Genomic DNA, 115,343 nt, shown 5'->3' with positions numbered 1-115,343 from the left:
ATGGAACTGATCGACATTGGGCTGGTGGCGGAAAAATTATGATTGATAGAAATGTTGTTGGCCAATATTTAGAGATGGTACACTTTACTACATTAGATAAGAACCGATTTGAATTGGTTTATGTAATGCCAACCGACAAACAAAAGTTTATAGCGATAGAAAATAGAAAAATCTGAAAAGGATTATTACCCTAATCCCTCGTCCACTCCACACTATCACCAATCTCTATGATCCACTCTTCAGCGAGTCCCCCATTAATTTCTAGGACATATTTAGCAGGAACTTGAGATGATAAAGAGGTAAGATCCATAGGCTTCGCATTCTCTGCAAAAGACACTACTTTTTTATTACTATCTATAAAAATAAGATCCAAAGGGATCAAGGTGTTTTTCATATAGAAATTCTGCACATACTCCGCATCTTGTATAAATAACATACCTTGAAGCGGCTTCATACTCGTACGATGCATGAGTCCTGTCTCACGCTCATAATCGTCTTCGGCAAATTCGACGTCTATGGTTTTAATGAGACTGCCATCAGCCTTTCTCAATGTCAAGGTACCTTCTTTTGTAAATTCAAAGATAGTCTCTGTAATTTCTTTTCCTCCTTTGGTTTCTTTACAGCTATAAACACTCATCGTTATCAGCAATGCAAGTGTTATTCTTAAGAGTGTCTTCATGGCTTATGCTTCTTTTTTGGTCAGTGCGGTATAAACAAGATAGGTTCCAATGAGAATAAACGGAATGCTTAAAACCTGCCCCGTATTTAAGCCTAAAATCCAATCTTCACGACCATCAACTTGCTCCCTTTTAAAGTTCTCCACAATCAATCGTACACCCATTAACAACAGTAAGAACGTACCAAATAACAATCCAATTTTTTCAGAAGCTTTTGTTTTCCAGTATAAATAGAAGATAATCAAAAACACGATCGCATAGCCAACAGCTTCCATGAGTTGTCCAGGATATCGATAGGGGATATCAGCTATGATATCTGCAAATTGAGGATCTTCGGTAAGTGCTTGGTAGGCTTTTTTAGCATTGCGAATCTTAGTGATCGACATGGCACGACCTTCACTAATCTCATCCTGTACAAATTGGATTCCTATAGCGCTATCTGTTTCTTTCCCCACCATTTCTGAATTGAAGAAATTCCCTCCTCTTACAAACATAGCCCCTAGTGATACAGGAATGGCTACACGATCTAAGAGCCAAAGCACTGATTTTTTTAATACTTTCTTGTTGTAGCGATACATTCCATACATCCCTACAATCACAGCCCCGTGACTTGCGAGTCCTCTAAAGCCTGTAAATTCAAATTCAGGAACAAACTTGAACGGAAGAAATACGGATAATGGATCTTGCCATAATAATTCGGTTTGATAAAAGAGAACATGCCCTAAACGTGCTCCTATGAGAATAGAAACCACAGCGTATATAAAAAGAGAATCTAACTTTTCTTGAGGAACTTCTTCACGGATATACACTTTCTTCATTAAGTAGTAGCCTAAAGAAAACGCGACTACAAACATCAGGCTGTAAAAGTGAATGGTCAAAAAACCGAGATCTATTCCCGTAAGCGGATTCCAAGTAAATTTAAGTGCAATCATAGTGGTTGTTAACGTATCGTTGTGGTATGCGTAAAGATAACAAAGTCCATTTTTCTATCCCTATTCTTTGCTACTTTTTACTATTTTTTAGCATCTTCTTTTGGTGGTACGGGATCATAGCCTTGTCCGCCCCAAGGATGGCAGGATAAAATTCGCTTTATAGATAGTCTGCCTCCTTTGATGAGTCCGTGGATTTGTAGGGCTTCTTTAGTATAATGTGAGCAGGTAGGGGAGTATCTACACGTAGAAGGTGTCCATGAAGAAATCAATTTCTGGTACAGCCAAATAATGCCTAAAAAGGGAGCAATCGCTATCTTTTTTAGAGATGCCATTAGTTTACCGTAAACGTAGTGCCCTCACGACCATCTTTCAGCTGAATCCCCAAGGCTAATAATTCATCACGTATTTTGTCACTGGTGGCAAAGTCTTTATTCTCGCGTGCTTCTTTACGTAATTTGATCAATAATTCTACGGCACCGTTGAGTTTGGTGTCGTCCGCTTTCGCGAAAGCGTCCCCATCTTCAAGACCCAATACATCAAACACAAAGTCATTCATAGTCTTTGTAAGCAGTTTCAAATCGTCTGCGGTAATGGTGGCTTTTCCGTCCTTAATCAGATGAATTTGCTTCACAGCTTCAAAAAGTTGGGCGATTAATATCGGGCTATTAAAATCGTCGTTCATCGCATCGTAGCAGGATTGTCTCCATGCTGCTACGTCCATACTACTTGAAGCATCAGTAGACAATGACTTTAGGATTTTAAGCGATTCCATCAGGCGATTAAAGCCTTTTTCACTCGCAATCAACGCGTCATTACTAAAGTCAAGAATACTTCTGTAATTGGCTTGTAATACAAAGAAACGCGCGGCACTTGGTGCAAATCCTTTGGTTAAATGCGGACTATCCCCCGTAAATATTTCACCAGGATTGATGCTATTTCCGGTGCTTTTTGCCATTTTCTGTCCGTTAAGGGTTAGCATATTAGCATGCATCCAGTAGCGAACAGGCACGGTGCCCATCGCAGCTTCATTTTGCGCAATCTCACACTCATGATGGGGGAATTTTAAATCCATACCCCCTCCGTGTATATCAAACTGCTCCCCAAGATACTTGGTGCTCATGGCAGTACATTCCAGATGCCATCCTGGAAAGCCATCTCCCCACGGACTCGGCCAACGCATGATATGCTCAGGACCTGCTTTTTTCCAAAGGGCAAAGTCTTGTGGGTTTTCTTTTTCATCCTGTGCATTGAGTGCACGGGTATTAGCGATCATATCTTCTAACTTACGACCGCTCAATTTGCCGTACTCATGATCTTTATTGAAAGTAACGACATCAAAATAGACAGAGCCATTTTTCTCATACGCATACCCATTATCAATGATTTTTTTAATGATCTCGATTTGCTCAATGATATGCCCCGTTGCCGTTGGCTCTATACTAGGGGGTAAAAAATTAAAGGCGTTTAAGATATTATGGAAGTCAACGGTGTACTGTTGTACCACCTCCATTGGTTCTATTTTTTCTAAGCGTGCTTTTTTGGCAATTTTATCTTCCCCTTGATCGCCATCATCAGTAAGGTGACCCGCATCGGTGATATTACGGACATAGCGGACTTTGTATCCTAAATGCTTTAAGTATCTAAAAATCATGTCAAAGCTCATGAAGGTACGTACATTTCCTAGGTGTACGTTACTATATACGGTAGGACCACAAACATACATCCCAATATGTCCTTCGAGAAGGGGAATAAAATCTTCTTTCTTTCCTGTAAGAGAGTTGTATATTTTTAAGGATTGTTCTTTATATAGTGCCATTCGTTGGGCTTTTAAATAGTTGTCAACTTTATAGATAACGAAGATAGTACGCTTTGTGTCAAAATCAAAAGCATATTACTTTGTTTGTCAATTTTCTGTACAATCTGTGGTTATTTTATGACGTGATCTATGAGTAATACTAGTTAAAAGTCATAAGATCATATCCTTGGTAAAAGGACTGACTAATATAGCTTATGAATACAAGGTTTTTTTGTAATGCATGTGTTTACAGCATTTTATATAAACAGCTTGTATGATAAGCTATTTTTTTGAATTATGATTATGAGATTTTAGCGTGAATTCTGTGTTAGATATCATAAAAACACTGGCATTGAGTGTGTTATGTTGGTAATTGTTAATAGTCAATAAAAAATAATTAAAACACAGTGATCATGCTTTATTGCTGATAATTAGCTGTTTATAGTGACGTCTGAATTCCTGAAAACAGATATAGATTTCTTGTAGTTACTGTAATTTCATGACATATTTGCTAAAGAGTTATTGATGTAAAAGTTAGTATTTAAGAATGTTACAATACTCTGATCAGGTATTTTATGAAGGCGGAATCCGAAAAGCCTAAGATAGTGTAGGAAAAAAATAATAATTATATCATGAAAAAAATAGTAACACTAGTACTCATAAGCGCATTTATTTTTGCGTGTAGTAAAGACGATATGGTTGAAGAGGTGCAACAAGACACCGATTCATTAACCCAAACTGAGGCAAGAAATGCAGAAGCTGAATCACCTGCAGAGATTTTAGATTTTGCTTCTTTTGATGAATTAGAAAATTTTATCAGAGAACTTCAAGATTCTGATACAGATTTATTAGATGAAGCTATTAGCAGGTCTGCAGAAACAGGGTATCAATCATTGCTTTATATCTACGATGCAGATTTAGCTACTTTAGATGAAAAAGGAATTGATATGGAGAAAGTTCCTGTTGTGCACTCCTATGATGATATGCTACACCTTTTATTAAATCAGAATGGAGAAATAAAAGTAGCTAATCAAATTTTTAGAATTGACGGTGAGTTTGTATTTCAATATGAACAAGGAGCTAGCGATCAAATTTCAAGTTTCTTAGACAATTATAATACAGGTGAGATTCGTTTAGAAAAAGGAGAATCACAACAAATTAGTGAAGAGTTACTAGTGTATCGTCATAATAATGATGAGGATATTACAGGAGATTTAGATAAGGAAGCAACAGAAAATCAAAAAGGTGTGACGGCTTATGACTATTTTTCTGGAGGACAATACCGTATGAGGTCTAGGCAATTTAATGGGTTTTGGTTATTTTATAGTAATGTAGGCTTTTCTACCAAAGTTCAGAAAAGAAAACGTTATTGGTTCTTTGGATGGCGTTATTATTGGGGAACCGTGAAGAAGTATAACCGTTTAAATTATAATGTTGTATATACAGCACATGGTACGTGGGCAATTACTTATACAGCAGAAGCACAGGGTGCTAAAGATTGTTTTTGTAACATAGCAAGAAGGACAATAGATTGGTCAGTAGGAGTTCCTGTGGCACCTTATTATTATAGTGTAGACTCTGGCCAAAGTAACCATTGGGCACATGAATTTAGTGTTACCCCTAATACTGTAAATAGGACGTTTAATTATTAACAAAACACCTTATTTTATAAAAAAAGATCGTCTAGTGATAGGCGATCTTTTTTTAGTGAAACGCTGTTTTGTAAAGTCTGAAAGACGCATACAAAATAGGTAGTTAAACTAATCCCGCTGAAAAGCGGGATCTACGGTTTAATATCTTTTATTATGCTGAGTACGTTTTCGTACTTTGGCTAGGCTTAGCATAGACTTCTACTTCTCTAAGTTCGTCGAAGCGGACTAAAAATCAGTATCTAATTTGATATAGTCTAGAAACTCCCTACGGGTTTCTTTTTCTTTAAATTTTCCTCCAAACTCACTGGTCACGGTGCTACTTTCTATATCACGAATCCCGCGGCTATTGACGCATAAATGTTTTGCATCTATCACACAGGCAACATCTTGAGTTCCCATAGCTTGCTGAAGTTCTTGCACGATTTGCATCGTAAGGCGTTCCTGTACTTGTGGACGTTTTGCATAATAATCGACAATACGATTCATTTTAGAAAGTCCAACAACGGTCCCATTAGAAATGTAGGCTACGTGTGCTCTCCCAACGATAGGTAATAAATGGTGCTCACAGGTAGAGTAGACCACAATGTTTTTTTCGACAAGCATTTCGCCATACTTGTAGTTATTATCAAACGTAGATGCTTTCGGCTTTCGGTCTGGATGTAAACCTCCAAAAATCTCGTTAACAAACATCTTTGCGACACGTGAGGGCGTTCCTTTGAGACTATCATCTGTCATGTCAAGCCCTAGGGTTTCCATGATATGTGCCACATCTTTTTTGATACTCGCTATTTTTTCGATATCACTCAGTTCAAAGGCATCCTCTCTAAGAGGCGTAACTGCACTTGAGCCTACGTGGTCATTACCCATAGCTTCGATTTGCTCTTGGTAACGTTCTTTGTTTTTTTCTATTTCTGTTTTCATTAGCAGGTCATTTCTTTCCAAAGATCATTAGTATATGAGCCCTGTGAGAAATTGTTTAATGTTATCCATCATTTGTCGAAACAAATGAAATGGGTTTGCAAAGATAATTAATATAGTTATTATAGCTAATTATTTTATAGTAGCAAGATGATGGGCTACAGAATCTCTATAACTCCTGCTTATAGGGATGGAAGTACGCCCTATGGTGATTTGCTCATTTGTAAAACTATCTATTTTTGAAATGTTTACAATAAATGATCGATGTGTACGAATAAATTGTTGAACGGGAAGCTTCTCCAGAATTGTATTAGTTGTTTCCCTAGTGACTAAAGTCTCTTTTGCGGTATGTAATTTTATGTAATCTCCGCAGCTTTCGGTAAATAGTAATTCGTCAAAGGCAATTTTAACCATTTTACGATCGCATCTAAAAAATGTAAAATCGTAGGTTGCCTCTTCTTTTGCAGGTGTGGATTGCTCTTCTATAAACTTATGGACTGCCTTCATAAGACGTTCAAGAGAAATGGGTTTCAATAAATAGTCTACAGCCTGAAGATCAAATCCATCTACGGCATATTCTCTGTAAGCAGTAGTAAAAATCACTTTACTTTTCCCTTGGATCGCATTAGCAAACATCAATCCAGTTACTTCAGGCATATTAATGTCTAAAAATACAAGATCTATTTGTTGTTCACTTAATACAGAAAAAGCTTCTGATGCATTTTTACAAGAGGCCACGACAGTGATGGAGTCTATTTTACTGAGATGTGTCGCAAGAATTTCACGGGCGGTAGGTTCGTCGTCTACAAGTATGGCAGTATAGGTTTTGGTCATAGCTATAGTTGAATCTCTAATTGGACTTTATAATGATGTTCCTCTTTTGTTTGTGACAGTGTATATTGATTTGGATACAGACTTTCTAGGCGTTTTCGTGTGTTTTCAAGTCCAATTCCATGGCTTTCTGAAGAATTACTAGCTGCCTGTAGGGTATTTTGAATACTAAAAAGTAAGTGAGTTTTTGTGGTAGAGAGCTGCATCTCAATATCTAAAAATCCATGGATAGGTGTTCCGTGTTTAAAGGCATTTTCTACAAACGCGATAAATAACATGGGAGGGATTTGTATTTCTTTCTGAATATCTTTTGTAAACTGGATACGCAATGTATCCCTAAAACGCACACGCTCTAATCCAATATAGGCTTCTATATGTTTAACTTCTTCGGTTAATGGGACTAAAGGTTTTTCTATTTGATTTAAAATATAGTCCAATAAGTTAGAAAGTTTAAGGATCAGATCTGGGGTTTCTTTTGATCCTTTAAGCGCAAAACCATAGACCGTATTCAAGGTGTTAAATAAAAAGTGTGGGTGTATTTGCTGTTTCAAGAGATAAAGTTCTTTTTGTTTCAGCATTAATTTTCCTTCTAATAGCTTATTCTCAAGCTCTTTATTTCTGTTGGAGGTTTTGTGATTATGCCGTAATAGCTGTACAAAACATAGCACACTCACCACGAGATACACAAGGATAAGCACAAAGACTACATTACGTGTAAGTAAAGGCATGTTTCTTATTGAAAAATCAGAAAGAAATACCAAGTTTACGAATGTAATGATAAGAATGAGGTAGACAGAACAGATAAGTGTATAAAATAAATACAAACTAAACTGAACATATTTTTTGGCGATCAAATATTTAGGAATGAGTAGATATGATATAAAATAAGTAATCGCTGCGGTAACGGGTAATAAGCTTGTAGAAAACCAAAAAACAAAATCTTCATTTTGAGACCCGTAGCTAAAGAAGTAGGTGTAAAATAACCACACACCTATCCATAAAGCGAGGTGTAATGGGATGAATCTTACTTCTTTTATAACCGATTTCAACATCTTACAAAGGTGTATAAAATCTTTCAACTATACCGTTTTTTGAGACAGATTACTAGTTTCGACCCTTAAATAACACCTTGAGTTCCTTATTTACCGTTTACGCCTTATATTTGGTTAAAGTAGGTATTAAAATTGAGATTGGTCGTTATTACGCTTTCGCGAAAGCATATACAGCTACATTTACCACATAATAATTTTAAAAAATAGAAAATATGTTATTAGTTGGTTTTATTCAGGAAGGCGGTCCATTATTTATGATTCCTCTTGTTCTTTTGATGGTGGTCATTGTTGTCTTATTTGTAATGGGTTTGATTGGAAAAAAAAGGGCACAGCACGCCAATCAATTGATTGGTCACCTCAGTCTTTTTGCCATGATGTGGGGTTTTTTAGGGTCTACCATCGGACTTATTGCTGCGTTTGATGCCATAGAAGGTATAGGTAAAGTGTCACAGCCCATGTTTGCCGGCGGACTTAAAGTAGCTTTATTAACAACCGTTTTTGGACTGATTACTTTTTTAATTGGAAGAGTAGCGATGTTGGTATTAACTATAAAATCTCAAAGGATATCTATTCTAGAAACCGAAGCCTAGAGAAAGCGATATACGTATAAATCACAAAGCCCTTTTCAACTGAAAAGGGCTTTGTGATTTTAATGATTTTTATCGTTAGTGTACGATTAAAATTTATATACATCTATAGCGTTATATAGTGTCTAGTTGTCAAGAAATTAAGTCTTGCGTCTTATCTTCTAACTGCGAAGCGGTCTTATACCTTAGTCGGACACGACTAATTTTTTAATCAAATATTTTTTTCTTTCGGAGCTCAAAGTTTTGCCCAAGATATACTTTACGCACCATTTCATCGGCGGCGAGTTCTTCTGGAACTCCATGCTTTAAGATGCTTCCTTCAAACATCAAATAGGTTCGATCTGTGATAGCTAGGGTTTCTTGTACATTGTGATCGGTGATAAGAATTCCGATGTTTTTGTCTTTAAGCTGTGCGACAATACGCTGAATGTCTTCTACAGCTACTGGATCCACCCCTGCAAAAGGTTCGTCTAATAATATAAAATTCGGTGATGTCGCTAAGGCTCGTGCAATCTCTGTACGACGGCGTTCTCCCCCAGATAATAAATCCCCTCTACTTTTACGGATGTGCCCTAAGCTAAACTCTTCAATCAGTTCTTCCATTTTGTGGAGTTGTTCTTTTTTTGAAAGCTTGGTCAGTTGCAATACACTTAGGATATTGTCTTCAATACTCAGTTTTCTAAACACAGAAGCTTCCTGCGCAAGATACCCGATACCATTTTGAGCACGTTTGTACATAGGGTATTTGGTGATATCTTGATCTTCTAGGTAGATAGTTCCTCCGTTAGGTTTCACCAAACCAACGATCATATAAAAAGAAGTCGTCTTCCCGGCACCATTAGGTCCTAGAAGCCCTACAATTTCTCCCTGATTTACTTCTACAGAAATCCCTTTAACGACCTTTCGGCCTTTATAAGATTTCATTAGATTCTCTGCGCGTAATTTCATCTACTTTAAAAATTTTATTTCATTAGAAATGAAACAAATAAAACATTCATGCTTATGTCAACCACTACGCTCCTGCATATCATCAGGCAGGTTCGCATTAAAAGTTAATTCATTGAGGTATTTAAGCAACTAATTAAATTTGTGTACGCTCATTTCATAGTTGTTAAAGATACAGGTTTCAGAGGATTTGTAATGACAACCTAGGTAACTTTAGGAGTCTATTAACGCTAGTCGTTTAAATATTTTGGGTTTCTAATTCGTGCCAAAACTCTCTCGCTCTACGTAGATGAGGGATTACGATTGTGCCTCCTACGAGGGTGGCAATACTCATGGTCTCCATCATTTCTTCAGTAGTAACGCCTTCTTTGTAGGCTGTTTCCAGATGGTATTTAATACAATCGTCACAACGCAACACTGCAGAGGCGACTAGGCCTAAGAGTTCTTTGGTTTTTACATCCAATGCACCTGCCGTGTAGGTATTGGTGTCTAGATTATAAATACGTTTGATAACTTTATTGTTATCACCAAGTATCATCTCGTTCATACGGGTACGATACGCATTGAATTCTTCTATTTTCTGGCTCATAATATTTACTTTCATCCCCGTGAACCTCCCTGTGGTAGGCAGGGATGGGGATCTCATTATATTAAGTTTATCTTTAATTCTACCCTAGTTTTTTAATGTATCACTCAACATAAATTCTGCTAGGGATCTTATTTTTTTTATACTTACAGTGAATTCAGTACACTCTTCGTATTTCTTCTTTCGACTTTCACAGTTCAGTTACGCCATTTGTTTCTTTAATCTCTTTTCTTCTCGTTTTAAAACAATACGACTTATGATAATACTTACTTCGTATAAAATTAAGATAGGTACTGCTACAATGACTTGCGTCGAAATATCTGGAGGGGTAATAATCGCCGAGAGAATCAACACAATAACCAGCGCATATTTGCGATTTTTTCTCAGAAACTGTGGTGTGACTAACCCAATTTTTGTCAAGAAGTACATGATAATTGGGAGTTCAAAGATGATACCTGCCGCCAATACAGAGGCTCTCATTAAACCTACATACGAATCAATATCAAATTCATTCTGAATAGTTTCTGCAACTTTAAATCCAGATAAGAAATTTATAGATAAAGGTGCAATCACATAGTAACCGAAAAAGGCACCCATAAAGAATAATAAAGAAGCGATAATGATAAAACCTTTGGAGCTCTTACGCTCATTATCATATAATCCAGGGGAAATAAATTTCCAAAATTCATATAATATATAAGGGAAGCCCACAACGATACCTGTAGTAATAGAGGTCCAGATGGCTGTATTAAATTGTGCACCTACTTTACGACTTTGGATAATAAAATCTAAATCTCCCTCTCCAATACATCCTTTCTCCATACCCACTAGATTGGATATTCTACAAAGGATATCATAGGAAACAAATTCAGGATAGGAAGGGCCTAAAATGATAACTTCGAATAAAAAATCTATAAAAATAAAAGCCACAGTAGCTATAATCACAACAGCCAGTGTAGATCGTATCAAATGCCAACGTAATTCCTCTAGGTGATCTAGGAAAGACATCTCAGCTTGTGGGGTCTTGGTTTTTTTTGCAGCCATTATATAATTCCTTCTTTTATTAAATCGTGTATGTGTACGACACCACTATATTTTCCTTGATCTGTTGCTAGCAACTGACTAATCCCATTTTCTTCCAACATGCGCTTGGCAGTGACAGCCATCTCATCAGTAGCGACTGTTTTTGGGGACGCGCTCATAATATCTTGTGCGGTCAGTCCTTGGAAGGTATCATTTTTAGAGAGCATTCTTCGTAAATCTCCGTCGGTTATAATACCTATAATTTTTTCATCCTTAATTACGGCAGTGACACCTAGTCGCTTGGCAGATATTTCTACAATGACTTCCTTGATACTTGCTTCAGGAGCGACTTGAGGTTTCTCATTCATTTGGGTAATATCACTCACCCGTAAGTAGAGTTTTTTTCCAAGAGCACCCCCAGGGTGGTATTTTGCAAAATCTTTATCAGAAAACCCTCTTAAGTCTAGTAATGCGACAGCCACTGCATCACCAATCACCAATTGAGCCGTTGTACTTGTGGTAGGGGCAAGATTATTAGGACAGGCTTCTACTTCTACATAGGCATGCAATACATAGTCGGCTTGAGTTCCTAAAAAGGAATCTCTGTTGGACGTAATCGCAATGAGTGGATTCTTTGTTTTTTTGATAAGAGGCACCAATACTTTAATTTCTGGTGTATTTCCACTTTTAGAAATACAGATCACCGTATCGTCTTGTAATATGGTTCCTAAATCTCCGTGAATGGCATCGGCGGCGTGCATAAATATAGCAGGAGTACCTGTACTATTTAAGGTGGCAACAATTTTCTGTGCGATAATGGCACTTTTGCCTATACCTGTAATAATCACACGCCCTAACGACTCATAAATCACAGAAACCGCTTGAGCAAATTCTTCGTCTATTAATGTTTCAAGATGAGCAATAGCTTTCTGCTCTATAGCTATGGTTTTCTGTGCGCTAGCAATGATCTGCTTTGTTATATTTAACATTTAGTTTTTAATGAGTTTGTATACCGTAGGGAAATCACTATATTTATGTAATACAAAGGTATGCAAAAATGCAGAAGAATACATGAATACTGAGCAATTAGACTTACACGCAGCACTTAAAAAATATTTTGGTTTCTCACAGTTTAAGGGACTTCAAGAAGAAGTTATTAAAAGCATCGTTGGGGGTGAACACACATTTGTGATCATGCCCACGGGAGGTGGGAAATCACTTTGTTATCAGCTACCAGCTTTACTACATGAAGGTACCGCGATTGTGGTTTCTCCATTGATCGCCTTAATGAAGAATCAAGTAGATGCATTACGAGGGATCTCCCAAGAAAATGGAATCGCCCATGTTTTAAACTCCTCATTAACAAAAGGAGAAATTAAAACAGTGAAGGAGGATATTTCGCGAGGAGTAACCAAACTTTTATATGTGGCTCCAGAGTCGTTAACCAAAGAAGAGAATGTAGAGTTTTTACGATCAGTTCCGATCTCTTTTCTAGCAATCGATGAAGCTCATTGTATTTCTGAGTGGGGACACGATTTTAGACCAGAATACCGAAATCTTCGAAGTATTCTTAAAAGAATTGGCGATAATATTCCTATTATAGCGGTGACTGCAACAGCCACTCCTAAAGTACAGGAAGATATTCTTAAAAATTTAGGGGTTACCAATGCAAACACATTCAAAGCGTCTTTTAATAGACCTAATTTGTATTATGAAATACGTCCTAAAACTAAGGATGTCGATGCCGATATCATTCGATTTGTAAAACAGAACGAGGGAAAAAGTGGCATTATTTATTGTCTTTCGCGAAAGCGTGTAGAAGAACTTGCACAAACCTTACAGGTAAATGGACTAAAAGCAGTGCCTTATCATGCGGGACTCGACGCAAAAACACGAGTAAAACATCAGGATATGTTTTTAATGGAAGATACTGATGTCGTCGTTGCTACCATTGCTTTTGGAATGGGAATTGACAAACCTGACGTGCGTTTTGTGATTCATCATGATATCCCCAAAAGTATTGAAAGTTATTATCAAGAAACGGGTCGTGCAGGTCGTGATGGAGGAGAGGGACATTGTTTGGCATTCTATTCATATAAGGATATAGAAAAGCTTGAAAAGTTTATGAGCGGAAAACCTGTGGCAGAGCAGGAGATAGGACAGGCACTGCTTCAAGAAGTGGTGGCCTATGCAGAGACGAGTATGTCACGGCGTAAATTTATCTTGCATTACTTTGGGGAGGCCTTTGACAATGAGACAGGAGAAGGGGGAATGCTTGATGATAATATGCGGTATCCTAAGAAAAAACACGAAGCAAAAGATGCATTGGTTAAAATACTCAAAGTCATACGAGATACCAATCAAATATATAAGAGTAAGGAATTAGTCTTTACCATGCTAGGGAAAGAAAATGCGATTATTACGTCTCACAAGACACATTTGCAGCCGTTTTTTGGTTGTGGCAATGAGCGTGAGAAAACCTACTGGCATGCCTTACTACGTCAGGCGCTTGTAGCAGGATATATCTCAAAAGATATTGAAACCTACGGCGTGATTAAAATTACAAAGAAAGGACTTGACTATATTGATGCTCCAGTTTCGTTTATGATGACAGATGATCATACGTATGACGAAAATACCAATAATCAAATTGTAGCTGCTGCCAAATCTGGTGGTGCAGATAAGAAGCTGGTGGCCATGCTTAAAGACCTTCGGAAAAAGGTGTCTAAGAAACTGAATGTACCTCCTTATATTGTTTTTCAAGATCCGTCTATCGATGATATGGCGATTAAATATCCTATGACTATTGAGGAACTTTCTTCTGTGCATGGTGTAGGAGACGGCAAAGCAAAAAAGTACGGAAAAGACTTTATAACGCTTATCAATCAGTATGTAAAAGACAATGATATTTTACGCCCTGATGATCTTATTGTAAAAAGTACGGGTGCTAATAGCGGACTCAAATTATATATTATTCAAAACGTAGATCGTAAGTTACCTCTTGATGATATTGCTGCAGCCAAAGGGAAATCTATGACAGATTTTATCAAGGAAATGGAAGCGATTGTATACAGTGGGACAAAATTGAATATCTCCTATTGGATTGATGATTTACTGGATGAAGACCAGCAAGAAGAACTTCATGAGTATTTTATGGAGTCTGAAACCGATGGAATTGAAGCAGCACTCGAAGAGTTTGATGGCGAATATGATGATGAAGAATTACGTTTATATCGGATCAAATTTATTAGTGAAGTAGCAAATTAATACCCTAGTCTTTTGTAAGAAAGATTGTTGAGGTTGCGGACTTTCAATAATACGCTTTCGCGAAAGCATATAAAAAATCAGCCGAGTATGTAAAATGCTCGGCTGATTTTATAAGCAATGTGTTATGCGGTTACTTTACTAATTTTCTTGTTAAGAAAAACCCCGTTAAAAGCCCCGTTCCTGCCATTAGGAAGATCACCCCTGGATATAAGGCATCTTTATACCCTACCGCCTCTTCAAGCATTAATGCGACTAAAATTCCAAGACCAATTCCCATCAATAATAAAGCAAGATTTAAGATGAGTACTTTCCAAATAGGTGCCGTTTCTCTAGTTTGTTTAAAGATGCCTGCATCCATTCCTTTTTCGATAAGTGCTAGACGTTCTTTGTTACGTGTTGAATAATGTAAGTACGCAATCCCGAAGATAGCGGCAAAAATACAGATGAATATGATAATTTCTCCTCCCATAATTGTTGATTTTTTAATTGATTATTACTTATTGATTTGTCCATAGGACGGGAGGATTTTAGAAACGGTTACAGAATAGGGTGTTTTTTTTATTTGCGCGAAAAAAAATAGTCTAGGAGTCGAGGTGTTTATGAGTTTATGAGTTTATGAGTTTATGAGTTTATGAGTTTATGAGTTTATGAGTTTTAAAAAAGATATATAAGATACGAAGAATAAGATTCCTTTGAAGGAGGGAATTGAGGAGGTATTAGTTTTAAATATTCATTACAGATTGTTTAAAATTTAAAATTGTTTATAGTGAATTTCTTAACAATAGATTTAATTAGGCAGGGCTCGTCCTAAAGACATAAGCAAAAAGTATTGCGAAAATCAGATAGATAGCTGTAAGAACAATAACAACTCCTGTATGTGTTTGAATACTAGAAATAACTTTAATCAAAGCAATAGCGCCAACTCCAAAGTGCATTAAGTTTCCTATAGCAATAGGTCTATTGTAAATTCCTCCAATGAGCGTTCCTTTTGCCATCCAATTTAAAATACCAAAACCCAAGTACAACGCACTTAATATATTCAAGAAGAGTATCGTAATGATATTAGCTTCAATATTTAAATAGTTTGCTATTTCATTTGGTAAAAAAGAAAGAAGTATTCCACTAATTGCCAAAAATATAGCACTTGTGGTCATTAATAATTTTGTATTCATAATTGATTAGTAGTTTATATTTAAACATTGTTACATATTGATTAGTAATAGATAATATATGCCTCTAGCGCAACGATCTATATTCTATAAAGTTTTGATTACATAATTTCACACCTTCCTAGCCGCTTACTTTGATAAACTCAGCACAACGCCTTCTTGGGAGGTAATAATAGTCAAGAAGCACAGCGGTCTAAATTCTTTTTCACTAACTTTTATCACAAATACTGTAACCATATCTCCTGTAAAGCAGTCTTACCCATATCATGACCCATCAAGACGATCACATTTTTATAACCAAAACACTGGAAGGTGAGGTAAATGCCTTTGCCGTGCTAGTCGATCGGTATAAACATATGGTCTATACACTGAGCTTCCGGATGATGAAAACCACCGAAGATGCCGAAGAAATTGCACAAGATGTATTTCTAAAAGCATTTCAAAAATTGAATACGTATAAAGGAAATTCTAAGTTCAGTACGTGGTTATATAGTATTACGTATCATAGGTGTCTGGATATGCTTTCGCGAAAGCGGAAACAGATTACCCACTATGCTTCTGAGATACAGGAAGAGATCACAGAGGAGAAAACCGCCAGTATTCTTGAGGCTATCGAAGCAGACGAATTAAAAGGACAGTTGGAACATTGTATCCAGCAATTGCGGGAAGAAGAGGCGTTTTTGGTGACTTTGTATTATCTTGAAGAGCAAACACTAGAAGAGATTGCTGAGCTCACGGGAATGACAAAAAATAATGTAAAAGTGAAGATTTTTCGGAGTCGAAAGAAATTATATACGATTATGGCATCACAATTACCTAAAGATATAGTAGCGCGTTATGAAAGAAACTAAGGAACAACAATTAGACAAGGTCATCTCTGAAGCGATGCAAAAAACAGCGGTAAAATCCCCTTCTGCCGATTTTACTCAAACACTTATGTCTAAAATTCAGGCGACGCAAGTTTCTCAAACCACGATAGTATATCAACCACTTATCTCACGAAGGGTATGGGCACTTCTAGCGACTATTTTTGTGCTTTTAATTGGATATGTAAGCTTCAGCAACATAGGCTTTACAACAGTTTCAGGTGTTTTGAAGCATTCTTTTGATACAGTAGGAAGCTGGAATATACCTACTTGGAATTTGCCTAGTTTGGAGGTTTCTTTAGCTACAAGTAGTCCCTTTGTGTATGGAGCCTTAATCCTTGTTAGTTTTTTATTGATAGAGATTGTCATCTTAAAACGAAAGTATTCGTGATCTCATAAACGTTCTAGTAATAGGAAATTTGTAAGCGCGTCGATTTATCTAATATTTTCTTCCCATCAACAACAATATAGGATGTAATCTCGGTAGGGTTGTGATACATGTCATAGCTATATTCATACACGAGATCTCTGTGGATTGAAGTGTTATTATAAGTATTGTAATCATCTCTGTCAACAACTATAACTTTATTATAGTCCTCACCGTAGGAAATGTTATAAAATTCTTTATTCTTTTGAGAATCTGTTTTTAGGTAAGTTAGGATACGATTCTTTGTATCGTACGTAGTATTGATTGTTATTTCTAGATATGTACCTTCTATCATTTTATTCTTCTCAAACTTCCATTTTTCTGGACCTTTTTTTAAGTTTTCACGAGTGGGTACATACTGATTAGAAATCATCTTCATACGTTCAAAACGTCCTTTAGCATCATAGGAGTATCTATAATTATAGGTATCTACATAATCATCCCCTTCTATAAACTTATATTGAGTTAATGCTTTTATCTGTCCTTTTTCAGTATACGTTGCTTTATCATATGCATAGATCTCTAAGTCTGCATATAAAATAGATTGTTCAACATCTCCATTATCTGAAAACGCTATATCGATAAAAATTTCAGAGCTATAGTGTGTACGTGTGAGTAATTGATCATTTTTATACGTATAAACAATACTATCTGTAATCATTCCATAGGTATCGTACGCCATATATTGTGTGAGTTTTCCTTTTTGATAGCGATAGGTTTCAAAGTCATCTTCTTTGATAATGGTGTCATGTTGAATCGCTGGTTGTAATGCTTTGTTCAAATACGCAATCGTAGTATTATCGTACCGATCATTAGTAATATATTCTGTGATTTCTTTAGCTCTGTTTAAACGATAAAAATAGTTGGTCATATATTCTTCTTCATTATCAGGAGATATATGTAGTGTATGCGTCCGATTTACATCTCTAACAGCCCCTTTTAAATATACAGGATTCAGTATTTTATCTTCTTCCAGAAGTTTGTAGAAGTCATTTTGTGGGTTAGGAAATTTTGGAAAATTCCTTGTTTGAGCATTGCTGTAGATACTACAAAAGAGACATAGGACTGCGTATACGTATTTATACATGGAATGATGGCTAAGTTTGTATAGTAGTACTAACGTTAAAATCGATGAATTATGATACGGGGTGTAAACAAAAAAAAGCGCCCACCCTTCCCCTAGGCAAGCACTTTTATCATGTCATTTTAAAAAATTAACTAACCTTTTAATTTGAAATCGCAATATCTGTAAATGATTTGAAATAAGATTACGGGTTTCCGTAAAGAGGGTGTTTTTTATTCATAAAAATCTTACCCACTACGAGTAGATCTTTTTAATCCGAATATGTCTTTTCCTTAACCTTGAGAGGAGAACATATTCTCAAATGGTTAGAATATTTAAAATTTTACAGTTTTTAAAAAGTCTCTACAACAGGTTCAATGGGAGTTGGAAGATATAATACCATAAGGCACATCAGGAAATCTACCATCTTTAAGAGAATACGTCTCAGGATGATCAGGCTTACAGATTGTTAGATTTTAATAATAGTGTAGATAATATGCTAAACGAAGATTATCAAGATGTTTTTGGTTTTATATAAAGAGAAACAAACATGAAGCTTGAAGTAACCCTTAACTGTTTTATAATACCTTGTAGATTTAAGCATGTTCTATTTGTTTATTACAATAGATAGAATACAACTAAAAAGCACGTATCATAATAGGGATACGTGCTTTTAGTTTGATGTGTATTTATTTCTTTTTAAAGATCAGATTAAATAAGAACAAAATAATGATAGCTCCTATCGCTCCTGTAAGTATTGCTCCAATCCAACCAGCGCCAAGATTAACCCCGATTTTTCCTAATACCCAAGTACCAACAAAACTACCGACAATCCCGATGATAATGTTACCAATAATACCTAACCCGCTGCCTTTGTATATTTTACTGCCAAGCCAACCAGCTAATGCTCCAATAATAAGTGTTGCGATTAATCCCATGTTTTTGATTTTTTAGTTGTTATACCAGTTATTAATTGAATTTACTGGAAAAGAAAACGATGATTTTTTTCTTTATATGAGAAAGAAAACTAAAGCATAGCCTAAGCTACGGTTTCTTTTTTCTTGTGAAATAGAAAAGAAAAAAGGGTGTTTTATTACTGTAAATTCAATTGGTAAATGGTATTAATATACAACCAATGTAATAGATTTTTTTGAAACTTTTATTTAATTTTACCTTTTTTAAGATACCTACTCGTACCTGAATTGTTTTATATAACCCCATCAATTTCGAGTATACATACAGAAATTAGGTGTTATGTATTGCCAGGAAATGAATGGTATTATACCAGTTTTGTATAACAATATCAGCCTAGATATGGTTTTATAGCGATTTCTTAACATAAAAAAGCACATGTCACAGAATAATACCAGTTATTAATTGAATTTACTGGAAAAGAAAAGGATGATTTTTTTCTTTATATGAGAAAGAAAACTAAAGCATAGCCTAAGCTACGGTTTCTTTTTTCTTGTGAAATAGAAAGGAAAAAAGGGTATTTTATTACAGTAAATTTAATTGGTAAATGGTATAACATGCGCTTTTTACTGTATCGCTTCAAAACTAGTTTAAAGAGCTAATTATTTGTGTGGCACTATGTAGTGTTTTATGCACGGGACATTTATCTGCTATTTGCAGGATACGTGCTTTTTGTTTTTCATCTAGTCCCTCTGCGGTCAGTTTAATGACTCGTGTAAACGTATCAATTTTTGCGGTAGGATCATCTTCACATGCTTCACAATCTTTTGGATAGGATTTTGAGTAGCTTGTGTGCACCTCTACGTTGTCTATTTTCCAACCCTTACGTCGTACATACATTTGTATGGTCATCGCTGTACATGCCGAAAGTCCCGCAGCAACAAGTTCATAGGGAGTGGGGCCATAATCATTACCACCCACACTTGCAGGCTCATCAGCTTTTAGGTAATGATTTCCTAGTTTAAGCTGCGTGGTATATCCATCTTCATCATCAAGGCTAGCAGCCACTTGGTGCGTAGTGTTTATCGTTTCTATTTCGGGTTCTGGTAGGTAACGAGCTGCCCATCCTGCTACAATTTTACCAACGTAGGATGCATTTTTCTTATCAATTAATAAGTGTTCAGAGCCGTCTAAAGTTACAAAACTTTTAGGGTGATGTGCCGCATGATAGATTTCTTCTGCATTTTTTATAGAAACAGTGGCATCTTGTGGGGAGTGTAAAATCAATAATGCTTTGTTTAAGTGACGCGCTGCTTCGACACAAGAACTAGTTTCGAGATCGTCTATAAATTGTTTTTTAAATGTAAAATCACGTCCTGCAAGCACTACATTAGCCTCTCCATTTTCTTTAATAACTTCTAGCTGATGCCCTAACTGTTTTTGTACATGCTTCGGATTACTGGGAGCGCCTATGGTTGCTACGGCTTGGATACTCTCAATTTTGCCTCCCGCAAAAATCGCAGCAGCACCTCCTAATGAATGCCCAACAATAAGCGTGGGGGCTTTAAATTCCTTCGTAAGGAAATCGGCTGCGCTGATGAGGTCTGTGACGTTACTAGAAAAATTAGTATCTGCAAAATCACCGTCACTATCTCCCAATCCCATAAAATCAAATCGTAAGACGCCAAATCCTTCTGATGCTAGCGCCCGACTTACATTACGTACCGCACTAAAATCTTTACTACACGTAAAACAATGCGCAAAAATGGCAAAATTATGAGGGTCTTGATTGGCTGGAAAATCCAACCGTGCAGACAAAGCTTTTCCTTCGGCATTGGTAAACGATAATTTACGAGATTTCATACAATGTTTTTTAATTACACGTTAGGTCGGAAACTCTTTTGAGACCTAACCTTTATAAGTTGTCAAGGTACAAATAATCTTATTTTTTATCAGGCTGTCTTTTCGCTTTAAGCGAAAAAATAGAAAATGAAACTCTAAAATTTCTCGCTTACATCGTATGTTTATGGCTTCTTAAAGCAGATTACCAGCATCTAATACATAATCCCAGTTTAATAGTGTATCTTTCATCAAGTATTATGGATATAGTACTGTTTGTTATCTCTTCACACGACCTTAGTAAATAGATAAGAGCCTCTTTTAAAGTTTTTAATCCATAAAACGCTAGCAAGCAATGTAATGCCTGATTGTTAGAATACTATTCATTCAATTTTTTATGTTACCTGCGGTTATCAGAAGTCATTAGACTGTAAATCGTTTTAGTGCAAGTGCATGTGCTATTTAAAAAAAACACATGCGGTATAGAACAATACAAAGAAGATAGGGCAGTAGTGGCTTTTCCGTATGTGGGCGTGACCCAGATGCTGAAACAAGTTCAGCATCTGGGTCGGGCTTTTCGCTACAATTCCTCGCATATCTCCCTATTACATCGGGAGAATGCTGTGGGATTTTCACTACAATCCCTCACGCAAAACCCAAGATAACCCATAACACAGAAGGTATAAGCCCTCTCAACAAACAAAAAATATGAGTACAGAAATAGAAATTAACAGACCAGCACCCATTACCGTTTCACAAGGAGTCTCTACATTTGAAAAAGGGGATGATGTAAAAGAGGCAATCAACACCCTAGAAGCAGGTAACTATATCATTATTAAAGATGTTTACAGTACTGGTTTAGTGTTGCTCAAAGCATTAAAAACATACTTGGATAAAAAAATAGCGAACGAATCTTTTCAAGAACAACGTGCCTATCGGGCAGCGTATCATCAATTATCCAATCGTATCCTCCTTGAAATTGAGGATCATAAAGTGACGGTAAAAAAAGCACCAGCGATTGGTTGGTTAGAAAAATTATATCCAGAAATGGGAAAATTTGTATTGTCTTTTCCGCAAGTACAAGGACTTAATAGTTCGTGGCAATGGTACACCCAGGGTATTTCTGTTCCTGCATTACGCAATAAAGTCCATCCGTATTATGGCACCTATTTTCCCACACGTTTTGATCATGTAACTCTTTTTGATAATTGGTTAAAACGCTATGAAGGACTCAAAAAAACAGCGATAGATGTTGGCGTAGGGAGTGGGATTCTTACATTTCAACTTCTTAAATACGGATTCCAAAAAGTATATGGCACTGATAGTAATCCTAATGCCATTGTGGGATTGACAGCATTTATGGGAGATACGGTACTCTCCCGTAAAATAGAACTTGACTACGCGCCACTTTTCGGTAAGTTTGATGCACCTACCGAACTGATTATTTTCAATCCGCCTTGGCTGCCAGAAACCAATGAAAACGATCATCACGACGAAGCCATGTATTATAACGAACACCTGTTTCCAGACTTTTTCGCGGAAGCAAAAAAACACTTACTCCCCGACGGGCAATTAGTGATTTTGTTCTCTAATCTCGCACAGATTACTCATTTTAAAACAGCACATCCTATAGAAAAAGAACTCTCTCTAGGAGAGCGTTTTCGGTTAGAACGTTGCTTTAAAAAACGGGTTAAAGAAGCCTCTACCCATACCAAACGTGATCAGTATTGGAGAGGTTCTGAAGAAGTAGAACTTTGGGTGTTGATGCATAAAGTGAGTTTGTGAGTCGATGAGTTAAGGAGTTGATTAGTCTTACGTCTTATAGCGTAGCGGTCTTATGTCCAGAAGCGTAGCGGTCTATTTTCAAAAAGTCGATGTGTCGAGGAGTTGAGGAGTTGAGGAGTCGACAAGTCGAGAAGAATATAATTTCGATACACTTCCGCAGAAAAAGGTGAAAGCACTCAATCACCTAAGATCTGTTTTTAGACAGCATTAAAGCGAGGAGACTGAGTGATTTTATATCAGCACAGCGTGATGATTTAAAATTGTATCGAAGTCACCGGGATTTAAAAGTTGAGGAGTCTTACCTCTAGAAGTGCAGCGGTCTTACCTCTAGAAGTGCAGCGATCTATTCCTCAAATTCATGCACAGCAACAGCGATTTTAGAGTCAGCGGTGCCATAGTAGAGAAACCAGCGGTTTTTAAAAGCAACTAAACCTTCTACAAAACATACCTCATTGACTTCTCCGATTTTCTCGTAGTCTTTATCAGGGTAGATAAAATAGGAAGGTGTTCTCTCTAGTAGTTTGTTTGGCTGGTCTTTATCAAATAAGGCTTGTCCAGCTGCATAGGTAAATTTTGGTAAGGCAGCGTCATTAAAATTGGCAGCATTACTCGCATTATAAATTAATAAAATGCCTTCTTCTTTATAAATAGCAAACGGACCTGGCTCTACCAATCGGCTATCAAAATACCCGCTTCTAGGATGCAACACAGAAATCATTTTCTGATTTTCTTCATTCACTGCTACTTCCCAATGAATTAAATCGTCTGAGGTCGCGATAAACAGATGCGTATCTCCAAAATACATCCAGTATTTCCCATCAATCTTTTTGGCGATGTTTTTGTTTCCGATAACGTCTACAACAATCGCTCCCGATTTTGACCAAAGATCTTTATAACGATCTTGGCTAAGTACGAGTCCGTGTTTTGTCCAATTGATTAAATCTTTAGAGGAAGCGATCGCTAGGCGAGCTGTTTTTCCATCGTAAGCGGTGTAGGTCATGATGTAGGTGCCATCTTCACTTTCGATGATTCTTGGATCTTCCACACCGTCAAAATAGCAGCTTTTGCAATCCTCAACAAGCGACTCGCCGTTGAGTTTTCTATAATTCCATTCATAGGGTTTCATCGCATCTTCATCCGGATAAAAAACAGGTGTTTCTTCTTTTGTAAAATGAAGTCCGTCGTCACTGATCGCAAGCCCAATCCGTGAAGTTCCCATAGAATCTTGAGCTCTGTAAAATAAATATACCTGATCGTCTTTCACAATCGCCGACGGGTTGAGGACATTTCGTTCTTCCCAATTGCGTTCCTGTTTTGTAATCGGACATTCAAATTGTAAGCTGGTTGTAGGTTTTAAAATAGGGTTGATACTATCTACCTTAGTAAACTTAGTAAATGCCCAATGATCAGTATCTTTTTGTAATTCAGCGGTTTCTGTAACTGTCTTTTGGCAGCTACAAAGCAGGAGGGTTGTTAAAATAATTGAGCATAACGGTTTTAAAAAGGATGTATAAGTCTGCATCGTATGTGTTGAGTTTTAGGTGGATTCAAGGGAAAGATACGGTTATTAAAATTTAGAGGTTATTTTGGTTTCGAAATCGTATTTTTGAACACCATCTATCCGTATGTCGACACCACAAGAAATACACCATGCTCCCCTCCAAAATCGAATCATTCAACTGGATATCCTGAGAGGGTTTGCGTTGCTAGGGATATTTGTGGTGAATATAGAGATCATGAATTGTGTGTTTATGAATCAAGATGCTTTTTCACAGCAGTGGACATCTTCTCTAGATCGTCTGATGGTACGTATTCAACAACTCTTTTTTTACGGAAAGTTCTTTCCTATATTTTCGTTGCTTTTTGGGATAGGAATCAGTATTCAATGGATGAGCTTAAAGCGAAAAGGTATATCGATTGCCTTCTTTTATCGTAGGATGGGTGCTTTGTTTCTGTTTGGGGTCGCGCATATTCTCTTTTTGTGGTCGGGTGATGTTATACACATCTATGCACTTATGGGGTTAGGTACACTCCTTTTTGTACAATGGACTCCCAAGCAATTATTGATCCTGGCACTCATTGTATTTCTATTTCCTTTTTATGGGTTGTTGTTTGAATGGATTGTTTCAGGTATTGGATATCAAGCGGAACGTTATTTGGAAGCCTACACATCTGAGTCTATAGTAACGACCATCAGAGAGGGTACGTATTTTGAAGGCATGCAATTACGCATACAGGAGTATAAAAGTAATGTGAATGTCTTATTGGTATCTCTGATGCCTATTGCTTTTACCATGTTTATCCTCGGACTCACCATAGGGAAGAAGGGATGGTTACATGATATCCCTACATGGATTTGTCGTATTAAAAAACCCATCCTATGGATGGCCGTACTTTCTAATCTTTATAGACTCTTCTTTCTGTTCTTTTTATGGGAAACGGATATTTGGTCAGCACCGATTTGGCGATCAATTTTTATCTATGCCATGCATCTTTGTGACACGTTGATGGCGTTGTTTATGGTTTGGTTAGTGGCGTATGGATATCAGTATTCGTTTTGGAAGAAGCTTTTATCGCCTTTACAATATGCAGGGCGTATGGCACTGACTAATTATTTATTACAAAGCTTGATAGGACTTTTTATATTCTCTTCTTTAGGATTAGGGTGGTATCAAACTCTATCTCCATCCCAAACGATGGGACTCGCTATAATGGTGTTTACGGCACAAGTATTCTTCAGCAAGATTTGGCTTCATTTTTTCAAGTATGGCCCTTTGGAGTGGGTGTGGCGGTGTATTTCGTATGGAAAGGTGCTGGCGATTAAGAAGAGTTAAATAATTCAGAATCGCCACGTTTCTAGACACATCGTTTTACCACTCATCATTTTTTAGTCTCGATTCGTGGTTCCTTTGATTCCTGTTTTGTTTTCGCGAAAGCGAGAACCATTTATTTTATTTTAAAACTATTTTTTATAGTGTCAAAACCCTCGGCGTTTTCTTTTCTGTCTTCAACAGCTTCTTGTTTGAGAATTACAACAGAATTAGTTGGACTACTAAATGCATATATCATTCCCTCATGCTTCATCCCCATTGTTTTGAAATTAAACTGTGAAGATCGAGACGAAACCGTATTATATTGACTGTCTACTATCTCATCAAAACTGAAATCGTTTAGAACGGGATTATCTTGTAATTGTTCAATATTCATCAGTATAGATTCGTCTAAATCAATTAACTCCTCGTATGAAACTATGGTTATAAGTCCGCTGGCGTCAAGTCCTTTTTTTTCTACTGATAGATAAAAAATACCTTCTTCTATTGCTTCACCATCTGTAATATTCCAATCTTCAGGATATGTAAAACTAAAAACAGTATTCTCAAATCTTTTTTCAGAAACTTCTTTGTTATTTATTTCTACTTTATTGTTTTCATTTTCCTTACAACTGATTGTTATTAAGAAAAATAAAAGTGACAAAATTAAAAGTTGCTTTTTCATGTTTTTTTAGGTGTATAGAATTAAGGGAAGAAACTACATCGAAACTACATCTTTATAGATTGATATTCCTCTATGATTTACTAAACTTCATTTTAATTATCTAAAGGAAATGTAATTCCAACGGCAAAAGCTCCAGTAGCTTGTTCGACAGATGGATGAAAATAATAAGCGAATCCTAAATCAACATTATTATTTTTTCCCAACTCTAGTCCAAATGAAAAAGGCACGTGAAAAATAATACCGCTTTTGTCAATGTTATCAAATGCTGTTAATGTTTCAAATTTCCCAATAGAAGTTCCTATTCCAATTTCAATGTACGGAGCCACCCATGGAATTGGTGCGCGCACTCTTGCTTTTCCACCCAATAAAAAGGCCTTTGTTTCTGCTTTTTCATCGGTTGGGTTATCATTTAAATCTTTTCCGTCTGAATTTGTCAAAATAAAGCCTGCATAGGGTCTAAATTCAACCCAAGAAGTCGCTTTTAATACCAATTCTGCTTGTGCAAAAAAACCACTATCAGCTATTTCGTCAACACTGTTGAATGGTACACTAACTCCGTATCCAATTTGAGCATTTATAGACTTTTCTTTTATAAACTGTGCTTGAATTAAATTTGAAGATAGAATGACGATTAATACGATTAGTGTTTTTTGCATGTAGTGTTTTTTTTAAATGTTATGTGGCTAAAGTGCTCTGCAGATTAAGGGTACAATGTTACTATATCTTCTTTAGTCAACCTAGGATATTTCTATATTATTTCAATAGCTATCGGACTATAAGATTCATGACTTGCAATACATCCCTTTTTTATTAAAATTTAGTCTTAATTCGTGATTTCCTAAAGTCGTGTTTTCTTTTATCAGGCTTAGTCCAACTTCTACATCATTATGCTCTTCGAAATCTTAAAAAGAATCAAAACTTCCCTGCTTTACTGTTGTCCTAGACGTTCTTTAAACTGTGTAATAATCGACTCAGGATTCCAATCCTCTTCTTCTGTCTTTCCGTGACCTAGCGAGCTAAAATCAACTAACGCTCCTTTTTCAAAAAAGTAGTCACAGCTCCATATAATGGTGTCATTTCCAAAAATAGACAGTTTTGTCTCACGGGCAAAAATGAGGGTATCTCTTTTTGTAAAATACAATTCCTGATACTTATCAGGAGTCTCATAAAACCCCGCTTTATAGATTTTAAAATACGTACCAGGATCACATACATCTGTGAACTCGCATATTTGAAAGGTTTCATGAGTTGTTTTTACTTCTGAAATAGAAAAGTCATCTTCAAAATCACATAATCTCAATTGATTGTGAACCTCTGTAATGACTTCCTTTCGGAATGTTTCTCCTCTTCCAAAATCTTCTTGTGCGTTCACCATTAAAGTAGGGGATAATAGAAATACAAGTAAGATCTTGTTCGTCATGTTTGGTAGAGAATTGTCTGCAAAAGTATATAAGTATAACGTTTTAAAAGTGAGGATATTTTTAGATCTTTTTTAATGCACTCTCTATTTTCGCTTTAAGCGAAAAAACATATACCAAATCAGAAAAATATCTCTAGATAAACACTAAAATCAAGGTAAGTATGATACCCGCTGCCGCGAAATACATCCCTTTTTTGAAGACCGGCATTTTTGGCGTATACATCCAGAAGGCAGAGAGTACAAAAAAGAGGAGGGAAGCGCCAAAAAAGATATTTAGAAAGTATAAAGGACTGTTTGTTGTTGCTTTATGTATTCGCTCCATTTTTTCTAAAACAAAGGGAAGTTCCAATTTTTTTATGCGAACAATTCCTGTTTTCTGATTGTAATTTCCATTTTTGAAATACAAAATATCTCCTTCTGTCTTTTCTACTTTACCGCTCTTACGAATCTTAGGAATTAACTCAGCAGCTGTTAAGTTTGGTTCTAGCTGACGCTCTGTAATCACTTCGTTTTTTAAGAAATCTGTTTCTCTGTAAACCATGATAATACCACTCACAGCGTATACTGCCATGATTCCAGCCAAGAAATATCCTAAGTATCTGTGAATAATTCTCATTTGAAATGGGAAGGGGGCTTTCTGTTTAGCCATAGGTGCACCTAAATTTTTAAAATGGGAAATCTAAAGAAAATCAAATTATAAATCCTCAATCTAAAATCTTCAATTCTATCAACAATTTTCAGGATTCAAACTTCCAGCATCTAGAATCTAGTATCTGAAAATTAACAATCAAGAATTATTAATCTACATTTTCCTTCTTCTTTCTTAAATCCGTTTTGACAAAGAATCCGATTTGAAAACGGTCAAAGGTGTCTACCCTAAAGTCATTTTTTAAGTACCCGATTTGCGTACTGAGATTTTTAGAGAAGTTATAGCCCACAGCACCAAACAAACGGTTTTGTCCAAAAAACTCATTTTGTAAGTTGATGAATATTTCATCATACGCTGTGAGAAACCATTTGTCATTCAGCGGATACGTCACCCTTAAAAAATAACGGGCACGGTGCTGGGTATCATTTCCCGAAAGGGGATTGTCTATAAAACGTTGTTCTAAACGATACCGATGTGAGAACTTAAATTTCCCTACAGAGTTTTTAAGTAAAAATTGTTGGTAGATACGGTGTTCTGTGGTGTTTTGCTCTCCATCAGGTTCTTCAAACGTAGGGTCTGTGGTGATATAGGCATACCCAAAAGTTGCCATGGCATTATCTGAAATGTTGTAGTTGACTCCTGTACGGAGTAATAACTGATTAAAATTATCGGCAAATTCGTAGTTACGGTATTGAACCTCTGCGTGAATACTCACTTTTTCAGATACTTGGTTGGTGGTAAATAGCATATACCATGCGCCTAGATTACTTTCTCCATTGTTTTGCGCAGATAGAGGATAAGAGGTAATAGCGATAAATAGGAGTGCCAATGTTATTTTTTTCATAAATGTGATGTAATTTTAGTAGGCATTTTCGTTTGCCATTAAAGATCGGTTTTTTCTAGTTTATTGGTGTCACCTTTCAAATATTGATCTAAAAATTCTTTTACTTTTTTTGTAGCTTCTATTTGATTTTCTTTTTTGACAAACCCATGACCTTCATCCTCAAAAAGGACATATTCAACTGGCACACCATTTTTACGTACCCCTGCTACAATTTCATCACTTTCTACTTGTAATACTCTTGGGTCTTGTGCGCCTTGTAATACCAGTAATGGTTTTGTTACTTTATCTGTGTGAAATAAAGGTGAAATTTGCTTTAGTCGAATTGAGTCTGCCGTATTTGGATCACCCATTTCATCATATAGTGCATCTTTAAAAGATGCCCACCACGGCGGAATACTTTTTAGCGTGCGTACCCAGTTGGTTACACCAAAATAATTGACACCGACTTTAAATTCTTCGGGTGTAGCGGTAAGTGCTGCCATGGTCATAAAACCACCATAAGAACCTCCCATGATACCTATTTTATCTGCATCAATCACCTCTTGTTGAGCCAACCAATCTTTGCCTGCGATACAATCCTTCAGATCTTTGTCCCCATGATTTTGGTTGTCCATTTGATAAAATGTTTTTCCATAGCCACTACTGCCTCGGTTATTAACCGCTAGTATTGCATATCCATGGTTGACTAAGTATTGTGTGCGAGAACTAAAATTAAGCCTTGATTGCCCTCCTGGTCCTCCATGAACAAGTACAAGCGCTGGAACTTTGTTGTTAGCACTAGCTTGCTTAGGTTGGTAGTAAATAGCAGGAATTTCAACTCCATCAAACGACTTGAATCGAACGACTTTACCTTCTACGAGATCATCTGCATTGATGTCTTTATTGAGAACATCCGTTAATTGATAGTATTTTTTTGTATTCATGTCATACGAATACATATTGGTTGGTTTTGCAGAGTTTCCTACAGTTAGTAATGCCATTGTTTCGTCTCTAGAAAAACTAGCACTGCTAACAGATTGCCCGTCTATTTCAGGGAAATCTATGGTTTTACCTGTAGCCACTTCTGTAACTTTCATCACTGTTTTGGCATCTTCATTCGTGAAGAAAATAGTATAGGTTCCATTTTGTGTAAAGTAGTAACTATATACAGGCCATTCATTATTCGTTACACGTTTTATGTTACCTGTCGCGATATCATAGCTCGCTACATATGAATTTTCTGCTCCCGCATCTGTAGAGAAATATAACGTTTTTCCATCTGGAGAGAAGTCTAAATGACCGTTACTACTCTGTGTAGCATTTACTTTCTTTTGCTCATTGGTTTCTGTATTTACAATGTATAAATCGCTGTCATTGGTATTAATCGCTTCAGAGAGCGTAATGTATTTACCATCATCACTCATGGCGTTAAAATCACGAGTGTTTTCTACTTTATAAATCATCTTAGATGTATAATCTTCAATATTCATTTCGTAATGATCCAAAAACTGAGGATCGCGTTCATTGCTCCCATAAAAGAAACTTTTTCCGTCTTTTGCCCAACCTCTAAAAGAGGTTCTTACGCCCTCCAAGGGTGTTAATGCCTTAATCCCATTTTCATCTTTTACAAACAGCTTAAAGATTTCATCACCATTTCCATCCATTCTAAATAGGATACGATCATCTTTAGGGAAGTAAGAGATCCCGTAAACAGAACTACTGTCACTCTGAGTGATTGGTGTGAGTTCACCTCCTTTACTAGGTGTGCTATACATGTTATTAATCCCAGAACGGTTACTAGTTATGAGTACCTTGGATTTATCACTAGAAAACCCGTTGGCTCTAGCACTTTCGTTATCCATAAATTGCTCAATGGTATAGTGCTCAATACTTTTAGATGCAGCTATAGCTTCGTTCTTTTCTTCTTTACAAGAATAGAAAGAAATCATGCATGCACTTACGATAAAAAGGAGTGCTTTGTTCATGTGATTAGGTTGTTAGTTGTTAAATTGACTATGACTAAATCATATTAAAATGTCTGTTTAAATGCCGTCGATAACTCAATCAAAAAAAAGATTCTTACAAGTTTCGATGGCATCTAAACAGACAAAATGTATGAGGTATTATCTAGCTGTTTTATACTATTAGTACCTCTGTCATGTTGAGCTTTTCGAAGCATTGGTGATACTAATGGTCTTCAACAAGCTCAGACTGACAAATTAATTCATTTCAAAACTTTTAATTTCTTTAAATGGTTTTATATCCAACGCTTCTAATTTAGATTGGAATGGTGTCCACTCTTCTGTAAAGAAGGTGTTGGTGGTATCAAGAGCAGATTTCAACTGATCTTTGGCTTGCTGAATCAATCTCTTTTCTGTCGCTGTTACTCCATTAGGACGACTTCCAGCATATCCACGAGCAAGACCAATGCGACGCATGACGGTCATTTCTGGATTGCGCGTAATTCCTTGCCGTTTGTCCACTTTTCCTAAATATAACGCAATGACTTCATCAATACGTTTCACCATCTCTCCAATCTCTTTTAGATCTCCTTTATGTGCATCATCTTTGTCTAGTTTTTTCAGCATTTTTTTATAATCCTCGGCGATGGTCTTACTTTCTACCAATTGTTTCACAGCATCGGCGGCAGTTTGTGTAAGTCCTTGGAGTGTTTTTCCTGTCTCATACGTATCATTAATTGCTTTTTGAGAAACTTCAATTCTAGGATCAGATTCGACAGTAATCGAAGACGTACTCGTTTGATCTCCGTAACTCATCACAAGTTTATAGGTTCCAGGTTTTACAGAAACGCCTCCTGGCTCATTTCTACGCTTACGTACACTACGGGAGGGTCTATCCCCGCCAGCTTCATCCATAAACCATCGGGTTTTGTGAATTCCTGTACTGTCTGGTGTTTTCCATTTTAAATGACGTATTTCTCGCTCACCATCATAAATTTTAAGATGCACAGAATCCCACGTTACTTTTTTTACTTCCGAATCGTCAGAGGTCTCATCATCTTCATCCTCATCTTTTTTTCCTTTAGTATCCGCGGAGGCGGATATCTCATTCTTTTTCACATAATAAGAAATATAAGCCCCGCGACCTCTATTTTCAGCATTGTAAAGGGCATCGCCTCCAAAACGACTTCCTGTCGGTTGTTGGTAGGCAGCTTGATACGCCGTAGGAGGTTGGAAAAGTTGTAGCTTTCGCGAAAGCGTATTTTTATCCTTTGCAATCGCACGCAGGGGTCTGATGTCATCAAGTACCCAGGCTGCGCGTCCAAAAGTTCCAATCACTAAATCATGCTCTCTTGGGTGGATCACCAAATCCTTTACAGAAGTTGTTGGGAATCCTTTGGTCCATTTTTCCCAATTAGCCCCTGCATTTAATGATACATAAAGTCCATCATCAGTTCCTAAAAACAGTAAGTTAGGTTCTTCTAAATCTTCCAAAATACACAAGGCGTAACTCTGTACATCATTCCCATCTACAATACGCTCCCATGTTTTCCCATAGTTGCGCGTGCGGTAGGCGTAAGGTGTATAATTAAAACGACGATAATCATTAGCGACAAGAAGTGCTTCTCCTTGTTTTTTGTTACTTGCTTTGATTTGTGTAATCCAACTTCCAGCGGGAAGCCCTTTCAGGTTTGCCGAAACATCGGTATAGTTCTTACCGCCGTCGGTGGTATAATGCACGCGGCCATCATCAGTACCTACCCAGAACATATCACGCTCCATAGGAGAAGGCTCGATCACCAGAATAGTGGTATGATTCTCAGCTCCCGTCGCATCCATAGAAAGTCCTCCAGATTCTGATTGTTTCTGTTTTTCAGGATCATTAGTTGTTAAATCTGGGGAAATCACTTCCCATGTCAACCCTTTGTCTGTCGATTTATGTACAAACTGACTACCAAAGTAAACAGTATTACTATCAAAAGGATCAATATTAATAGCCGAGTTCCAGTTAAAACGTAGATAAACATCTGGATCTGGGTGCGTAGGTTTTACCCCATAATTGTTTCCTGTTTGCCAGTCATAACGACTTACTGATCCTTGCTGACTCATGGTCCATCCATATCGGCTATCATCAGGGTCTGGTACCACATCAAAGCCATCACCAAACGAAATTTCTTGCCAATAACTATTGCGAATCCCTTGTGCTCTCCAAACATAGGCAGGACCTCTCCAGCTTCCATTATCTTGCATCCCTCCGTATACATTATACGGATATTCATTATCTACATTGATATGATAAAACTGCGCTACAGGTAAATTTCCAATAAAACGCCATGTTTTTCCACCATCTTTGGTAATATTCATTCCTCCATCATTTCCATCTATCATAAACTGACCGTTGTCTGGATGAATCCACCAAGCGTGGTGATCTGGGTGCACACCGTTATCTACGCCATACGCACCCATGAGTTGTGAGAAATTTTTCCCACCATCTTCAGATACATTAACGTAGGTGAATACAGAAAACACCCTATTTTCATTATCTGGATCTACGTGGATATCTGAATAGTAAAAAGGTCTGTTTCCGATGTCCTCTTTATCATTAATTTTTTTCCAGTTGAACCCACCGTCTTCCGATCGATAAAGCGCATTTTTTTTAGCTTCAATTAATGCATATACGATATTTGGTTTGTTAGGCGCAATAGAAATTCCGATACGTCCTAATTCTCCTTTTGGAAGTCCGTCTTTATCAGATAATTTCTTCCATGTTTTTCCACCATCATGTGTCATGTGTAATCCAGAACCTTCACCTCCTGATGTAAAAAACCAAGGCTCACGTTTATGTTCCCACATGGCTACGATCAGTTTATTCGGATTGGTAGGATCCATTACCATATCGGCGACTCCTGTTTTGTTATTGGCAAATAATATTTTGTTCCATGTTTCTCCCCCGTCGGTTGTTTTAAAAACGCCTCGTTCTGGATGTTCTCCCCATGGCGACCCTATAGCGCCTACATATACAATGTCGGGATTGGTAGGATCCACAATGACACGATGGATATGTCTTGTTTTTTCAAGCCCCATCGATTTCCACGTTTTTCCGCCATCAAGTGATTTATAGATTCCATATCCCCCATTTAAGGAGTTACGAGGGTTCCCTTCTCCCGTTCCGACCCAGACCACGCTAGGATTCGATTGTTGGATAGCAACCGCTCCGATAGAAGCTGTCAATTCGTTATCAAAAATGGGATCCCATTTAATACCGCCAGATGTCGATTTCCATAACCCACCAGAGGCTGTACCCACGTACATAATATCTGGTTGATCATTAACAACATCAATAGCCGTGACACGACCTGACATACCGCCAGGACCAATGTTACGAGGTTCCATGTCTTGAAGAATAGACATGTCGAGTTTCTGTGCGCTTGCGATGGTACAAAGGCACAAAAGAAGAAGTGAGTAAAAATGTTTCATTTGGTTAATTTAATAAAGTGTATAAGGTGTTCGTTTTTGCACGATAGGTTAGGATCGTGGCTACTTCTGGTATTGAACGGACTAAGTTAAGGAAATGTGAAAGCCTAAAATCTTAAAGTGATGTTAAGTTCGCTTTCGCGAAAGCTAAAAAACAACCTATTTTTATGTATAGTCAGGTTTTACACCTTATAATTTTAGTCTAGCTATCATTGAGACAGGTTTCTAGCTCTCAAAAATAAAATATATATCAAAAGTCTAAATACATAACAGTGATGCTGTGACTATATCCGTTCTCTGTTTTTTTAAGAATAAAGAAGAAATTAACGAACATTTGGCAGTTTGTTTATCTTTTTGATAATATCTTTGAACAAAATAATAAACCAATAAAATATTTATATGAAAAAATTAGTAATAGTACTCGTATGTGTATCTGTAAGTTTTTTATCATTTACAGGTAAAGACAAGAAGGAAGTAACTACAACACAAGATCAAAACATCGTTCAAGTAGCTGCTGGTAACGAAAATTTCTCAACACTCGTAGCTGCTGTAAAAGCGGGAGGTCTTGTAGACGTATTATCAGGAACCAATGAGTTCACGGTATTTGCTCCAACAAATGCAGCATTTGATAAATTACCAGAAGGAACTGTAGCCTCTCTTTTATTACCAGAAAACAAAGACGCACTAACTGACATCTTAATGTACCACGTGGTAGCAGGAGAATACAAAGCTGCTGCTGTTGTAAAAGCCATTAAGGATAATGGAGGTAAATTTTCGGTAAATACTGTGAAAGGTGAAAAAATCACGTTAATGATGGACGGAGCAAATGTTGTCATTAAAGATGCCAAAGGCGGAAAATCAGTCATCATCATGACAGATGTAGATGCTTCAAACGGAGTGATACATGCCGTAGAAAGCGTTTTAATGCCAAAAGAATAATCAAGTACACACCTTAGATTTTACAACAATTTTATATTAACTAAAAACCATTTATTTTGAAAAGAACAATAGTAATGATGCTAGCGGCTGGATTAATTGTAGCTTCTTGCGGAGAAAAAAAAGAGACTAAAGCAACTGAACCTGTTACAACTGAGACAAACGTAGAAACTGAAACTACAGAAGTAACTGAGGTAGAAACGCCAAACATTGTAGGGGTTGCCGTAGGAAATGAAAATTTTTCTACACTAGTTGCCGCTGTAAAAGCAGCTGAGTTAGTAGATACATTAAGTGGTGATGGACCATTTACAGTATTTGCACCTACCAACGATGCTTTTGGGAAATTACCAGAAGGAACAATAGATACATTATTAAAACCAGAGAGCAAAGCGACTCTTACAGGTATTTTAACATACCATGTAGTTGCTGGAAAATTTATGGCAGCAGATGTTGTAGAAGCGATCAAAGCAAATAATGGATCATTTACAGCTGACACAGTACAAGGAGAAAAAATCACATTAATGTTGGACGGTGAAAACGTGGTGATCAAAGATGCCAAAGGAGGAACATCTGTTATCATAATGACCGACGTAGCAGCTTCTAATGGAGTAATTCATGCTATAGACACTGTTATAATGCCTAAATAATAAATAGCATACCTTATTTAAAAAATGCCTCCTTGCGAGGCATTTTTTTGTGAATACGTTTTAATAAATATACATGCGTATTTAGCATACTTCTTCTAAAACAGTTGTTTTCATAGGGTTTAGAAAATAATGAGCACTACGATTATTTTGTTTGATATATTTTACTTATCTTTAAACAAAATAAAAAATGTTATGAAAAAGATACTGTTACTTCTTGCTTGCTTATCGTTATCTTTTTTATCATTCACCATAAAAGATAATGAAGAACTAATCATTCATCAAGATAAAAATCTTGTCGAAGTTGCTTTAGAAAACGGAAGTTTTTCTACGCTTCTCTCAGCTGTAAAGGCAGCAGAACTCGAATGGATTTTATTAGGAGAAAACCAATTTACAGTGTTTGCACCTTCTAATGCTGCTTTTGATAACCTACAGAACGGTACCCTAGATTCCCTTTCAAAATTAGAGAATAAAGATGCATTAGCAGATCTTTTAATGTACCACGTGATCGCAGGAAAATATAAAGCTTCAGATATTATAAAAGCAATAAAAGATAATGACGGAGTCTTTGCTGTAGACACGATAAAAGGTGAAAAAATTACCTTAACGATGGATAATGGTAATGTGGTTATTGAAGATGCAAAAGGTGGAGAGTCTGTTATTATCATGACAGATGTAGACGCCTCTAATGGCGTAATACATGCCATAGACCATGTTTTAATGCCAAAATAATAGAATTCCCCCCTTTTTTTATGATTATTGACGAAGATGATGCCTCCTTGTGAGGCATTGTTTTTTTCTCACCCTCACCTTTTCAAAGAAGGAGAAGAAATTTACAGATAAGTATTCCCCTTTGGGGATCAAGGGGCTTCTAGGCGCTTATTACTCTTAAAGGCATGTTAAGTTCGCTTTCGCGAAAGCGTCATTTTAACAAATAATCGTATTTTTATAGTGCATGAAAAAAGATGAAAAACGCAAAGGGTTTGTCTTCAAACCCTACGAAGCAGAAAGTCAGTCGCTGTTTGAAAAACTATTGGATATTTTCCAAGAGCTGATCACACATACTTCAGGTGATTTTGATGAAGCGATGGACTGGTTAAAGCAACTAGATGAGGAGTATACGTTGACCAACGAAGATTATACACTGGATGATTTTGTAGAAGAACTCAAAGAAAAAGGCTACATCCGTGATGAGGTTCGTCCCGACGGATCGCAAAGTGCGGCGATTACCGAAAAAACTGAGCGCGCGATACGTCAGCGGGCATTGGATCAGATTTTTGGAAAACTCAAAAAAAGTACTCAAGGAAATCACCGTTCTAAAATGAGCGGACAAGGGGATGAGCATACAGGGGATTACCGTGGGTATCGTTTTGGCGATGCCTTGGAGCGCATTTCGATGACCGAAAGCTTACGAAATGCACAAATCAATAATGGAATGGGAGATTTTAGCTTACGCGAAAGTGATCTCGTCGTTGAAGAAACCCATTTTAAAGCACAGATGAGTACGGTGTTGATGATTGATATTTCCCATAGTATGATTCTGTATGGCGAAGATCGTATTACACCCGCCAAAAAAGTAGCCATGGCACTTGCGCAACTCATCACCACGCGGTATCCAAAAGATACGTTGGATATTATTGTGTTTGGCAACGATGCCTGGCCGATTAAAATCAAGGATTTACCCTATTTACAAGTCGGTCCCTATCATACCAACACCGTGGCAGGGCTTGAACTCGCTATGGATATCCTACGTCGTAAACGAAATACCAACAAACAAATTTTTATGATTACCGACGGGAAACCGAGTTGTTTACGTCTCAAAGATGGCAGGTATTATAAAAACCCAAATGGATTAGATGCCCATATTGTGAGTAAATGTTATACGATGGCGCGTCAAGCGCGAAAATTACACATCCCGATCACCACGTTCATGATCGCGAGTGATCCGTATTTGCAACAATTTGTCGATGCCTTTACCGAAGCCAATCAAGGAAAAGCCTTTTACACCGGCTTACAAGGCCTCGGTGAAATGATCTTCCAGGATTATGAAACCAATCGGAAGAAACGGATTAAATAAAGTAGAAAGTAGAAAAACGAAAGTTGAAACCGAGTAGGGTGTGGTTGTTTTAAAAAATGAATACATTTTTTTGATTCATTTTTTTAAACTTTCCGTTCTACCTTTGATTGATTATGAAACCAATCGGAAGAAACGGATAAAGTAAAGTAGAAAGTAGAAAAGCGAAAGTTGAAACCGAGTAGGGTGTGGTTGTTTTAAAAAATGAATACATTTTTTTGATTCATTTTTTTAAACTTTCCGTTTCCATCCCTTCGAAGTAAAGGATTGAGGGAAGTAGAAGCGTAAATGAAAATAAAACAAAGGACATTGAGTGATTTGATTTCGCCGAAAGGCAGGAAGCAAATAGTATCGAAATGACCGACTAGAGAAGAATAAAGCATAAATAGCGTACTACTCTAAAATAGAGCAATACGCTATTTTAAGATGATTAAGTTAATAAGAATGAGATTCCCGTCCCTGCCTACCGCAGGGAGGTTCACGGGAGTATAAATGAAAATAAGATTCCCGTCAGAGTCTATCCTGAGCGATAGTCGAAGGACGGAAATTAAAAGAAACATATGAAAAACATACAAACACTGGGTGAATTAAAAGCATCCAACTGGACATCACGAAGTATTAAAGAAGAGCTTCGCGAGCATTTAATTGATAAATTACAAAAGAAAGAGCCAACCTTTACGGGGATTCACGGGTATGAATACACAGTAATTCCTGAATTGGAACGCGCAATTTTGTCACGCCACAACATTAATTTGTTAGGTTTACGCGGTCAAGCAAAAACGCGTTTGGCTAGGCAGATGGTCAATTTACTCGATGAGTGGATGCCGATTGTAGCAGGTTCTGAAATTAATGACGATCCGTTGCAGCCCATTTCTCGTTATGCTACAGAATTAATCGCTGACAAAGGGGATGATACGCCTATTGATTGGGTACACCGTTCGGAGCGTTTTGCAGAGAAATTAGCCACTCCCGATGTCACCGTAGCGGATATCATTGGGGATGTGGATCCGATCAAAGCTGCCAATCTCAAACTGAGCTATGCGGATGATCGTGTGATTCATTACGGGATGATTCCACGAGCGAATCGAAGTATTTTTGTAATCAACGAATTACCCGATTTACAGGCTCGGATTCAGGTGGCGTTATTTAATATCTTACAAGAGGGCGATATCCAGATTCGCGGATTCAAACTACGCTTACCCTTGGATATGCAATTTGTCTTCACGGCAAACCCTGAAGATTATACCAACCGCGGAAGTATTGTGACACCATTGAAAGATCGTATTGGTTCACAAATCTTAACGCACTACCCAGAAGATATTGCCACAGCAAGAGCAATTACCGAGCAAGAAGCCCGTCTCGATGAACGTCAGAAAGACAAAGTACATGTACCCGATTTGGTACGGGATTTATTGGAAGAAATTAGTTTTGCCGCTCGTGATAGTGAGTTTATTGATGAGAAAAGTGGGGTTAGTGCACGTATGAGTATTACGGCATTTGAGAATTTAATGAGTACCGCAGAGCGTCGTATGCTCATTAGTGGGGAGTCACATACTGCGATTCGTTTTGGAGATTTGATGGGCATTATCCCAGCGATTACAGGAAAAGTAGAGTTAGTGTATGAAGGAGAGCAGGAGGGAGCTGCGTATGTGGCAAAAGAACTGATCGGGGATGCGACCAAAAATCTGTTTTTAATGCATTTCCCGAAAATAGAAAAACTGACCAAAGACACTGATGAAGATCCGTATGAGGAGGTATTGGCTTGGTTTTTTGAGCAAAGTGGTTTTGTCCTCGAAGACGACCTCTCTGATGCTGAGTATAAACAAAAACTAGATAGCATCACTCCATTGACAGCCTTAATCAACAAGCACCTTCCTGATACCACTCCTGAAGATTCGTATTTTATGAAAGAATTCGTTTTGTGGGGACTCGTAGAGTTTAAAAAACTGAGTAAATACGAACTTTCTAATGGAATGCGATTTAATGATTTGTATGGGAGTTATATTTCTGGGTTGTCGTAAGGTTTCTTGATGTCAAGTGGGTGGTTGTTCTGTGTTCTTTGTACATTTTTTCTGACAAAGAATACAGAACTTTCCGTTTCCGTTATCTAGGTTTAAAAAACTGAGTAAATACGAACTTTCTAATGGAATGCGATTTAATGATTTGTACGGCAGTTACATTTCTGGGTTGTCGTAAGGTTAACACTTTACAAATAGCACTAAATAAAAAAGCTAGCATCTCAGATGCTGGCTTTTATGGCTTATATGGATAACACGCTAATTTATCTTGTTCAACTTAGTTTGAGCATACAGGTATAAATTATTTTTACTTTTCTCTTTTAAATGTTATGGAGTTTTCCGAATCAAATTCGGTTGGTCGGGTATCATTATACCCTATGGCAAACTTCATGGTATCTTTATCAATAAAATGGGCAATACAAAGTAATGATTTTTGTTCTCCGCTTTCCAATTTTGTCAATATCAAATCCACTTCTATGGGATCTGTTTCACTATTAATTTCATAGGTCATTCTCCCTTTTTTTCTTTCATACAAGAATTCTTTCCCTCCAAAAATTTGACCCTTCACTTCGAAGTAGGCATACCCTTCTGAATCAAAATTTATGCGTCCAATTTCATTTTCATCTTCTCCAACCCACGTACCAATGAAGTTGGCATCATCTGTTTCGATGGTTAGCGATAAAAAAGGGATAGAGAGGAGGAGTATTAGTATTCTTTTCATAATGTTTGTTTCAAATGTTTACGGTTTTGTGAAGAAAATAGTATGCAAAAAGATACTACATTTTGATTAGATATAGATATCGGGGTTATAAATTGTATTTGTGAATGGTTTATTGAGAAATTGTTCTTTGGGTTACAATGCTCTAGTTCGGAGCACTAGTTACAAACTGGTGTCAACGCTGGGCACATTATTTTCGATTAGTCATCATTGATTACTTTATCCATTCTCCAATTGGCAACTTTTAGTATTCTCATCATCCTATCGGCTAGTTCAGGATTATAGGAGCATCTAGATTCATGAAATCCAATCCAATCTGGAAAATATTTTTGAGCCATTTTAAAAATTTGTTTATCAAAATTATCTGATCCCATAATACCCATACTGTTTATTGGCCCCAGCACTAATTTCGTCCGATGATGAAGTACATATCTAAATGCATTTGCCAAGTCGCGTTGCATTCCCCACAACCCTTCATCTTCCCAGATGAATCCACCAGACATCAACTCATATTCCATTTTTGGATGTATACGATCTGATTTTGTGGGTAGCGTATTCTTATGGACAATGAATAACCTCCAAAACCATATTTTTAGAATGAATTTTTTCATTGGTTGAAATTCTTTTTACGAGTGTTATTTTTAGATGGAAGTATGTGAAAAGATACTAAAATTGATTCTGTTATGGCATTAGTGGTTATGATATGTGTTTGTGGATGACTTAGGATGGGATTATGTTTGGAGTTATCATACTCAGGGGTGGGGCACGAGTTATAAACTGGGGTCAGCCCTTAGTTTAGCATTGTTATTCACAATCGATTTTATAAAAGACTCAGGATCGCTGCGCTACAGGATTCACGACTCAGGACTTGTTAAAAGAATCACTAACTAAAAGTGGTCAATGCTATTCAGGCATGGACAACTAGAAAATCAAAAATCCAAAATCTCCAATCGTTCTTTTTTCATTTTGATATTCAGAATCCAGAGTTATGAGTTTAAATAGGTATATCGACAGACTTGCACATCTTTCTCGAACCTGCCTCGCCGGCAGGCAGGAGCGGAAAATTATAATCTCTTATACTTTTGCCTAGTATGTTAGAGGCGCTAAATGATATGTTTTAGTAGGATTTCTTTAAGTATTTTATAATCAATCCTAGCTGTCCTAAATGGTAGAGGTCATGTTGTAACATCCCATTTAAAAGAAAACGATAAGGGTAGGTGCCTTTGAAATCGGTATCATAATATTCCTTTGTGAGAAAGCTATCGTTTTCTTGATGGAGAAGTGCGATGAGTTCGCTGAGAGAATGATCATAGGCTTCTTTTATGGAAGCCCAACCTTGTCGTTCTAGTATAGTATTTGGCAACCAGTTTTCTTCACAATCATCTGTTTTGCTTCCTTTTCCTGTTTTAATTTTCAGAATGGCTTCTTTCCTCCATAGGGTAAGGTGCGAAATGATTTCGGCAATGCTATGCATATCGTCCATGGGTCTTTTAAAAACCAAATCAGAATCAATACTTTTGAGTTTGCGTTGATACGTACTTCCCACCCACGGACTCCCATGCTGGATGTTTTCGAGTTCTTCTATGAGGTGGTTGATGATAGCATTCATATAAAGATGTATAGGGTGTTTGTGATGAAGGTCATTATTTACGCTTCGTGGCTCTTTCCAAGCGATCGTTTATAGAGGTGCCCAATCCTGTGTCAGGAAACTTTTCAGCGACAATCATATCTAAATATAAGGTGTCTAGTTGGTGTAGGGTGGTATACAATTTTGCAGCGGCTTCTTTTAAATTGCCACTTTCAGATAAAATCTCAAGATGGGTTACGTTTGGCGCTGTAAGTCCGTTGGAGAATCGGATGACGCCTATTTTTTTGGTGGGATGCTCTTTTATAAAATCGGCGACATCATCCACCAAGTACAATTTGGTATTGGGCGCATAGTGTCTTGATAACATCCCTGGCGCATTAGGGGCGACTTCTTTTTTGTTTTTAAGCGTAACGTCACCTATCACTTCGATAATTTCCTCTATAGATATCGATCCTAGACGGTAAATCACAGGTTTGTTATCTTCAAAACCTACAATGGTTGATTCGATGCCATTTTGACAAGGTCCACCTTCAAGCACCATGGCAATAGCATCTTTAAAATAATTCTCAACGTGTTGAGCAGTTGTAGGGCTAATGCTCCCAAAAGGATTGGCACTGGGTGCTGCCAGCGGGAAGGGTAGGTTTTTTAACAACTCTAAGGTCACGGGATGATTCGGAATTCTGACTGCAACGGTGTCTTTTCCAGCGGTGATGAGATCTGGGACCGTTGCTTTTTTCTTTAAAAGTAGGGTTAATGAACCTGGCCAAAAAGCCTCAGCGAGTTTTCGTGCTTTTTCTGGAAATTCAGCGGCGAGTGCTTCAGCGCTTTCAATGGAAGCCACGTGTGCAATCAACGGATTAAATAACGGTCGTTGCTTGACCGAAAAGATCTTACGAATGGCCTTTTCGCTGTATATATTTCCAGCCAACCCATAAACTGTTTCGGTGGGAATGGCAACGACGTCTTCATTAGTTAAGATGTCAATAGCTTTTGTAATATCCTTAGAAATGATGCTCATTATGTTTTATTCGCTTTCGCGAAATTACTAAAAGAAAACGACCCGATACAATTCGTTCTAGGTTTTTGGAAGCGTTAAGCTATCTTTAAAAACTAACACGTGATAAAGCAGAAGTATTTTATTTACAACTGCAACTAGACTGTTAGCAATCCACCTTATTTATTTGACAGGTTTATATTTCATTTCGATTTCTGGTTCGATGAAGTAAGCAAATATAATAGCACTACTTTGAAAGGGTTGTGTTAACATATATTGACGGGGCACGGTTAAAGAAGATTCATTTCTATGCAACCAAATATCTCCCCAAACATGTACTTTGGTATCTAAAACAAACTTCTCATACACTTCTGTATTTACCTGTGATAAATCAACTTCTTTACCTGGAAATCGTTTAGGAATAGCGTCTAGATGTTGTTGAGATGCAATAGCTTCTCTTGTATTAAAAACAGTTCCAAAGTCATCTTCCTTGGGCGCTGTGTCTTCGGTAGCGAGTGTAACAAGAGAAACGTTAAGGATTACATTTTCAGGAATCAATACCACATCTTGATTGAATTGCGGGAGTAAATTAAACAGTATAGGCACATAACATTCTCGGTACAATACTGCATCAAGGGTTTCACTAAACAAAATGTCAAACGAATCGGCTTCAGGTACTTTAAAGGTCACAGCATCGGCAGTATAGAAGTTTTGAAGATAGGCAGACAATTCAAGGGCATCCATTAATTTTTTCGCGGAAGCGACCGCATTACTATTAATTTCCAGCAGTGAAAACTGGACTTCTTCGGGTTGAAATAAAGGCGCTACCAGTGTTATAAAGGGGGCATAAGGACCGCAGCCAGCATAAAAAATACGGATCAATTCTCCAGGTTTTTCTTTTTGTTTCTCTTTAATGACCGTGATCATGGCTCTTAAAAACTGGGTCGTTCGCTTGTAATCGAATAAGCATTGTGCGGCAAAATTTAAGCCTAATGCCTTCCCTTTGGCTGTAGGAATAGCCGCTAGATGTTCAATTTTAGAGTCGTATCCGGTAATGTTGGTGATTTCCTTAAAATGCGAATGGATTTTGTTGATACTTTTTTCAGCGTCAACTTGGCTGATGGAGTTTTCATATACCGAAGATGTAAATGTTCGGATGAGCTCTCGTGTGTTTTGGTCTGTCATTATATGTATCCCTTTTTAGTGCTTTTAAATGGTGTTTGTTAGATGGTTTGTGAGCGAATTTAGGAAACAAATTACACATATAGAATTCATACGCTATCGAATTAAAGGTATGCTAAGTCATTTAAATTTGAAGTTTAATTTTTGTTTCTCCGACCATCGTATGTTTGATATTATTTTGAGTTTCCCTCCTAGAAAGGAGGGATTGAGGGAGATGTTAACTGGAGCGTTTGTAAGAACACACCCCTTAATCCCCTATTTAGACAAGCTCAGCACAACGTCTTTCTAGCGGGGAAACTGTTATCTATAAGTTTTAAAATAGAGTAGTGTTCTATTTTAGAGTATTACTCTATTTTAAAAGCATCTGAATAGCGTTTTTTCCAACCACCAACCTTCCAGTTGGCATTTAGGAATCTTAGTTGATTAAATTCCCAAAGAACAATGCGTTTAAAAACAGTTTACAGAGGTGTAGAAACGGAAAGTTTTAAAATCTTTGTAAAGAAAAAAATACAAAGATTTTAAAACAACCACCAACCTACCCGTTGGCATTTAGGAATCTTAGTTGATTAAATTCCCAAAGAACAATGCGTTTAAAAACAGCTTGTTAGTACCATACCAACTGCCTCTAAAGTTGGGATTATCGGCAAAAAGGACCACGCGACCTCTCCCTTGCGGACTCACTACCAGCGAGGCAGAAGGTTTTAAGTTATCTTCCAAGTTCTCGTCAGAGATAAATCCGTCGATGTGTGGGTCTTTGGTGTATTTGGCGACAGTATTGTATTCGTCTTTACTTGGGGCTAACCATACATTATTATTTTTATATACAGGAAGATCACGCGCGGTAAATCCAAACCCTAGTGGATGCGTTATATCTAAATCGACTTCAAAAATAGCACCTCCTAGGCGTTGCTTACCGCGATTAGGTCTCTCATCTACATAGTTTTTACGTTCGGTTACTTTCGCTGTATCCTTTTTCTTTTCAGTCAGTTTTCCTGTGGCTACCTTTTTATTAATCGCCCATGAAGTAGCACGCCCAATGGTAATAAGTGTATTTCCTTGGGATACCCAGTCTTTGATGTTTTTCAGCTCACTATCTGAAAGATCATTGTAATTCCCAGAAACCATGACTAAGGTGTTATAGTCGGTTAAATTCACACGCCCGAAATTAGACATCAATACTTTGGTGATAGGCATGTGGACACGGGTGTCTAGTAAGTGCCACACTTCTCCAGCCTCGTAAGAGCTAGTCCCATTCCCAATAATCATAAGGGCTTTAGGGGTGTCTATCTTGGCAAAGTTGCTACTTCCTAAGTCAATACCTTTTACACTAAAACCAGTATCTGCTGCATAGATAGGCACCTGAAAACGTTGTTGCGCTTCTGATACAATCGTAAATACATTAGTAGCATCTAATGATTGTCTGCTTACAGGCACCATAAGCGTTCCGTAGTTGAAATCGACAGTGCCGCTTTTTGTTTTGGCAGTAAAGGGTTTAAAAGCGGTAGAAACTATGATTCCTTTTTGCTGTAAATGATACAGTAAAGCCGAAGCATTGTAATCATTATAATCAATTAAATACGCATAGTTGGTTTTAGATACCGGTGTTACCGTAGCAAGCGAACTTGTACTTGTAATTTCATTTTGTAAACTAGGAACACTAGACAGTTCTTTGGCGCGCATGTTGTAAAAATTAGCCACACTCCACGCACTTGCGTCATAATAGACACTATCACGATATTTGCTATAAGTTTCAAAGAAAGATTGTACCATTCGTTTTTGAGCTTGTGCAACAGGTACCACATAGGTGCCATCTCCTTTTTTATAGGTTTTAATTCGGTGCAAGAGTAGTTTGTCTATAAAGGCTTTGGTGCGATTACGATCGTTGGGATCACCAAATTCATAAGCAGCGGCTTGGTCTGTTTTTGCTTTCGCTAAAGCGGAGACAAAGAAATCCTGCTGGTATTTACGCAACTGCGCTTTATTTTCAACAGCGGCTTTTACGGTAGCAAACCCAGAGGTGTACTGATTTCTGATGGTAAAGGCAAACGAGATCGTTCCAAAATCGGTGTCTTGTAAATGCCCTCGACTACTGGCTTGTTCAAAAAGGAGGGCTAAGGCGCCCTGGAGGTCTGGGTACGAACTTCCATAGCCGGGATAGGTGCCGTCAAAGGCTTCTTTGGTAAAATAAAAAGAACCAATCTGATCCAAAGCATCCGAAAAATAGGGTGCAAATAAATCGTTGAGGTCCTCATAATTTTCTTTAGGCATAATCGGATCAAGGCTTCCTATTGGTACCATAGGTTCAAAGAAGTGGGTGCTGTTGGTACCCATTTCATGAAAATCAGTAACCACATTTGGATACCACTCATGATACCAGTTGAGTTTACCACGGCTTTCTGGATTGATGCCTAGCAACCAATCGCGATTCAAGTCAAACCAATAATGATTGGTACGTCCACGGGGCCACATTTCAGTGTGCTCTGCATCTATATTATCAGATACTAATGGCGATCCTTTAAAGCTATTGGCCCATTGCGTATGACGATCTCGGCCGTCAGGATTAATGGTTGGATCAATGAAAATGATCGCATTTTTTCTATAATTCACTATGTCTGGATGCTCAGAAGCAACGAGCGTGTAAGCCGTTAGTAAGGCTGCTTCAGAACTAGAAGGTTCATTTCCGTGTACATTATAGCCTAGTTGTATGAAGATGGGTACTTCGTCATAATTACTCACTTTTTGGGAAGTATTGCTAAACGCAAGATGTTGCTGCTTGATGCTTTCTATATTGTTATGGTTGTCTGATGTCGACACGGTGAACATGACTAATTTTCTGCCTTCGTGGGTTTTTCCATACTCCATGATGGTAGCGCGATCGGATACTTCGGCTAGTTTTTCTAGGTAAGAAACAATTTGATCATGCCGTGTATGTTGGTCTCCAATGGCATACCCGAGATACTGTTCTGGTGTCGGAATATTTTGCTGGAAAGGAGCATATTTAGCGAAGTAGTAGTCTTGCGCTTTCGCGAAAGCGGATAAAAGGAGAATAATAACGAGTAATGAGCGTTTCATACACAAAGTTTTAGTTGACTAAAATTATTAAAAAATAAATAGAAAGCCTTTACATATAGGAGCTTTTATTTTTTTTAGACTATTTCTTGCACGATATTTGATATAATTGATGAAAATTTAAATTGCTTATGCGTTTTTTTCTCCTTTTTCTCCTCATTTCTACTTCCGTTTTTGGACAAGATATTGTTCCAGGATCCATTATTCCTTCTATTGCTTTAGATGATGATCAGACAGATACCTACGCATTATATCTTCCCAGAAATTACGATGAAAATGGAAGCTATCCTGTTGTTTTTATTTTTGATGAAACAAATCAAGGTGCTCTCGCAGTACAGCAGTTTACGATAGGATCAGAACTTACAAGTAGTATTATTGTGGGCGCAAATTTTGCTATTAAAGATTCGCTGAAAACAGGACTTAAAAAAACAGAAAAGTTACTCAATACCGTCTATCAACGGTATGCTATTGATGCTACAAAAATTATTCTTGCAGGAAGGGGAGATGGTGCTTTGGTCGCTAGTGCGGGTGCGTATACTACTCAAAAAATAAAAGGGGTGATTGCTGTAAATGATATCTTTTTGGATAATACTATTTTTAAAAAGAATTCTGGTATGAAGCTGACATTAATATCTGGGGATGAAAACCCTAATTACTATAAATTACGAGGGTATCAAAACATATTACGCAGTAGTACTAGTTTTGCGGGGTATTATGAGTACAATGGAGGAGCTGATTGGCCTGAGGCAGGTTTTTTGTCGGCAGCAATGGTTGATATATTACTTACAAAAACAACACCTCAAGAGGAAGTCCAAAAATATTATGACAGTGATCTCGCTTTCGGAGAATTGTTATATAAACAACGCAAGCACTTATCAGCATTTAGCTTTGTACAAGACTTAAGAAAGCAATATAAAGGGCGTGTGGACACAGATTCACAAAAGGAATTATTACGAACCATACGAGGGAATGCTACCTTCAAAGTAAAACGTTCAAGACAAACATCTGTAAAATATGCAGAAGTACTTCTTGCAGAAGATTTTCAATACTATCTTAATGAAGATTCTAAAAACTCTTATTTTGATAATTTAGGGTGGTGGAGTTTTCAAATGAATGACCTAGATGCAAAGATAGATAGTACCGCTTCTCATGACCAAGAGCGTAAAGCGTCTATTCGTTTAAAAGGCTTTGTCAAAACATTGGTGGAAGATAAATATGACGAGATTCGTCAAAAAAACGCTAAAATCGAGCAATTGCTCTTTATGAATGTACTCCGCACGCTTGTAGATCCTACCAATCAGCAAGCTTTTATAAATGCGGTTTCTTTGAGTGCTAAAGAAGGTGATGAGAATGCTGCATTGTTTTATCTAGAAGAACTTCTTAAAAGCGGCTTTAAAGACTACGAACTTCTCTACAATATAGAGGGTACAACGGCCTTGAGAATAGGAGAGGAGTGGAATGGAATTATTAAAGCATATCTTGGAAAATCAAAGTTTTATGATGATTAAGTAGTATGGTAAACAGGTAGTATTACGTATATATACGTTTGTAAATACTACTAATTTTATCAAAACTAATCATTATGAATCGTATTATTTGGAGTTGCGTTATAGCACTTACCGTCTTTTGTAGTTGTAAAAATCAATCAGAAAAACCGGAACAAGAAAAAAAGAAAGAAACACCTGAAGTTGTTTCTAAAGAAGCAGTAAAACCTATTTTTAGTTTCTCTTTTGTAGGCTGTAATCGTATAGATAGACATAACCAGTCACCTTCAAATCCTTCAACGGCTAATATGTACGCATTAGACCGTATGTATGAGCATATGAATAACTTAGCTCAGAAACCAGAGATCTTCTTTTTTCTAGGAGATTTGGTGCTTGCCGAAAGTGATACTATCCATCTTAATTCCCAGCTCAATGCTTGGAAAAAAGTATATGAGAATAATCCTATTAGTCAATCCAGTATTGAGCTCGTCGCCGTGCCAGGAAATCATGAGATGTTAACCTATACTCCCAGCGGAGAGATACCACTAGCACGAAGCACAGATGTTTGGTTACGCTATATGAAAGACTATATGCCAACTTCCAGAAAAACAGCTCCTGATACCTTAGGGTTAGATAATCGATTGTCTTTTACATTTACCAAGCACAATGTAGGTTTTGTGGTCATGAACACAGACACCTATAACGCTAATGGCTTAGAAGGACAAGTTCCAGTTAATTGGGTAAATCAGCAAGTAGAGGCTTTCAAAAAAGATACAGCTATTGATCATATTTTTGTGGTAGGACATCGTCCGTATTATGTGGGTGGAAATCCAGATACTGGGCATGGAGGGTTGCCACAAGGCGGACAATTATGGCCTACATTTGAAGAAAATAGGGTAGTAGCCATGCTCTCTGCACATCAACATGATTATGAACGTTGGCAACCTATCAATGACGCTTTAGGTGGCGGGACCTATCAAATAGTCGCAGGTCATGGTGGAAGTGTTAATAACCGTCATGTACCGCATTCACCGCCATTTTTTGGATATAGCTTGATTACGGTGATGAGTGATGGAACTATTGAACTAGATACCCAAGGCTATTGCACAGGGGACACCTATCTAGCTCCTGTTCCTAAAAATCCTATGACCTCAAGAGATAAAACAACATTGACATGGGCAAAGAATCCAAAAGGATTTCCAGATCCTTACGAAGGGTGTCAGTAATTACAAATACTAAGAGATATGAGGCATATAAGTACGCTTTCGCGAAAGCGTATAAAGGATGGTCTAAAAAAAGAATAAAATCCTTGAGAATTGCATATTTGAGAACAAGTCGATACCTATCCAAATAAAAATAAGAGGCTGTCTTAGCTTTTTAGATAGTCTCTTATTCTATAATCACATGAGGTACTTCCTCTAGTTTCCAATCAATGACCAATCCTCCTGCAAGAGAACGTGCAATTTCTGCTCCATATAAATGTTCTGAAAGATAGAGTGCGGCTTCAAAACTCTTAGCGCCGCCTGCTGAGGTAATGTATTTCCCATCGTGCACAAATAGGACTTCTTTACGAATATCTAGCTGGGGAAAAGTCTCACGCATCTTATCTATATCACTTGGAAAGGTCGTAGATACTTTACCATCCAAAAGCCCAGCTTTGGCGAGTACGAAAGCACCATCACAATGGGAGGTCATAAAGAGCGCATTTTCATCTACTTTTTTGACAAAATTCAGCATTACTTGATCCTCTAGATCGGTGTCTAGGTGATGTTCGGCACTTGGAATGACCAGAATATCAATATTCGGAAGGTTTGGTGCGGTATAATCAAAGTCGGGTAGGAGGTACATCCCTTCAAATGTGCGGATAGGATCTAGCGTATTTGCCACTGTAAAGACATTCATCTGCTTAATGTTTTCCCGATACTGTGTATGCTGGAAAATGTCAAAAGGCGCGGTGAGTTCTGTGTTATAGGTGCCGTCCATGATCAAAAAAGCAACATTGTAGCGTCCTTCTATTAATGTTGGTTTCGTTTTCGTACTTCGACCTTGCTTAGTATCAACTCCAGCGGACTTTTTTTCTTGATTATCTGATACAGTTTGTTGCGTATCATTTATCTCTTTGTCTTGAGAAGTATCTCCACAAGAGATAGTAGCTAATGTGATTAAGAGTGTTAATACGTATTTCATTAATCTTATTTAGATGTTAAAGATAGGTTTTCTATTATATATGGGTTGATGTTTACTACGCAAGCATTCGTCTGGATAGGTACATAAAAAAACAAGCAATAGCAGCCAGCCCAAATAAAAATAGCCAAACCATTTTAAAACCATAGTAGGCTGTTATCTGCATTCCAGCATTATGTGCGACAATATTGGCGATGGCAAATGCCATGGTATATAAGCCCATAAAAGCGCCCTGTTTTCCTATTTTCGAACGATCCAAGGCAAATTTATTACTAAACGGAAAGCCTATCATTTCGCCAAAAGTCAAAAGTACGATGGAGATCAATACCACGCCTACCCATGCTTCCCATAAAAGAGCCAGATAGCTTACGCCAGTAAATACGATACCTATTATGGTAAGTTGAATATTATCAAAACTCTTTTTTTGTAACCAAGCGACTAAAGGCATTTCTAGAATCACAATCAAAAAGGCATTAACCCCCATTAATAGTCCGACATTAACTTCGCTTATTTGGTAGACAGATCGGTAATAGAGAGGTACTACTGTAAAAATGGGGAGAAACACCATCGCAAATAAAGAGAGCCCAATGAGAAAATATAGATACGGAATATCTTTTTGGGGTGCGACAGGCATGGCTACGATTACTTCTGTATCTACTTCTTTTGCTTTTTTAGGATTGAGTACATACATCATTAAAAAAGCAGCTAGTAAGCAAGTACATCCATCGGCATAAAAGAGTGCCTTATATCCTAACGTACCAATTAAAATACCACCTATCATAGGACCTGCACCCATTCCAAGGTTAATGGCAAGTCTTAATAGGGTAAGGGAGCGTGTTTTGTTTTCTGGTTTTGAATAGGCGCTTAGTGCCACAAAAAACGCTGGACGTCCCATATCGGCCATAGTAATCAGGAAAAAGAAAGAAAGACAAAGACCCATAAAGCTAGTGATATGCATCACCCACAAGAAGTTAATTCCTGTAAAAAAGAGACTTATAAGGATTACTTTATAGTATCCCAAACAGTCCGTTAGTTTCCCTCCAAGGTAAGACCCCGTGACAGATCCTAACCCATAGGCCGTCATGATCCACCCTATGTTTTTTTCTGAGATGCCTATACTCTCATTAAGATAGATAGATAAAAAGGGCACCACCATTGCTCCAAAACGATTAACGAATGTAATCAATGACAGCCACCAAACTTCTTTAGAGAGGCCTTCAAAGGTTTTTATGTAATTGCGCAGTAATTTTTTCATCATACAGGTGTTTTTGATAGGTATTTATATCCTGCGCCAGCTTTATAAAATCAAAAAGTCCGACGCTAGGGTCGGACTTTTTGTATGGATTATTTGATCTATTTATAGAAAGACAATACATAGCATCCGACGTTGGGAATTCCACGTTTGGGTTGTGCAATATGTATTGACTCGTTTCATTTTTTAAATTTGATTCCTCAAAACTAGGAAAAAAATATGTTACTTGTATCTTCTTAAAACAAGAAAAATGAAATTTTATATTTTTTTAGTGGTTTTTGCTTTCGCGAAAGTAGCTATTTCTCAGACAACTATTTCTTCATTAAAACAAGACGAACATTGGGTGTTGGAGGCTCAAAGACATCAGGATTCGCTGTCTGACGTATACCAAAATCCAGCGACCTCTATTTTGAGTAAAAAGCAACTAAAAGACTTTCATGGATTAGAATTCTATCCCATCGACTTAAAATTTCGCGTAAGCGCCACCTTTACCAAAACACCCGATGCTACGCCGTTTGATATGGCCTTATCTTCAGGGCGTACAAGGGAATATGTGATGTACGGGATTGCCAACTTTGAGATAGAAGGAAAGACGTTTACGTTGCCTATATATCAAAATACGTATTATCGAGATCATCCAGAGCATGAATATGGACAGAGTCTCTTTTTACCTTTTACAGACTATACGAGTGGCGACGGTTCTTATGGAGGTGGGCGTTATATCGATATAGAGCAATCTGATATTGTGGATGGTACGCTTAGTATAGATTTTAATAAAAACTATAATCCGTATTGTGCGTATACCACAGGATATAATTGTCCTATCCCCCCGGCATACAATGATCTAACAATTCGGATAGAAGCAGGCGTGAAGGATTTTGAAATGCATTGATTAAACTAAAGAGACTGTCTAAAAAGTAGTATAAACTTTTCAAAATAAGCCTTCTAATAAGCTTAAGACAGGTTTTTTTGAAGTTTTTAATGTATTGATAACCAATACTCCTTCGACAGGCTCAGGATGACATTTTAGCCTGTATGCTACTTTTTATACAGCCTCTTCTATTTTGTAGTTCTGTATTAAAACTTTAATTTTTCGTTTTTATCCCAAAGTCCCCAATAAGCACCTACATCTCCTTCTGGACCTACTTTCCATGATTCATCAAAAGATGAAAAATAGAACATATCTATGTCTGCTTTTGCAGACCACACTTGCGCGTTGATAAAGTATTTCATGGCATTTTCTCGAGAAGGATATGCTCCTTTTAAGTTGGTACCATGACTAGGCCATCCTGTTTCTGTAATGATCACTCTCTTACCTTGTGCTGCATGACTCGCTTGTCCATACATTTGTTGCATATGATTTAAAGAATGCTCCAGATCACATCCTTCCCAATAGGGATAACAGTTGGATAGGATAATATCACACGCTTCTGCAAGTTTAGGATGATGTGAGAATTCGTAATACGCGTCTACATACCCCACAGGAATATTTGGTAGGGCTTCTTTTACGGTATAGATATAGTCTAGTAATTGCTCCTCTGTGAGTTCGTTTCTATACAACACTTCATTTCCTACGGCGGCAATATCAACACAACCTTCTTTGGCTAGTGCGATTAAGGCGTCAATTTCTTCTTCGTTTTTTTCTAAATCATCACTTAACCAAGCACCAACCATGGTCTTGAGTCCATGTTTATGTGCAATACGAGGTACATACTCATTTCCTTCAATACACGAGAAAGAGCGCACCCATTTGGTGTACGGTTTTATGATATTTATTCTTCGTTCTACTTGTGCCTCTGTGATGATATCACCAGGTTTTTGCCCGTCTTCATACATACTAAAACACAAGCCGTGCATTCCTGCTTTTAAGGTTTTTCTCCAAAGCTTCTCTAATTCTTTGGTGGTGTATTTACTAAAATCAACGCCTTTATGTTCTGTGAATTCTGCGTTTTCAAGTAGATAATTATGATCTCCTCTATATGACATGTTTATTTATATTTTAATTTTTCTTGGGTATTCCATAGCCCCCAACGTGCTCCTACATCTCCTTCTTGATGTACTTTCCAAGACTCATCAAAGGAAGAGAAATAGAATACAGGTATTTCATTTTGTTGTGACCAATTTACGGTATTTATAAAATATTTCATTGCATTTTCAGGTGAAGGTGTAGCACCTCCTTTGTCATCTCCTTGGTTAGGCCATCCCGTTTCTGTGATAATAACAGGTTTCCCTTTAGAAATGCTTTTTGTAACTTCATACATTTGTCTTAGATAGCGAGATGATTCTTCAATACTACATCCTTCCCAGAAAGGGTAGCAGTTCACTAGAATTACATCACATGCATCTATAAGTGCTGGATGTTCGTGAAATTTATAATAGGCATCTACATAACTTACTGTAATTTCTGGTAATGCTTTCTTCACGGTTTGAATGTACTCGATAATCTCTTGCTCGCTTACATCTCCTCTCATTAAGGCTTCATTTCCAATCACTGCAATATCTACATATCCCTTTTTAGCGAGATCTATGAGTCTTGCGATTTCTTTATTGTTTTGAGTTTTGTCTCGACCTATCCATGCACCAGCCATGGTTTTTAATCCTTTTTCGTGAGCTACTTTAGGGATCAATTCATTTCCGTCAGAACAAGAGAAAGAGCGCACCCATTGTGTGTGAGGCGCGATGATATCCATACGTCGTTTGATTTGACTTACTGATAATTGATCTCCGAGATTTTGCCCTTCTGTATATGGACTAAAACAAATACCATGTAGGCCTTTGTCTAGTGATTTTGTAAATAAATTTGTAATCTCAGGAACAGACATAGTACTGAAGTCAACATCACTTTCAGCATGTGCATCGATCGTATTTGCCATTAAAGATGACAATTTGCCTATCTGATAATACGAGGTAGGGTTTTGTACTGGTTGTTTACGTTTTTCTAATTCTTCTCGGATTTCGTTTGCTCTTGCTTCATCGATATTATAATCTTTCATAATATACATAGCAGCTAATGTTCCTAATACAGGGAAGACACAAAAGAAAGCGTGTAATCCATCTACGGGTCCCATTTGATCTACTGTAGGTATTTCGGGAGTAAACCCAACTAACCAAATTATTAATCCACTAAAAGCTCCTGCTATAGCAAAACCTACCTTTACCATCCACCAATAAATGGCTCCAAAAATTCCTTCACGACGTTTTCTAGACGTTAACTCATCTAAGTCGATAACATCTGCAGTCATAGACATCATAATGGTAAATAAACTTCCGATACCGAATGAAAATAAAGGAAGTGCGATAATGTACATCCATGGTTTTCCAGGAACAAATAAAAAGTAGAGCATGATGTAACCTACAATAGAGATACTTTGGGAAATCATAAATGCTTTTTTCTTTCCTATTTTATTTGCAAGCGCTGCAACAACAGGGATTACAATAAATGTAGTTCCTAATGCACCAAGAGACCCAAATAAGGATACCCATATGCCAGATGCTCCGGCATCCCCATTAAATAATTTATATACAATCACAAAAAATGTTAGCGACGATACCGCCATGAAGGCGTTATATATAAAAAATGTAGCTCCACAAAGCTTTCTAAATTCTTTGATTTTAAAAGCTTCTTTAAAACTTTGAAATATTTTCACTAAGCTACTTCCAATCGTATTTCTATTAAGAGGTTCGTAATCTTTATCAAGTGTAGATTCTCCTTTTATAAATAGTGCAGGAACCATGGCACAGAATGCACAAGGAATTGCGACCCATACTGCTAGTTCTCTAACGGCGACTTCGGCAGATGGGAACCATTCTGGATCGTACATGATGACCCAAAACCAAGGAGCTATTACCCAAGCCCATTGTCCGATCCATTGTGCAATCGCCATAATGTTAGTACGTTCATGATAATCATCACTCATTTCATAGCCCATCGCAACATAAGGCACACTAAAAAATGTAAGACCTAAATAAAATACGATCGACCAAAGAAAGAAGTACCAAAAATTGTATTGGACAGAGTTGTCCTTAAAAAGTTGCCACATTAAGATAAAAGAAATCCCCATCATGAAACCTCCTATAAGAACATAGACTCTTCGTCTTCCCCATTTTGATTTTGTATTATCAGAAATGAAACCCATGATAGGGTCTGAGATGGCATCAAATAGTCTAGGAAATAAATAAACCATTCCCCACATTAGTCCAGTAAATTTTAAATCTTCAACCAATACTACCATGAATATTCCTAGTATGGCAGGAAACATTTGGTTGGCAAACATTCCAACGCCAAAGGCAATTTTTTGACCGAGTGGAACTTTTTTGGTAATTGTGGACATAATTTTTTAGTTTTTGGTTAGTTATTGGTTTCGGTGATAGATTAAAAACGTATTTATTTTATGTGCTTTTTTGCTGGTGAGGCAGTTTCGCGAAAGCATACAAACACCTTTTTTAATTTAAACTTACACGCTATATATTCATTGTACGCTATTCTCTGGTTTAAAAATAATATGTATTAACTACTAGGGATCATAATGGTTTGCAATGCTTGTCCTTCAATATGTAATGTGATTGTTTTTTCTTGAAGCGTAAGGGTAAAATCTCTCGCTACAGGTTCTTCATTAAATACCACTACCGCAATAGAGCCATCAGGATTTTTTGCAGCAGTTATTATGAATTTTTTGTCTTTTGGTTGGTCGAGGGCGATTACTTTTGCGCCAGGACGTATGTATTTGCTAAAATGTGCCATGGTATAAAACAGTGGCGTAAAATACACTTCGTCAGCATCTGGATCTACAATCACAGGAGCTGCACACCAGTTTTTAAACCAATTAGGGCCTCCTTGTTTGTCTAACACCATATTCCAATCTACCCAGCCGTCTACCCAGTTATTTAAACATCCAATAATATCTCTTGCGTAGCGATTCACGGGAGCATACTTTGGGTGGAGGTATTTTTCTTCTTCAGCAGCCCAGTCCCAGCCCCAGTCTGTAGCTTCTTTACTCCAATACCATAGATCGTCTTTCCATGCAGGGACTTCGGAGTCTACACAACCTTCTGTCTCTATTAATAACTTGTTGGGCGCTTTATTATGTGCGTATTGTAATTCTTCAGGGAATACTTCAAATGTACTTTCATACCAGTGTATCGCAGTACCATCAAAATATTTTGAGGTTTCTTCGGTGGCGTACATAGAGTCTACCCATTCTTTGAGGCCCGCTCTATTCTGATCATAACCTAGAATGATTTTATCTCCATGCCCATCTGCTTCTAATTTTGGGCCTAAATGGTTTTGCACAAAATTGGTCATTTCATCGGGCGTGTAGTGCATACTTTCCCAGTTATTACCGTTACCATGAGGTTCATTTTCTACGGTGAATCCCCAAATATCAATTCCTTCAGCTTTATATGCATCTACATATTTTGAAAAGAACAATGCCCATGTATCATAGTATTTCGGTAATAGTTTGCCACCAACCCACTCGTTATTATCTTTCATCCAAGGCGAGGCGGTCCATGGGGAGGCAAATAATTTGAATCCATCTTCAGAGGCTGCCATGGCATCTTTAATCATGGGGATCAAATCGTCTTTATCTTCTTTAACAGAAAAATGCTCCAACTCCATATCGTCTTCTACTGGGGAGTACGAGTACTGAGATAAAGAGAAATCACATGAATTCATGTGCGTTCTGGTAAGTGAATAATTAGCACCTTCTTTACTAAAATACGCTTGTATGATAGTATCTCTATTCTTTTTGCTTAATCGATTGAGTAAATACGCCGAAGATTCTGTAAAAGCTCCTCCAAACCCTGTAATGGTTTGTAATTCTTTTTCAGGGTATAGTGTAATTTGTTCTGTCGCTGCTGCTTGAGAAACTGTGTTTACGGGGGTTAAATTATTTCCACTCGCTGAAGTTTCAAAAACTTCAACTTTTAGCGTATTATCTGTTTCTGTAGTACAGGCCATTAGTGTTGTAATGAGTATGAGTAAACTGGATATTTTTACATGCTTCATAATTAATGGTTTTAATGATTCATTAAGACCCTTCCTTTAGATGGTGGTAATTTTACATCTTCAAGCAGTGCTTTTTTATCTCCGTTATAGGTCTTAATTATTTGATTTCCGTTGCGAGTAAGCCCTTTAAAGGTACCTTGGTCTACCAGATTCCAGAGGGCATATTTTGCTTTTCCATCTACAGTAAATAATCCAAAATGATTTTCTGATCCGCCTGGATTATGTGCATCTTTCCATGGTTCGTCAAACGCTTCAAAATAGAAACAAGACATTCCTTTTTCATTGGTCCAATCGCGCATGTGGTTATAGAACAACGCTTCTTTATACTCGTCGGTCGCTTTTGATCCATCGTCTCCATATAACTCATTAGAGGCACTTGCCCATCCTGTCTCACCTATGTGAATAGGTTTGTCATAGCCTAGACTTTTTACATATTTAGCCACGCTATCTACCTGTGAGATTGCATAGTTTTTTGCTCGGATCATAGCAGCATCTATTTGTTCTACTTTGCTGAGCTCATTTTCATTTCCAAACACGCCCCAAAATATAGGATGATAGTGGGTATCGTGCATAGGGTAGGTGTGTACAGAAAGATAGTCTACCGCTCCTATGAGGTCCTCAAGAGCCTTCACATGATATAAGTCTTCACCACCTCCCCAAGACGCAAAGTTATCAGAGCTTGTGATCCATAGATCTTTAGAAAGTTCGCCTGTTTTTTTAAGCCCTTGCAGGTGATTGACCCATTTTAAGATCACATCGGGCTGTACATAATACGCAGTTGCCCATTTCACCATTGCTTCATTACCAACTGCAATGACTTTGACAATATCTGGGTATTGCTTTGCTAATGCAACAGCTCGACCAATTTCTCCTTCGTTTTGAGGGCTTTCTACAAAATGGTCAGGTGTATGTCCTGTCCATGCATTGAGACAGTCTATCCAAGCGCCTAGCATTACATACATCTCAAAGCTTGGATCTTCTTGTTTGAGTTCATGTATTGCCTTCAAAATATTTGACGCATGCGCTAACTGTACATTATACGTTCTTAAAAAACGAATGTTCATGGCATGAAGTATTTTCATGTCATTTTTCAATTGCACTATAGAGGGTTGACTATCGCGTGAGGTCATGCGGTATCCACCGTAGGAGATAGCGAGATAATCTGGATTTCCTAGTATTTCTTGTGCTGTCACGTTTTTAGGTTTTTTTTGTGATATAGGGGTTTCGGGAGCTTTCATAGAATCTTTACAAGACACACCACCTATAGTCAAAATGAGTAGAACTAAGAGGTGCTTTATGGCTTTCATGGTGTCTTGTTTTTTATTTACTATTCATATTTTTTTGATAAGGTCTTTATGCGCTTTCGCGAAAGCGTATACGTACAAACACCTTTTATTTTAAATAATCAGAGGTGATCGCTACGTGTATTTGAACGATCTCTCCTGTGCGATTAAATACTTGATAACTTACAGCTTTATCTAAGCTTAATTGTTCAAATGTCTGTGTCGAACCATCTTTTGAATGTACTTGTATGTGTGCTTTTTCTGAAATTGTATAGATAACAGGTACTTGGCAATAGGTAAAACAAATAGAATCCTTAGGAATCGTAAGGCTTTTTCGTTCTAGCGTAACATCGGTATAATCAAAAGTTTTTGAGGTATCTAAAAATTCTGATGTACGAAGCATATCTGGGCTAAACTGAAGTTTTCCTTCATGCACAAATACACCTAATTCACCAAAACGGCTTAAGATATCTTCTTTTACCTGTCCAGTCATTCCAGGTTGTTGTGCTCCTTTACCTGCAGGAGTATGTGAATATGGATCTGTTGGAAACGCTCCATACAGTTTTGGAGACTTATGAACTCCAATCCCTTCATTTATTTCATAATAGTGCTCTAATAATCGACCAATGGTCTCTTTGTCATTAGCTTCTTTTATGGCTTTTAGGCAACATTCTTGTACGGCAAGGAGTAATTTGGAAACCATGTGCCAATAAATAGAGCCAAGACCTTCATACCCAAAGAAGGTACCTGATCTTCCGGTAAATGCTTTGTGGTTAAAGACGGTTTCATACGTGTCTAATATGAATTGACGCTCGTCAGAAACAAGAGATTTATAGGTAGTATCTGTTAAGGTATCTAATGCTTCATTGAGCATTTTTGCATTGTTGAAATTACCATTAAAATGATAATTGCCTTTAATATCCTTTTGGATAATTTGTGTATTCTTATCTTGAAGAAGCTGTTTCAGAAGTTGAGACTTTTGAACGGCTTCTTGAGGAATTTTATTTTTTTCTAGAAAGTTAGCTAAGTCTTTGTTAGGGTAGAGTATATAACTATACTGGTCTTCTCTAAATAAGGCACTGCTCTTTAAGCCATCTAATACTTGAAGGCTTTCTTTAGAACTCAAATATCCAGCACTTAATACCGCTACTTGACCTTCTAGCATTTCTTCTAGATGACTTATTGCTACTTCTTTCTCGTCATTTTTGACGGTCATTAAATTATATGCGTGATATAAGTTATCCTCTCGCTTATTCACATCTATCGTATGATCTATGTAGGCGAGGGTAGTGGTTATAAATTGAGCGATACTGTGTAGTGAAATCAGCTTCTTTTTTCCTGAAAAAGTATCTTGGTATACTTTTGTCCTGTACGCACTTGCAGGCATCCCTAGACCATCTAGAATCTTTTTGCGGTCTGTATCAGTAATGGTACCTTTTAAGACGTTTTTGTGGGTACTTAAAGTAAGTGTAATGCTTGTGTAAAATGCTTCTAACTCTTCTGATATATAGGTTTCTTTAATGTCACTTTTTGCTATGATATTACCAAAGAAATGTAAAAATCTTCGTAGGTAATATAAGGTCACCATAGAGACTCCATTTCCTACAAGTGCATTATTAGCATCATTCCATTCTGGGCGCTGGGTATTAAGCCAAATCCCTGCTTCTGGAATAAAGTTGGATACTTTTGCCAATACGGTAGCCAGCATTTTTTCAATAAAATTGACATTGTATATAGTGTCGCTTGCGGTGCGCAAGAGGGCACCATCCACCCCTATAGTCTCTCTACGCTCATTAATTTTTTCATCGAGATCAAAATCAAAATCAATGGTGTCTTTTGGATTTTTAAGGGTCTCTGCGTAGCTTTTTATCTTGTAAGGTACATTGGCATAAACAAAAAGATCTTTATCAAAATAGCTACCTAGTTTTCCTGGATTGTGATTTTCAATAATCTCTAAAAACTTTTGTAAGTAGATAATCTGATGATCTCCCCAGTAGCCAATATAGGCCCACGGGTTGTCTTCTTCAATAGTTTCCCAGTCAAAACCACCTTTGGTCACGCGATATGGGTTATAGCCATCAAAAGTAGTTGCATTTAAAAACTTGTGGATCATACTTTCGATAAACTCAGGATAGGCGAGTGCCAATGCTTCCCAGTTCTGAAAGATGTCTCTCCAGTTTCCTTCATAATCTAATACTTTGGAACCATCTATTTCACTTCGGGTATTGATGGAGAATTTATTCCAAGGTCTACTTGGGTCTCCATGTCTTCTACTAAATTTTAAAGGCATGTATTCTAAACAAAGCCTTTTAAAATGAGGGTCTTCATTTTGAGAAGCTACTTCCTTCAAGTCGGACAATAAAAATTGTGCTGGTAATGTATCTACAGTCGCTTTTACTTTTTTGTAGACAATTGTATTTGCTTTCGCTAAATAATTCTCAAAATCCCATTTTTCAATAAGGTAGTTTTGATCAAAAATACCCCCTCTCATAATATTGAAAAGCGTATTTGAAAAATGACGTGTATTTCTAAGTTTGTTGGCACTTAGTTGCATTGCATCAGAAGCGCCTGCAAGCTCTAATAAGTGTTTGGTGCCTGCATCAATATCTTCTTGAACCAACTCCTTAAGCTTAGGTGTTGTTTTTATAGTTTCAGAAATTTTGATCACCGAACTAATCGTTTGGTTGGTATCTGCAACGATGAGCCACTCTTTTTGACTTTCAGCTCCTAATTCGATATCTGAACATATAAAATAGGCGCCACGTTCTGCTTTTACATCTGTTTCTTGATGGATGGTTTTTCCAGATCTAAAATGATCTAATTGCAGTGACGACACTAGATATGTTGGTTTATCCATTCCTAAAGACCATGCGATGTTGCATTTTAATGCTTCACTAGGTTCGGCTTTATCAACAATGGTAGCACTTAATGCATAAATTCCAACCCCAGAATCAGGGATGAGTTCATTGCGCTTATAGGCATCTACAAGGTTACTACTTAACTTTTGCATATCTTCTCCAACACTATATGGGATGATATTTTGAATGCCATCAAGCACGCTTACTTTTACCGTGGCTTTAAGATTATTTATTAAAGTAGATTTTCTAACGAATCCATACGTGTCACTAGAATTCCACTGATATCTGTACGTAAGGTCAAGGTCTTTATTGTGTTCTTCAAAAACTACTTTGTTTCCGTAGTTATTTTTGTAAAGATTTCGGGTGATATCATAAACTCCTTCATATTTTCCTGAAAAAGGCTCCCACAGAAATATATTTCCATCCTTATGAACTTTTAGAAGTGTTTTACTTCCAGTGTTTTCATAGTTTTCTGTGATTTTATCATCTGTATAATAGGGAAATAAGGCATGGTTAGAATCTTTTCTACCTGCAGATAATCCTCCATTGCTAGAGATAAACATCCAGTGGTTTGAATCACTGATGAGACTCATAAAGAAGGGTCTCATTTGATCGCTGTTAGAGATCTTATAGTATGTTTCGTTATCAAATTGGATAAGTTCTCCTTTAATCTCAGAGTCGTTAAAAGAAGCTGGTTTGTTACCTATATATATGGATTGTTTCGTCATTTGTCATTTTTAATACGCATAACCTCTAAAGTAAGAGATTATGCGTATTGATTGGCATTATTTTATGTCACATTTCTATGAATACTTCTTTTTTAACGATACATATAGTACTGATTACAGTATCGTTACACTATGCTAAAGTAGCATCCATGCGTATGTTTTTTCACTTTTTGTTTTTGTATGGTTTATTCTCCGATTTCGTATACTCGAACATAATCGATGATCATACGCTGTGGTAGTGGTGTAGAATCTACAGGGAAACCAACAAAGCTTCCACCTACGGCGACGTTTAATAGTAAAAAGAAAGGTTGGTCATCAAAAACCCAATCACCACCTTCAGGAAGGTCTTCTCTACTTATTCTGTTGAAACGAACTCCATCGATAAAATAATCGATAAAGTCAGGGCTCCATTCAATAGCAAATTCATGAAAACCTGCATCAAAACGATCGTCTTCAAGTTCAAATTCACCTGATATGGCTCCTCCTCCAGAGTAGCCAGGTCCATGAATACTACCAATACTTAGTGAAGGTTCTTGTCCTCTCATCTCAAGGATATCTATTTCTCCACAGAATGGCCACTGCACCGTCGCAGGGTCATCATCTGCTTCCGTTTCAATATTATTACCTAACATCCAAAATGCTGGCCAAACACCACGTCCTCCTGGTAATTGAATACGTGCTTCAAAACGACCGTATTGTTGTTCAAAGTTCCCTTTTGTATTAATTCTTGCTGAGGTAAATGGAGATCCTTGAAAAACCTCTCTACGGGCCGTGATTACTAGGTTTCCTTCTCCATCTAGTGAAATATTTTCTGGACGGTCTGTGTAGTATTGTAGTTCGGCATTTCCCCAGCCGTTAGATCCTGTGCCTATGTCAAAGTTCCATACATCTGTGTTAACAGATGCTCCTGCGGGACCATCAAAATTATCTTCAAATACGAGGTTAAGGTTTGTCAAGCCAATATTTGTGCCTTCATCGTCATTACAGCTCCAAGCAGTAATAAGTATAAAGCCACATAGGACACTTTTTAAGATTACATTTTTCATTTCTTTTTTCTTTTTTTAGTTCTATTGTATAATTATCAATGATATGGTTATCTGGTTATCTGGATTTCTTAGTATTTATTTCTGAGTCCGCTTTCGCGAAAGCGTACAAAGGGATACTCAAATAACATTCATTTATTGTTCTAATTTAATGTTAATGATACATTATCAATAACGATGACACCAACATCTGCACCCATATCAAATAATACGCGCCCATCTGCAGAGCTGAAATTTGCAGTTAGCTCTACTTCGAAGGTTTGTGTCGCGTCTGTCAAAGTTACTTCTTGACTTTGATTTGTGAACGGATCTACAAAGAGACCAATACCGACGATCATGGTTCGAGAGCCTGTTGCCATATCTGTAGAGGCATCAAAGGTTAAGGTAAAGGTTTGTCCTTCTGCGATAGACAATCCTCTTTGGCTTAAATTCACATCAAATGGATTTCCAGCGGTGGCAACGTCTACAAAATTAAAGCTGTTTCCTCCATCTGTTTGTACATTAAACCCATTTCCTTCCCATACGGTCATTCCTTCTTCAAAGTCTCCATTAGATAGAAGTTCACCTCCAGAATTTCCACCACCTGATTCGACTAGTATCACATTATCTATCACGAGTACGCCCGTATCTGCTCCCATATCAAATAATACGCGACCATCTGCCGAGCTAAAATTAGCTGTGAGTTCTAATGTAAATGTTTGTGCTGTATCTGTTATGGTAACTTCTGAAACTGCATTTGTAAAAGGGTCGACAAAGAGACCTATTCCAGCAATCATTGTACGACTTCCTGTTGCTGCATCTGTAGAGGCATCAAAGGTAAGTGTGTAGGTCTGTCCTTCTGTAATATTTAATCCTCTTTGGCTTAAGTTTACATCAAAAGCATTCCCAGCAGTGGCAACATCTACAAAGTTAAAGCTGTTTCCTCCATCGGTTTGTACATTAAATCCATTTCCTTCCCATACGGTCATTCCTTGTTCAAAGTCACCGTTTTGTAACAGATTGTCTCCGCCTCCACCGCCTCCGCCAGAACCGTCTGTTAATTGAATGTCATCAATATAATACACTGATCCATCACCTGCGGTAGGGTTTGCTTCATCTATATCAAAAATAATGACCATTCTATCGTAGCTGGCACCAGTGTCAATTAACCCAGTAAAGTCAAAGGTTAATTCTTCCCATAGGTTACTAACAGTAGTAGGTACGTCAACTCTAATTTGAGAAGCAGGATTGCTACTGTTTTCAAAGGCAACTCTTACGATGGCTCCTGCATTTGGAGAAAGTACAAGGGCACTTACAACTTGATCGGTAGAAAAATCTACAGGTACATCTAGGTCAATAAATTGTCCAGCAAAAAATACAGATCCTTCACTTTTTAAAGATCTTAACACATTAGAGCTATTATTTAAACCTCCAACAATAGGGTTTGCAGCTATGGTAGGCACAGCCCCCTCAAAGCCTGTAGGGTTGTAATTAAGAGACGTTGACTCAAAACCTATAGGCAGTGCTAGTTCGGTTGCATCTGAGTCATCTACATTTCCTGATGCATCTACATCCATAAACGTGATGGAACCGTCTGCTTCTTGACCACTTAAGGTTGCACTTATCACACTTGTTCCTGAGTCGCTTAGTACAGATACAACACCAAATTCATTTACAGTTGCTACATTTTCGTTTGAAGATGTGTAGTCAAAAAATGCAGGTGTCGTCGTAATTGTTTGCAAAGTCCCTGTCGGTAAGTTGTAGGTAGCTGATGTTCCATTGATTGTAATGGTACTTCCTGCTGATGCAGCTGTTACTTGATCTACTCCATCTAAAATGGCAGCACTCTCTTGTAGAACAGTATTTAAATTTTCAAACTTTACTTCATCTAGCCATAATTGATAGCTTTCTCCATTATCTGCAGCCTCTGCATACCATAACATTCCGCTTTCTTGCGTTAGTTTTGAACCATCAGGAATTGGAATAAAGTATTTTTGCCATTCAGTTCCCACTTGAAGGTTGTTAAGTGTCGTTCTAAAGACTTCTCCTTGAAAAGTTAAACCAAAACCAATTTGATTGATAGTTTCTCCTCGAGATGCTCTAGCGTAAAAAGTCAATACATTATAATCTGTTAGGTTTCTACCACCTGCGACAGAAAATATTCCTCCAGCATACCCACCTTGCGGATCGTTTCCATTAGGAATATCAAATCGCATGGAAGCAGTTCCTTCGAAAGTAATATCAGTATCTACATTAAATGCGGTTACTCTAGAATCTCCGAAAGCATCATATTGTAAGCCAGCACTAAAACCATCTATAAAGATGTTTGCTATATTAGGAAATGTTGCTTCTTGTAAGTCTCCTTCATCAGGTGCACAGCTATAATTAATCACTAGAAATAGCGTAGCAATCAAACAGCTAAATTTTATTTTTGTGAATATATTTTTCATGATTTTTTATTTTCCAATGTTAATGTGTAAGTATGTTCTGATTTCCCATTCATTTCCGTTTGGAAATCCTAGATCAATAGGGTTTTGGAATTGATATCTTGGAGAGAAATTATCAAGAGATCTCCAGGTGTAACGAATTCCTATACGGGTGTTTGGTAAAATAAACCAATCTTGTTTACCAACGGTAGTAGAAAGATCCATTTTAAATTGGAATGGGAACGTAAGGTTGAAATCTCTATGGAAATCAAAAGGTCCCCAGTCGTCTATTTTTACTTCGGTAATTAATTTAAGTTTATTATAGATCACACGTACATCAGTACCATATCTATAAATAACTCTGTCATCACTTCCGTTAGCTTGGCCATTTCCTCCATAAAAGTTTGCAATAAGTCCAAAATCTGGTGTGAACTTAGAAACTATTCTACCATTAAACTCCCACAAGTCTTGTGCAGAAGGAGCTGCATCAAAAGCTACAGGTTGACGACTGTTTCCAAAGAATCCAATGGCTGCATCTTGCGTTGTTGGAAGATGACGGTACACAAACCCTAAACTAGCAGCAAATGGTGCGTCTTCAGCTCTATCGTTATCCCACTCATAAAACCATGAACCTGGTGTAGGATCATAGGTTAATAGGATTTCACCCGCTGTAGTTCTTCTATTAGCTCTTACTACAAAAGGATCAGCTAAAATATTTCTGGCTCTTGCGGGTGCTGGTGATCCTAGAGGAATAGGATCTACTAATGGCTCTTGCCATAAGAAGTTTGGTGCAATTTGTAAGTTTCCAATAGTGTATGTAAACCCTGTTAAGAAGTTATACTGGTTACCGCTTCCACTGTCTTTTAATCTCCATCCAGTAAATGTTTTTGTGTAATCAGCACCACCAAAAGCAACTACGCCTTGCGCGGCACTTTGTGCATACCAATTAAATTTACCACCCGTATATTTAACTTTTATTTTTCCTCCCCAGTTATCCCCTGCATCTACAGTATTTACAAAAACATTGGTGTTTCCAGCGTCATCTGTTTTTACAATTTGGTATTCTCTTCCATTTAAAGGTTGTCCACCCCAAATACCTCCTACTTCAACATCAAATTTCCCAAATTTACGCTGTGCGTATCCTGTGAATCTTCGTGTTCTTGGTTGCGGGATTGCTCCAGATGTAACTCCTGCACCAGCTTGTTCTGAAATATCTTCATGAAATATACCTGCCACTTTATAGTTTCCAATTTGTTTTTCGTACTTAACTAAAACAGCTGGGTTTGCTCCCCACCATAGTTCTGGACCAAATGCTACTTTAAATCCTTTAAATGCTTTTTTTCCTTCGAATTCAAAACCAAAAGGAGCTACACCGTTATATATGTCGATGTTCGGCCCGTAGTTTGCTTCAGGATATAATCCAAAGAAATCACCTTCATATCCCCAATGATAATGTCCTGTTCTGTAAAACCCTTTTACATTGGTATATTTTGTATTCCAGTCAAATTCGGCTTGGTATATTTGAACTCTATTATTATCAGTGATAAGTACATTTCCATTGTCAGTTTCTACAGTTATTGGTCGCCCTCTATTTTCAAAGAAAATTTCATCAATAGGATTTCTAGCTACATTGCCTAAAATATTGGTTACAACGTTAGCTCTTAGGCCTGGGGTTGGGTTAGCTTCAACACCTATATAATAAGACTCCATATTATCAAACCCTAATTGATCGGGAAAAACATTTGCATTTGGATCTCGATCATCTGGTGTGGTAATACGATCACCCCCCGTGTTGAACGTAGTAAATTCGGCTCTTAATGAGCTTATTTTAACTTTATTTCCTCCTGCACCTCCAGAAGCTGCTTTGTCTCCTCGAGCTCTCAGTACAGCGTCCATTAGTTGGATCTTGTTAAAATGGTTTTCTACAGCTTCTGCTGAACTACTAAGTGAATATGGATCAAATTCATGTGCTTCCTTTAGCGCATAGTAAGCGGCTCTTGGATATAATGTGTAAAGACCTTTTTCATTTGTGGGTCCTTTTGCACAGATACCGAACCATTCTTCATTCATATTATTCTCACCTTCCACAAAATCATTCTCATAACCTCCGTTATCCCAAGAAGCGTTATTGTCGTGAACGTCTAGATTGGTTGTTTGTCCATATTTCCACCAACCATCACTAAATTGGAACGTAAATCCACCTATAGAGTTTCCTGCTTTTCCTAAACCAGCAGCATTCGCATAAATTTCTTTCCAATTCCCTACCATATAAAATGCTTGTGCTTTCTGATCTTCTTGGTTTTGAACAGCATTAAATGCGTCAGAACCAAACTCAGTAAACATAAATGGTTTTCCATATTCATTTTTTACTCTTTCAAAGGCATCACCAAATGAAACACCTCGATACATATTTGTACCATAAATATCAATGTCTTTACATTCTTCTGCTACAATATCAAGGAAAAGTAAATCTCCATTACAGATGGCTATTGGGTGCGAGTTAATAATTTGCTTCATTGCAACAGTCGCTTCATTAAAAAGCTTGTACATAGCTCTAGCGCGAGGTTTAGACTTACTATCTTCCTCAGGAATATCTTCGGTTTCTGCACCATCCCAAAAAAGACCGTAGTTATTTTCATTTCCTAATAAGAAAAGAAGTATACCAGGCGTATCTTTAAATTCTCTTGCCATTGCGGTTGTCTCCTTTATTAGAATATCTCTAACTCGCGGATCTGAATAGTCAGTGTTAGGTTCCCAAGCCCCATCTATTGTTAGACCGTAGCGTCCAAAAGCATGGTTGATCATCGTGTATATACCATATTTTTCGTAAATGTATTGTACCCATTTAGGAGGCACCCCTACATATTGTCTTATGGTATTGACTCCCATATTCTTTAGGAGTTCCATTTCTGGATCTAATGCAGCTTTGATAATATCATCGGACTGATTCCAGAATTGATATGAGGTGGTCGCTATTGTTTGACCAATAGGAATGTAATCCCAGTTCATACCATTAATCATAAACGCTTCTCCATCTACTATTAATCGAGAGCCATCATTTGTGTTATCAATAGTGACTTTGTTTGCTTGTGCAATTAATGATGTTGAGGCTAAAAATAGAAATAGTCTTAACAGATAATGTTTCATAAGATTATTGGTTTTAGTAAGTATGTTTTAACCCATTAGGGTCTAATGGTTTCTTGTTGTATGACATGTGAAATGTCTTTCAAGTAAATATATAATTATGAATTGTTAATGTTAGTAAAAAAAAACTAACAAAAACTATACATTCATATATTTTAAGGCATTTTGTTGAGGATATGGTGTTTTTTCCTCAAATATATTGATAATATAAATATATTTAAAGACTAACTTTTCGGTTGAAAAAAAATAATTCTACAGCTATTTTTGTTAATTTTTCGTTAATGTTGTATTTATGTTGTAGTGTTTTTATTTCTTGTAGAGGTGTTATTATCTAAATGATGATTGTAAAAGAAGTAATTAATGCCCTTTTAGATTCGTAATTTGTCATTTATTGTTTCATATATTTCCATTATCCTCATATAAAAGCAGCATTAGTTTATTTATAAGTACAAATCACTACAAAAATGATAAAGTCAATAGTACGCATGTTTTTTTTGCTTTTTTCTTTGACTTTTTTGCAAGCTCAAGGACTACCTCCCGTTGTAAACTATACGCCAAACATATATAATGCTGATAATCAGAATTGGATGCTTACCCAAGGTCCAGATAAGACTATTTATGTTGCTAATAATAAAGGTTTATTAGTTTTTAATGGTGCACAATGGGATCTGTATCCCTCTCCAAACGGAACTATAGTTAGAGGGGTCAAGGCTGTAGATAATAAGTTATATACAGGAGCTTATATGGATTTTGGTGTTTGGGAAAAAGATAAGACTGGGATTTTTCAATATACATCTATTGTAAAAAAACAGGAAGTAAGCATGATTGAAGATGAGCATATCTGGAATATAGAACAATATGGTCAATATCTGCTTTTTCAATCTTTAGATCGTATTTATATTTATGATACGCAGGATGGCAACATCGAAATGATTACCCCTGAGGGGCAAGTAGTTCGTCTTTTTTTGGTCAATGATGATTTGTTTTTTCAAGTTAAGGACAAAGGTCTTTATACTATAGAGAAAGGAGAACCTAATCTCTTTAGCTCAAATACAGTTCTTATTAAAGAACGTTTAATTAACCTTTTTGACATAGAGGGACAGTTAACTGGTATCACAGAGAATAATGGGTTTTTAAAAATAAATAAGGAGAGTGTTATTCCCTGGGAAATTTTGGATAACGAATCAATAAAGCAGTATACAATTTATAGTGCTATTCAACGTAAAAATAAGTCTATTGTTCTTGGAACCATTGAAAATGGAATCATACAGCTATCAAAGGATGGAGTAATCGAATACCAAATTGAAAAAGAAAGCGGTTTAAATAATAATACAGCACTTGCATTGTTAGAGGATAAGGATCAGAATTTATGGATTGGTTTGGACGCCGGAATTGATTGTGTAAATAGCCAAAGTCCTTTTTATCAATACATAGATGTTAGTGGTAAATTAGGAACAATATATGCCTCTGCCTATGTGAATGGTTATATCTATCTGGGTACAAATCAAGGGGTGTTCTATAAATTGGACGGATCTAAGTCTGATTTTACAAGAATGACAGGAATTGAAGGTCAGGTGTGGAGTTTACGTGTTATTGATGGAACTCTTTTTTGTGGGCATAATAATGGAACATTTATCATAGAGAACGAGAAACAACAATTAGTTGCTAATATTGAAGGTACTTGGGATATTAAGAAAATTCCAGGAAGAAAAGACCTACTCCTACAAGGAAATTATGGAGGGCTATATGTTTTAGAAAAGACATCAGATGGGTGGCGAGTTAGAAATAAGATAAAAAACTTTGTAAATTCTTCTAAACATTTTGAAATTACAAATGATTACCGAATTTTTGTCAATCATGAATATAAGGGAGTATTTGAAATAAAAACAGATGCACAATATCAAGAAGCCTCTGAAGTATTTAAACATACAGATGTTACTATCGGAAAACATTCTAGTTTGTCAAGGCTGGATGATGTTATTTTTTATGCAAATGAAGAAGGAGTTTTTGTTTATAATTTAGAAGACAAAAAATTTAAGATTGAAGAGAAGCTTAGTACCATTTTTGATGAAGACGCATTCGTTACTGGGAAGTTAATTGAAGACCAAGATAAATTATGGACATTTACTAGAGAGAATCTTATTAGTGTCTCTCGCGATAAATTAGACGGAGACTATACCATTAAAAAGATATCTATCCCACTTGGTCTTCGTAATACTGTTGAAGGTTATGAAAGTTTTGTCAAAATACGTGAAAATGAATATATATTAGGAACCTCTAATGGTTTTATCATTGTAGATATTTCTAAAAATGAAAATACAATTCAAGAATATAAAATTAATTTAAAGTCCGTTTCTGTTCATAAGTTAGGTAAGAAATATGGTTTAGTTCCTTTTGAAGAAAATGTTGAGTTTTCATCAAATGAGAATAACTTGAAGTTTTCTTTTGGAGTTCCAGAATATGATAAATTTCTTACAACAGAATATTCTTATTTGTTAGAGGGTTTATATGATTTTTGGAGCCCTTGGAGTTCTGACTCAAATGCTCATTTTGAAAATTTACCTCCAGGTTCTTATGTTTTTAAGGCAAAAGCACGTGTAGGGGGGAGTGAAACAACCAATGAAATAACCTATGATTTTGTAGTTGAACGTCCATGGTATTTGTCCAATGTTAGTATTATTTTGTATGTTATTCTAACAACACTATTATTTGTTGCATTAAACGGTTTTTATAAGAGGTATTATAAAAAGCAACAAGAGTTAGCACTCTACAAAACAAAAAAAGATATGGAGCTCAAGGCTTTAGAAAATGAAAAACAAATTATAGAGCTCAATAATGCTAATCTAAAGCAAGACATTGACGCACGTAATAGAGAGCTTGCGGTCTCCACTATGAATATGATTAATAAGACTAAAGTACTTAATACTATTAAAAGTGCTTTATTGAAAACTGAAAAAATAGAAGATATTAAATCAATCGTATCTCTTGTGGATAAAACCATAGAAAATGAAGAAGATTGGAACTTTTTTGAAGAAGCGTTTAATCATGCTGATAAAGATTTCTTTAGAAAGGTGAAAGAAATCCATTCTTCTTTAACGGCAAACGACCTCAAATTATGTGTTTATTTGCGATTGAATATGTCATCAAAAGAGATTGCCCCTCTTTTAAACATCTCATCACGTAGTGTTGAAATAAAGCGTTATAGACTACGTAAAAAACTTAATTTGTCTAGAGATGTCAATCTAAACGACTACTTCATTAATCTTTAATTAACACAACACACCAATTTTACAACACAACATTGCTACAACATTAGTGTAATTTGTTAAAAAATGTATGAATTGCTAAAATCTTCCTCCTACAGCTAATAGCCTGCAAATACTGAGTACTTCATTGTTGATTTAGTAATTTCATAATAAATAACGTTAAAATTTAGCATGTATGTTTTTTGTATAGTGCTTATTTGCGGAATCCTTAAATTTTGAGCTTAAATTTGATGAAATTAGAATTTTGGATAATTACATTATTTTGACATTTTGTTTTTTATCATAAGCCTGAGAATTTTTATAATTGTATTCAATGAATAGTTTTTCACTAGACATTGAATAGTTAGTTTTAAATAATCACGCTTTACGGTTAACTCTAGCATACAGTCGTTCAAAATAAATGAACTGAATTCCATTGCATTCTAAAATAACATTTAATATAACATACTATTATGAAAAAAATTACTTTTTTATTATTCCTTGCCTTACTCAGTGTCGTAACTGTACAGGCTCAAAACCTTCTCACCAATGGTGATTTTGAAGGTGGGATGACCGTTTGGGAAGGAAATGGATTTAATGTTCAAACAGATGGAGGTAACAGTTTTAATTTCGTTGATGTAGCCTCAGCAGGAGAACCTTTTGCTGTTAACTTGAGCCAAAGAGGAATCAACATTAACCAAGGACAAACTTTTACATTAACTTTTGATGCTTCGACTGATCCAACAACAGGGAGCCGTACGATGCTTGCTGGAATTGGTCTTTTTGTAGATCCGTTCACAAATCAGAGTCAAGAAGTAACGGTAACAGAAACTACACAGACTTTTACCTTAGAGCTTGTTGCAAACTTTACTTCTGCAGACAGCCGTGTATTGTTTGATATGGGAGCAGCTACAGGGGTTGTAGTAATTGATAATGTAACTCTTACTTTAAACGAAGATCCAGGAGGAGGAGATGAATTGTTATCCAATGGAGATTTTGAGCAAGGAATGGTTACTTGGTTTGGAAATGCGTTTAACGTACAAACTGATGGTGGAAATAGTTTTAATCTATCAGATAATGAAATTTCAGGAAATCCATTTGATGTAAACTTAAGTCACCCAGTTGCATTGGAAGCAGGTGTAGCTTACACTTTTAGTTTTGATGCGTCTACTTCAATGGAAGATGGTAGTAGAACAATTATAGCAGGAATAGGACTTAATGAAGGTGATTTTTCCGCAGCTGTAGAAACTGTAACAGTAACTTCTGATACGCAAACTTTTACATTTACATTAACACCACCTGCGGGTAGTGCCAATAGTCGTGTATTGTTTGATTTAGGAGCAGACGACGGTGTTTTAGTATTAGACAATGTATCATTAATGATCGCAGGCGGCGGTGGAGATCCAGTCTTGCCAGCAGAAGCAGCACCAACACCTCCAAACAGAGATCCAGCTACAGTATTCTCTCTATTTAGTAACGCTTACACACCACAACCTGATGTTGTATTTGGAGCTTTTGGAGTAGGAACACAAGATATTACAACTATTCAAATAGAAGGTGATGACACACAACAAATCACTTTAAACCAACCAGCTTCAGAATTTTTATTAATCGATTGGGGACTTCCTGTAGATGTATCTGCCATGACTCACTTCCACATGGATTATTGGATTGATACTCCTTTATCGGCAGGTTTAATTGCAAATCCAAAATGGTCTAATCATGTTGGAGATGCTGGAGAAACTTCTGCTTTTCAATTAACAAATCCTGTTACAACATTTGGAGAGTGGGTATCTATTGATATTCCAATCGCTGACTTCAATTCTGATGATCCAACACAACAAAGAGATGCTTTAAGACAATTTGTACTTACAGTAGCTGGAGCAGATGCTGGAAATAGAACAATTTTCATCGACAACTTATACTTACACCAGAATACGACACTTAGTACGGATGAATTCTCAAGCTTAGATGTATCTGTCTATCCTAACCCTTCTTCAGAGCGTTGGACAGTAACAACTAACTCAGATGTTATTACTAATGTAGCTGTATATGATCTTTCAGGTAGAAGAGTAGCAGTAGCTACACCAAATACAACTTCATTTGATATCAATGCTTCTAACTTAAGAACTGGTATTTACTTGGCAACGATTACTACAAATCAAGGTCAAGAAACAATAAAATTAATAAAACGCTAAATAGTTAATCCTAGGGGGATTATATATTTTTAGTTTAGAAAGGACTATTATCAATGATAATGGTCCTTTTGCTTTTTAGTGAAACGCTTTTTTGAAAAGTCCAAAGGACGAATTCAAAATAGCTAGTTGAACTAATCCCGCTTTTCAGCGGGATCTATGCTATAATACCTCGACCCTTAGGTCTATTTTTAGGGTTCAAGGCTTGCCTTGGAGTTTAATACCCTTTATTATTTACAGTAAAAGTAGTTTTTTAACTCAACAACGAACGTATCGAATATCAGAATTATTAAAATAGAAGACATAAAGGAATAGATTGATTTTACCTTTAATTAGATGAACTGATGGTGGTTAGATGACCAAAATCAAGCCACTATATATTGGGTGCTTACAACACTTTACCAATCCACATCCCGCCAAAAACAGCAAGAATGCCGATTGTAAAACTAGCTATCGCATATATAGCAAATGGTAAGAGATCACCAATTTTTAGAAAGTTATGATTCTCATAAGCAAAAGTTGAAAAGGTCGTAAACCCACCACAAAAGCCAGTAGCCAATAATAAGGTTGTATTACTGGACAAGGTTTCATTCTTTATGGCCCATCCTAGAACAATACCAATAATAAGACTTCCCAAAATATTTGCAGTTAACGTTCCATAGGGGATACCTGAAGTAGAAGTATTCCAAACTTTTCCAAGTACATACCGGGCGATACTTCCTGTACCACCTCCTATAAAAACAAGTACTAATTGTTTCATGCTATTTCTGTCCCTTTTTTTTATTCCACATTGATTAATATCTTTTATTACTCTATCGGAATATAAATATCTGTTGTCCAGTCTGCAGGATTAGGAAAATCTCCTGGATCATTTGTGTAAATCTCAAAAGGCTTTTGTTCACTTTGCGTCAATTGATACTGTGTTATGTATTGCATGGCCTCAGCCCATGCCTTCCCTAGATATGAGTAATTTCCTTTAAGCGTTACTCTCACAGCTTTGGTTCGGGGTAAATAGCCACTTAGGATAGTACCTTCCTCTTGAATTTCTATAGCATTCGGAACAGGAATTGCATTACTCATAATAATGGCTCCATTAGGATTCATCTCATTATAAATAGTAAAAGGCATGCCTGATTGCGTAATGCCTCTTTGACTCATAAACTGCATAATTTCGCCATAATTCTGACCCATAATAGCACTTATATTTGTGCCACTTGCAGACGTTGTTTTATATAAATAAAATCCACCACCATACTCGGTAATTCCATGTATAGTTACATTGTGATCTTCCATTTTTTCTCTCACATACGTTTCTAATCCTTCTAAACCTGTGGTGTACATACTACGCATATCCCCTTCAAAATCCATCCCTGAAAAAGCAAAATAGACTTTATCCAAAAGGGTATGTTCTCCAGTAACTTGCCAAGTGACTTCTACTGCTCCTGTATCTGTTGGGGTGAATGTCCAATGTACGTTAGAAAGACGTTCACCTCCCGGGGTAGTTATGGTAAGATTCTGTTCAATAGCTTTGTTTTCTTGAACTGCGGTGGTTTTCATAGACCCAGGAAATTCACCATCCCAAGAATACCCTCCACCAACGCCCACTTTGGTCGCGTCATACGTAAACAATAGGGTAGAGTCTTCTTTTTTCCAAGGTCCCCAATGTTCCCATGTCGTATAATCATTTACCGTATTGTAAACGACAGCTGTAGGAACTTGCATTTCTCTGTGTTCTTTAATGTCATAGGTACCGTCCTTCGAAGCAAAGTAAATAGTACCTCCAATTAAAAAAATAAGTAAAAGGAATAAGAGTAGTTTTAAAAATTTCATGGTCAACAGGGGATTGGTTCGTAATGGCTAAGATAAAGGATTTTTAAAACTTCTATTTTTGGTATCTTTACACAACTTTATAAAAACAATCTCAATGAAATATAACATAATTTACAGTGTTGCTCTGGCGGCACTATTTGCGGTGAGTTGTAATCAAAATCAACAAACAGCAGCTAAGGATGGTGATGAGTACGCTTTCGCGAAAGCGGACGTAGCCTTCGACAAACCAGTAGATCAATTTGCAGATGTCAAAATTCTACGATATCAGGTGCCTGGCTTTGAAGAATTGACCCTTAAAGAGCAAAAACTCGTCTATTACATGACACAGGCAGGGCTTGCTGGACGTGATATCATGTGGGCACAAAACTATCGCCATAATCTAGCAATCAGAAACGCCTTAGAAAAGATATATACATCTTATACAGGAGATAAAACAACAGATGATTGGAAGCACTTTGAAGAATATTTAAAACGTGTTTGGTTCTCTAACGGAATCCATCATCATTATAGTAATGCAAAATTAAAACCTGACTTTTCTGCCGATTATCTCAAAGAACTTCTTGCTGCTTCTGGAGCCACCTTAGAAGGAGAGGCTTTTGAAGTAATTTTTAATGATAAAGATGCCAAAAAAGTAAATCTTTCTAAAGAGGCAGATATTGTACTAGAAAGTGCGATAAACTTTTACGGACCCGATGTGACGACAGACGAAGTTGAAGCCTATTATGGTGCTATTGAAGTAGATGAAAAAGAACCTATTGAAATAGGACTAAACACACGCTTGATTAAAGAAAATGGAAAGCTCGTAGAGCAGGTGTATAAAAGCGGTGGTTTATACGGAGAGGCCATTGATGAAATCATCGGATGGTTAGAAAAAGCGCAAGGTGTTGCCGAAAACCCAAAACAAGCCGAAGCTTTAGGATTACTCATTGAGTATTATAAAACAGGAAATTTAGATACGTGGGACGATTACTGTATCGCTTGGGCAACCTCTACCGAAGGAAATATCGATTGGATCAATGGGTTCATAGAAGTATATAACGATCCAAAAGGATACAAGGGGTCTTATGAGACTATTGTGCAGATCAAGGATTTTGATATGTCTAAAAAAATGGCAGTCCTCTCTGAAGAAGCACAATGGTTTGAAGACAACTCTCCATTAATGCCAGAACACAAAAAAGACAGTGTAAAAGGAGTTTCTTATAAAACAGTGATTGTTGCAGGAGAAGCTGGAGATGCATCACCTAGTACACCTATTGGAGTAAACCTTCCTAACAATAACTGGATTAGACAAACGCACGGAAGTAAATCAGTATCACTAGGAAATATCATTAGCGCCTATGCAAGTGCTGGAGGCTCTGGACGTTTACAAGAATTTGCCCATGACGCAGAAGAAGTTGAATTGGAAGAAAAATACGGACAGTTAGGTGATAAGCTTCACACAGCGCTACACGAAGTGGTAGGGCATGCTTCTGGACAAATCAATGAAGGAGTAGGAACTCCAAAAGAAACCTTAAAAAGGTATAAGTCTACTATAGAAGAAGGACGTGCCGATCTTTTTGGACTCTATTATTTAATGGATCCAAAACTTCAAGAAATAGGATTGGTAGAAGACTGGGAGAAAACGGGAAAAGCTGCCTATGACGGCTATATCCGTAACGGATTGGTCACACAGCTGATTCGATTAGAATTAGGAGATGACGTAGAAGAAGCGCACATGGTGAACCGCCAGTGGGTGAGTGCTTGGGCTTTTGAACGAGGACAAGAAGAAAATGTGATCGAAAAAGTAACTCGTGACGGGAAAACCTATTACAATATCAATGACTACGAGAAACTGAGAACCATCTTTGGAGAATTATTACGTGAGACACAACGGATCACTTCAGAAGGCGATTATGAAGCAGCCAAAGCTCTTGTAGAGGACTATGGCGTTAAAGTTGACCAAGTACTACACGCGGAAGTACTAAATCGTAACAGCCAGTTTAAAAGCGCTCCCTATAGCGGTTTTGTGAACCCAGTGATTGTTCCTACGACAGAAAATGGAGAAATTACAGGATTCACTGTAAAACAACCTCTCGATTTTGAAACACAAATGATACAATATGCAAAGACCTATGGGTTTTTGAAGTAATCTAAAATTAGGTAATTAAAAAAAATGCTGTCCAAATCTGGACAGCATTTTTTGTTAGAAGTCTCGTAAAACTACTCTGCAATCACAGCCCCTTCTGGAATCTCAAACTGAGAAGCATCTAATGCTTTAGCAGACGCAGTGGCATCTGTAAATGTACGTTCAGAAGCTAAGGTGGTTGGTTGTCCATCTTCTACTTTATACCATTGTAAAACACTCGGTAATTGTACACCATTCACTGCTGTCCATTGGTCGTATTTGATATAACTAAAACGATCACTCTTTTCGTTTTTACCATAGGTAACTGTATACGCTAGCCATGCCATTTGATGTGTAGTAGGATTACGATACAGGATATACTCATCATCTGGCGCATCACCTACACCTGCACCAAACGAAATTTTGGTTCCTGGATACGAAACGCCTTCAAATTCCAAGGCAGGCACCTCACTATACGTAATTCCATCATCCGCTAAGACAAAAGGCATTGCGTAAAAATAAAACATCAGGTTGTGATAAAAACGAGCACGTTGTGGCGGGAAATACGTAGAATCTTGTGCGATCCACACCTTTTCTCCATCAAATCCGATCGTATATTTATCCGTTTCAACGGTGACTTTCCGCGATTTTAAATCAACGGTATGGAGCTCATCGCCCCCTTCTTTTTGTAACGTAAACGATAAAGCATTCATCGTGTTCCAAGTGTCAATACCGCCATGTGCTTTAAACACAGCGTCAATAGATGGTGGATATGACTTTTCAGGTGTTTTTGTAACCTCAGGAGTAGACGTCGTCGTGGTTGTTTGTTGTGTGGTTGTGGTTTCTTTACAGCTTAAAGCGAAAATTGCCACAGCAATGAATAACATCATTTTTTTCATGAGAAGGTTAGTTTTTTATGAATGATATAGGTTGTTTGTCATCTACCCTCATAAAATACATGCCTTTAGTGAATGCACTTATGTCTATTGTATATGCGTTTGTCTGATCATTTACAAAAGAAGCTACCGTACGTCCCAACATATCATATAGGGTGATCCTCGCCTCTAAGTCGATATTTTCTACAGTCATTACAGATGAAGCAGGATTTGGATATATTTTTACAGATGGACGGATATAGTCGGGGACACCAATGGTTCCATCATCTGCAAAAATATCAAATGAAACAATCGTCACACATTCTTCTTGAGGAGCGTTTTGAAAACGTACATAGATTGTCTGCGGATTTACGATATTCGTATAATTTTCTGGATCTGCAATAGGATTGGATGCTGTTTCTGCATTCTGAAAAGTCTCGTAATAGGAAATATCCACCACAAAAGGATCATTGGTAAATTGCGGAATGATATCTGTTAAATCAAATATTTCAATACCATTACCATCAGCATCAACAAGGACAAGAGGGTCAGGCGTAGTGGTATCAGGTTCAAAGGGTAAGCGAACTTCAATCGTAAAAGTCGTGATGACACTATCCCCATTCCCTTGTACGCGTACAAAAACCAGCTGTGGATTCACGATGTTTTCATAAGCCTCTGGATTAGGAAATCCATTGTCATTCCCTAGAGCACCTCCAGAGGTGAGATGAAACGTAACCGTTACATTGGTCTGATCGCCGATAATCTCTGGTATGGTTGTGGTCAAATCAAAAATCTCGACCCCATCGCCTGGATTATTGATGTCACACGTAATAAGATCTTGAGGCTCATTGGCTGTTACTTGTGACGCAGCCGTGAATGAGCTAAGAATACATAGGATTCCTAGTAATTTTAAAGTAGTTTTTTTCATCCTATAAAAGTAAGGAACTTTATGAGATTCTTGTTCATGATATTTTTAACCGTATTTGAATAATATACACATTAGGCTGTACCTTTGTGATATGCACAAACACATTTCAAGCGCTCAAAATCCAGCTGTAAAACGGCTTTTACAATTACAAGAAAAATCACGTTCCCGTAAAAAAGAAGGGGGCTTTATTATTGAAGGGCTTCGAGAAATTGGTCTTGCGATTTCGGGACAGTACACCATTGCAGCGCTTTATATCAAGGAAGGGTTTCAAGAGGAGGCTTCGGTGGTAACACTTATTAATTCGTTGCAAACTGCTTCGGTGACCATCCTATCTGAGGAGGTGTATCGTAAAATAGCGTATCGTGATGGGACAGAGTCTGTGATCGCTTTCGCGAAAGCAAAAAACACCTCTTTGCAAGAATTACAATTACCCCAAAATCCGTTGCTGCTCATCGCTGAAGCACCCGAAAAGCCTGGAAACATTGGTGCATTACTCCGTACTGCAGATGCCGCTGCGGTTGATGCCGTCATCATCGCCAATCCCAAAACTGATTTGTACAACCCCAATATCATCCGGTCGAGTGTAGGCTGTGTGTTTACCTCGCAAATTGCTTTGGCGCCAACATCCGAGGTGATCTCATTTTTACAGGATCAAAAGATTCAGATTTTTAGTGCAATTTTACAAAAAGCACAACCGTATCACGAGCAAGATTACACCCAACCCACCGCGATTGTAGTGGGTACAGAAGCGACGGGACTTACTCAAGCGTGGAGAGAAGTAAGCACACAAAATATTAAAATTCCTATGGGAGGCGCTATAGACAGCATGAATGTAAGTGTCGCCGCAGGAATTCTTGTATTTGAAGCCAAACGCCAACGAAATTTCATTTAATTTCCGCGAAGGCGGAAATCTCAAAAGAAAGTGGAAACCCTAACTAACTAAAACAATTATATCAAGACAGATTCCTTCATTCTATGACCGCACCTATATTATTTTACATCATTATTTCCATTCTTGTTTTAAGTTACATTGTAGATCTGGTGATGAGTTATCTCAATGCAAGACATGCAAAAAAACCGATTCCAGCACTACTCAATGATGTGTATACAGAACAGGAATACCTTAGATCTCAAGATTATAAAATCACCAAAGACCTTTTTGATACCTATACGGCTACGTTTAGTTTGTTGCTTACACTCGCTTTTTTCTTTTTAGATGGTTTTTCGATCTTGGATCAATGGGCACGAACGTTTACAGACAGTTCTATTGGCGTAGCGCTTATCTTCTTTGGGGCAATTATGCTGGCAAGTGATCTGCTAAATACGCCTTTTGAGTATTACAGTACATTTGTGATTGAAGAGAAATTTGGATTTAATAAAATGAATCGCACTACTTTTTTCTTAGATAAACTCAAAGGCTGGGTGATGGGTATTATCATTGGTGGTGGGTTGTTAGCTCTTATTATTTGGATTTACGAAGCGACCCAAAACCTGTTTTGGATCTACGCTTGGGGTGTTATTACCTTGTTTTCAGTGGTGATGAATATGTTCTATGCACGCTTTATTGTTCCGATATTTAATAAGCAAACACCCTTGGAAGAAGGAAATCTACGCAACCAAATAGAAGCCTATGCGTCCAAAGTTGGTTTTAGCCTCACCCATATTTTTGTGATCGATGGTTCTAAGCGAAGCACCAAAGCCAATGCGTATTTCTCTGGACTCGGTCATGAGAAACGAATTACACTCTACGATACCTTGATCAACGACCTAGAAGAAACCGAAATTGTGGCAGTGCTAGCGCATGAAGTAGGACATTACAAACGCAAACATATCATCACCAATTTGTTACTTTCTATCGTTGTTACAGGAATTACTTTATGGTTGTTTTCTTTATGTCTTGCGCAGCCTATCATTGCACAGGCAGTAGGTGTTGAAACACCTTCATTTCACGTAGGTATGGTGGTTTTTGGTATTTTATATGCGCCTATTTCGGCAGTAACAGGGTTTTTTATGAATGCGCTTTCGCGAAAGCATGAATACGAAGCTGACCAATATGCCGCTGAAACCTATGAAGCCGAATCATTGATAAGTTCGCTTAAAAAACTATCCAAAAATAGCTTAAGCAATCTCACGCCACATCCATTATACGTACAACTGAATTATTCGCATCCCACGTTGTTACAGCGCGTAGTGCATTTACGAAAAGGTATTTAGCTATTGGCTGTTGACTGGTAATATTTAGCTTTTATTCACTTTCTCGAAAGCAAAAACATAGATAGAGTAAAAACATTTCATACCTTACAAGGAGCTAATATCTAACAGCTACCGACTTACTAGCCAATAGCTAAAACAGCTACTCAATAATCTCAATTTCCATATAAATATTCTCCTCGGGCCATTCGCTAGCATCTACCGTCACTTGGTTTATTTTATCTACGACACTCATCCCTTTGGTTACTCGTCCAAAAACAGTATGCTCTCCATCTATATGTGGGGCGCCACGATGGGATTGTACAATAAAAAACTCAAAAGGGGAGGAAGCTTTACTGATGTTTTGCTCACTATACTTAGCAGCAGAAAATGCACCTCGTACATGTGGGTGGTGTGCTTTGGCCTCATTTGGCAGCAAGTATCTCCCGATGCCTTCTCTATTGAGCGCTGTGGTTTTGGTGTCATTATTGCCTCCTTGTACCACAAAATCTGGGGAAACTCTATGAAACTGAGTGGTGTTAAAATAGCCATTTTTCACAAGCATTATAAAGTTAGCTCTGTGCAATGGGGTATCTTCAAAAAGTTCAACTTCAATATTTCCAAAGCGTGTCTTGATACGTACCTTGGTTTCTGGATGTTCTTCTCCGTATTTTTTTAAAAAAGGTTTTAATTCGGCTTGTGAGGCAATCATCGGATTTCCGGGGGTGCCTTTAGGGGGTTTGACCTCTTTTTTTTCTGGAACGGTGTCTACAATTACAGGCGCTGGAGACGCCTCTTTTTTGGGAGATTTAGTATCTTGACAGCTTAAGCAAAGCGTTGCAAAAAATAAAAGAATAATAGCTTTATACATGAAATTTGATACCTGTTTACGATTACTTTCAAAAATAAGCAATTTGCCATTACCAGGAAAAGAAGCGCTGTTTATGATGGCACCCATGGAGCGTGTTACTCAGATTACCGAGTTGGAGATAACATCCTTAAACCCTCGTAAGGCAGGAGTTATGGTGCTGTTTTATCCAGATCAGGAAGGACGCGCTAGAATGATCTTGATCCTTAGAAAAACATATAAAGGGGTGCACTCTAATCAGGTGGGATTTCCCGGAGGAAAAGTAGAAGAGACAGATGTCGATATGTTGGACACCGCTTTGCGCGAAACGGAAGAAGAAATAGGTGTCTCTAGACATAGAATTACTATTGTAAAGCAAATGACTCGAAATTACATACCGCCTAGTAATTTTTATGTTTATCCCTTTTTGGGCTACAGTACTTCACCTTTAGAGTTTGTACCTCAAGAAGAAGAAGTAGAGGGACTTATCGAAGTGACATTAGAAGATTTTTTGTCAGATAGTGCTGTGATTACAAAACGATTGTCTACTTCTTATATGGACGATATCGATGTCCCCGCATTTTTATTAAATGGTCATGTGGTTTGGGGTGCCACCGCGATGATGCTAAGCGAAGTAAAGGTCTTATTACTTTCTAGTCAAGAATAAGAAGGTTTTGTATCTTTGTCATTCTGTTTTTATGACAGTTATATCTAATATTATACATGGGTCTATTTAAAACCAATCCATTCGGACATATACTTTTTTTAAAAAGATGGCTTATTCGCATCGCCGGTGCCTTAACACATAGGCGTTATCGAGGCTTCAATGAACTACAAATAGAGGGCTCTGAGATACTGAGAGATCTCCCTGATACCAATGTTTTGTTTGTTTCTAACCATCAAACGTATTTTGCTGATGTGGTGTCCATGTTTCATGTGTTTAATGCGAGTCTGAGCGGGAGAGACGATTCTATCAAAAATATAGGCTACCTCTGGAATCCTAAATTAAATTTATATTATGTTGCTGCCGGAGAGACCATGCGAAGTGGTTTATTACCTCGTATTCTTGCGTATGCAGGCGCTATTACAGTAAGTAGAACATGGCGTGAAAAAGGGAAAGAGATAGACCGTCAAGTTAATTTTCAAGATACAGAAAACATAGGAATTGCCCTGGAGGATGGTTGGGTAATTACCTTTCCGCAAGGAACCACAAAACCGTGGAAACCTATTCGTAAAGGAACTGCACATATTATTAAACAATACAAGCCTATTGTGGTACCTATCGTAATTGATGGGTTTAGGCGTAGTTTTGACAAGAAAGGACTACGCATCAAAAAACGCAATATTCTACAAACGTTTGAAATCAAAGAACCGCTGGTGATTGATTACGAAAATGATTCTGTAGAAAAGATCGTAGAACAACTCGAATATGCCATTGAGCAACATCCCTCTTTCCTTAAAGTAATCCCGATTGAAGAATTAGAAAAAGAAGAAGAACTGAATAAAAAGCGACAGTGGGAGTATTAAAAGTTTTAAACAGGAATTTTTATGCTTTTCTGCTAGTTTTAATTTTTCCATACAAGATTTTTTTATGATCCTTATCGCTTATCAAAAGATGTGTTATGATCCATATAGAATTTTTATATATAAAGTTAGCCCAAACATTTAATTCTTTATCCAACCTTATGGTGAGTAAATCTTTATCTTGAAAGGGCATAGGGGTATCAAAACATTCTCTTCTATTTAATTCTAATTGAATGTGAAACCCTATATTTTTATACTCATTTTTCTTATTACTTCTTAATTTATTTAGTTTTTTCTCATTTTCATAAAAGCTATCAAAGAGCGTCTCCAATTGGATATAGTGAAAATCTATTTCTTCAGCCGTTATTTCCTTAAATTTATCAGGAATAGTCATCATTCCTGCGGTGCTACTAAGAAGTTCAATAGGAGGATGGTTTAACATCCAAGTCTCTACATTGCTTGTATTAGGTATGCGTCTTCTTAATTTCCAATCAACCTCTTCTTCCTTTAAATCATCTGCACACGTGCACAATAAAAATTTTCCATCAAATTGACACATAATCACTTTTATAAATATTTTGATTTTTTTAAAATGAATGCTAAGTTACTAAAAGACAGTAAATAATACGTAGTTATTTTTCTTCCTCAACCGCTGGTAACAACGTCCATTTCTCCTCTAGTGGTTGGTGGCTTTTTACAAATTCAGACGGTTTTTGAAGGAAATAGGAATTATCATACTCAAATTCAAATAAAAAGGAAGATAAATCGGTGTATCCCGCAGACCACGTGGCATCACACAGATACCATTTGCCATTTAGCCGTACTGCATTCCATGAATGGTTGGGTGTTTTTGACACTGATTTTTGTCCGCTAGGTGTTCCATATCCATCAATAATTTTGCATTCAATCCCTGCCAAATTGGACAATACTTTAATAAGATATGCATAACCCGTACAAACGGTTTCTTTGTCTTCAAGTAGGATGGCGAAAACTTCTTTTGTAAACTTACGATTCCATTGTTGTAAGGCTTCAGGATCGTTTTTTAATTTTTTACGATAGCGTTCATTTTGAGATAACAACCCATGATTGCCTGAAATATTGTGCGTTACCCAATAGTAAATGGCTCTAAAACGCTCGACATCAGAGTGCAATTGAGACGTTAAGTCAAATGCAAGTGCCGGTAAATGAGTAAGCTCTTCTCCTTGATGCCTTATGGCGATGTTTTCCGCTTTCGCGAAATCGATCTCTTTAAAATCAGCACGTTGTGCGTGCAAAGAAAGCATACAGAAGAAGAGCCCTAAAAGAATTCCGTTTTTCATCTAAAAAAGATTACTGTTTGAGAGGGTCTTTTGCTTTAGTGACAGCTTTGGTCCTTAACGCTCCAATAATTGTGAGTTCGATCCCTTCTAAGAAAGGTTTCACGAAAGTGGTATTCTCCTTAATGATCACTTCAGTATCTTCAAACCCTAAAGAGGTGATGAGTAATACATCATTTTTCTTTAATTTTTGAGGAAAGGTAAATGCGCCGTTTTCATCACAGACCACGGCAATACGGGTGCCTTTTAAGATCACTGTTGCTTGCGAGACATTACCGAAATCAGAAGTGACTACGCCTGTCACTGTTTGTCCTGAGGCTGTCGTTTGCGCATTCATTGTGTTTGTAAAAAGGCTAAAGGTCATTAAAATACCAAAAGCCAAAAACGTTTTTAAAACGTTTTGATGGATAGTCATACATGCTGTTTTCATAAGATATGTGTTTTTGTTTCTATCAAACCTAGGCATCCTTTATGTATTTACAAAGGTGTATTGAGGTAACGCGATAGTTGCTTTAGGGAAGTGTTATTTTGAGCGAGGATGCCACTGAATATTCTTTCGCTTAAAGCGAAAACCACCACACATCACTTTCAATATTTTTCTTGATTTGGAATTTATGGACGATTAGGATACTTCATAAAAAAGCAGAAGCCCCATTCTTGGGACTTCTGCTAAAACAGTTGTAGAACTAATCTCGGTGTTTGCTGAACTCGTTTCAGTATCTAGCGAGATCATTGTTTACTTTTTTAATTTCAAATAGTCTCTATAACGTCTTGAAGTGCTCTTCTTGACTTAGGGTTCTTACTTGGTTGATTAGAGTCCTCTGGGTCTCTATGTCCTATACAGACCGCTACAAGCGTTGTATAATCCGTGTGATTCAATATCTTGTCATAATTTTCTGGTTCAATTCCTTCCATAGGTGTTGCATCAATACCCATTTCGGCACAAGCACTTAATAAAATACCTAAAGCCAAATACACCTGCTTGTCAAACCAAGCTTTGATTTGGGCTTCAGACTGAGGCTTTATGTATTCTTTGTAATAATTGACAGCACCTTCAGGAAGTTCTTTCTCAATTTGTTTTTCAAATAAAGAGAGATTATTGATACGACTGAATACAACCGTGGTATCACTATCTAATAGCTTATTTGTATTGATCCAGGATACTTCTGAAAGTTTCTGTATGGTGTCAGGATTGGAAACAAATGTAAATTTCCATGGTTGGCTATTTATAGAGGAAGGAGTTAGGCGTAAAATCTGTTGTAATTCTTCTATTTTTTGTTTTTCAATTTTTTTGGATGCATCGTATTTTTTTGTGGTATATCGATGTTGCATAGATTCTAGAAAGCTCATATTTTTCTTTTTTTTGTATACTATATATTTTATAGTAGCAAAACTAAGTATAGTTTTTTACCTTTGCAAGAACGGTCAAAAAGGATAGTATCATTTTTTATTTTGAGTATGTACACATTTAAAGGAAAAGAATATCCATGTTGCACAAGCCTTACCATGGGAATAATAGGAGGGAAGTGGAAAACAGTGATTTTATATCATTTAATAGAAGGAACGCTACGATATCATGAATTAAGAAAACAAATGCCAACAGTCACTGAAAGAACTCTAAGCTTACAGTTAAAGACATTAGAAGAAGATGGGATCATTAAACGGAAGGTGCATACTTCAAAGCCTCCTTTAAAAGTAGAATATTCCTTAACCGAATTTGGAAAAACGCTCGTTCCATTAATACAGTCAATTGCAGATTGGGGCAACTTTGTTATTGAAAAATCTGTTGGCTAAATCTATATTCAAAAAATATATTCCATCGAATATTTCTTAGGATTGCTCTGAGATTATTTAACCGATAATCAAGATTTAAATACTTCGAGACTTACCCTAGATAGGTTGCTTTTAGGCTCTTTATAAGTATTGCTCGATCAAATTTGAGTGAATATTTTTTGGAACCGTTCTAATAGTTCATCTGTTAGGTACATTTCTTCCCGTGTATATGGATGTGTGAATTTTAAAGAATACGCATGTAAATACATGCCTTTTCCGTTTAAAATTAGCGATTCAATTCCGTAGTCTTTATCGCCTAGTATAGGATTTCCAATACGAGATAAGTGTTTGCGTAATTGATGTCTTCTTCCTGTTTGGGGTTCCAACTTTACCATGTTAAGTTTACCAAATCTTTTGGAAGAAACGGTTTCTAATACCGTATAGGTGGATTGTGACTGCTTACCGTCCACCTCTGAAGTGATATTTCCTTGCACATCCATTTTGCCAATCGTAACAGCATAATAGGTTTTCTCTACTTTTTTATCTTCAAACATACGGTTCAAATCACGAATACTACTGCTCGTCTTTCCCACCAATAAAATACCTGTAGTTGCATAATCTAATCGATGTACAGGCTGAGGTTTTGTAGCATCAGGTAGCGAACTTCTTTGAAGGTTTTGAATAAGCGCGTTCGCAATCGTCTTAAAACTAGTACCACTCACCAAAACCCCCGCTGGTTTATGAATAGCAGCGAGATATTCATCTTCAAATAAAACGGTAAGAGGTAAAATCAATTTCTTTGTAGGCGCCACATCTTTAGGAATATAGATTTTAATGCATTCCCCTCCACGGATTATAGTCGCTGTCGTTGCTGTCACATCATTGACTGTGATGAATTTCTTCTTGAGTGCTTTTTTTAGGGCCGACTTCGTTAAAGCCGCCACAAAAAGACCTACACCATATTCTTGTAACCGAATAGGAGCGGGGATTTTTGGGACTATATGGGTTTCGGTTGCGTTGATTCTCATTTTGTTTTAGCGACACATATACATCATACATAGCGCTTGGGTGTATATATATCTTTACAAGCTTTCGCGAAAGCGTATCATTAACAAATAGGCACTCCGACTATCCTCCAATGAGTACGGTTGTATCTCCCAAAAGGATAGATCCGCCATGTGCGGTGGGGTCTCCCATACGTGCGGCAGGCATACCGCCTATCATGACCGTTGCCGATCCTTTTACAATACTGTCTGGAGGACCTACGCATATTAACATATCACCAACGCGAGCGGCTGGGAGTTTACCAATTAAAACAGTGGGTTCTCCAGGTCCTTCGATGGGACCGCCTACGTGGGGTATAGGGGGAACTCCAGGAGTGACCATGGGGCATTCATGAAAATCAGTTAATCGTGCTGCTGGTGGCATAATGTATCTTTTTTAGGTTCTTAATTTATGAATAGTATGTTACGGATGTGAAGAAATTAGAGGTATGTAGTATCGTTATCAAGTGATTAGAAATGAGTTCTTGCGTCTTAGGTCCAATAGCGAAGCCGTCTTATGTCCTAGTCGGACACGACTATTTTTAGTTAATCATGACCATCGCTCCTTTGATCGTGGTTTCTGTCCCACCTTGTAAGGATGCTGTCAGACTTCCTTCCGCTGAAAATTGCATATCCGCCGTATGTTTGATATTCATGCCTTTGATTTGGACATCACCTCCAGCAGATTCTATAGTCACGCCTTGATCCCCTTTAAGGGTTAAGTTTTGCGTAGCGTCTACAGTAATATTTTTACTACTTTTTATCGTAATACCACTTTCTGACATCACAATACAATTCCCATTCTGATCTTTTAGAGTGATTTTTTTCTCTTTATCACTTAAAATAGCCGTGTTTTTCTGGGGCGTTTCTAGAGTAAGCTCTTTATTTTCATCATCAAAGGCTAGCGTAATTCCAGATTTGGAAACAATCGCTTTGACACTATTCTTTTCATTTGGATCTAAACCATTGAAGGGTTTGTGGTTTGACGCGTTATACATACTTCCTAAAATAATCGGATACCGTGGATCTTCATTTAAAAAGCCCACGACCACTTCGTCACCGACTTCTGGCATAAAAAAGGCTCCAGCACCTGAAGTAGCATAAAAATTTGTCAAACGGGCCCATATGCCTTCGTCTTCAGAATCAAATAAAGGAACATCAACGAGCACCCGATATTGGCTATCTGGATCTTCATATATTTTTTTTACGGTGGCATTAAACAACCCTTGCGCACCGGGTACTAATCCCGAAGCAGGGGGTGCCATGACATCTGGTTCTTGTGTGAACCAAATAGGTGATAAGCCCACAGAGGCTTCAGTAGTCCAATTTCCATCTGCTATTACATGTTGCACACTTGATATGATATGATCGCCATCAAAACGATCACCCAGCCCTGCAAGGGAGATGTATTTTCCAGGATCAACGAGGTTACTTCCTTGAAATTTGACATCGCCTTGAATTTTTGAATACGCACTTTTGACCAAAGCCGCCTTAGACCAGTTTGTTAAATCAGGATGTTGAATGGGGGCTGTGCTTTGTAATTCATACGCAGAAAGCCCCACAACTTCCGATAGTTTTTTGGAGGATAAATTCCCTGGTCCAGCATAACTACTCGTTGCTTCTCCTGAAATAATTTGTTGTGCTGCAAAATCCCACGAGGTTGCTTTTGCAGCACCTAATTGGCTCACAGCATCTAAAGAGGCATTAAATGCTAATAGATCATCTCCATAGGTAACTGTTGATACAGAAGATGTGTTCTCACTTGGATCAAAAACAGCCACTTTTCCATTGAGTGCTGTGACAATCATTCCGTTTGCTTCAGCTCTAGCGAGTAGAAAATCCCAATCTGTTGCATAGTATTGTACTTGTTCTGGCCACTCCGTTTGGGTTGACGTAATAGCAGCGCTCAATCCACTATACTGACTAATAATGGTCCTCAAGATGTCACTATCTTTCTTTTTGGTATAGGAGACACTTTTGCGTCCGACGGCCATTTTTATAGCTTCATCACGACACTCAATAATTAAAACAGCTCCTACACTTTGATCAATTTGAATACTTTGTTTGGTCACAATTCCTTCAAAAATGACTTGATTTTGACCATCATACCCCGCTTCAATTGTCATCTTATTGCCAGGAATAAAGGTACTGGAAGAACTTACAGCAAATGTTTCTGTTGCGGCAGATCCGTCCATAACAACCACTTTTGCGATTGGAATTTGATTCACCCCTTTATTGACTTCAATGGAAAGTACCCTAGTTTCATCAGGAATGATAGATCCATTACTTTTAACGGTAAAAGTGGCTATGCCACCACTTGTAATTGTTGTTGATGCACTCATGTAGGACGTTTTTTTATAGGTGTTAAAATAAGAGTTGACTACTCCTAACTATTTTTATTTGTTTTTAAATGTTCACGGTAAGTGATTTGTAAAAGATACTAACTTTTCATGTAAACTACTTCGTTGCATTAGCGCGACTAATTTTTAATTTAAAGATGAATGTATACGCTCCTGCCTGCCGCCAGGCAGGTTCGCGAAAGCGATCCCTACCAGACTAGCATATCGTGAGCAACTAGTCGTTATAAATGATTCCCTTATCGGTAGTGCACGTGAATTTTTACAACCTTACAAATACGTCATAATTAGCTGTTGAGTCAAATGAAAAAGGGAAACTTTTGATATTTTCGTAAACGAATACCTCTGGTACGAACTAGAATAGTAATTTTATAAAAAATTAGAATGAAAAAAATTTTATACATTCTTTTATTTTTTCCTCTCTTTCTTTCAGCGCAAATCAACGAAAGTGATACCCTTACTATAAAAGCAAGCCTTGCTGTAACAGGCTTGTATCAAGGCGGAAATGTAGAAACCTTCATTTTTAGAGCAAAAACAGATGTGAGTTTTAAGCCTTGGAAGAACGGGGTGTTTAAAAATCAAAATTCGTATGTCTATCAGGAGTTTGGGAAGGAAAAGGCAGATGAAGATATATTAAGTCTTAACTTTCTATACCTCAATCCTGATCGAAAAATATACCCGTTTGTCTTAGGGTTTATTAGTACTAATTTTCGTAGGGAAATAGATATACGTACGCTTGTAGGGGGCGGTGTGACATTTCAACTTTTTGAGAAAGAAAAAGATTGGTTAAAATTTTCGCTATCTAGTGAATACGAACAAACTCGTTTTAACGAGACTAATTTTAATGTCATGAACTATAACGGAGATGCCTCTATCAAAACCTTTCGGGGGACATTATGGCTCAACGGTAGCTACCATATGTTTAAAAATAAACTAATTGTAACCCACGAAAGTTATTTCCAGCCTTCTCTCGAGCAAAGTGATAATTACCGCTGGCAAGCAGATATAAGTTTAGAACTCCCTATTTGGAAATTTTTAAACTTTAAAATGAATTATCGTCACACTTTTGAAAGTATCGTTATAGAAAACCAAAAAGAAGAAGATCGGTTTTTAACGTTTGGCTTTACGTTAAAAAGCTATTAGTCGCGTTGGTTTTAAGTAAAAAAGAAAGGCTTGTTAAAAGAGCGCTATATCCTGGATGGTTTCGATTCACTAGCGTGGTTCTTTTCATGCTCAATCAACCATCTTTTTCGCTCGATTCCTCCACCATATCCAGTCATTTCTCCATCCTTTCCAATCACTCTATGGCAGGGGATTATAATAGAAACCCGATTATGTCCATTTGCAGATGCCACGGCTCTTATGGCTTTTGGATTTTGTATCTTTTTTGCTTGTTGCTGATAGGTTGTAGTTGTACCGTATGCTATGGTTTGTAAGGCATTCCAAGCTGTTTTTTGGAAGTCAGTTCCCGGAGTATCAAGGGATACCTCAAAGGTTTTTCTTGTGCCTTCAAAATAGTCTTCTATTTCTTTTTTGACTTGTTTGATATGCTCATTTTCACCTGATATAATGTTAGCATTTACTAATTTTTGTAAATCTTTAAATTCGGTTTCTAGCATTCGTCTATCGACAAATTCTAGTAAACAGATGCCGTTATCTGTGGCACAAACAAACATCGGACCTAAGGGCGTGGTCAATCGGTTGATAAGGATGATGTTTCTATCTTTAATTTGCTTAGGCGATGTACCCACAAGTTTTTTAAAAATGTAACCAAAACCACTTAATGATTCATAGCCTGTATCAAAAGCAGCGTGGGTAGCGTTCTTTCCTTGTTTTAATTCTTGAAAGGCAGTATTGATTCTATACATTCTTTGGTACGCTTGAAAAGTCATCCCATAATGCTTTTTAAACCATCTACGCACCACTTCTGGGCTGATATCCTTTTGTCTTAATTGGAAGTCGGTTATTTTTTCTTTAGGATTTTCTTTTACCCACGTAATTGCTTTTTCCACTTGCGCTGGTGCCTGATGTGCATTTTGGGTGGGTTTGCATATTTTACAAGGTCTATATCCGTTATCCAACGCTTCTTTAAACGACGTATAAAACACGACATTCTTTAATTTAGGTTTTCTTGCTCGACAGGTGGCAATACAAAAAACAGATGTCGTTTTCACTCCTACAAAGAAAATACCCACAAAGCTCTGTTTTCTGTCTAACAGTGCTTGATAGTAGGTTTCGATTTTATGGTTGTCTGTAACTAGCATTTTAAAAGATAGTGCTAAATGAACGCTGCTTTAGAACCGTTTGTATACGCTCTTCAAAGGTATGATACATCTTATCAAAAAGGAAGTTCCCTGTGCTTATTCGTTTTACTCCTAATTTTGTGAGTGTGTCAAAATCTGGGAGATCAGGCATAGACATTACATTAAGGGGCAAATTAGTAGTATCTACAATCGTTTTAATATCGCTTTCTTTTTCAATACAGGGTGTAAATATACCATCGGCTCCGGCATCTTGATAGCGTTGAATTCTTCTTTTTGTTTCTTCAAGTATATTTTCTTTAAGTAAGATAAACGTATCTGTCCGTACGTTTATAAAGAGATTCACATTTTCTTTGACTAGCTGTTCCTTTATTTCGGAAAGTGTTTTTGCAAAATCATCTGCATCTAGTAAAACTCTTTGTTTATTTACCACACTGTCTTCTATGTTGATACCTACAACGCCCAATTGTTCTAAACGTTTAATGTGATTCACAATTTCTTTTGGATCACGACTGTACCCTGATTCTAGATCTACAGATACGGGTAAAGCCGTATTGCGTGTAATTCGTTTTACAAAATATGCTAACTCAGAAAATGTCATTTCTTCTCCATCTTTGTATCCTAAAAGAGCTGCAATAGCAGCACTAGAAGTGCCGACAGCTTGAAAGTTTAGTTTTTCGACCACTTTTGTACTAGGTACATCCCAAACATTTCCGATAAGGAGTGGTTTGTCTTGTTTGTGTAAGTTTTTAAATTCCATCTGTATATATTTTAAAGCAAAGTACCGATGATGAAATTTGGTACACAACCGAAAACTAGACATGTATTTTTAGTGAAACGCTGTTTTGAAAAGTCCATAGGACGCATTCAAAATAGCTAGTTTCACTAATCCCGCTTTTTCAGCGGGATCTTTTAAAGTTTTGACGTAACGCTGTTTTGAAAAGCCCAAAGGGCGCATTCAACATAGCTAGTTTCACTAATCCCGCTTTTTCAGCGGGATCTTTTAAAGTTTTGACGTAACGCTGTTTTGAAAAGTCCATAGGACGCATTCAAAATAGCTAGTTTCACCTGCCTCCGGCAGGCAGGCTTAATCCCGCTGTTTACTGAACTTGTTTCAGTATCTAGCGGGATCTATGATGTAATAGCTTGACCCTTGAGTTGATTTTTACATTCCAAATCTTGTCTTTGGGTTTACTATATTTTAGTTTTTAATCCTCAAGAATTTTAGTTTCAAAACCGTCGATACTTGTGGTGTTTTTAGTTTCCCAGTAGGTTTCAATGTTGTCTTTTCCTTGTTTTTCTGCCCAAGAATGTAAAACAGTTCTTTCTTCTTTAAAATCCATAAAGGGAACTGCGTAGCCGCAGGAAGTTTGGACCAAATCTACTTCCATTTCGATGATTTGTCTAGCGCCCACATTTTCTGGAAATAGATGTATATAAGTGTGGTATTCGGGGTCTCTTGGGTGATATATTTTTGCATTCCCGTATAATCGTAGAATAAGAGGTTTTCCTTCAAAAGCGCAAAATAGGATTGTCATTCGGTGGTTCTTTAACAGATGTGCAGCGGTTTCATTTCCGCTACCCGTTAAATTCAACCAAACAATTTTATTTTTGTCGATGACTCTGAATGAGTCGGTACCTTTAGGAGATATATTGACCCGTCCAGTAGCTGCTGCTGTACCTACAAAAAAGATTTTTTGTTTTTCAATAAACGCCTTTAATTCAGCTGTAATAGCCTCTAATTGCTTTCCCATTTTTCTGTTGGTTACTATCATCTACTAGATAAAAAAGCAGTGTTTTCTAGCGTAGATAGTGTTTATTTAGTTGTTCGTACTATAAAGGATTAAGATAATTATAATTTTAAAATGCAAGGGTATGCTTTCGCGAAAGCGAATAAAGAAAGGCAGGAGTATAGTCAAACACTTATGAATTAAAAATGTGTTGATTACTTTACGTAAGCAATTCAGTGTTTAATTTTCATCGGTTTCAAATCCATAAATCGTGGTTTGCATACCCGCAATTTTCCATTGCCCATTTTCTTTTTCCATTAATCTTGTTTCACGTTTGAGACCTCGCAACGCGTCATGTTGTTCATAAATGACCCAGGCACCATTTTTATAAAGTCTAACGTCTATGTTATCTACGAGTTTGGGGATCGGTTCCGGTTCAGGATGTTCTTCGATAAATGTTTTGACAAACAGGCTTATTTCTTCCCAACCAACAGATTCAGAAAAGGTGTTTTCTACAAAATCAATATAGGTTTTAGTAATACTTGGATCATGAATCCAGTGATCTTTCCAACCTTCGTAATCCCGGCGAAAAGCCGCTTTGGTTTCATTGTTTAATGTTTCCAAAATAGCTGCTTTTTCAAGTTCAAAATCGACTTTTTCATCAGCTATGATGCTCGTTTCTTCTTTTTTTACTTCCGCACAACTTATACTTAATAGTAAGATTGTTAATACGAAAAAGCTTATTTTTTTAATAGACATAGGTTACTTTTTAATTCCAAATCCAATTTAATAACAATTTTAAGGGCATTAAAAGAATAGCCATCACAAAATCCATTAAAAAACCAACAATAGGTAACATCAAAAATATCCACCATTTATAGGTGAATTTAGTCGTTACTTCCTTCGTAAGGCTTTTCCAAGCCTGTATAATTTTTTCTTTGTAGTAAAAAAGAATAAGTACATCGGCGATGATCATTCCACCAATTCTAACAGGAAGTCCAAATCCATGAATTCCCATTGTAAACGCGATATCAATGATTAAAATTTGAGCTAAAATAGATAAAACCAATAATGCACCTATCAAAACCGTCCTATTAAAAATGAGTAATATTCCGCCTAAAATTTCTAAGAGTCCTGTAGCAATATTAAAAAACGGACTTCTCTCAAAAAGATGCCAAGCCACATAAAAACTATCAATCTCTCTAAGGGGTTGCTCTATGATGGAAGGATCATGTACTCCAAATTGACTTAAGGTGACTTTTGCCCAGCCATAACTTATCATAAAATACACCAAATACCATCGTAAGGCTAAAACGCCAACATCTATTATTTTTTCTTTTTTCAATATGTAGGATTTTGAAGTTATTGTTAATATGTTTTATTTCAAGTATATAAAGCTAAGATACGCGCTTAGCGTATTAGAAGCATTTTATGAAATTCACTATAAGACAGTTAAAAACGAATCAGTAACAGCATTGATTTCTTATGGATTGTTTTTGGAATTTTTGTTGGTACTTAAGAGGTCGTCCATATTTGGCATTTTAGCAAGTTGCGCATCTAATCGTTCATTCATCTCCGAAAAAGTTTGATTTCCAGTCAATACTTTAGAGGCATATTCATAGGGATATAATGACAATACAAGACCGTTTCTATCATATTTTAAGGTCATACCTCGTAGCGGATACTCAGGCGTAGCATCTTTAAATAATTTGAATCCATATCTAGTGATTAGAAAATCACTAAACGCATAGGCCAAAAATAGCGTTGCTTCTTTTTCTCCAAGTTGAAAAGCTTTACAATACAAGACAAATCCTAAACCATCTTGATCTACTTGATCAAGGTTGGTAGGATGATTCATAGGATGCGCTATTTTTCTTTCAATTTTATTATCAATAAAATAGCTTTCCACCATTTTTAAACAACCATCTAACATTCCATTCTCTATATGATCTTCCGTATATCTTTTATCAAAATACTCCGTTGAATAGATGGTATTAAAAGGCGTCCCTTCTTCATTTTTTTCTGATGGATGTGTTTCTTTTTTTGACGAAAACAGTTTTTTGAAAAAATTCATATCGTTTTTTGCTTAGAATTATTTTTACCAATAGGTACCACAAAAACCAATGGAATAGTTTCGCAGACTCGTAATGTATTTTCATTTAAAAGAGTAAGATAGCTATAATTTTGAAATGATATAGATTATAACTTTTGGAATGTAGAGATGCGCTTTCGCGAAAGCGTAACCAAAAACATAACCAAAAAGTTACATAGTTCAGAAATCTTCCTGTAGATGAAAAACGACGATTAATGAGTGATTTTGGAAGTGTTTTTTATAAAATCTTCTTTCACAGGCATGTATTGCTTTTTAATTTGCCCATTACGTATGAGTTCCTCAAAATACAGTTTTGTGCCGATGGTGTTGAATATGTCTGGGGTATTTTGAAGCTGTAGGTGTAAATGTGCCTGCGATGTATTTCCAGAATTACCACACTGTGCGATCACTTGACCTTGTTTGACCTTGTCTCCTTCTTGTACCCGAATAGAGTTCGCCTTAAGATGTGCAAAAAGTAGATATTCTTTTTGGGCTGTTTCCAAAACAAGCGTATTTCCTGTGATGTCAGTTGTATTTAAAACACCTGGCAGATTATCTTTTATTCCTTTGATTACCTGCACAACTTTGGCATCACAAGGTGCGATAATATCCTTACCAAAAATAAAATAACTTTTATTTTTAGAAGGATCCCCTTTGTATGGAGCGCCATTAGCCACCATGAGGATATCATACGCATATTGTTGGTTGATATCCGCCATGTGATAGTTTGCTTCTACGGTCTCTCCGCCCCAAAAGACAAAAGCTTCTTCTTTAAAAGGGAATATCATGTTGGTGACGTTTCTCGCAAATCTTGATGTATTTTCGGTATTATTCTTTGGGATAAAAAAACCACTGATGAGATTCTTTTCATTGAGTGTGAAAAATAGATCGCAGACTCCTTTTTCAAAGGTTGTTCTGTATACATGTGCCGAATTATGGATAGTCCAAAATTCCATCTTTTTCATACGTCCAAAATTGGATCTGACGGTATCCAATAGCTCCGAAGTTTGCTCCAAAGAAAGAAAAGCCTTTAACGAAGAGTCAAAGAGCGCATACACGTTCTCATCCTGAGAACTATTGTAGCTAGTTTGGAATTCGCTGACTACTTTTTGATAGTTTTCCTGTTCGTTTTGCGAAAAACAACCATAGGAGACAAGTAGAAAAAGTAGAAGAATAAACTGTTTCATAGAGTACTACTCAACATTTTTAAGGATAGTAATTTTTTGTTACACTAAAAGTAAGCAAAGAAGTTCAGGTTTGAAAAAAATAAAAACTCTAAGCTTTATGAAATTCTAAATAGGTTTACCCCGATCCACCGCGTTTTCCAAGTATTCCAAACCCGGTCAAATTGCGTAGCTTCCTCTGGTCTGTTTTCTTTAAATTTTTTGATGGCTTCACCAACAGTCGTGGACTCTTTTACATACTTTAAAAATTCAAATTGTTCTTTATGCAGATCATACACTGCCAATTTGTAGTTGTGACGCAAAACGACCGTATATGTTTTTTGTTCAAAAGGTAAATCAGGTTCTTTTCCGTTTTTAAAACCTGAATAAAACCTGCGTACGGGAAAATCAAATGAGAACAACTCACAAATAGGGACTAAGCGGAGTTTTTCTACTGGAGTATCAATAGTAGCGAGTTGATACGTTTCTTCTGCTTTTTGTTCAAAAATAACGCCTAGATCATATTCAAATTGCGCCAGTTCAATCACAAAATTAATCCAATCTTCTTTTTGAGGCGCGTCTTTGTCGGGTCTATTGGTTTCTAAATATTCAGGAAAATGCTTTCCTAATAGTGCTAAATTGTAATTGTAGGAAGGTCGTAACGCCAGATACTCATCGGCAAAGGCGCAGAAAATATCGTCCCCTAAGGCATATGCTAATGCGCTAAATTGTTGCGACATACAATGCCGTAATCTTGCAATATAACTGCGTTGGTAGATACCTAGATGCTCGCGTGCAGACAGCTTTTCAGAATCATGAATCACATCCTCCAATTGACGATACACATCAGGGAGGAGCTTGCTAGGATTTACACCCGTTTGTTGAAAAGGGTCTAACAGCAATTGCTGCATCCATTGTTGAAAATGAGCCAGGGGGATCTTCTCTTTTTCCATAGGTTCCTTTACGATTTATTCATCAGTTCCAAAGGAACGACATTCAACGGATTAGAAACTTGTTCTTGATCAGCATGTTGTATTTCTTTTTCGCTTCCGCGAAAATGAGGATCCATATACTTCCTTGATTTCATGAGTTCTGCGTGATATACCTCAAATGGTGGGATATTCCCATCCCATTCTAATAAAATTGATGCTTCTGGAGCGAGTTGATAGGTCATTTGGAAGAGTTTCCACACCTGATTGGTCACTTCACGATCGTGGGTGTCTATGATGTAGTTGCCCATGTGTTGGTGTCCTGCCAGATGCATTTGTACGATGTTATCATGTGGAATTCCGTTGATGTATGCTACAGGATCAAAGTCATTGTTAAACGAAGAAACATAGACATTATTGACATCTAGCAGCAATCCGCAACCTGTTTCTTCAGTCATTAATCTTAAAAAATCCCATTCGGTAATCGTAGAATTCTTAAATGCCGCATACGTGCTCGGATTTTCTACCACCAAAGGTCTTTCTAAATAGTCTTGTATTTGACGAATTCGATCGCATACATGTCGTAACGATTCATCATTAAGGGGTAACGGCAGTAAATCATGCGAATTGGTGGTTAGCACCCCTGTCCAGCATAAATGATCACTAATCCAAGCAGGGTTGACTTCATCAGCCAAGGTTTTTAAACTTTTTAAATAGTCAAAATTCAAAGGATCTGTACTTCCAATAGACATAGAAACCCCGTGCATCACCACGGGGTATTTGTCTGCGATTTGTTTTAATATATGTCTTGGTCGGCCAAAAGAATCCATGAAGTTTTCTGAAATCACTTCAAACCAATCTACTGCGGGTTCATTTTCTAGAATGTAGTCAAAATGCTCATTCCTGAGTCCTAATCCAAGCCCTAAATTGGGTAATCCTAATCGTTTAGTCATTGTCACAAGGGCACGCTTTTAAGGTTTCTGCAAGTTTCTTTTTACTATCTTCTTCCATCTTTCGTACTCTTGCATCTGCCGCAGCTTTCCGAGTTTCTTTATCATTGATGTACGAACACGATCTTGAACCACTTTGCGAACACGAAGAATAGTTTTGACCCGTAGTACCACGAAGTGTATTTACATATTCTTCGGTAGGTCCGTAGGGAAGGGGAGCAGTTTCATATTTCTCTCCGTTGGCCTTTCTTTTTTGCTCAAAGCGTGCACGCGCTAGCAGCCATACACTACGTCCTTTGTTAGGGCCTTGTGCCATAAAGCGTGAGTTAAGTATAGGAACACCGCAACTTCCTTGATAACGACAATCGTTTTCTCCAGGGTGACAAAATTCTTCGGAAGTTCCAAAGATGCCACATCCACCTTGCCCTTTACAGGCATTTAGCGTATGACATGGGTGTGCAACGGCAGTAGCACAATCTCCTTGTCCAGCACATTCATTATTTCCTGAATATCCTGCGTTTTTACATGAATTAAGCCCCATACACGTGTGAAGCTCTCTTGTTACTAATTCTGATGACATATCTCTAGTTTTGTTGTTGTTAGTGAAACGCTGTTTTGAAAAGTCCAAAGGACGTATTCAAAATAGCTAGTTGAACCTGCCTATGCCGGCAGGCAGGCGAATCTCGTTTTTTTAGCGGGATCTATGGTTTTATACTTCAATCCTTAGATCGATTTTCAGGTTCCAAGGCTCGCCTTGGGGTTTAATGCCCCTTAGTATATGGGGTGCTTGGTACTTTTGGGATATCTTTAATAATATCGTGATCTAGACCTACATCGGGAAGCGACGGGAAATAGTTTTCACCCCAATTTGCCCAATAGGAATCTATTTGACCAAGTTCCTCTAAGATTGCCAAAATTTGTTCTTTCGGTCTCAAATAACTTTGTTCAAACGAAAAAGGTTCAAATGTCAACGCCCCTTTATAGGCTTGATTATCCTTGTTATAGCTATACGAGTTAATATGATTTCCTGTCTCACTTAACAACCAAATCATCGATTTGTGAATCCCGAACATAAATAGTTCGTATTGCGTGTCGTCATCTTTGTAATAGCAGGTTTCGATCATCAAAAGAATGTAGGCAAATACAGCACTTCCTAATTTATTTGCCAAGGCTAACGCTGGATTTCCTCCTTTTGGATTTTCATAATCCGCTTGTTTAGGGTTGGTATCTTGATCGTACACAAAGTAGGTAAAGAAATCGTCGAGTTCATGGTACTTCTTAAATTTATCTTGATAATAATCCCCGAGGCTGTAGGCTTCTAAGAATTTAGCAAAATGCGCTAGTTCTTTTTCTTCATCCTCATAATCTCCAGGCCAGAATTCAACAGTCGCTTCCTTGTTTTTATCAACAATCACTTTCATCGGAATCGGCATTTTATCAGCCCCCCATTCTAGGGTGTGTTGTTTCTCTTCGTTTTGTTTGGTGCTACTTCCTTCTCCTTGCTCCACAATGAGATGTAAGGCCTCAATGGCCGTCGCACTGTCGTACACGCCTACCAATTCGCCGCTGTCATTTTCATTGGCAAAATGCGGATTATGATCTCTATCATAATGCACGGTATTCATGGAGTTTTGGGAGTAGAAAGGTCTTGGTCCTGCCCCTGTTTCAGGTGGAAGCAATTGTGGGCGTTTATCATAAGGGCCAGGGAAATTTTCCTTGATACACGCCATGATTTTTTCATACAAAAGACCAATAGTTTTATACTCAACTACGGCACCGCGTAGCATATCTGCATGCGGATCTGTAAATGGCTTCGGACTTTCAATTTGCAGGAAGGTCGTGAGTTGCTTTAATGATAACTTTGCCGCATTTATTTGAAATTCAGGTTCATGTCCGTCTAGTTGTGTCGGAAAGGTCAACACTTTTCCAATACCTAAAAGGTCAGGAGCAACTTGGCAAACCGCTTGTTTTACATTACAAGCCAGTGCCAAGTGAAGCATTTCCTCAATCACGACACTCATAGTTAATGCGGCCGTTTTATTGGCGTAGACTAAAATATCTACTTTTAATTCTTGTGCTAAGGCTTCGACTTCTTCTTTACTTCTCTTTCCAGATTGGGAGAGCTGTGCATGAAGTTTTGCGTACAGTTTATCTTGATCTTGCGCTCTGTTTATGGAGTAATAGGTTGACAAATAGGTAGGGATGGTGGCAAGTTCTAACGCAATGGCTTGCTGCATCACATCTTCAAGATTGTCTGGAGTTACCTTGGTATCAAATTTGAATAGTTTTTTAGTTGACATACAATGGATTGTTTTGGTAGACTGTTTTTATGGGTTATTCATTCCTTTTAGATCAGAAACGGCGTTTCAATTCCGAGTTGAATATTTAACAGCCTAAACTTATAAAAACAACGTTTATAGTAAGCAAGTACAAATACCTGTTTTTTCACTAAAATGGTTTGTGTAAGGTTGTTTTTCTAGTAGAAAGATAGTGAAAAATAGCTATTTGTCGTTGATGAATTGTTAATCGGGTGGCTATGTTTGCTTTCATTAGCATGTGCTTCGACAGGCTCAGCATGACATTTTGAGGTGCTTTTTTAGGCTGAGCACGCTTCTTCTATCTGCCGCTGATAAGTTCATGCTTTGACATGTGCTTCGACAGGCTCACATGACATTTTGAGGTGTTTTTTTAGGCTGGGTACGCTTTCGCGAAAGCGTATACAGAAAATTTCAAAAAGAGATGTTACTTTGTCCAATAATCCACCACTGTAACGTCTTCTACATATGGACCAATGAGTGTCACAAAGGCTTGATGCGCGGGATGGGGGAGGTAGGTGGCCCTATCTGCTTCGGATAAAAAAGTAACGAAAAAGCAATGTGTCAACCCTTTGTCTAGTCCTTCTGGGCTATTGTTGATTCCCCACTCAAATGAATGTATTTCAGCGATTTGACTGGGTAAAGTAGCAAATGCCTCTTCGATTGTTTTCAAAACTTCGGGGGTGGCACTCTCATTAAAATTAAACAACACCACGTGTCTCAGGAGTTTCTCAGGTGCTTTTGTTATGGTTTCTTGAGTTTCAAGAACGTCTTTAGGTGTTTTCATATCCGTGTTGTTATCGCAAGATTGTAGCGTTACAAAAAGGGAAATGAGTGTCAAGCATAAAAAGCTACGGAGAGAGGGTGTCTGCATGTGTGGTTTGTTTTGGTTTTGTGGTAGTAAGGTAACAATAATTTTTACGTGAATAGATTATAATGATACTCTTGTCACAATTAGTGCAGCTTCTTTTGTCAGTCTAATGTGCTCTCGATCTTAATAAAATTCTCCGTGTTTTTTGCAGATGATACTAACTTTTGCTTTCGTTGTTTTGTAATCATTTTTTCTGAGTGAATTTCGATTACTCTTTCTAAAAATCTGCTTTGTTTGTTCTTTGCTCCATATTTGGTTCAAATTGTTGATCACATAGAACTATTTTTATTCATGGACTTCAACATTTTTACCAAGTGTTTTAAATCTTACTCCATCAGATTGTATTACTGTTATGGTCATATTTCCACTTTTACTGGTGTTGATGTCTCTAACTGTTCCAGATTTACCTTTATGAGTTCCACCAATAACGTTACATTGTGCTCGGTTTATTATGTTTTTGAGATTATAATATTTTGTTTGTCATAATATTCAATTTTAAGAAGATGTCATTTTTTAGCTTGCAGGTAAGGTGTTTCTTTGGTTTTCAATAGTATTACTTATTGTTAAAAGAGTTTGGGAGCAAATTGTGATAAATAGATGCGCCAATTTCTCCATATATGACCACCCTCTGATTCTACATATTCGTAAGGCATTCCCATATGATCTAATTTTTTGCGATATTCTTCATTAGCCTTGTAAAGAAAATCAGTTTTACCAATACCGATCCAATATAAATTATAACCATTTTCCATTTGGGTTTTTAGACCTTTATCGATATCGGTGTACACTTTGCCAGAGGCATCTTCCCTTGGCATTAATGCTGCAGAAAACAAGCCTACATAATCAAAGGTATTTGGGTAGTAACGTGAAATATGATAGGAATGAAAACCACCCATGGAAAGACCGGCAATGGCTCTATGTTCTTTATCTGCAATTACCCGATAGTTGTTTTCGGTAAATTTGATGATGTCCATAAAATTGTATTCATAAGTACCGTTCATGGTCTGTGGGGCCATAAATTGCGGTTTAAAATAGCCATCACTTCCCAAACCAGGGGCAGCATCTTGAGAAACATTCCCATTGGGCATGACCACGATCATTGGTTTTGCGGTGCCTTGTGCAATGAGATTGTCCATTATTTGGGAGGTTCTTCCAAGATCCATCCATGCTTCTTCATCCCCACCAGCACCGTGCAGTAAATAGAGGACGGGGTATTTTTCGGTTGAGGATTCATATCCAGGTGGAGTGTATATAGTTAAACGTCTATCCATGTCCAAACCAGGTGAATCATACCATCTTTTGGCTACGCTACCATGGGGAACATCGTTCACCCGGTACAGATCGGCTTGACCATCGCCCACCAATAAAACATTGGTTACAGAAGCTACATCACGTATCAAAAAAGGATTATTGGGATCAATGGCTTTGAGGTCGTCTACTAAAAAGGAATAACTATATAATTCTGGACTTAAGGCCTCGGTAGTATAGGTCCAAATTCCTTTATCGTCTTTGGTTAGTGACACCTTCTTGGGCACATCCATCTCACCCATGGGTGTTTTTATTTTTTCAGTCGGTAAAAAATCTCCGGTTAATTTTACGGAATCTGCATTAGGCGCCATAAACCTGAAAGTGACTGTGTCATCTTCATGAATTTCTGGAGATACAATTTGTTGTCCTCCAAATAATTCTTCTTGAGCATGCCCATTGAAACCTATGCCCACCATAAGGAAGATAACTATTACTTTTATTCTTTTCATGTTGCTATTTATTAATTAAAACCAATTTTCTTTAGACCTTCGTGACTGATTTTGATCGCCTCTAAGGGTTTTAGACCGTCAAAGGTCATATCCTGTTCGACCATATAATATTTCATGCCAGAGAGTTCTTTGTTGTCCAAGATGTTCTTGAAATCGATGGATCCTTGTGCCACAGGAGCAAATCTACCTTGATCATCCATATCCTTTACGTGCCAGATTTTAAACCGCCCTGGGTATTTGTTGAAATAAGCAATTGGATTTGCTCCGGCTTTAGTCACCCAATAGAGATCCATTTGAAAATTGACAACTTCAGGGTCCAAATTCTCCAATAAGTAATCGATTGGTACAATGCCCTCTTCATTCTTTTTAAATTCAAAATCGTGATTGTGATATAGAAGTTTAAGATCGTATTTCTTCGCTTTTTCACCTAGAGTGTTTAAAATCTTTGCCAACTCTTGTACGGAACCTTTCATTCCCATACTCATTTTCTCCCTATTGAACTCAAACATGCCCATAGGTGGAACTGGGATTACAAAATATTTGAAACCCGCTGCTTTGGCATCTGCCAGTTGTTGATCGGCATTTTCTAAGGTTATGGAGCTTTGATGCGTACTGATTGGTTTCAACTTCATGTCTGTAAGCATTTTTTTAAAGTCAGCAGGGGTCATACCATAATACTTTCCATCTTCATAACCGGCTGCTTCGATATATTTATAATTGGCATCTGAAACCGCTTGAAGGGTGGCTTTGGCATTCGTTACCATATCATCTCTTAAGGTATAAAGGGCCAAGCCCCCAAATGTGTCCTGTGCGTAGCTAGAAAAGGTACCCACTGTAAATAGTACAGTACCCAAGAGCATTAAAATGGAGTGCTTCGATAATTTTTTCATTGTTGTTGTTATGCTAATTAATATTGGTTGTAAGGTTTTGAGTCATTATTTAAAGCTATATAGGTAAGGTGCTTTATGTGCTGTGCCGGTAAAAAGTTTTTCATGGCGTTGTAAGATATCCATGGACAACATCTTGCGTTGAAAAGTGGTTCTTCGTAACGGTTGACTTAGAATGGCCTCGTAGACATTTTGCAATTGTTTCATAGTGAACCTTTTGGGTAACAGGTTCATGCCCACAATTTTCTCGTCTATATTTCTTCTTAGCGTCGTCAATGCTTTTTCCACAATTTGGTTATGATCCATCATGAGCGCAGGTAATTCATCTAGGGCATACCAAGTAATGGAATCTGAAAAGCGATCAGGAACCAAGGTCACTTCCTCATAATTGATGAGGGCATAATACCCTACAGTGATAAAGCGATCGAGCATCCATTTATTTTTTTCCAAATCCTCGTTACTGGCCTGTAAAATTTGTTTCATCGCTTCAGAGTCAGAACGCTCCAAACTTCCAAAAACTTGAAATTGGTCAAGATATACTTGATCTAAACCCGTTCTTTCTTTGACACCTCTTTGAACAGCATCCTGTAAACTTTGGTTTTTTCCGACAAAGCCACCAGGGAGTGCAAAGAGTTTAGTGTCGTGATATTCTAAAATAAGAATCTTAAGGGCCGTACCATTAAAACCGAATATGACACAATCAAAAGATAGGTGGGGAATGAAATTCTCAATTTTTTCACCTTCCATTTTAATTGATAATATTTTAAGGTTATGTCAAATTAAACATAAAATTCCAAGCAATCAAAATATATTGTCACAAATTGAGACAATAGAGATTAAAATTATGAGAAACTCTAATTTTTTAGTTTCCTATATGTTGTAAGCTTACAGCCTTGTTTGTCAGGATGACAACCAACACGATGTTGTATTTCATTAGATTTTTAATTTCTAAGGGAAGCACTGATTTTAGGTGTGTGCTAGTATTGAACGCGGTACGATTGTGTGGTAGCAGTGGGGGGTATTAGAATTATGGAGTTTTCAAGGGTTACTGTAGTTGTAGGAAGTTTTAATCTATCAAATAAATCTTCCTATCTATCCATTTAATTATGTTTTCTTTTTTCTTAAAAATTCCTTTATAATAATCATTCATATTAACTGAAACACATATTTCTATGAAGTAATTACCTGGTGTATCTAATTCTAAACAATAAGGGAAAAAATATTCTACATTTGGTCTTATTCGTCCAGTTTTATAGTTTTTGTGTGATATAATACCAGATTTATTTTTTCCAATATTTACAAGTTTATCAGTTTGTAAATCATATTTAGAAACTTTCAATTCAAAGCTTTCATACAGTAAATTTAAATCTCTGTCGCCAACATTTTTTACTGCTGTAGAAATTATTAGCGAATACTTACTATTAGAGTTGTTTTTTTTGTGGTTAACATCTAGAATTTTTACGCTTAATCCTGCTGTTTCTTTTCTTACGACGAATTTGTAGTATGTAAATATCCCTCCAATAATTATAGTGGTTGGTATAGATATATTATAAAATGCTTTTGAGAATAACTCCCAATCAAATTCACAATCTATAAAAAGAATATGCATATTTACTTAGTGTTTGAAAAATATGTTAAAACTTGTTTTTGTATGTTTTCGTAATATTTTTAAGCAACCAAGTTAGCAAATAAATCACAGATAGAAAGTCCGAGGTTACTTTCGTAAGTTTGCTATAAATAATTAATTATAAAGGACACAGCTGTTTTGTTATTAAGTTAGGAAACCTAATAACGGTAGCCAAACATAAAATAGTATGAGTTGAGTAGATTTTGTGAGTATCTGAAAATTCACTTATTAGCGTGCAAACCTTCGTGACATGGTTTACAAACGGAAACAAGCCATTTGATAGGTTCTCTTCCAATATTTTTTCGGGCATATCTTTTGTGATGCACTTGTGTAGCTTTTGCCCCGCAGTAAACACATTTCCAATCGTCACGTTTGAGAACTACATATCGCTTGCGTCTCCATGCATCTGATTTTAAATAGACGTTACGGTAATAGTCACGTCTTTTTTTACGCTTTACATCAAATACCAAGCGGTCATATTGCCATTTGCCTATGGCAAGAATGAATACAAGAAGGATGGCGTATCCCATGGGGTTTGTGTTATTTGTGTTTGTCTTTTAAGGTGCCATAGTGTTATGAACACTCGTTTCAGCTTTCAGATAACGTGAAATTATAAGAACAGTAGTAATGATAGGAACTATTACTTCTTATCTATTTTTATTAGCTGCTACATTGATTCTGGATTCATGTTTTTAGTTAGTTGATCACTGTTTTGAATATTCTTTTTTAATTGAAGAACAGTTTCAATGCTATTACCTAAGTAATAATCTTTCAGTATGCTTACAACTCTAATATGATTCTCCGAAATTGAATCAATATTCCAATCTCGATATCTCATAAATATGTAGTTTGTATTTGCCCTTGTTTCAATAGCTCCTTGATATCTGATTTTCTTATCTGAAAATTTCCGGTTACTCAAAGATGCATTTTTTCTTCGATCAATTAGAGCAAGATTACCTAATCTATGTATCCAATTTTCATGCTCTTCAAGTTCAATATCCCACTCAGTATTTGCAATCTTCTGAGGCATAATATGTTCTACTGAAGAGTTATTTTTATTGAATTGAACTCTAGTGTTAAAATTCCCTAGCAGTAAATCTAGTTTTAAAAGTAGGTATCTTGTTTTGTTTACCCTTGTTCCTGCATAAGCACCCCATTTTTCATTTTCTAAATTATAGAATAGTTCATTTATATCAAGAGCAGTATTTGAATTTTCATCAGCGTATTCATATTTAAGATATTCACTATCTAAAAATTCATCGGCTGCTTGCTGTATTGAGGCATTGTCGAAAGAGTCACCTTTAAATTCCTCCATTTTTCTCAGAATTATGAAAGTTCTAGTAAGAGAAGTCCTTTTGCCTGTTAACCATGGAATTGTTAACAGGTTGTCTAATTTAATAATGAAGTCAATAATTCTATAATCTCCATATAATTCCCGATAATGTAGTAACGGTGCCATATAAGCTGACCCAAAAACAGAAGTCAAGATAAAGTTTAAATTAGAAAATAATTCCCCAGTTTCTTTTGTCGTGATTCGTCCATCGGTTATTGCTTCATAGTGATCAACATAAGTACCAACCATATCGAAAGTACTTACTCCTTTTTTTATGTAATTTCGTTTCCACATGAACTCAAATCCCTTTGTAAGGCTCTGATTGTCGTCACTTCTGTATTTCATTTTTATAAAAACCAACGACCATAAAAAGTCATCAAACCCTCTAAATGGCGCTCCTATATTATCTTCAAAGGAAGACCATTTTTTTGCATATTTCTTCCGCTCGGAATCACCTTCGATTACTCTTAAATTTTGAGCTCTTAGAATGTCGCTGACTTGTAGTTGTAATCCTCTAGAATTGAGAACGGTAAATAAGTTGTATGCATCATCTAAATTATCAGGTGTTGCAAGGAAAATTGCAAGGACTTTGGATGATAGATACGCAAAATATTTTTTAAGATATTTTTGATAATCTTCTGAACCTTTTTCTTTTAAGACTTTTTGCCACCAATTCCTCATTATTAGAATTGCAGAAGCCATATTTTTGACAGATGTAGCTGTACCTTTCATTTTTATTATTTCTTCTAAAGCATCTTCTTTCTGAGTACCATCAACAGTTAATAAAAATTCTTCTAAAAAATCTTTATCATCTCTAATTTCAAAGATTATTCTATTTCTTTCAGGAACGCCATCATATATATCTTCTTCTTGTTTCATTCTTTCGGTAACTTTTTCCTTTAATTTACCATCATTAGATAAATCGCGTATTACCCCTTGAAGAAGATATAGAGTGATAAACCTCTGCTGCCCATCAAGAATATCCTGACAGACATATTCAAGTCCATTCTCTTGAATTGTTTTAGTGTTCCAAATCATACAACCTAAAAAATATTCTTTTTTATCATCACTTTCCATTGCTTGTGCAAGATCTTCAAGCAACATAATGATTTGATCGATACCCCAGACATAAGGTCTCTGATACTCAGGAATATTATAAAAACATTCTGGTGAAAAAATATCTTTAATATATTTTTTACCTGTATCGAGATTGTAATTAGTCATTTGTTATATTTTTTCTGATTCTTTTATGGCGATCAACTCCTTATAAAATATATTCTATTATCAATATCCCGTAAATCTAACTGATTAACAGTAGGATCCAAAGTGTTTTATTTTGTAATTCATTGATTATTAAATATGTAAAATTAAGGGTAATCAACTTCTAAACTACAAAAGTTACACTAGACCTTTTTACGGTTTCCCGTACTCCGCTGAAAAAAGATTCAGAGAAAATTTTCGCGAAAGCGGAAAAATGAGAATATAGAATATAGATTATAGAGAAAAGAGAAGGGAGAAGAGATATTGTGTTTTGTCGTAGGTAAGAAATCGTATACTAGGTAGTTTTAGCTTCACGTTAGTTTGATGTGTGATCTCTCCTGTGGTCGAGATGACTGAACGCTGTCGCATGATCAGTATCATTTTATTTTCGTCCTGACTCCTGACTTCCTTGACTGCTGTTTCACTTTTCGTACTTCGGCAAACTCAGGATGACACTTATCGGAGTTTCATGAGTATAGTATAATCGTCTATCTTTCGACAGGTTCAGGATGACAACCGCTGGTATAAAACAAAAAAGCCATTTCATAACGAAACAGCTTTTCAAATATCATGTATATACTTCCTATTCTGGTAACTCAATACTCTCATAGGCGCCGAGGTCGGGCGCGGTGGTACGGTTTACGCCTTTAATGTCTAATGGGAACTGGTTGGCAGCACTTTGGAGACCTTGACCGTTACCAGCGGTTTCTTCGCCAACTTGTAAAAGGTTGTTCAAAGTGTCTTGAAAATCAGGGTTTCCACCACGAATGATATTGGTGTACAGCGTCGGATTGTCAAAATCAAATAACGAGTCTTCTCCAAAATTATCAAAGGTATCATCAAAACGGATCTGCGTATGGGTGAAGTTGTAATTAAATAAGGTCGCCTCATCACGATTAAACCCAAGCTCTTCGCCTTGGTTTCCAAAGATGATGCAGTTGGTGAAATTAGCACTCGTTAAATCTCCAACAAAGAGCGTTTCGCCAGCGAGGAGGGTATTGTCTAAAAATACGGCAGGGGTATTTCTAAAGCTCTGCGTCCAGTAATTGGCAAAGGTGCAGTGTGTGAAATTGTAACTTCCGCCTAATTGGACGAGCAGTGCAAACTGTCCGCAATTATTAATCACCACATTGGACCCTTCGACTGTCGAAAAACGGTTGAGTAAGCCTGCGGCCGAGGCATTGTAAATTTGGGTATTGCTAATGGTGAGGTTCGGACTTCCGGTGTCGGTGTTAGACTCATTCAGCACACCCACCGTTGCATTTTTGATGGTGGCATAGTCGATCTCATTGTTGACACTTCCATCAGTGAGGAGGATGGTGCCCCATTGTCCTGGGGTTTCTGCAAAGGAAGGTTCTAGACGATCGCCTTCAAAAATCACTTCATTTTCTAAAGCTTCTGGATCTGTGCTCAACGCGCCATTAACGTCTAAAGTCCCATTATCACCGACAATAATTCCGCTATCATCATGAAAATGAATCCGCGCACCGGGTTCTATGGTAAGGGTTTTTGGCGTATTCCCATCGGGAGCGCCTACGGCCATATAGCCATAAATGACATACGGTTTTTCGTTGGTAAAGGTAAGTTCGTCGTCAGTAAGGAAACGGCCTTCTAAGGTGGTTTCTACACCATTGATGTTTAGGGTTTCAACCATACCAGTGGTTTCGTCACGATCGGCAAAAAGGAAAACCGCGTCTTTAATGAGGGTCACTAATTCGACTTTTTGCTGGATCGGTCCGCTATCAAACTCAATCGCCTCGGTATTTAAAAATTCTAAACTTCCCGCACCCACATCATTGATGTCTGTAGTCACTTCGATAAACACAAAAATACTGTCGTTGGCGAGGATTTCTACATTTTCAAACGTACGTCCTGCCACGCCATCAACATTAAGACGGTAATCCGAATCTTCCCCCGTGGCTAGTCGAACCGAAGGGATGTTAATGGTCTCGTCTGAGTCGTTATATACTTTTAGATTATACGTGCTAGAGCCAATGTTGGTAAACACGGTGTCTAAGAAAATCGTGTCTTTAGAAAAACGAAGGTTTCCTGTATTGGGAGTGGTGTCAAAATCATTACGGCACGAACTTGCCAAAATAATACACCCTAAAATAAGTAATGTGTAAATACCGCGCATTCAGATATAGTTTATGACAAATATAACTTTTTAGAGATTGTAATATTGTATTGCTTTTGGATAAGTTTTTAGGGTTGTGTTTTATGAATGATTTTAGTTGTATTCATGAGACTCCCTTCCGTCTGTATCTCGTGCCTCGATACATCCACCTTCCCTCGCTGAGGGAAGGAGCTGTAATTTAGAATTTGTTCATGATATTGGTAAATGATAAGAGTTCCCCCTTTGGGGGTTAGGGGGCTTGGAGTAAGGGAGGTGTGTTTTTATATGAAGTACTAAAAATCATATTTCTCTAAACCAAAAATAGCGTAGTACGCTAATTTAGAGTGTTACTCTATTTTGAATATCGAACATTTGAAAATCGAATATCGAATATTGAAGTGGATTTATTGGAGATTAGTGATTGGGGATTTTTGATTTTTGAAGTATTGAGTAAGAATTCCCCCTTCGGGGGCCAGGGGGCTTATTTTTCCACAAGTTCTATTTCAAAAAGGGTGTTCCAGTGTTTTCCAGTAACAAAAAGACGGCCTTCATTGGCTTTGTACGCAATACCGTTCAATACTTCGTTTTGCGGATCGAGACCTGTTTGTACTTCTTTGGGTAGGGAAGTGAGGTCAATAAGCCCTTCGATGGCGCCTGTTTTTGGGTCAATAATCGCAATACTCGCCACTTGATAGGTATTGGCATAAATCTTACCATCAATGAATTCCAGTTCGTTAAACGCTCTAGAAACACTTTTGTGATTGGTGGGTTCTATGTAGGATTGCTCAGCTAGAGTCGTGGCATCCAGCGTCCATATTTTACTAGATCCATCCGATTTGTAAACATGTGTGCCGTCATTACATAGTCCCCAGCCTTCTTTACTTTGATTATACACAAATGTGCCTATCTTTTTAAAGTCCGTTAGGTTATAGATAAATCCTGTGTTTTCTCGCCAAGTGAGTTGATAAATCTTGTCATTAAATACGGTCAGCCCTTCAGCAAAATATGAATTATCTAATTTAATTTCTTTGTACACCTCTCCTGTTTGATAATCGACTTTTCGGAGTTTGGATTCGCCATATTTCCCAGCACTTTCATAGAGTGTATCTCCCACAAATTCTAACCCTTGGGTATACGCATCTGTTTGATGCGGAAACCGATTGATAATTTTATAGCCATAAATTTTTGGTGGTTTGGTGTGAAGTACGCTGATTTCTGTGGCTGCTGTAGCGGTTCCGTCAGGAGTGTAAATGGTCGCAGTTACTTTCTTATGACCTAATGTTTCGGTTTGTATAGCGGTTTTGAAATTGGCTACACTCGTAGTTTTTGGAAGTTTCTTGCCATCTATGGTGTAGATGATCGAGTCTATGGCATAGTTTTTTTTCGCTTTAAGCGAAAAAGAAATTTCATCGCCGTTCTGCACGGCATTTTTATCATTGGAAGTTGCCAGGGTATAATTTTCTGCTAGGTTTTTAGTATCTCCACAGGCGTAGATCAATACCGATAAACTAAGCAATGAGAGGGTTTTATAGAGCGATGTCATAGATGTCAAATTTGAGTAGCAATTTATAACAAAAAATCGATCAAAAAAATCTTGCATAGGTATCTAAATGATGTATCTTTGCAGGGGCAAGTCCTACACAACTAGCTCCTGTTGAATCCCCCAGGGCGGGAACGCAGCAAGGGTAGATGGTCGTAGCAGTGTGATGTAGGTAGCTTGCCTTTTTTTATGCCTATTATTTAACACATTATATAATAAAAACCGAAGCATTTGCTTCGGTTTTTTTGATTCTACTTCTCCCAATTCCCGCGTAGGCGGGAATCGGATCAAGACCAATTGTTGTGTTTATGCAAATATTCTAGTTAATCTAAATAGGAAGAATTCTACATTTTTGACACCTCTGAATTGTGCTCTAAATGCTTTGATTTTTGCATTAAAGGATTCTGCTGATGCATTTGTGCTTCTATTGATAAAGTAATTTAAGATTGATCGGTAGTTTATAGTTATTGTATTTGCGATGGTATTGAATGCTTTAAATCCTGTTTGTTCTACATTTTTATACCAA

98 protein-coding genes and 1 other RNA gene (1 of these 99 running past the window's edge) are annotated in these 115,343 nt (G+C 37.2%); 26 read left to right on the top strand and 73 right to left on the bottom strand.

The features are described from left to right. On the top strand, positions 1 to 176 hold the 3' end of the coding sequence (locus tag ACFO3O_RS00495; RefSeq protein WP_379976554.1) for a mannose-1-phosphate guanylyltransferase. Its footprint begins 211 nt before the window's first position; 176 of the gene's 387 nt are visible here — the last part of the coding sequence; its start codon lies beyond the left edge, outside the window; the stop codon is at positions 174 to 176. A 14-nt stretch (positions 177 to 190) separates the two neighbouring features. Here the strand turns inward: ACFO3O_RS00495 and ACFO3O_RS00490 are convergent, their stop codons facing one another. From ACFO3O_RS00490 to cysS, 4 genes are all read right to left on the bottom strand, one after another. Then, positions 191 to 679 (bottom strand): DUF192 domain-containing protein, encoded by a 489-nt coding sequence (locus ACFO3O_RS00490; RefSeq protein WP_379976553.1) that lies wholly within the window; start codon positions 677 to 679, stop codon positions 191 to 193. 3 nt (positions 680 to 682) lie between these two features. Continuing rightward, complete coding sequence (lgt, locus tag ACFO3O_RS00485) at positions 683 to 1,609, bottom strand: prolipoprotein diacylglyceryl transferase (protein WP_379976552.1); 927 nt, start codon at positions 1,607 to 1,609, stop codon at positions 683 to 685. Positions 1,610 to 1,689: 80 nt separating this feature from the next. Then, the gene (yidD, locus tag ACFO3O_RS00480) at positions 1,690 to 1,941 is read right to left on the bottom strand and encodes a membrane protein insertion efficiency factor YidD (RefSeq protein WP_379976551.1); all 252 of its coding nucleotides are present in this window, start codon (positions 1,939 to 1,941) and stop codon (positions 1,690 to 1,692) included. After that, complete coding sequence (gene cysS / locus ACFO3O_RS00475) at positions 1,941 to 3,425, bottom strand: cysteine--tRNA ligase (protein WP_379976550.1); 1,485 nt, start codon at positions 3,423 to 3,425, stop codon at positions 1,941 to 1,943. The genes yidD and cysS overlap by 1 nt, the downstream gene beginning before the upstream one ends. 611 nt (positions 3,426 to 4,036) lie before the next feature. Here cysS and ACFO3O_RS00470 point away from each other — a divergent pair. After that, the gene (locus ACFO3O_RS00470; RefSeq protein ID WP_379976549.1) at positions 4,037 to 5,056 is read left to right on the top strand and encodes a hypothetical protein; all 1,020 of its coding nucleotides are present in this window, start codon (positions 4,037 to 4,039) and stop codon (positions 5,054 to 5,056) included. Between the two features lie 225 nt (positions 5,057 to 5,281). Here the strand turns inward: ACFO3O_RS00470 and folE are convergent, their stop codons facing one another. The 3 genes from folE to ACFO3O_RS00455 form a co-directional block, all read right to left on the bottom strand. Beyond that, the gene (gene folE / locus ACFO3O_RS00465; protein ID WP_379976548.1) at positions 5,282 to 5,977 is read right to left on the bottom strand and encodes a GTP cyclohydrolase I FolE; all 696 of its coding nucleotides are present in this window, start codon (positions 5,975 to 5,977) and stop codon (positions 5,282 to 5,284) included. Between the two features lie 129 nt (positions 5,978 to 6,106). Beyond that, on the bottom strand, positions 6,107 to 6,808 hold the full coding sequence (locus tag ACFO3O_RS00460; RefSeq protein WP_379976547.1) for a LytR/AlgR family response regulator transcription factor: 702 nt from the start codon (positions 6,806 to 6,808) through the stop codon (positions 6,107 to 6,109). 2 nt (positions 6,809 to 6,810) lie between these two features. Continuing rightward, positions 6,811 to 7,884: a sensor histidine kinase gene (locus ACFO3O_RS00455; protein WP_379976546.1), complete on the bottom strand. Its 1,074-nt coding sequence runs from the start codon at positions 7,882 to 7,884 to the stop codon at positions 6,811 to 6,813. 185 nt (positions 7,885 to 8,069) lie between these two features. Here ACFO3O_RS00455 and ACFO3O_RS00450 point away from each other — a divergent pair, with 185 nt between their 5' ends. Next, positions 8,070 to 8,447 carry a MotA/TolQ/ExbB proton channel family protein gene (locus ACFO3O_RS00450; protein ID WP_379976545.1) on the top strand — a complete coding sequence of 126 codons (378 nt, stop codon included), beginning with the start codon at positions 8,070 to 8,072 and terminating at the stop codon, positions 8,445 to 8,447. A 204-nt stretch (positions 8,448 to 8,651) separates the two neighbouring features. Here ACFO3O_RS00450 and lptB read toward each other — a convergent pair whose 3' ends face one another. The 4 genes from lptB to ACFO3O_RS00430 all read right to left on the bottom strand — a co-directional run bounded on the left by lptB (position 8,652) and on the right by ACFO3O_RS00430 (position 11,987). Beyond that, on the bottom strand, positions 8,652 to 9,392 hold the full coding sequence (gene lptB, locus ACFO3O_RS00445; protein WP_379976544.1) for an LPS export ABC transporter ATP-binding protein: 741 nt from the start codon (positions 9,390 to 9,392) through the stop codon (positions 8,652 to 8,654). Between the two features lie 235 nt (positions 9,393 to 9,627). Continuing rightward, positions 9,628 to 9,978, bottom strand: a complete 351-nt coding sequence (locus ACFO3O_RS00440) for a carboxymuconolactone decarboxylase family protein (protein WP_379977225.1) — start codon at positions 9,976 to 9,978, stop codon at positions 9,628 to 9,630. A gap of 198 nt (positions 9,979 to 10,176) precedes the next feature. Continuing rightward, positions 10,177 to 11,019, bottom strand: a complete 843-nt coding sequence (tatC, locus tag ACFO3O_RS00435) for a twin-arginine translocase subunit TatC (RefSeq protein WP_379976542.1) — start codon at positions 11,017 to 11,019, stop codon at positions 10,177 to 10,179. Next, positions 11,019 to 11,987, bottom strand: coding sequence for a KpsF/GutQ family sugar-phosphate isomerase (locus ACFO3O_RS00430; RefSeq protein ID WP_379976541.1), 969 nt, complete (start codon positions 11,985 to 11,987; stop codon positions 11,019 to 11,021). The genes tatC and ACFO3O_RS00430 overlap by 1 nt, the downstream gene beginning before the upstream one ends. A gap of 82 nt (positions 11,988 to 12,069) precedes the next feature. Between ACFO3O_RS00430 and ACFO3O_RS00425 the strand changes: the two genes are divergently transcribed. Beyond that, positions 12,070 to 14,265 (top strand): RecQ family ATP-dependent DNA helicase, encoded by a 2,196-nt coding sequence (locus tag ACFO3O_RS00425; protein ID WP_379977224.1) that lies wholly within the window; start codon positions 12,070 to 12,072, stop codon positions 14,263 to 14,265. Between the two features lie 130 nt (positions 14,266 to 14,395). Here ACFO3O_RS00425 and ACFO3O_RS00420 read toward each other — a convergent pair whose 3' ends face one another. After that, on the bottom strand, positions 14,396 to 14,734 hold the full coding sequence (locus ACFO3O_RS00420) for a DUF6249 domain-containing protein (RefSeq protein WP_379976540.1): 339 nt from the start codon (positions 14,732 to 14,734) through the stop codon (positions 14,396 to 14,398). A gap of 322 nt (positions 14,735 to 15,056) precedes the next feature. Beyond that, complete coding sequence (locus ACFO3O_RS00415) at positions 15,057 to 15,437, bottom strand: hypothetical protein (protein ID WP_379976539.1); 381 nt, start codon at positions 15,435 to 15,437, stop codon at positions 15,057 to 15,059. 263 nt (positions 15,438 to 15,700) lie between these two features. Between ACFO3O_RS00415 and ACFO3O_RS00410 the strand changes: the two genes are divergently transcribed. Both ACFO3O_RS00410 and ACFO3O_RS00405 read left to right on the top strand, forming a co-directional pair. Beyond that, positions 15,701 to 16,285, top strand: a complete 585-nt coding sequence (locus ACFO3O_RS00410; protein ID WP_379976538.1) for an RNA polymerase sigma factor — start codon at positions 15,701 to 15,703, stop codon at positions 16,283 to 16,285. Beyond that, positions 16,272 to 16,691 carry a hypothetical protein gene (locus ACFO3O_RS00405; RefSeq protein WP_379976537.1) on the top strand — a complete coding sequence of 140 codons (420 nt, stop codon included), beginning with the start codon at positions 16,272 to 16,274 and terminating at the stop codon, positions 16,689 to 16,691. The genes ACFO3O_RS00410 and ACFO3O_RS00405 overlap by 14 nt, the downstream gene beginning before the upstream one ends. A gap of 13 nt (positions 16,692 to 16,704) precedes the next feature. Here the strand turns inward: ACFO3O_RS00405 and ACFO3O_RS00400 are convergent, their stop codons facing one another. From ACFO3O_RS00400 to ACFO3O_RS00390, 3 genes are all read right to left on the bottom strand, one after another. Beyond that, positions 16,705 to 17,814, bottom strand: a complete 1,110-nt coding sequence (locus ACFO3O_RS00400; protein WP_379976536.1) for a hypothetical protein — start codon at positions 17,812 to 17,814, stop codon at positions 16,705 to 16,707. A 665-nt stretch (positions 17,815 to 18,479) separates the two neighbouring features. Next, the gene (locus ACFO3O_RS00395; RefSeq protein WP_379976535.1) at positions 18,480 to 18,728 is read right to left on the bottom strand and encodes a GlsB/YeaQ/YmgE family stress response membrane protein; all 249 of its coding nucleotides are present in this window, start codon (positions 18,726 to 18,728) and stop codon (positions 18,480 to 18,482) included. 619 nt (positions 18,729 to 19,347) lie between these two features. Continuing rightward, positions 19,348 to 20,565: a bifunctional alpha/beta hydrolase/OsmC family protein gene (locus ACFO3O_RS00390; protein ID WP_379976534.1), complete on the bottom strand. Its 1,218-nt coding sequence runs from the start codon at positions 20,563 to 20,565 to the stop codon at positions 19,348 to 19,350. A gap of 684 nt (positions 20,566 to 21,249) precedes the next feature. Between ACFO3O_RS00390 and ACFO3O_RS00385 the strand changes: the two genes are divergently transcribed. After that, on the top strand, positions 21,250 to 22,326 hold the full coding sequence (locus ACFO3O_RS00385; protein WP_379976533.1) for a methyltransferase: 1,077 nt from the start codon (positions 21,250 to 21,252) through the stop codon (positions 22,324 to 22,326). Positions 22,327 to 22,669: 343 nt separating this feature from the next. On the opposite strand, the gene ACFO3O_RS00380 is transcribed toward ACFO3O_RS00385, so the two are convergent. Then, positions 22,670 to 23,848, bottom strand: a complete 1,179-nt coding sequence (locus tag ACFO3O_RS00380) for a glycoside hydrolase family 130 protein (RefSeq protein ID WP_379976532.1) — start codon at positions 23,846 to 23,848, stop codon at positions 22,670 to 22,672. Between the two features lie 103 nt (positions 23,849 to 23,951). Here ACFO3O_RS00380 and ACFO3O_RS00375 point away from each other — a divergent pair, with 103 nt between their 5' ends. After that, positions 23,952 to 25,160, top strand: a complete 1,209-nt coding sequence (locus ACFO3O_RS00375; RefSeq protein ID WP_379976531.1) for a DUF418 domain-containing protein — start codon at positions 23,952 to 23,954, stop codon at positions 25,158 to 25,160. A 112-nt stretch (positions 25,161 to 25,272) separates the two neighbouring features. Here ACFO3O_RS00375 and ACFO3O_RS00370 read toward each other — a convergent pair whose 3' ends face one another. From ACFO3O_RS00370 to ACFO3O_RS00340, 7 genes are all read right to left on the bottom strand, one after another. Next, entirely contained in the window at positions 25,273 to 25,821 is a 549-nt protein-coding gene (locus ACFO3O_RS00370; RefSeq protein ID WP_379976530.1) for a hypothetical protein, read from the bottom strand. A gap of 92 nt (positions 25,822 to 25,913) precedes the next feature. Continuing rightward, positions 25,914 to 26,477 (bottom strand): hypothetical protein, encoded by a 564-nt coding sequence (locus ACFO3O_RS00365; RefSeq protein ID WP_379976529.1) that lies wholly within the window; start codon positions 26,475 to 26,477, stop codon positions 25,914 to 25,916. A gap of 272 nt (positions 26,478 to 26,749) precedes the next feature. Further along, positions 26,750 to 27,241: a hypothetical protein gene (locus ACFO3O_RS00360; protein WP_379976527.1), complete on the bottom strand. Its 492-nt coding sequence runs from the start codon at positions 27,239 to 27,241 to the stop codon at positions 26,750 to 26,752. 133 nt (positions 27,242 to 27,374) lie between these two features. After that, positions 27,375 to 27,890, bottom strand: a complete 516-nt coding sequence (locus tag ACFO3O_RS00355; protein ID WP_379976526.1) for a hypothetical protein — start codon at positions 27,888 to 27,890, stop codon at positions 27,375 to 27,377. 148 nt (positions 27,891 to 28,038) lie between these two features. Continuing rightward, the gene (locus tag ACFO3O_RS00350; RefSeq protein WP_379976525.1) at positions 28,039 to 28,734 is read right to left on the bottom strand and encodes a DUF2490 domain-containing protein; all 696 of its coding nucleotides are present in this window, start codon (positions 28,732 to 28,734) and stop codon (positions 28,039 to 28,041) included. A gap of 38 nt (positions 28,735 to 28,772) precedes the next feature. Further along, positions 28,773 to 30,698, bottom strand: coding sequence for a S9 family peptidase (locus ACFO3O_RS00345; RefSeq protein WP_379976524.1), 1,926 nt, complete (start codon positions 30,696 to 30,698; stop codon positions 28,773 to 28,775). Positions 30,699 to 30,932: 234 nt separating this feature from the next. Continuing rightward, a complete protein-coding gene (locus tag ACFO3O_RS00340; RefSeq protein ID WP_379976523.1) occupies positions 30,933 to 34,151 on the bottom strand; it encodes a WD40/YVTN/BNR-like repeat-containing protein in 3,219 nt (1,072 codons plus the stop codon). Between the two features lie 396 nt (positions 34,152 to 34,547). Here ACFO3O_RS00340 and ACFO3O_RS00335 point away from each other — a divergent pair, with 396 nt between their 5' ends. The 5 genes from ACFO3O_RS00335 (at position 34,548) to ACFO3O_RS00315 (ending at position 39,823) form a co-directional block, all read left to right on the top strand. Further along, entirely contained in the window at positions 34,548 to 35,087 is a 540-nt protein-coding gene (locus ACFO3O_RS00335) for a fasciclin domain-containing protein (protein WP_379976522.1), read from the top strand. A 56-nt stretch (positions 35,088 to 35,143) separates the two neighbouring features. Beyond that, positions 35,144 to 35,731 (top strand): fasciclin domain-containing protein, encoded by a 588-nt coding sequence (locus ACFO3O_RS00330; RefSeq protein WP_379976521.1) that lies wholly within the window; start codon positions 35,144 to 35,146, stop codon positions 35,729 to 35,731. A gap of 192 nt (positions 35,732 to 35,923) precedes the next feature. Then, positions 35,924 to 36,460 carry a fasciclin domain-containing protein gene (locus tag ACFO3O_RS00325; RefSeq protein ID WP_379976520.1) on the top strand — a complete coding sequence of 179 codons (537 nt, stop codon included), beginning with the start codon at positions 35,924 to 35,926 and terminating at the stop codon, positions 36,458 to 36,460. Positions 36,461 to 36,683: 223 nt separating this feature from the next. Then, entirely contained in the window at positions 36,684 to 37,805 is a 1,122-nt protein-coding gene (locus ACFO3O_RS00320) for a vWA domain-containing protein (RefSeq protein ID WP_379976519.1), read from the top strand. 557 nt (positions 37,806 to 38,362) lie between these two features. Beyond that, positions 38,363 to 39,823: a MoxR family ATPase gene (locus ACFO3O_RS00315; RefSeq protein WP_379976518.1), complete on the top strand. Its 1,461-nt coding sequence runs from the start codon at positions 38,363 to 38,365 to the stop codon at positions 39,821 to 39,823. A 304-nt stretch (positions 39,824 to 40,127) separates the two neighbouring features. On the opposite strand, the gene ACFO3O_RS00310 is transcribed toward ACFO3O_RS00315, so the two are convergent. The 6 genes from ACFO3O_RS00310 to ACFO3O_RS00285 form a co-directional block, all read right to left on the bottom strand. After that, on the bottom strand, positions 40,128 to 40,541 hold the full coding sequence (locus ACFO3O_RS00310; protein ID WP_379976517.1) for a hypothetical protein: 414 nt from the start codon (positions 40,539 to 40,541) through the stop codon (positions 40,128 to 40,130). 197 nt (positions 40,542 to 40,738) lie between these two features. Then, entirely contained in the window at positions 40,739 to 41,149 is a 411-nt protein-coding gene (locus ACFO3O_RS00305) for a hypothetical protein (RefSeq protein ID WP_379976516.1), read from the bottom strand. 506 nt (positions 41,150 to 41,655) lie between these two features. After that, positions 41,656 to 42,147: a DinB family protein gene (locus tag ACFO3O_RS00300; RefSeq protein WP_379976515.1), complete on the bottom strand. Its 492-nt coding sequence runs from the start codon at positions 42,145 to 42,147 to the stop codon at positions 41,656 to 41,658. Positions 42,148 to 42,181: 34 nt separating this feature from the next. Beyond that, entirely contained in the window at positions 42,182 to 43,144 is a 963-nt protein-coding gene (locus tag ACFO3O_RS00295) for an L-threonylcarbamoyladenylate synthase (RefSeq protein WP_379976514.1), read from the bottom strand. A gap of 159 nt (positions 43,145 to 43,303) precedes the next feature. Beyond that, positions 43,304 to 44,305 carry an SAM-dependent methyltransferase gene (locus ACFO3O_RS00290; protein WP_379976513.1) on the bottom strand — a complete coding sequence of 334 codons (1,002 nt, stop codon included), beginning with the start codon at positions 44,303 to 44,305 and terminating at the stop codon, positions 43,304 to 43,306. 555 nt (positions 44,306 to 44,860) lie between these two features. Continuing rightward, a complete protein-coding gene (locus tag ACFO3O_RS00285) occupies positions 44,861 to 47,374 on the bottom strand; it encodes a M14 family zinc carboxypeptidase (protein WP_379976512.1) in 2,514 nt (837 codons plus the stop codon). A 128-nt stretch (positions 47,375 to 47,502) separates the two neighbouring features. On the opposite strand from ACFO3O_RS00285, the gene ACFO3O_RS00280 reads away from it, so the two are divergent. Further along, a complete protein-coding gene (locus tag ACFO3O_RS00280; RefSeq protein ID WP_379976511.1) occupies positions 47,503 to 48,879 on the top strand; it encodes a hypothetical protein in 1,377 nt (458 codons plus the stop codon). Between the two features lie 74 nt (positions 48,880 to 48,953). Continuing rightward, positions 48,954 to 50,081 carry a metallophosphoesterase family protein gene (locus ACFO3O_RS00275; RefSeq protein ID WP_379976510.1) on the top strand — a complete coding sequence of 376 codons (1,128 nt, stop codon included), beginning with the start codon at positions 48,954 to 48,956 and terminating at the stop codon, positions 50,079 to 50,081. Positions 50,082 to 50,244: 163 nt separating this feature from the next. Here the strand turns inward: ACFO3O_RS00275 and ACFO3O_RS00270 are convergent, their stop codons facing one another. Continuing rightward, positions 50,245 to 51,042: a DJ-1/PfpI family protein gene (locus ACFO3O_RS00270; RefSeq protein WP_379976508.1), complete on the bottom strand. Its 798-nt coding sequence runs from the start codon at positions 51,040 to 51,042 to the stop codon at positions 50,245 to 50,247. Between the two features lie 55 nt (positions 51,043 to 51,097). Beyond that, on the bottom strand, positions 51,098 to 52,297 hold the full coding sequence (locus tag ACFO3O_RS00265; protein ID WP_379976507.1) for an MFS transporter: 1,200 nt from the start codon (positions 52,295 to 52,297) through the stop codon (positions 51,098 to 51,100). 244 nt (positions 52,298 to 52,541) lie between these two features. Between ACFO3O_RS00265 and ACFO3O_RS00260 the strand changes: the two genes are divergently transcribed. Beyond that, positions 52,542 to 53,183, top strand: coding sequence for a DUF1684 domain-containing protein (locus ACFO3O_RS00260; RefSeq protein WP_379976506.1), 642 nt, complete (start codon positions 52,542 to 52,544; stop codon positions 53,181 to 53,183). A 185-nt stretch (positions 53,184 to 53,368) separates the two neighbouring features. Here ACFO3O_RS00260 and ACFO3O_RS00255 read toward each other — a convergent pair whose 3' ends face one another. The 8 genes from ACFO3O_RS00255 to ACFO3O_RS00220 form a co-directional block, all read right to left on the bottom strand. Further along, entirely contained in the window at positions 53,369 to 54,277 is a 909-nt protein-coding gene (locus ACFO3O_RS00255) for a glycoside hydrolase family 17 protein (RefSeq protein ID WP_379976505.1), read from the bottom strand. Between the two features lie 2 nt (positions 54,278 to 54,279). Then, on the bottom strand, positions 54,280 to 56,622 hold the full coding sequence (locus tag ACFO3O_RS00250; RefSeq protein WP_379976504.1) for an MFS transporter: 2,343 nt from the start codon (positions 56,620 to 56,622) through the stop codon (positions 54,280 to 54,282). A 176-nt stretch (positions 56,623 to 56,798) separates the two neighbouring features. After that, the gene (locus ACFO3O_RS00245) at positions 56,799 to 58,298 is read right to left on the bottom strand and encodes a glycoside hydrolase family 30 protein (RefSeq protein WP_379976503.1); all 1,500 of its coding nucleotides are present in this window, start codon (positions 58,296 to 58,298) and stop codon (positions 56,799 to 56,801) included. An 11-nt stretch (positions 58,299 to 58,309) separates the two neighbouring features. Next, on the bottom strand, positions 58,310 to 59,605 hold the full coding sequence (locus tag ACFO3O_RS00240; protein WP_379976502.1) for a glycosyl hydrolase family 17 protein: 1,296 nt from the start codon (positions 59,603 to 59,605) through the stop codon (positions 58,310 to 58,312). An 85-nt stretch (positions 59,606 to 59,690) separates the two neighbouring features. Further along, positions 59,691 to 63,167: a hypothetical protein gene (locus ACFO3O_RS00235; protein WP_379976501.1), complete on the bottom strand. Its 3,477-nt coding sequence runs from the start codon at positions 63,165 to 63,167 to the stop codon at positions 59,691 to 59,693. Between the two features lie 185 nt (positions 63,168 to 63,352). Then, positions 63,353 to 64,213, bottom strand: a complete 861-nt coding sequence (locus ACFO3O_RS00230; protein WP_379976500.1) for a glycoside hydrolase family 16 protein — start codon at positions 64,211 to 64,213, stop codon at positions 63,353 to 63,355. A 140-nt stretch (positions 64,214 to 64,353) separates the two neighbouring features. After that, entirely contained in the window at positions 64,354 to 66,639 is a 2,286-nt protein-coding gene (locus ACFO3O_RS00225; RefSeq protein ID WP_379976499.1) for a carbohydrate binding domain-containing protein, read from the bottom strand. A 6-nt stretch (positions 66,640 to 66,645) separates the two neighbouring features. Next, entirely contained in the window at positions 66,646 to 69,762 is a 3,117-nt protein-coding gene (locus ACFO3O_RS00220; protein ID WP_379976498.1) for a glycoside hydrolase 5 family protein, read from the bottom strand. A gap of 461 nt (positions 69,763 to 70,223) precedes the next feature. On the opposite strand from ACFO3O_RS00220, the gene ACFO3O_RS00215 reads away from it, so the two are divergent. Continuing rightward, positions 70,224 to 73,028 carry a helix-turn-helix and ligand-binding sensor domain-containing protein gene (locus ACFO3O_RS00215; RefSeq protein WP_379976497.1) on the top strand — a complete coding sequence of 935 codons (2,805 nt, stop codon included), beginning with the start codon at positions 70,224 to 70,226 and terminating at the stop codon, positions 73,026 to 73,028. Between the two features lie 449 nt (positions 73,029 to 73,477). Then, positions 73,478 to 75,202 (top strand): T9SS type A sorting domain-containing protein, encoded by a 1,725-nt coding sequence (locus ACFO3O_RS00210; protein WP_379976496.1) that lies wholly within the window; start codon positions 73,478 to 73,480, stop codon positions 75,200 to 75,202. Between the two features lie 385 nt (positions 75,203 to 75,587). On the opposite strand, the gene crcB is transcribed toward ACFO3O_RS00210, so the two are convergent. Then, the gene (gene crcB, locus ACFO3O_RS00205; RefSeq protein WP_379976495.1) at positions 75,588 to 75,959 is read right to left on the bottom strand and encodes a fluoride efflux transporter CrcB; all 372 of its coding nucleotides are present in this window, start codon (positions 75,957 to 75,959) and stop codon (positions 75,588 to 75,590) included. A 47-nt stretch (positions 75,960 to 76,006) separates the two neighbouring features. After that, positions 76,007 to 77,029: an SRPBCC family protein gene (locus ACFO3O_RS00200; RefSeq protein ID WP_379976494.1), complete on the bottom strand. Its 1,023-nt coding sequence runs from the start codon at positions 77,027 to 77,029 to the stop codon at positions 76,007 to 76,009. A gap of 94 nt (positions 77,030 to 77,123) precedes the next feature. Here ACFO3O_RS00200 and ACFO3O_RS00195 point away from each other — a divergent pair, with 94 nt between their 5' ends. Next, positions 77,124 to 79,157, top strand: a complete 2,034-nt coding sequence (locus tag ACFO3O_RS00195; RefSeq protein WP_379976493.1) for a dipeptidyl-peptidase 3 family protein — start codon at positions 77,124 to 77,126, stop codon at positions 79,155 to 79,157. 71 nt (positions 79,158 to 79,228) lie between these two features. Here ACFO3O_RS00195 and ACFO3O_RS00190 read toward each other — a convergent pair whose 3' ends face one another. Then, positions 79,229 to 80,032, bottom strand: coding sequence for a DUF6503 family protein (locus ACFO3O_RS00190; RefSeq protein ID WP_379976492.1), 804 nt, complete (start codon positions 80,030 to 80,032; stop codon positions 79,229 to 79,231). 7 nt (positions 80,033 to 80,039) lie between these two features. Next, positions 80,040 to 80,936, bottom strand: a complete 897-nt coding sequence (locus ACFO3O_RS00185) for a T9SS type A sorting domain-containing protein (protein WP_379976491.1) — start codon at positions 80,934 to 80,936, stop codon at positions 80,040 to 80,042. 91 nt (positions 80,937 to 81,027) lie between these two features. Between ACFO3O_RS00185 and ACFO3O_RS00180 the strand changes: the two genes are divergently transcribed. Together ACFO3O_RS00180 and ACFO3O_RS00175 are read left to right on the top strand one after the other, a co-directional pair. Further along, positions 81,028 to 81,828 (top strand): TrmH family RNA methyltransferase, encoded by an 801-nt coding sequence (locus ACFO3O_RS00180; RefSeq protein ID WP_379976490.1) that lies wholly within the window; start codon positions 81,028 to 81,030, stop codon positions 81,826 to 81,828. A gap of 83 nt (positions 81,829 to 81,911) precedes the next feature. After that, the gene (locus ACFO3O_RS00175) at positions 81,912 to 83,150 is read left to right on the top strand and encodes a M48 family metallopeptidase (RefSeq protein ID WP_379976489.1); all 1,239 of its coding nucleotides are present in this window, start codon (positions 81,912 to 81,914) and stop codon (positions 83,148 to 83,150) included. Positions 83,151 to 83,289: 139 nt separating this feature from the next. Here ACFO3O_RS00175 and ACFO3O_RS00170 read toward each other — a convergent pair whose 3' ends face one another. After that, a complete protein-coding gene (locus tag ACFO3O_RS00170) occupies positions 83,290 to 83,997 on the bottom strand; it encodes a peptidylprolyl isomerase (RefSeq protein ID WP_379976488.1) in 708 nt (235 codons plus the stop codon). Between ACFO3O_RS00170 and ACFO3O_RS00165 the strand changes: the two genes are divergently transcribed. Together ACFO3O_RS00165 and ACFO3O_RS00160 are read left to right on the top strand one after the other, a co-directional pair. Then, positions 83,996 to 84,640, top strand: a complete 645-nt coding sequence (locus ACFO3O_RS00165) for an NUDIX hydrolase (protein WP_379976487.1) — start codon at positions 83,996 to 83,998, stop codon at positions 84,638 to 84,640. The two genes, ACFO3O_RS00170 and ACFO3O_RS00165, sit on opposite strands and share 2 nt — an antisense overlap. Before the next feature lie 56 nt (positions 84,641 to 84,696). Beyond that, positions 84,697 to 85,500, top strand: a complete 804-nt coding sequence (locus ACFO3O_RS00160; protein WP_379976486.1) for a lysophospholipid acyltransferase family protein — start codon at positions 84,697 to 84,699, stop codon at positions 85,498 to 85,500. Positions 85,501 to 85,519: 19 nt separating this feature from the next. Here ACFO3O_RS00160 and ACFO3O_RS00155 read toward each other — a convergent pair whose 3' ends face one another. The 4 genes from ACFO3O_RS00155 to ACFO3O_RS00140 form a co-directional block, all read right to left on the bottom strand. After that, positions 85,520 to 86,056, bottom strand: a complete 537-nt coding sequence (locus tag ACFO3O_RS00155) for a hypothetical protein (RefSeq protein ID WP_379976485.1) — start codon at positions 86,054 to 86,056, stop codon at positions 85,520 to 85,522. Positions 86,057 to 86,129: 73 nt separating this feature from the next. Next, complete coding sequence (locus ACFO3O_RS00150) at positions 86,130 to 86,816, bottom strand: transglutaminase domain-containing protein (RefSeq protein WP_379976484.1); 687 nt, start codon at positions 86,814 to 86,816, stop codon at positions 86,130 to 86,132. Between the two features lie 10 nt (positions 86,817 to 86,826). Continuing rightward, on the bottom strand, positions 86,827 to 87,243 hold the full coding sequence (locus ACFO3O_RS00145; RefSeq protein WP_379976483.1) for a carboxypeptidase-like regulatory domain-containing protein: 417 nt from the start codon (positions 87,241 to 87,243) through the stop codon (positions 86,827 to 86,829). A 320-nt stretch (positions 87,244 to 87,563) separates the two neighbouring features. Further along, on the bottom strand, positions 87,564 to 88,163 hold the full coding sequence (locus ACFO3O_RS00140; RefSeq protein WP_379976482.1) for an NAD(P)H-dependent oxidoreductase: 600 nt from the start codon (positions 88,161 to 88,163) through the stop codon (positions 87,564 to 87,566). Positions 88,164 to 88,271: 108 nt separating this feature from the next. Between ACFO3O_RS00140 and ACFO3O_RS00135 the strand changes: the two genes are divergently transcribed. Next, positions 88,272 to 88,607: a winged helix-turn-helix transcriptional regulator gene (locus ACFO3O_RS00135; protein WP_379976481.1), complete on the top strand. Its 336-nt coding sequence runs from the start codon at positions 88,272 to 88,274 to the stop codon at positions 88,605 to 88,607. Between the two features lie 137 nt (positions 88,608 to 88,744). Here the strand turns inward: ACFO3O_RS00135 and ACFO3O_RS00130 are convergent, their stop codons facing one another. The 3 genes from ACFO3O_RS00130 to vgrG form a co-directional block, all read right to left on the bottom strand. Continuing rightward, on the bottom strand, positions 88,745 to 89,614 hold the full coding sequence (locus ACFO3O_RS00130; protein WP_379976480.1) for an RluA family pseudouridine synthase: 870 nt from the start codon (positions 89,612 to 89,614) through the stop codon (positions 88,745 to 88,747). Positions 89,615 to 89,714: 100 nt separating this feature from the next. Further along, complete coding sequence (locus tag ACFO3O_RS00125) at positions 89,715 to 90,014, bottom strand: PAAR domain-containing protein (RefSeq protein ID WP_379976479.1); 300 nt, start codon at positions 90,012 to 90,014, stop codon at positions 89,715 to 89,717. A 157-nt stretch (positions 90,015 to 90,171) separates the two neighbouring features. Then, positions 90,172 to 91,971: a type VI secretion system tip protein VgrG gene (vgrG, locus tag ACFO3O_RS00120; RefSeq protein WP_379976478.1), complete on the bottom strand. Its 1,800-nt coding sequence runs from the start codon at positions 91,969 to 91,971 to the stop codon at positions 90,172 to 90,174. A 399-nt stretch (positions 91,972 to 92,370) separates the two neighbouring features. Between vgrG and ACFO3O_RS00115 the strand changes: the two genes are divergently transcribed. After that, the gene (locus ACFO3O_RS00115) at positions 92,371 to 93,129 is read left to right on the top strand and encodes a DUF481 domain-containing protein (RefSeq protein WP_379976477.1); all 759 of its coding nucleotides are present in this window, start codon (positions 92,371 to 92,373) and stop codon (positions 93,127 to 93,129) included. Between the two features lie 44 nt (positions 93,130 to 93,173). On the opposite strand, the gene ACFO3O_RS00110 is transcribed toward ACFO3O_RS00115, so the two are convergent. From ACFO3O_RS00110 to ACFO3O_RS00015, 20 genes are all read right to left on the bottom strand, one after another. Beyond that, positions 93,174 to 94,250, bottom strand: coding sequence for a bifunctional transcriptional activator/DNA repair enzyme AdaA (locus tag ACFO3O_RS00110; protein ID WP_379976476.1), 1,077 nt, complete (start codon positions 94,248 to 94,250; stop codon positions 93,174 to 93,176). Between the two features lies 1 nt (position 94,251). Further along, a complete protein-coding gene (locus ACFO3O_RS00105; RefSeq protein ID WP_379976475.1) occupies positions 94,252 to 95,007 on the bottom strand; it encodes an isocitrate lyase/PEP mutase family protein in 756 nt (251 codons plus the stop codon). Positions 95,008 to 95,455: 448 nt separating this feature from the next. Further along, positions 95,456 to 96,001 (bottom strand): pyridoxamine 5'-phosphate oxidase family protein, encoded by a 546-nt coding sequence (locus ACFO3O_RS00100; RefSeq protein ID WP_379976474.1) that lies wholly within the window; start codon positions 95,999 to 96,001, stop codon positions 95,456 to 95,458. Positions 96,002 to 96,217: 216 nt separating this feature from the next. After that, positions 96,218 to 96,736 carry a hypothetical protein gene (locus ACFO3O_RS00095; RefSeq protein ID WP_379976473.1) on the bottom strand — a complete coding sequence of 173 codons (519 nt, stop codon included), beginning with the start codon at positions 96,734 to 96,736 and terminating at the stop codon, positions 96,218 to 96,220. A gap of 10 nt (positions 96,737 to 96,746) precedes the next feature. Then, complete coding sequence (locus ACFO3O_RS00090) at positions 96,747 to 97,322, bottom strand: DoxX family membrane protein (protein ID WP_379976472.1); 576 nt, start codon at positions 97,320 to 97,322, stop codon at positions 96,747 to 96,749. Positions 97,323 to 97,460: 138 nt separating this feature from the next. Continuing rightward, positions 97,461 to 98,051 carry a hypothetical protein gene (locus ACFO3O_RS00085; RefSeq protein WP_379976471.1) on the bottom strand — a complete coding sequence of 197 codons (591 nt, stop codon included), beginning with the start codon at positions 98,049 to 98,051 and terminating at the stop codon, positions 97,461 to 97,463. A 230-nt stretch (positions 98,052 to 98,281) separates the two neighbouring features. After that, positions 98,282 to 99,256, bottom strand: a complete 975-nt coding sequence (locus ACFO3O_RS00080; protein WP_379976470.1) for a peptidoglycan DD-metalloendopeptidase family protein — start codon at positions 99,254 to 99,256, stop codon at positions 98,282 to 98,284. A 95-nt stretch (positions 99,257 to 99,351) separates the two neighbouring features. Further along, the gene (locus ACFO3O_RS00075) at positions 99,352 to 100,185 is read right to left on the bottom strand and encodes an HvfC/BufC family peptide modification chaperone (RefSeq protein ID WP_379976469.1); all 834 of its coding nucleotides are present in this window, start codon (positions 100,183 to 100,185) and stop codon (positions 99,352 to 99,354) included. Between the two features lie 8 nt (positions 100,186 to 100,193). After that, positions 100,194 to 101,114, bottom strand: a complete 921-nt coding sequence (gene bufB, locus ACFO3O_RS00070) for an MNIO family bufferin maturase (protein ID WP_379976468.1) — start codon at positions 101,112 to 101,114, stop codon at positions 100,194 to 100,196. Next, positions 101,107 to 101,691, bottom strand: a complete 585-nt coding sequence (locus ACFO3O_RS00065; RefSeq protein ID WP_379976467.1) for a hypothetical protein — start codon at positions 101,689 to 101,691, stop codon at positions 101,107 to 101,109. Before ACFO3O_RS00065 ends, bufB begins: the two co-directional genes overlap by 8 nt. 181 nt (positions 101,692 to 101,872) lie before the next feature. Further along, positions 101,873 to 103,411 (bottom strand): ferritin-like domain-containing protein, encoded by a 1,539-nt coding sequence (locus ACFO3O_RS00060; protein WP_379976466.1) that lies wholly within the window; start codon positions 103,409 to 103,411, stop codon positions 101,873 to 101,875. A 442-nt stretch (positions 103,412 to 103,853) separates the two neighbouring features. Beyond that, complete coding sequence (locus tag ACFO3O_RS00055; protein ID WP_379976465.1) at positions 103,854 to 104,213, bottom strand: Dabb family protein; 360 nt, start codon at positions 104,211 to 104,213, stop codon at positions 103,854 to 103,856. Positions 104,214 to 104,860: 647 nt separating this feature from the next. After that, on the bottom strand, positions 104,861 to 106,021 hold the full coding sequence (locus ACFO3O_RS00050) for an esterase (RefSeq protein WP_379976464.1): 1,161 nt from the start codon (positions 106,019 to 106,021) through the stop codon (positions 104,861 to 104,863). 44 nt (positions 106,022 to 106,065) lie between these two features. Next, positions 106,066 to 106,914: a sugar phosphate isomerase/epimerase family protein gene (locus tag ACFO3O_RS00045; protein WP_379977223.1), complete on the bottom strand. Its 849-nt coding sequence runs from the start codon at positions 106,912 to 106,914 to the stop codon at positions 106,066 to 106,068. Positions 106,915 to 106,989: 75 nt separating this feature from the next. Further along, positions 106,990 to 107,688, bottom strand: a complete 699-nt coding sequence (locus ACFO3O_RS00040; protein WP_379976463.1) for an NUDIX hydrolase — start codon at positions 107,686 to 107,688, stop codon at positions 106,990 to 106,992. A gap of 319 nt (positions 107,689 to 108,007) precedes the next feature. Further along, a complete protein-coding gene (locus tag ACFO3O_RS00035) occupies positions 108,008 to 108,550 on the bottom strand; it encodes a hypothetical protein (RefSeq protein ID WP_379976462.1) in 543 nt (180 codons plus the stop codon). Between the two features lie 239 nt (positions 108,551 to 108,789). Then, a complete protein-coding gene (locus tag ACFO3O_RS00030; RefSeq protein ID WP_379976461.1) occupies positions 108,790 to 109,098 on the bottom strand; it encodes an HNH endonuclease in 309 nt (102 codons plus the stop codon). Between the two features lie 137 nt (positions 109,099 to 109,235). Then, positions 109,236 to 111,125: a DUF262 domain-containing protein gene (locus tag ACFO3O_RS00025; RefSeq protein WP_379976460.1), complete on the bottom strand. Its 1,890-nt coding sequence runs from the start codon at positions 111,123 to 111,125 to the stop codon at positions 109,236 to 109,238. Between the two features lie 619 nt (positions 111,126 to 111,744). Further along, positions 111,745 to 113,298: a hypothetical protein gene (locus tag ACFO3O_RS00020; protein WP_379976459.1), complete on the bottom strand. Its 1,554-nt coding sequence runs from the start codon at positions 113,296 to 113,298 to the stop codon at positions 111,745 to 111,747. Positions 113,299 to 113,758: 460 nt separating this feature from the next. Continuing rightward, entirely contained in the window at positions 113,759 to 114,820 is a 1,062-nt protein-coding gene (locus ACFO3O_RS00015; RefSeq protein WP_379976458.1) for a glutaminyl-peptide cyclotransferase, read from the bottom strand. An 84-nt stretch (positions 114,821 to 114,904) separates the two neighbouring features. On the opposite strand from ACFO3O_RS00015, the gene ffs reads away from it, so the two are divergent. Next, an RNA gene (gene ffs, locus ACFO3O_RS00010) (signal recognition particle sRNA small type) lies at positions 114,905 to 115,003 on the top strand. Positions 115,004 to 115,123: 120 nt separating this feature from the next. Here ffs and ACFO3O_RS00005 read toward each other — a convergent pair. After that, the coding region (locus ACFO3O_RS00005) for a transposase (protein WP_379976456.1) at positions 115,124 to 115,343 on the bottom strand (220 nt) is incomplete at its 5' end.

Source organism: Dokdonia ponticola (assembly GCF_042653865.1).
GTDB lineage: Bacteria > Bacteroidota > Bacteroidia > Flavobacteriales > Flavobacteriaceae > Dokdonia > Dokdonia ponticola.
Note: the sequence above shows the minus strand (reverse complement) of the source record. Positions and strands in the feature narration are given on the sequence as shown.

Excerpts from the sequence above, each read along its gene's own strand:
- lptB (WP_379976544.1), bottom strand. The coding sequence starts at position 9,392 with ATGAAATTACGCGCAGAGAATCTAATGAAATCTTATAAAGGCCGAAAG.
- ACFO3O_RS00020 (WP_379976459.1), bottom strand. The coding sequence starts at position 113,298 with ATGCGCGGTATTTACACATTACTTATTTTAGGGTGTATTATTTTGGCA.
- ACFO3O_RS00375 (WP_379976531.1), top strand. The coding sequence starts at position 23,952 with ATGTCGACACCACAAGAAATACACCATGCTCCCCTCCAAAATCGAATC.
- ACFO3O_RS00340 (WP_379976523.1), bottom strand. The coding sequence starts at position 34,151 with ATGAAACATTTTTACTCACTTCTTCTTTTGTGCCTTTGTACCATCGCA.
- ACFO3O_RS00150 (WP_379976484.1), bottom strand. The coding sequence starts at position 86,816 with ATGAAAAACGGAATTCTTTTAGGGCTCTTCTTCTGTATGCTTTCTTTG.
- ACFO3O_RS00390 (WP_379976534.1), bottom strand. The coding sequence starts at position 20,565 with ATGAAATCTCGTAAATTATCGTTTACCAATGCCGAAGGAAAAGCTTTG.
- ACFO3O_RS00300 (WP_379976515.1), bottom strand. The coding sequence starts at position 42,147 with ATGAATGCTATCATCAACCACCTCATAGAAGAACTCGAAAACATCCAG.
- ACFO3O_RS00110 (WP_379976476.1), bottom strand. The coding sequence starts at position 94,250 with ATGCTAGTTACAGACAACCATAAAATCGAAACCTACTATCAAGCACTG.
- ACFO3O_RS00440 (WP_379977225.1), bottom strand. The coding sequence starts at position 9,978 with ATGAGCCAGAAAATAGAAGAATTCAATGCGTATCGTACCCGTATGAAC.
- ACFO3O_RS00255 (WP_379976505.1), bottom strand. The coding sequence starts at position 54,277 with ATGTCATATAGAGGAGATCATAATTATCTACTTGAAAACGCAGAATTC.
- ACFO3O_RS00460 (WP_379976547.1), bottom strand. The coding sequence starts at position 6,808 with ATGACCAAAACCTATACTGCCATACTTGTAGACGACGAACCTACCGCC.
- ACFO3O_RS00105 (WP_379976475.1), bottom strand. The coding sequence starts at position 95,007 with ATGGAATTTAAAAACTTACACAAACAAGACAAACCACTCCTTATCGGA.
- ACFO3O_RS00030 (WP_379976461.1), bottom strand. The coding sequence starts at position 109,098 with ATGGGATACGCCATCCTTCTTGTATTCATTCTTGCCATAGGCAAATGG.
- ACFO3O_RS00210 (WP_379976496.1), top strand. The coding sequence starts at position 73,478 with ATGAAAAAAATTACTTTTTTATTATTCCTTGCCTTACTCAGTGTCGTA.
- ACFO3O_RS00125 (WP_379976479.1), bottom strand. The coding sequence starts at position 90,014 with ATGCCACCAGCAGCACGATTAACTGATTTTCATGAATGCCCCATGGTC.
- ACFO3O_RS00155 (WP_379976485.1), bottom strand. The coding sequence starts at position 86,056 with ATGTGTCAATTTGATGGAAAATTTTTATTGTGCACGTGTGCAGATGAT.
- ACFO3O_RS00385 (WP_379976533.1), top strand. The coding sequence starts at position 21,250 with ATGAGTACAGAAATAGAAATTAACAGACCAGCACCCATTACCGTTTCA.
- ACFO3O_RS00430 (WP_379976541.1), bottom strand. The coding sequence starts at position 11,987 with ATGTTAAATATAACAAAGCAGATCATTGCTAGCGCACAGAAAACCATA.
- ACFO3O_RS00175 (WP_379976489.1), top strand. The coding sequence starts at position 81,912 with ATGACCGCACCTATATTATTTTACATCATTATTTCCATTCTTGTTTTA.
- ACFO3O_RS00310 (WP_379976517.1), bottom strand. The coding sequence starts at position 40,541 with ATGAAAAGAATACTAATACTCCTCCTCTCTATCCCTTTTTTATCGCTA.
- ACFO3O_RS00050 (WP_379976464.1), bottom strand. The coding sequence starts at position 106,021 with ATGGTGGGCATAGGTTTCAATGGGCATGCTCAAGAAGAATTATTTGGA.
- ACFO3O_RS00235 (WP_379976501.1), bottom strand. The coding sequence starts at position 63,167 with ATGACGAAACAATCCATATATATAGGTAACAAACCAGCTTCTTTTAAC.
- ACFO3O_RS00025 (WP_379976460.1), bottom strand. The coding sequence starts at position 111,125 with ATGACTAATTACAATCTCGATACAGGTAAAAAATATATTAAAGATATT.
- ACFO3O_RS00285 (WP_379976512.1), bottom strand. The coding sequence starts at position 47,374 with ATGAAACGCTCATTACTCGTTATTATTCTCCTTTTATCCGCTTTCGCG.
- ACFO3O_RS00015 (WP_379976458.1), bottom strand. The coding sequence starts at position 114,820 with ATGACATCGCTCTATAAAACCCTCTCATTGCTTAGTTTATCGGTATTG.
- ACFO3O_RS00425 (WP_379977224.1), top strand. The coding sequence starts at position 12,070 with ATGAATACTGAGCAATTAGACTTACACGCAGCACTTAAAAAATATTTT.
- crcB (WP_379976495.1), bottom strand. The coding sequence starts at position 75,959 with ATGAAACAATTAGTACTTGTTTTTATAGGAGGTGGTACAGGAAGTATC.
- ACFO3O_RS00280 (WP_379976511.1), top strand. The coding sequence starts at position 47,503 with ATGCGTTTTTTTCTCCTTTTTCTCCTCATTTCTACTTCCGTTTTTGGA.
- ACFO3O_RS00325 (WP_379976520.1), top strand. The coding sequence starts at position 35,924 with ATGAAAAAGATACTGTTACTTCTTGCTTGCTTATCGTTATCTTTTTTA.
- ACFO3O_RS00470 (WP_379976549.1), top strand. The coding sequence starts at position 4,037 with ATGAAAAAAATAGTAACACTAGTACTCATAAGCGCATTTATTTTTGCG.
- ACFO3O_RS00140 (WP_379976482.1), bottom strand. The coding sequence starts at position 88,163 with ATGAGCTTTCTAGAATCTATGCAACATCGATATACCACAAAAAAATAC.
- ACFO3O_RS00180 (WP_379976490.1), top strand. The coding sequence starts at position 81,028 with ATGCACAAACACATTTCAAGCGCTCAAAATCCAGCTGTAAAACGGCTT.
- ACFO3O_RS00220 (WP_379976498.1), bottom strand. The coding sequence starts at position 69,762 with ATGAAACATTATCTGTTAAGACTATTTCTATTTTTAGCCTCAACATCA.
- ACFO3O_RS00380 (WP_379976532.1), bottom strand. The coding sequence starts at position 23,848 with ATGCAGACTTATACATCCTTTTTAAAACCGTTATGCTCAATTATTTTA.
- ACFO3O_RS00295 (WP_379976514.1), bottom strand. The coding sequence starts at position 43,144 with ATGAGCATCATTTCTAAGGATATTACAAAAGCTATTGACATCTTAACT.
- ACFO3O_RS00185 (WP_379976491.1), bottom strand. The coding sequence starts at position 80,936 with ATGAAAAAAACTACTTTAAAATTACTAGGAATCCTATGTATTCTTAGC.
- yidD (WP_379976551.1), bottom strand. The coding sequence starts at position 1,941 with ATGGCATCTCTAAAAAAGATAGCGATTGCTCCCTTTTTAGGCATTATT.
- tatC (WP_379976542.1), bottom strand. The coding sequence starts at position 11,019 with ATGGCTGCAAAAAAAACCAAGACCCCACAAGCTGAGATGTCTTTCCTA.
- cysS (WP_379976550.1), bottom strand. The coding sequence starts at position 3,425 with ATGGCACTATATAAAGAACAATCCTTAAAAATATACAACTCTCTTACA.
- ACFO3O_RS00420 (WP_379976540.1), bottom strand. The coding sequence starts at position 14,734 with ATGGGAGGAGAAATTATCATATTCATCTGTATTTTTGCCGCTATCTTC.
- ACFO3O_RS00060 (WP_379976466.1), bottom strand. The coding sequence starts at position 103,411 with ATGTCAACTAAAAAACTATTCAAATTTGATACCAAGGTAACTCCAGAC.
- ACFO3O_RS00170 (WP_379976488.1), bottom strand. The coding sequence starts at position 83,997 with ATGTATAAAGCTATTATTCTTTTATTTTTTGCAACGCTTTGCTTAAGC.
- lgt (WP_379976552.1), bottom strand. The coding sequence starts at position 1,609 with ATGATTGCACTTAAATTTACTTGGAATCCGCTTACGGGAATAGATCTC.
- ACFO3O_RS00065 (WP_379976467.1), bottom strand. The coding sequence starts at position 101,691 with ATGTCATCAGAATTAGTAACAAGAGAGCTTCACACGTGTATGGGGCTT.
- ACFO3O_RS00200 (WP_379976494.1), bottom strand. The coding sequence starts at position 77,029 with ATGAAATTTTTAAAACTACTCTTATTCCTTTTACTTATTTTTTTAATT.
- ACFO3O_RS00040 (WP_379976463.1), bottom strand. The coding sequence starts at position 107,688 with ATGGAAGGTGAAAAAATTGAGAATTTCATTCCCCACCTATCTTTTGAT.
- ACFO3O_RS00165 (WP_379976487.1), top strand. The coding sequence starts at position 83,996 with ATGAAATTTGATACCTGTTTACGATTACTTTCAAAAATAAGCAATTTG.
- ACFO3O_RS00145 (WP_379976483.1), bottom strand. The coding sequence starts at position 87,243 with ATGAAAACAGCATGTATGACTATCCATCAAAACGTTTTAAAAACGTTT.
- ACFO3O_RS00085 (WP_379976471.1), bottom strand. The coding sequence starts at position 98,051 with ATGAATTTTTTCAAAAAACTGTTTTCGTCAAAAAAAGAAACACATCCA.
- bufB (WP_379976468.1), bottom strand. The coding sequence starts at position 101,114 with ATGACTAAACGATTAGGATTACCCAATTTAGGGCTTGGATTAGGACTC.
- ACFO3O_RS00265 (WP_379976507.1), bottom strand. The coding sequence starts at position 52,297 with ATGATGAAAAAATTACTGCGCAATTACATAAAAACCTTTGAAGGCCTC.
- ACFO3O_RS00415 (WP_379976539.1), bottom strand. The coding sequence starts at position 15,437 with ATGAATACAAAATTATTAATGACCACAAGTGCTATATTTTTGGCAATT.
- ACFO3O_RS00370 (WP_379976530.1), bottom strand. The coding sequence starts at position 25,821 with ATGAAAAAGCAACTTTTAATTTTGTCACTTTTATTTTTCTTAATAACA.
- ACFO3O_RS00490 (WP_379976553.1), bottom strand. The coding sequence starts at position 679 with ATGAAGACACTCTTAAGAATAACACTTGCATTGCTGATAACGATGAGT.
- ACFO3O_RS00395 (WP_379976535.1), bottom strand. The coding sequence starts at position 18,728 with ATGGGATTAATCGCAACACTTATTATTGGAGCATTAGCTGGTTGGCTT.
- ACFO3O_RS00365 (WP_379976529.1), bottom strand. The coding sequence starts at position 26,477 with ATGCAAAAAACACTAATCGTATTAATCGTCATTCTATCTTCAAATTTA.
- ACFO3O_RS00450 (WP_379976545.1), top strand. The coding sequence starts at position 8,070 with ATGTTATTAGTTGGTTTTATTCAGGAAGGCGGTCCATTATTTATGATT.
- ACFO3O_RS00315 (WP_379976518.1), top strand. The coding sequence starts at position 38,363 with ATGAAAAACATACAAACACTGGGTGAATTAAAAGCATCCAACTGGACA.
- ACFO3O_RS00055 (WP_379976465.1), bottom strand. The coding sequence starts at position 104,213 with ATGAAAACACCTAAAGACGTTCTTGAAACTCAAGAAACCATAACAAAA.
- ACFO3O_RS00410 (WP_379976538.1), top strand. The coding sequence starts at position 15,701 with ATGACCCATCAAGACGATCACATTTTTATAACCAAAACACTGGAAGGT.
- ACFO3O_RS00095 (WP_379976473.1), bottom strand. The coding sequence starts at position 96,736 with ATGTCTATTAAAAAAATAAGCTTTTTCGTATTAACAATCTTACTATTA.
- ACFO3O_RS00260 (WP_379976506.1), top strand. The coding sequence starts at position 52,542 with ATGAAATTTTATATTTTTTTAGTGGTTTTTGCTTTCGCGAAAGTAGCT.
- ACFO3O_RS00350 (WP_379976525.1), bottom strand. The coding sequence starts at position 28,734 with ATGAAAAAAATAACATTGGCACTCCTATTTATCGCTATTACCTCTTAT.
- ACFO3O_RS00290 (WP_379976513.1), bottom strand. The coding sequence starts at position 44,305 with ATGACAGACCAAAACACACGAGAGCTCATCCGAACATTTACATCTTCG.
- ACFO3O_RS00305 (WP_379976516.1), bottom strand. The coding sequence starts at position 41,149 with ATGAAAAAATTCATTCTAAAAATATGGTTTTGGAGGTTATTCATTGTC.
- folE (WP_379976548.1), bottom strand. The coding sequence starts at position 5,977 with ATGAAAACAGAAATAGAAAAAAACAAAGAACGTTACCAAGAGCAAATC.
- ACFO3O_RS00215 (WP_379976497.1), top strand. The coding sequence starts at position 70,224 with ATGATAAAGTCAATAGTACGCATGTTTTTTTTGCTTTTTTCTTTGACT.
- ACFO3O_RS00100 (WP_379976474.1), bottom strand. The coding sequence starts at position 96,001 with ATGGGAAAGCAATTAGAGGCTATTACAGCTGAATTAAAGGCGTTTATT.
- ACFO3O_RS00250 (WP_379976504.1), bottom strand. The coding sequence starts at position 56,622 with ATGTCCACAATTACCAAAAAAGTTCCACTCGGTCAAAAAATTGCCTTT.
- ACFO3O_RS00240 (WP_379976502.1), bottom strand. The coding sequence starts at position 59,605 with ATGAAAGCCATAAAGCACCTCTTAGTTCTACTCATTTTGACTATAGGT.
- ACFO3O_RS00320 (WP_379976519.1), top strand. The coding sequence starts at position 36,684 with ATGAAAAAAGATGAAAAACGCAAAGGGTTTGTCTTCAAACCCTACGAA.
- ACFO3O_RS00225 (WP_379976499.1), bottom strand. The coding sequence starts at position 66,639 with ATGAAAAATATATTCACAAAAATAAAATTTAGCTGTTTGATTGCTACG.
- ACFO3O_RS00345 (WP_379976524.1), bottom strand. The coding sequence starts at position 30,698 with ATGAACAAAGCACTCCTTTTTATCGTAAGTGCATGCATGATTTCTTTC.
- ACFO3O_RS00075 (WP_379976469.1), bottom strand. The coding sequence starts at position 100,185 with ATGGAAAAAGAGAAGATCCCCCTGGCTCATTTTCAACAATGGATGCAG.
- ACFO3O_RS00115 (WP_379976477.1), top strand. The coding sequence starts at position 92,371 with ATGAAAAAAATTTTATACATTCTTTTATTTTTTCCTCTCTTTCTTTCA.
- ACFO3O_RS00195 (WP_379976493.1), top strand. The coding sequence starts at position 77,124 with ATGAAATATAACATAATTTACAGTGTTGCTCTGGCGGCACTATTTGCG.
- ACFO3O_RS00355 (WP_379976526.1), bottom strand. The coding sequence starts at position 27,890 with ATGGCTAAACAGAAAGCCCCCTTCCCATTTCAAATGAGAATTATTCAC.
- ACFO3O_RS00270 (WP_379976508.1), bottom strand. The coding sequence starts at position 51,042 with ATGAAATACGTATTAACACTCTTAATCACATTAGCTACTATCTCTTGT.
- ACFO3O_RS00130 (WP_379976480.1), bottom strand. The coding sequence starts at position 89,614 with ATGAGAATCAACGCAACCGAAACCCATATAGTCCCAAAAATCCCCGCT.
- ACFO3O_RS00400 (WP_379976536.1), bottom strand. The coding sequence starts at position 17,814 with ATGTATAAATACGTATACGCAGTCCTATGTCTCTTTTGTAGTATCTAC.
- ACFO3O_RS00045 (WP_379977223.1), bottom strand. The coding sequence starts at position 106,914 with ATGCTCTTGGGTACTGTACTATTTACAGTGGGTACCTTTTCTAGCTAC.
- ACFO3O_RS00080 (WP_379976470.1), bottom strand. The coding sequence starts at position 99,256 with ATGAAACAGTTTATTCTTCTACTTTTTCTACTTGTCTCCTATGGTTGT.
- ACFO3O_RS00035 (WP_379976462.1), bottom strand. The coding sequence starts at position 108,550 with ATGCATATTCTTTTTATAGATTGTGAATTTGATTGGGAGTTATTCTCA.
- ACFO3O_RS00190 (WP_379976492.1), bottom strand. The coding sequence starts at position 80,032 with ATGAAAAAAATGATGTTATTCATTGCTGTGGCAATTTTCGCTTTAAGC.
- ACFO3O_RS00360 (WP_379976527.1), bottom strand. The coding sequence starts at position 27,241 with ATGACGAACAAGATCTTACTTGTATTTCTATTATCCCCTACTTTAATG.
- ACFO3O_RS00135 (WP_379976481.1), top strand. The coding sequence starts at position 88,272 with ATGTACACATTTAAAGGAAAAGAATATCCATGTTGCACAAGCCTTACC.
- ACFO3O_RS00230 (WP_379976500.1), bottom strand. The coding sequence starts at position 64,213 with ATGAAAAATGTAATCTTAAAAAGTGTCCTATGTGGCTTTATACTTATT.
- ACFO3O_RS00245 (WP_379976503.1), bottom strand. The coding sequence starts at position 58,298 with ATGAAGCATGTAAAAATATCCAGTTTACTCATACTCATTACAACACTA.
- ACFO3O_RS00275 (WP_379976510.1), top strand. The coding sequence starts at position 48,954 with ATGAATCGTATTATTTGGAGTTGCGTTATAGCACTTACCGTCTTTTGT.
- ACFO3O_RS00335 (WP_379976522.1), top strand. The coding sequence starts at position 34,548 with ATGAAAAAATTAGTAATAGTACTCGTATGTGTATCTGTAAGTTTTTTA.
- ACFO3O_RS00405 (WP_379976537.1), top strand. The coding sequence starts at position 16,272 with ATGAAAGAAACTAAGGAACAACAATTAGACAAGGTCATCTCTGAAGCG.
- vgrG (WP_379976478.1), bottom strand. The coding sequence starts at position 91,971 with ATGAGTGCATCAACAACAATTACAAGTGGTGGCATAGCCACTTTTACC.
- ACFO3O_RS00160 (WP_379976486.1), top strand. The coding sequence starts at position 84,697 with ATGGGTCTATTTAAAACCAATCCATTCGGACATATACTTTTTTTAAAA.